A 114,641-nucleotide genomic window follows, 5' to 3' on the forward strand; every position below is an offset into this window, starting at 1 on the left:
GCAAGTCCTAATGTGTCACCTTTGAGTTCGCCATCAAAATAGCTCGTGTTTATCAGGTAGAAATTGGGAGAAATAAGACAGGGAATTTCAACATTAAAGCGGGTGCCTTTGCCAGGCATTTCAGCATAATATAGGCCGTAGCCTCCCCGTATCTCAGAAGGATTAAAATGCAGTTGACTGTGCTTATAACCGCGGTAGCCAGCGCCTGCGTTAAGCTGTTTGCGCAACCTGACGAAAGCCTCGTAGTTCTGGCTGCTGACGTGGTAATAATGGGCTTTATTAAGCCGCGCAAAACCGGCATTACAACTAGTTAGGACAGCAGTTCCAAGATATAGGGCAATTCGTTTTGAACCAGTATTCATTAGGTAATCAACTTAAAACCCCCGCGCCAGCCTTTCAGCCGACGCGGGGGTTTCTGTTGGTGCTTAGGCCGGGGCCAAGCTACTACATATTCTTCACTATCTCCTGGGCGAATTCGCTCGTTTTGAGGAGAGTGGCGCCTTCCATCTGGCGTTCGAAGTCATAGGTCACGCGCTTGCTGGCGATGGCGGCTTCGAGGCCTTTGTTGATGAGGGCAGCGGCTTCTTTCCAGCCCATGTACTCCAGCATCATCACGCCGGAGAGGATAACGGAGCCGGGGTTCACCTTGTCCTGGTTGGCGTACTTGGGAGCCGTGCCGTGGGTGGCTTCGAAGATGGCGTGGCCGGTGAGGTAGTTGATGTTGGCGCCCGGCGCGATGCCGATGCCGCCCACGATGGCAGCCAAGGCGTCGGACACGTAGTCGCCGTTCAGGTTCAGCGTAGCCACCACCGAGTACTCCGAAGGGCGGAGCAGAATCTGCTGCAGGAAGGCGTCGGCGATGCTGTCCTTGATGATGAGCTTGCCTTGCTCCACGGCCTGCTTCTGCAGAGCCTCGGCCACTTCCACGCCCTGCTTGGCCACGATTTTATCGTACTGCGCCCAGGTGAAGACTTTGGGGCCGAATTCCTTCTCGGCTAGCTCGTAGCCCCAGGTTTTGAAGGCGCCTTCGGTGAACTTCATGATGTTGCCCTTGTGCACGATGGTCACGGAAGGCAGCTTGTTTTCGAGGGCGTACTTGATGGCGGCGCGCACGAGGCGCTCGGTGCCTTCCTTGCTCACCGGCTTGATGCCGAACGACGACGAATCGGGGAAGCGGAGTTTCTTCACGCCCATCTCGTCCTGCAGGAATTCGAGCATTTTCTGGGCCTGGGGCGTGCCGTTCATGTACTCGATGCCGGCATAGATGTCCTCCGTGTTCTCGCGGAAGATGACCATGTCGGTCAGCTCCGGGTGCTTCACCGGCGAGGGCACACCGTCGTAGTAGCGCACGGGGCGCACGCAGGCGTAGAGGTCCAGCTCCTGGCGCAGGGCCACGTTCAGCGAGCGGATGCCGCCGCCCACGGGCGTCGTCAGCGGGCCCTTGATGCCCACGAGGTACTCGCGGAAGGCGTCGAGTGTATCGTTTGGCAGCCAGTTGTTGGTTTGCTTGTAGGCTTTTTCGCCGGCCAGCACTTCCTTCCACACCAGCTGCTTTTTGCCGCCGTAGGCTTTTTCAACAGCGGCGTCGAACACCAGCTTGGAGGCGCGCCAGATGTCCGGACCCGTGCCGTCGCCCTCGATGAAGGGAATGGTGGGTTTGTCCGGAACGGTCAGCTTGCCGTTTTTAATGGTGATTTTTTGCTCTGGCATGTGGGTCGTGTATGTTATAAATCTGTCATCCTGAGCGCCGCGAAGGACCTTATCGCGTCAGGGGTGGTAGGTAAAATTCAACTGCGCGCCGGCGGGATAAGGTGCTTCGCGCCACGCAGTGTGATAAGGGCGATTAGTAGCCGAAAATCTCTTTCAGCGTGAGCTGCTGCACGGTGCCGTACTTGGCCAGCTCCTTAAAATTCAGCCGGTCTTTCGAGCCGATGACCAGAATGACCTGGTTCTGGCCTTTCACTTTGGCCTGCTGAAACTTCTTCAATTCGTCGAAAGTCATTTTCTGGGTGCTGGCGTACACATCGCGGCGGATGTCGTAGTCCAGGCCCAGGCGCTTGGCACGCTCGTAGCTCATCAGGATGTTGCCCTTGGTGATGCGCTCGGTGCTGATGCTGTTGCGGATGGCGTTTTTGGCGATTTCCAGGTTGGCTTCGGCCACGGGCATGTCGGTGAGGAGGGCTTCCATGCCGGCCATGGCCTCGGGCAGCTTGTCGCTCTGGGTGCCGATGTAGCTCAGGTTGTAGTTGGAGCGGCCCAGCTTGTCGGCGTTGTTGTAGCCGGAGTAGGCCGAGTAGGCCAGCGCCTTGCTTTCGCGCAGGTCCTGGAAAACAATGCTGCCCATGCCACCGCCGAAGTACTCGTTGTAGAGCGCCACCGTGGGGGCCAACTCCTTGCTGTACAGGTCGCCCTTGGTCAGGAACAGGATTTCGGCCTGCACCATGTTGTAGTCCACCCAGTACACCTTTTTATCTTTAAGCGGCTGCTCGGCGAAGTCTTTGGCGGCCGGGGCGGGCGTGAGCTTGGCGGGCGTGCGGTGCTCGGTTTTGATAACAGCCACCGTTGCATCCTGGGCGCGGGGACCGTAGTACAGCACGCGGTGCTGATACGTCGGCAGCTTTTTCAGCAGCGCCGTGAGTTGCTCGGGCTTCACTGCTTTCAGCTCCTTCTCGCTCAGAATGTTCGTGAAGGGGTTTTTCGGGCCGTACTTCACGTAATTCACCATGGCCTGGTTCAGAATCACGCGCTTTTCGAGCTTGGCATCCTGACGCTGTTTGAGCACGCCGGCCACCATGTCTTTTAGAGCCACGGCGTCGGGCTTGGGCGCGGCCATGAGCTGTTCGAACAGCTTCAAGGCAGGCTCCAGGTTGCTGTCGAGGCCGTTGAGCGTAACAAAAATGCGGTCGGGGCCGCTGCTCACGTTGAAGGAGCAGCCCAGCTTGTAGAACTCCTGCTGCAGCTGCGCGGCGGTGTAATTGCCGGTGCCGAGGTATTGCAGGTAGTCGGTGGCAAGGCTCCAGCGCGGGTCGTTGTTCTTGCCCAGGTCGAAGACGTAGGACAGGTTGAACAGGCCGTTTTCGTCGTTGTGCGTGTAGTACAGCGGCAGACCCGGCTTGATTTCCGTTTCCTGAATATCTTTCTTATAGTCCACGAACACCGGCTGCAGCTCCGTGCTCGGCATGGCGGTGAGCTGCTTGTAGTAGGCGGAAGCCACGTCGCGGTTGGCCGGTACGGGCGTGATGGCGGGCTTCACCACCTTCACCTTGTTGGGGTCCACGCCGGTGCGCTTGAACACGGTCACGTAGTTCGGGCCGTAGTTATCGTTGGCGAATTTCACGATTTCAGCCTTCGTAATTTTGCCGAAATCCTCCTGCTGTTGCAGGTAGTCCTTCCAGTCGACGCGCTCGATAAACGCCTCGTACATGGCGCTGGCGCGGGCCTCATTGCTTTCGTAGCTCTTAGTGCGCGTCAGCTTCTCGTTGTTGATGATGGCCGGAATCAGCCAGTCGGGGAAGTTGCCTTTCTTCACCTTATCCAGCTCGCCTAGCAGCAGGGTTTTCACTTCTTCCAGCTTCTGGCCCTGGCGCGGCGTGCCGTAGATGACGTGCGTGGAGTAGTCATCGTTCAGGTCCGTGAACGAGGCGGCTTCCAACACCTTCTGCTGCTGGTTGAGGTCGAGGTCGATGAGGCCGGCTTGGCCGTTGGTCAGGATTTTATCCAGCATGCGCAGGCGCACGCCGTCCTTGCTGGCCTTGCCCGGCAGGCGGAAGCCCAGCATCACGTTTTCCGACTGCGGCCCGAGGATTTCCTTGGTAATCGGAGCCGTGAGCGGCTTCTCAACCGGCGCGTTGAAGGCCGGCACCGGCTTGCTCGGCATGGCGCCGAAATACTTGTCGATAACCCGGATGGTCTGGTCGTAATCCAGGTCGCCGCTCAGGCAGAGCGCCACATTGTTCGGCACGTAGTACTGGCCGAAATACTTCTTAATCTCCGTGATGGACGGGTTTTGCAGGTGCTCAATCGTGCCGATGGTCGTCTGCGTGCCGTAAGGGTGCGTGGGGTAAAGCGCCGCATTCAGGGCCTCAAACTCCTTGTTGAAGTCCGAGTCCAGCCCGCGGTTTTTCTCCTCGTACACGGCCTCCAGTTCGGTGTGGAACAGGCGCGGCACCATCTCGCGCAGGCGCTCGGCCTGAATGGCGGCCCACTTCTCCAGCTGGTTGCTGGGAATGTCTTCCTGGTACACCGTTTCCTCGTTCGAGGTGTGGGCATTGGAGCCTTTCGCGCCGATGGCGCCCATCACCTTGTCGTACTCGTTCGGCACGGCGTAGCGCGCGGCTACGCCCGAGATGGAGTCAATCTGGTGGTAGGTGCGCTTGCGGGCGGCGGGGTCGTTGCGCTGGCCGCGGTACACTTCGTAGAGCGCCTCAATCTTGTCGAGCTCCACTTTCTCCTTGGCCCAGTCCTGCGTGCCCAGCTGCGAGGTGCCCTTGAACACCATGTGCTCCAGGTAGTGCGCCAGACCGGTAGCATCGGCGGGGTCGTTTTTGGAGCCGGCGCGCACAGCCAGGTAGGTCTGGATGCGCGGCGCGTCTTTGTAATCAGACAGGTAAACGGTCAGGCCGTTGTCCAGGTGGTAGATGCGCACGCCGAGCGGGTCGCCGGGCACCGATTCGTAGCGGTATTCCTTGGGAGCGGCCGGCGCAGCGGCGGTAACCGGAGCAGCCGCGGGGGGCGTCGAAGCCGTGCTGGCCGTTTTACTCGATTGGCACTGAGTGGCAACCCCTAATACCGTCAGGGCCGGAATCAACAGCAAAAAATTCTTTTTCACGAAAGGCGTAGGCGGGAGCAGAAGGCGGTTCAAAAAACAAAGGTAGCTGGGTGATAGAGGAATAAAAAACAAAATTTCGCCATATCTTGCAAGGTTGCGGCGTGCTCAGCGAAGAGGCTGATTCTGCCCAACCGTTTTCCCCAATCGTTTGCAGACATGAGTACCGCTAACAGCTGATTTTACAGCGGCCGTGGTTGACTCATGCGTGGCCGTAAAGACACAGTAAGTGGCAAGGGGTTGCAAAGAAACCAACGGCCTCACCTGTCATGCCGAGCGCAGCAAACCCTCTCGCTCGCATCGTTCTCACAATTGATTTACTGTTGCACGCAAGATGCTGCGCTCTGCATGACGTGCTTTTCCGTGCTTAAAACTCGGCCTCCAGCCCCAACCGCTGCTTGGCATCGCGCAGGGTCGGGAATCGCTCGGCTAAGTACTCAAACTTGTCGGTGGACGTGTAGAGCTTGCGAGCGGTGGGCGCGGCAGTAGTCACGAAGGGCAGTACATTGAGACGGGGGTTGCCGGTGCGGCGACGCAGGTCGGCCAGGAATTCCACACGCATCTCGTTGAACTGGTCGACCTGAATGGGGTTGTCGACGGCCAAGTCGATAACGTGTTCTTCGTTGGCGGATACCGGCCGGTTCAGCACCCAGAATTCGCTCATGCGGTCCTGGGCGCGGCGTTCCTCGGCCAGTTCTTTCCACACACGTTGCAGCACGGCAGGGTCGGTGGCGGTAACGGGCCCGCTGTGCTGCGGCTCAGCCAATGCGGCCGCATCTTTTGCGGCCTGGCTGGCGGCGGCAGCGTTCCGGCTGCTCAGGTCTTTCAGGCTCGGGATTTTACTGGCTAGGCTGGGAATCTTGGCAAAGGCAGCTTGCGGCGTGGGGCGCGGCGCGGGCTCGATGCCCTCAAAGCTGGGCACGCCGATTTCGACGTGCGGCAGCGTGTCGCGCATCTGGTGGCGCTCGGTGACGGGCGCGGCCGGGTCGTCCTCGATGCTGGGCGTGTCGTGCAGCTCGTCCACGCCATTTTCCACGGGCAGCGGGTCGGGGCCGTCGGCCGGGGCCGGACCGGTGGCTACGGGCGCGGCGGGCATGGGCAGCGGCGCAGGCGCGGCGGCCGGGCGCGGGGCGGCCGTGTAAGCCGCAGCCGGCGACTCAGTAGCATAAGCAGCCGGCGCGGCGTGCGAAACGGCTGGGGCGGGCGCTGCCGAAGCAACCGGAGTGGCTTGAGAAGCTGCGGCGGGATTTACGGGCGCAGGCTGGGCGTGACCATTGCTTCCGTCGTAGTTGCCGTTGTTGCTTGGCCCAGCCGCCGGGGCAACGCCCTCGCTTAGGCTGCTAGTTTTTTTTTTAGCCTCGCCGTTGGCGGGGCTCAGTTCGCGCACGAATTGCACGGCCCCGTTCAGGTAGGCCAGCTTCATCAACGCCAATTCCACGTGGAGGCGCTGGTTTTTGGCCTGCTTGAACTCCCGGTCGCACTGGCTGATAAGGTTGAGGGCCGAGAGCAGGAAAGCCAGCGGCGCGGCTTGGGCCTGCTGCACGTACTTCAGCCGGATGCCTTCGGACACCTCCAGCAACTGCACGGTCACGGCATCTTTGCATACGAGCAGGCCGCGCAGGTGCTCGGCGGTGCCCACCACGAAGTTGTGCAGGTCGAAGCCGTTCTGCATCACCTCATCGAGCAGCAGCAGCGCGGCCGAGAGGTTTTCGGTGAGAAGGCTGTCGACGAGGCGGAAGTAGTAGTCGTAGTCGAGGATGTGCAGGTTTTGCACCACCTCCTTGTAAGTGAGGTTGTTGCCGCCGAAGGTCACCATCTGGTCGAACATCGACAGGGCGTCGCGCAGGCCGCCGTCGGCTTTTTGGGCCAGCAGGTGCAGGGCATCTTCCTCGGCGGTGATGCCTTCCTGGGTGGCCACGTAGCGCAGGTGCCCGCGCATATCCTCGACGCGGATGCGGCTGAAATCGAAAATCTGGCAGCGCGACAGGATGGTGGGAATAATCTTGTGGCGCTCGGTGGTGGCGAGGATGAAAATGGCGTAGCTCGGCGGCTCCTCCAGCGTCTTCAGAAAGGCGTTGAAGGCCGCATTCGAGAGCATGTGCACCTCGTCGATGATGTAAATCTTGTACTTGCCGGCTTGCGGGGCATAACGCACCTGTTCCACCAGCGAGCGGATGTCTTCGACCGAGTTGTTGGAAGCCGCGTCCAGCTCGTGCACGTTGAACGAGGCGTTCTCCTGAAAGGCCACGCAGGAGGCGCAGGTACCACAGGCTTCGGTTTCGGCCGTGAGGTTGGTGCAGTTGATGGTTTTGGCCAGGATGCGGGCGCAGGTGGTTTTGCCTACGCCGCGCGGGCCGCAAAACAGGAACGCCTGGGCCAGGTGGTGGCTCTGGATGGCGTTTTGCAGCGTGGTGGTGACGTGCTGCTGCCCCACCACGCTGCGAAACGTGGAAGGACGGTACTTGCGGGCCGAAACGACGAAATTATCCATAAGTTCTCTCTACAAAGTTACCCCGAAACGGGCGGCTTTGGAAGCGGGCGGGGCAGGGATTGGCTTACCTTCAGGTTATCAGAACGTCATGCTGAGCGTAGCCGAAGCATCTAGCTTGCGTAGCTAATCCAATCGTTTTATTAAGATTGATTACTGCTGCACGCGAGATGCTTCGGCTACGCTCAGCATGACGTTCTTTTTGCTTGCCTTCTATACTCTAAACACCCAAAACGCCGGAAACCTTCCCTCCTTCCCTGGCGTTTCTCACATAACCGCGTACCTTCGCGGCCCGCTTCGGCGGAAATCGTTCTTTACCAACTGGGGATGACCGGAATTGACAGCTTGCGCAAATTGCGGGTAAGCGTGCCAGGAGTTGATGGAAGCTCTCCTGTCAAAAAATCTATCGAAAAACAACTGGCGACTATTCGTACGCCATGGCTGCCTAATTCAGAATTAGGTAATTGCCATCGTTCCGCCTGGGTAAGTTTCTACACCTGGGAGTTCGGAGCGTCGTAAGTAGAAAATAGCCTTCGCAGAGCTGTGATGCGGGGGCGAAACCCAACTGCAGCTAAGGGAAGCTCAAGGGCCTGACGGACGCCTGAGCGGCCTCGAAAATTCAAGTTCGGATACGCACGTAGAAAGCACGTTGATTTCCTTGTCTGGACCAGGGTTCGAATCCCTGCATCTCCACTTTAAACCCCGTTTGCGGCTCGCAGACGGGGTTTTTCGTTTTAGCGCCTGGCAGCATTCATCTTACAGCACCAACTGAGCCAGCAGTCGCTCCAGCGTCTCGGCGGCTTCGGCGCAGCGGCCGGGGTGCACCGGCGAACACTGCACCACCGTGCTGCGCGTGGCCGTGAGCCAGCGAAACCGCTCGGCAATGGGCAACTGGCCGATGGTGCCGCCGGATGTGCGGCCCTCGCAGATGCGCTCGAAGGCGTGCAGGCGGGCAGCTACCTCTTCTAAATCCAGGTCGGGGGCGAAGGCGCGCAGGCGGGCTTCGGGCACGGCGCACTGCACCTGCAGAAAGCGCTGGTCTTTGCAGTAGAGGATGACGCCCACGTTCAGGAATTCTTCGCGCTCCACGCGGGGCACCACGCGCAGCACGGCGTACTCAAACAAGTGCATGGCGGGCATTTTCGGCTTCCTGAACAAAGGTTTCGGACTGGGCCAGGCGGGCTTCGAGGAAGCCGGCGTAGGCGGCGCGTTCCTCGGCGGGCGTGCCGGCGGCGTGCGCCAGCCACTCGTCGGGCACCAGCGCCACAATGCCGCGGATGACCTCGGGCGTGAGGCGGGCGCGGCCCAGGGCGTCGGCCGCGGCCAGTTCGGTGGCCTGGGGCAACAGCACGTGGGTCTTGATTTGGGGGAAGGGGCGCGGGCGCGGCGCGGCCCAGTCGGGGCCGGCGTGGTGCACGTAGAGGGCCGCACCGTGGTCGATGAGCCACAGCTCCTTGTGCCACATCAGCATGTTGGTGTTGCGGGCGGTGCGGTCTACGTTCAGCGTCAGGGCATCGAGCCACACGATGAGTGAGGCCAGGGCGGGTTCCACGGTGTTCACCAGCGCGTCGAAGGTGATGGCGCCGGAGAGGTAGTGCAGGGCCAGGTTGCGGCCGGTGCTGCCTTGCAGCAGGTCCTGGATTTCCTCGTCGGGCTCGGTGCGGCCAAAGCTTTCGTCCAGCTCGCAAAACACCAGCTCGGGCACACGCAATCCCAGCACACGGGCCAGCTCGCCCACAATCAGTTCAGCAATAAGCGCCTTCACGCCCTGCCCCGCACCCCGGAATTTCACCACGTAGAGGAAGCCGTCATCGCCTTCCATGAGGCCGGGCAGGGAGCCGCCCTCGCGGAGCGGCGTCACGTAGCGCGTGAGCACGACGGTGCGGAGTTCGGGGGCAACGGTAGGCAACATATAGCTAAGGAGAGAAGCGCCCGGCAAAGGTCGAACAATCCGGGCAGTTTCAATCAAGGCACCAGTGCAACGACCAAAGACGGGTGAAACCATCCCTCAATAGCACAAAACCTATTAGCCAAATACCAATCCGAAGAATATTTAATTATTATATTCCAAACGATTGCACGGCTTAAACATTTATCTAAATTTGAACTATACGACTTCTATTTCGCCATATTGGCATTTAAAAAGGAAATTGATAGCATTATTTCAAAATCAAATTATTGGCAATAATGCTATTTATAATTCCTTTTACTTTAAAAAACCATATTTCCCAATAATTTCATTTTTTTTACTCTTATGAAACAATTTGACTCTGTAGGAAGGAATTTCAACGCCCGTACTTGGGGGTTGAGCTCGTGGTCCCGGTTTGCTGGATGGCGGGTGCTGGTGCTTTGTTTGCTGTTTGGCATGACAGCTGCGGCGCCGGCCCAGGCCTCGCACTTCCGCTATGGCTCGCTCACGTGGCGCACCGTGGCTGCCGACCCCAGCAAGCGCACGGTGGAGTTTCGGGTGAGCCAGGCGTGGCGCGCCAGCTTTGGGGGCCTGAACCCCAGCGTGGGCTCATCGGTGGTGACGGGCCAGCTGGAATTTGGCGACGGCACCAACGCCCCTATCAACCTGGGCGTGACGTCGGTGGACGTAGTGGGCGACAGCTTTTACGGCGAGGCCACCATTACGCACACCTACGCCGCTGCCGGTGACTTTGGGGCTTATTACACGGACTGCTGCCGCCTGAGCACCCTCACCAACAATTCCAACGGCGTGATGTACGTGAGCACGCTGGTAAACGCGGGCTCAGGCAACAGCTCGCCGGTTTCGACCTTGGTGCCGGTGATGAACCTGGCGGTGGGACAAACGGCGGCTACATTTCGGCTGCCGGCCAGCGACCCCGACGGCGACGCCCTCACCTATACAATGGCCACGGCCAGCGACTTCAACGGCAATCCCTTCGCGAATGCCCCGGGCATGACCGTGAATGCCAGCACGGGCGTGGTGTCCTTCAACACCGTGGGCCTGACAGTAGGCCAGATGTTTAATGCCGTAGTAAAGGTGAGCGACGGGCGCACCAGCATATTGGTGGATTTCCTGGTGAAAGTAACGGCCAGCTCGACGCCGCCGATGTTCGACTACAGCATCACGCCGCCCCACGGCTACGTGTACCAAGTGGCCCCCGGCCAAGCGGTGAACTTCAGTGTGCGCGCCCTCGACAGCGACGCCGGCGACGTGGTGAACCTGCAAACCTACGGAGCGCCTTCGGCCGCCGGCACGGCCCCGGCCCTGCCGCTCAACGCCAACCCGGTACAAACTGCCTTCTCCTGGACGCCGACGGCGGCCAACCTGGGCACCACGGTTATCACTTTTGTGGCCCAGGACTTGTCCGGGGTGCAGGCCGTGACCTCGGTGACGGTGGAAGTGACCCAGCGCCCGCGCTTCGACGTACCGCCCACGCCCGCCAACCGCAGCACGGTACAAGTGACGCCGGGCACGGCGCTGCGCTACACCATCCAGGCTTCCGACCCCGACGCCACCGACCGGGTGACCCTGGCCAGCGTGACGGGCATGCCCACCGGCGCCAGCTTTGGGCCCGCCATTCCGACGGCGGCCGCCAACCCCGTGAGCACCCAGCTGAGCTGGACGCCGGCTGTTGCTGACTGGGGCCCGCACGCGGCCACGTTTGTGGCCCGCGATACGCACGGCGACCAGGCCACGCACCAGCTGAACTTCCTGATTAACTCGGCGCCGTCGTTCACGTCGCAGCCCGGCAACCTGACGCTGGTGGTAGGGCGCAGCTTTGCGTATACCATCACCACCACCGACCCCGACTTGCCCTACGGCGACCGCCTCGACGTGCTGGCCCCGACGCTGCCCTCGTGGCTGCACTTCGTGAGCAACGGCAATGGCACGGCCACGCTCAGCGGCACGCCCACCGCGGCTCAGATTGGCGCCCACCCCGTAACCCTGGCGGCCGAGGACATCTACCACCACGGCAACAGCTACGGCGCCGTGCTGCAGTCGTTCATCATTAACGTGGTGGGCTGCAGCACCGCCGCGGTAGCCACGCCTACCCAGCCCGCCTGCGCCGGCAGTACCGGCAGCATTGCGCTGACTGTGAGCGGCGCCGTGGCCCCCGTCACCTACGCCTGGACGGGGCCCAACCGCTTTCAGGCCTCGACGCAGAACCTGACCGGGGTGCCCGCGGGCACCTACACCGTGGTGGCCACCGACGCCAATGGCTGCACTGCCACCACCCAAGCCACCCTGACGGCACCCGCGCCGACCAAGGCGCCCACTGTGACGGTGACGCTGGCAAGCGCGCCGGTGTTTGCTGACCAGCCGAACACTATTTTCCTGGGCTACGGCCCGCAAACGGCCACCCTGACGGCTACCGGTGGCGTGAGCTACACCTGGAGCCCGGCTGCGGGCCTGAGCAATGCCAGCGTTGCCAACCCGGTATTTGCGACCGTGGCCGCCGGCCAGTACACCTACACCGTAACGGCTACTAACGCCAGCGGCTGCACGGCCTCGGCCACCGTGACGCTGACGGTGGTGAACGCCAGCTGCGGCAACAACCCCAAGAATCCCAAGGTGCTGGTGTGCCACAACGGCCACGAAATCTGTATCTCGCCCAACGCGGTGGCGGCGCACATCGGCCCCGGCTCCAACCACAACGACTACCTGGGCAGCTGCGCCGGTGTTTCGGCCCCGGCGCCCGTCGTGACCATGTCGGCTTTCCCCAACCCGGTGGCCACCGCTACCACGGTGAATTTCCGGACGCCCGTCACCATGCCCGCTTCGGTGCGGGTGTACAACCAGATGGGCGGGCTCGTGACCACGCTGTTTGAGGGCGAGGCCGTGGGCGGCCTGGAGTACCAGTTGGAAGTAAACGCCGCTACCTGGCCCGCGGGCCTCTACCTCTGTCAGTTCGTGGGCAAGGGCCAAACCAGCACCCAGCGCCTGATGGTGAACAAATAGTGGCTAGTTAATCGACTGCTTCGAAAAAAGCCCCCTGAGTTTTCTCAGGGGGCTTTTTTATGGCTAATTCAACTTATCGAATGCAGCGGTTTAATGAGTCAAGCGCCGTCTGTCATCCTGAGCGCAGCGAAGGACCTTTTCACGTCAGAAAAGGCCGATGTAAAAAGGTCCTTCGCTGCGCTCAGGATGACAAAGATTTTGACTTGCTAACTCGCTTCGATACTTACTTGGGCAGCACAGTCCGCCCCTTGCGCAAAGCCAGATAATCCAGGTAGTACAGCACCTTCACCGATACCGAGTTATTGTGCGGCGTGTTAATTGTGTTGTTGAAGTTGTCGAAGAACTGCGGGGTTGCTTCCTCGGCCAGCAGGTAGGTCGAGCCAGCGTTTTTCCAGACGATGCTCAGCTGCGAGCCTGGCGCGAACCACCAGGAGTACACGGCGTCGATATTGAAGGCGTTGTAGGTGTTGTCGCGGTTGCGCTGGTAGGCGGCGGGGGTTTCGACACCGTCCTTGCCCAGGGTGGCGAAATCGAAATAGCGCACGTTGCTGGTGTAGTGGCGCAGGCGCAGCGTGAACGACATGCGGTTGGTGAAAGTGTAAGCCACCGAGGCCACATTGGCGATGGTGGCCACGTCGCGCCGGCCCAGCATGGTTTGGCCCATGAAAGGCTGGTCGAGGATTTCGCTGGCCGAGAGGCCGCCGTTCACATAGCCAATTTGGTTTTGGCGCAGGCTCCAGTCCACGCTGTAGCGGAAGGTGAGGTGGTCATTCACGCGGTAGCGCGGGTAGAAACCCAGGCTGTAGCCGGTGCGGCGGGGCCGGTAGGCCAGGCGCTCGTCCTGGGAGTAGCGCTGGAAGCCGGCGTTCCAGTTCAGGGCGAATTTCTTGCGCGAGTCGGAGTTGAAGAAGAACACGAAGCGGGTGTTGGCCGGCACGCGCACGTAGTAGTCGCCCAGCGGCGCGGTGCGCGGCTCGAAGAAGTCGTGCGTCACGGGGTCCACGTTCAGGTCGAAGCCCAGCTGCCAGAAGCTCTTGGTGAAGGTGGTGTTGGCGCCCAAGTAGAAATTGAGCGCCTGGTAGAGTGTGGGCTTGTAGAGCAGCGAATGGCTCACGTTGCCAAACACGTACAGATTGTTCACCTTCCAGAACTGCTTGTAGCGGCGGTAGGCCAGGTCCAGTGAGTTGCTGATGTTGTTGTTGCCGAACAGGATGCCCAAGTCGTTGGGGTTGTAAGTGTCCGACTCGATGCCGTGGTTGTAGCTCCAGGTGAAATTGCCCGAGATTTTGCTCAGGCCCACCTGGTACTTGTAGCCGTCGCGGTCCGACACTTCCCGGGTGCTACCGAACTCGGTGCCGCGGCGGCGCGAATACACCACACGGCCGTCCACGGCGTAGGAATTCTTGGCGTTGGCGAAGCGGAACAGGCCACCGGTCACGTTAGCATCGTAGGTGCTGCCGGCGCGCGTCACGTTGGTGTTGATGAGCGAGACGTAGGAGTTGTGCTTGAGGCTTTGGTCGAGCACGGCGATGTTGTAATTGGCGAAGGGCTGGGTGAGCACCTCGCGCTCCTGGCCGGTTTCGGTGTTGCGGATGGTGGCGTACATGTCGTTGCTCAGGGCGTTGAACACGCCGATTCCCAGGCCGCTTTTGGTGCGGCCCGATACCTTGGTAGCATTCAGCAGGCGCGTTTCGGAGGGGTTGCGCACGATACGCTCGTTCTTGCCGGCCGTCACGCCATAAAAGCCGATGGGCGTGGCCCCTACCCTTCTGGAGTAGAACAAATTGCCCTTGTTAAACAGCTCGGTGCCTTCGGTGAAAAACTGGCGGTTTTCGTTGAACTGCACTTCGAAGGGCGAGAGGTTGAGCACCTGGTTGTCGCTCTGCACCTGCCCGAAATCTGGTACCAGCGTAGCATCCAGCGTGAAGCTCTCGTTGATACCCCACTTGATGTCGGCCCCGCCGTTGAAGCTAGTGGTGGTGCGCTTGGTGCCGGCGGCGCTGAGCGGGTTGTCGTTCACGTAGCCGCTCACGTAGGGCGTGAGCGAGAGGCGCAGTGGCGGTTTCACGCCCTGCACGCCGGTGAGTTCGCCCCACTGGTTCACAAAACCATTGACCTGCGGCTTTACCTCGTTCCAGAAGTAAGCGGCGTTGTCGCGCTTGCGCTGGCGCATGAAGTTCAAGCCCCAGTGCTGCACGTCGGCCGTGCTGAAGCGGATGGCCGAGTACGGAATCCGCATTTCCACCACCCAATCGGTGCCTTGCAGGGCGGCGCGGCTTTCCCACACGGCATTCCAGTTGAAGTCTTCGCCCCCGGCCGGCGAGTAGCGCGAGTCGAGCTGCACGCCGCTGCTGGTCACGATGAAGCCGTAGCCGTTGAGGTGGTCGTTATAAGTATCGAGGAAAATGCCGAAGAAGTCGGAGTTGCCGGTGTTGTCGCGGGCCGTCAGCTCGCGCGGAATGGAATCGGTGGCCACGTCGTGCATCACCGCGCCCACGTACAGGGCCGCGTCGTCGTAGAGCACGCGCACTTCGGTCGGAAATTTTTCGGGCACACCGGGCTTGGGCCGCTGCTGGGTGAACTGGCCCGTGACGGCCGCCTCGCGCCACATAGCTTCGTCGAGCACGCCGTCGAGCTTCACGGGCTGGCTGATACGCAGAGCTGCTAGCTGGCGCTTGGGCGCGGCGGTAGCAGCGGCGGGAGCTACGGAATCCGTCTGAGCCCGGACCGTTAAGTGGCCCAGAATCAGCAGCAACAGTATTCCAAAAAGACGCAGAGAAAAGGTGGGAGGCATAAGAGTGTGGGTTAGGAGTAGGCAGCAGAAAACCGATGAAGCCGAGCCAGAAAAGCAAAAGGATGGGGCGGGCTATTCGGCGTTGTTTCACTCACCAAAACCACTTCGAAACCACTACCGCGGGCGGGCCAGCTTGCAGACCAGCCACTCCTGCGGCGCCCCTATCCTTTTGCTCAAAACCAGCTTATTGCCCTGATTTTTAGGCAGCATCATTCCATCAAGGCGCCAAAACGGCTTCCTTTTGCGCGGAAACTGCCCGAGTTGAGAATGGTTACTTCCGCTTGCGGAAATACACGTCGTTGCTGATGGACTCGAGCTTGACGAGCGGGCCGCTGCCTTTGAGTGTGCCGCGCAGCTGGTAGCCCACGATGGGGTTTTTCTTCGGCGTCGAGGTGAAGGCGATGTCCTGGTCGGTGTACACCTCGCCCGTAATGGTTTTCAAGGCCAGCTCGGCGCCCTGGCTGGCGGGCCAGGCCACGTCAACGAAGCCGCTCAGCGACTTGGCCTCCAGGGGCCCGGTGAGCCCGGCCACGTCGATGTCGCCGCTGTAAGTATAGATGCGCAGGTTGGCGTCGGCCGGCACCGTGATTTCGTAGGTAATCTCGGCGCACACCCGGTAGCTGCCGTCCTCGTCGTTGCGGCCGTCGCTGATGTACACGTGGCCCTGGCGCGTGCCGCTGCTGGGGCAGTCGCCGGGCTGGGCCGTGTGCAGCAGGGCCTTGTCGAAATCGGCGGTCAGCTTCACTTCGTCGCCGCTTTGCTCCGTATTAAGCAGCAGGGCATCGTTCAGCCGGTTTTGGTTGATGCTGACGGTGGCTTTGAGGGTCATTTTGTTGCCTGCCCCGGCCCGAACGCGGATGTTGCTGGCTTGTTTCAGGTTGAGAAACAGGCGCTGGCCTTTGGCGAGGTCCAGGCTCTTTTCGATGACCTTTTGGGCAGCGGCGGGCAGGCTGGCGGCCGTGGCGAGGGCTAGCAGGAGGAAAAATAGGAAGCGGCGCATGGGAGTTTTTTGCAGAAAGGTGGAAGGTTGGATTTGTAGGTAGCAGCATGCAAGCGGGGCGGCAGTAGCGTGGACGCTGCGAGTTTGCGCGCCTCCAGGCCGTTCGCCCAAGCGCGGACTCGCAGCGTCCACGCTACAGCCGTTATTTGGCTTTGCGCACGTAGATGTCGCCGCTCACCGTCTTGAGCGACACGGCATTGCCGCCGCCGTTGATGGTACCGTCCACCACCTGGCCGCCGATGTGGCGCATGCTGTCGTCGCCGTTTTTGGGGATGCTCAGGTCGAAGTCGGTGTACACTTCGCCCGACACCGAGCGCAGCTTCAGCGTGGCTTTGGTGCTGGCAGGCATGCTCACGTCCACGTCGCCGCTCACGGTGGTGATGGAGCTGGGGCCCTGGCGCATGGGCGTAAACTTCACCTGAATGTCGCCGCTCACGGTGGTGGCCACCACGGGCCCGGCCACGTTCAGCAGCTTAATGTCGCCCGATTTCATGGTCACTTCCAGGTTGCCGGCCACGTCGCGCACCACCAGGTCGCCGTTGTTCCAGTTCGTTTGGTTGAACTGCACGCTGGAGCCCTTGGGTACCTGCACCACGTAATTAGCATCCTTGCGCGAAGCCCGCACGATGCGCACCACGTTGTCGGTCTGCGTCACCGAAAGGCCGATGTTGGTGTTATCCACGGCCGTGTTGTAGATGGGGTGCAGGCCCTCGGCGCGCTTGGGGGCTGGCTCGAAGCCGTTGCCTTTTATCACCAGGTCGGTGCCGTCGATGCCTTCCACGGTCACGTCGCTGCCCTGCATTTCGAGCACGATTTTGCGGTCTTTGCCGCCGAGCTTGGTCTTGAATTCCTGGGCGTTGGCGGTTTGAATTGCCAAAGCGGCCGTCGCGATTAAGAGGATGAACTTGTTCATATGGTTGTAAGAATTAAGCAAGTGAGGTCCTAGCGCGGTGCCGGGGTGGGCGGCGCCGCGTGCAGAAAAAAGGAGAGAAAAAAAGGAGTGGTTGAAGACTGAAGGGAGGTCGAACCTATTGTTTAGGTCGTCATGCTGAGCGCAGTCGAAGCATCTCTACTGCTTCGTTGCAGTCGATTGGATTACTAATGCAGTAGAGATGCTTCGACTGCGCTCAGCATGACGTTCTATATTCTTCGCGTATTGCCATCATATCAGCTTGCCGATGCCGGCCGTGGCTTGGGCGCGAACCACGGGCAGGGCATCAGGGCGCTTAGACAGCTTTTCGAGCTGGGGCACGGCGCGGCGCACGCGCATCGAAACCACCATGTCAATCAGCGTAATCTGCACGTTGGGGTCGGTTTGCACGCTGAGGGCGTGCACCAGGCCTTCGCGCACCCGCGGGTCGTCGCGCAGGCGGTAGAGGGCCTCGCAGGTGGCCAGGCGCACGTTGGGGTTGGGGTCGAAGTTGAGGGTGTTGAGCAGCACCTGCACGGTAGCGTCGCCGGGCTCGGTTTCCTTAGTTGTATTGGTCACGAGCTGAATCCGGTCGCTGGCCGATACCACCTGGCCGTTGGCGGGCGTCAGGGCCCGGGCTAGCTGCGCGTGAGCTTCCTGGTTGGGAGTAGCATTGGAAGCCAAGCCCGCGGTGCCGCCCTGCGAACCCCAGTGTAGGTTGCGGCCCAGCAGCACGCCCGTGGCAATGAGCACGACGCTGGCGGCCACGCGCAGCCAGTTGTTGAGCCCAGCCGTGGGCCACATCGATACCACTTTGGCTTCTTTGGCTTCTGTCGGAACCGGCGTAGGGGCCGCAGCTTCGGGTTTCAGCAGTTGCTTTTGCTCCTCCAGCATGGCCATGAAGTTGGCGCGCAGGGCGGTGCGGGGCGTTTCGGGCAGGGCGGCATCCAAGTCGTTGGAGAGGGCGCGGAGCTGGTTGACTTGCAGCTGGCAGCCGGGGCAGTCGGGCAAGTGGGCGGCCACGCGCTCGGCCTCGGCGGCCGGCAGGCTGCGCTCGACGTAGGCCGGCAGCAGCGCTTCTAGTTCGTGGCAGGCAGATAGTTCGGGCGTTTTCATGGACTTAATTGGCGAAATAGATTTTGCGCAGGGCCTGCAGGGCGCGGTGCGCTTTCACGCGGGCGGCCTCGGCGGTGCAGCCCAGCAGCTTCCCGATTTCCTCGTAGCCGAAGCCCTGGAAGCGGTTCAGCACCAGGATTTCGCGCTGAGGCACGGGCAGCAGGTTCAGAGCTTCGTGCAGGTCGTCGTGGCTGTTGCTGATGCGCATTTGGGAGAAGGCACCGCCGCGCAGGGCCCCGGTGCGCTCCACGTCTTCCACGTCGGAGTCGGCCACGCGCAGCTTCTGCTGGCGCTGCCAATGGTCGGCGTGTACGTTGCGGGCCATCTGGTACACCCAGGCTTTGAAGGGCTGGGTGGGCTGGTAGCTGCTGCGGTACTTGAGGATGCGCTCGAACACGGTTTGGGTGAGGTCTTCGCTGAGGTCGCGGTCGTTGGTGAGACGGGTGAGGTAGTTGAATAAGGGGCCGTGGTAGCGCTCGAACAGGGGCACGAGCTGGTCGAGGTCATCGGCCCGCACGGCTGCCATCAGTTCTTCGTCGCTCGTACTCGTGAGGGTCACGGGTGAAGGGTTTGGGAGGTGAGTTGGGAGGAGTACCGGGAGTTGGGCTTTTCGTTACACGGGGGTGTAAAAAAATTATTGGGGCGAGCAGCAAGTCCGGTTTAATGGCAAGTAACAATCATTTAATAAGCCATTTGCAGAGCAATCAAACTATTTACTGAATTGGACGAAGTTCATTAGTCTTCGGGGCTGAGGCGCCACGTCAGAACAAAGCAGAAACCCGCCCCAAGCATAATATTTCCCGTATCGGATGGGGCGAATGCCCAAAACAGCTGCCTTTTCCCACCGCCCTCATCAAAACTTTAGCGGCGCCCCGCTTCTTTTCTGACCTAATTGCCCCTTTCACTCAGCCCCTCTTTTCACCCCAACACCTGACATGAGCACCCCTCCCCCCGCGTATTCTTTCGGTATGATTGGCCTCGGCACCATGGGCCGCAACCTGCTGCTGAACCTGGCCGACCACAATTTTGGCGTGGCTGGCTACGACAAAGACGCCACCAAAGTAGACCTGCTGGCCAAGGAAGGCGCCGGCAAGCCCGTGGTGGGCTTTTCAGAGCTGGCACCTTTCATCAACAGCCTGCAAACGCCGCGCTCGGTGATGCTGCTGGTGCCGGCCGGCAAAATTGTGGACAGCGTGATTGCCGAGCTGCAGCCCCTGCTGGCCCCCGGCGACATCATCATCGACGGCGGCAACTCCCACTTCACCGATACCGAGCGGCGGGCCGTGGCCCTGGAAGCGGCGGGCCTGCACTTCTTCGGCATGGGCGTGAGCGGCGGCGAGGAAGGCGCCCGCTTCGGCCCCAGCATGATGCCCGGTGGCGACAAAGAGGCCTACCGCGTGGTGCAGCCCATGTTCGAGGCCATTGCGGCCCGTGTGGGCGACGAGCCCTGCGTGACCTACATCGGCCCCGGCGCGGCCGGCCACTTCGTGAAGATGGTGCACAACGGCATCGAGTACGGCCTCATGCAGCTCATTGCCGAAACCTACGCCGTGCTGAAAACCGGCCTGGGCATGGACAACGCCGCCATTGGCCAGGTGTTCACGCAATGGAATGCGGGCCGGCTGCAGTCCTTTTTGCTAGACATCACGAAGGACATTTTCGGCTTCATCGCTCCCAATACCGACCACCTGCTGCTCGACGACATCAAGGACGAGGCCCGCTCGAAGGGCACCGGCAAGTGGACCTCCCAGGTAGCCATGGATTTGGAGCTGCCGATTCCGACCATCGACACGGCCGTGGCTATGCGCGATTTGTCGAAATACAAGGCCCTGCGCGAGCAGCTAGCCGGGATGTATGGCCCGGCCGCGGGCCAGCTTTCGGTTGATAAGGACGCTTTCCTGGCGCAGCTGGAGCAGGCTTTCTACTTCAGCATGGCCATTACCTACGCCCAGGGCATGCAGCTGCTAACCAAAGCCTCGAAAGACTTTTCCTACAACCTGAAGCTGGATGAGATTGCCAAAATCTGGCGTGGGGGCTGCATCATCCGCTCCGGCTTCCTCACCGAGATTTTCAATGCCTACCAGAAGGCACCCGACCTGGCCCACCTGCTATTGGATGAACAGGTGCGCAATGTGGTGAGCACCGCCGTGCCCGGCAGCCGCGCCGTGGTGGCCGCGGCCGTGACGGCTGGCCTGGCGCTGCCGGGCTACTCCTCGGCGCTGAGCTACTTCGATACCTTCCGCACCGCCCGCATGCCTTCCAACCTCATTCAGGCGCAGCGCGACTATTTCGGGGCGCACACCTACGAGCTGATTGGCAAGGAAGGCGTTTTCCACACCCAATGGACGCCGGAGCACGAGGACGCGGCTAATAAGAAAGACGTGGAAGTGGGCCAGGAAGTGAAGACCGAAAAGCCGGTGACGCCGAACAGCTAGAGGCTTCCATTAAAATGGCCGTCATGCTGAGCGCAGTCGAAGCATCTCTACCGCACAATGCAATTATTTACTACTGCGGTAGAGATGCTTCGCTGCGCTCAGCATGACAGGCTTACAACATTCTGCAATTGCACCTAATTAGGCATGAACAACAATAAACAAGTCGACCCCACCATCTTCGTCATCTTTGGCGGCACCGGCGATTTGAACGCCCGTAAGCTGGCCCCGGCGCTCTACAACCTGTTTCTCGACGGTTGGCTGCCTGAGCAGTTTGCCATCATCGGCACGGGCCGCAGCCAGTTTACCGACGAGGCTTTTCAGGAGAAGCTGCTGGAAGACATCAACCAGTTTTCGCGCACCGGCAAGGCCAAAAAGGAAGTGTGGAGCACCTTCGCCCCGCACGTGGGCTACCAGTTGGCCGACGTGAAAAATGCGGACAGCTACAAGGCCTTCGGCCAGCGCATCGCGCAGTTGGAAAAGGACTGGAACGCCAAAGCCAATGTGATTTACTACCTGGCGGTGGCGCCGGAGTTCTTCCCCATCATCGCCACCAACCTGGCCAAGAGCAAGCTGACCGATGATGCCGACCGCACGCGCATCGTGATTGAGAAGCCGTTCGGGCACGACCTGGAATCGGCCCGGGCGCTGAACAAGCTGCTGGCGGGCATCTTTGAGGAGCAGCAGATTTACCGCATCGACCATTACCTGGGCAAGGAAACGGTGCAGAACATCATGGCCTTCCGCTTCGCCAATGCGCTGATGGAACCGCTCTGGAACCGCAACTACATCGAGCACGTGCAGATTTCGGTGACCGAGCAGCTGGGCGTGGGCGACCGCAGCGGCTACTACGACGGCGCCGGCGCCCTGCGCGACATGATTCAGAACCACCTGCTGCAGCTGCTGTGCCTCGTGGCCATGGAGCCGCCCGTGAACTTCAACGCCGACGAGGTGCGTAACCGCAAGGTGGACGTGCTGCGCGCCATGCGCCGCTTCACGCCCGAGCAGGTGCGCGAGGCCACCGTGCGCGGGCAGTACGCCAGCGGCTGGATTGAGGGCAAAAAGGTGCCCGGCTACCGCGAGGAAAAGGACGCCAACCCCACGTCGAACACCGAAACCTTCGCGGCGGTGAAGTTTTTTGTGGACAACTGGCGCTGGCAGGACGTGCCGTTTTACCTGCGCACGGGCAAGCGCCTGCACCGCTCGTCCTCGGTCATCACCATCCAGTTCAAGGACGTACCGCATTTCATCTTTCCGGCCGAAGCAGCTGAGTCGCACCGCCAGAACCGCCTCATCATCAGCATTCAGCCCGAGATGAGCATCCGGCTGCAGGTGCAGGCCAAGCGCCCCGGCCTCGACATGCTGCTGAACACCGTGGACATGGTGTTCGACTACAAAGGCACCTACACCAACGAAGCCCCCGAAGCCTACGAAACCCTGCTGCTGGATACCATGATAGGCGACCAGACGCTCTTCATGCGCGGCGACCAGGTGGAAGCCGCCTGGGACCTGGTGATGCCCATTCTGCACTCCTGGCAGGGCCGCACCAGCCAGAACTTCCCCAACTACTCGGCCGACTCCTGGGGCCCGGAATCGGCCGAAGCTCTCATTGCCCGCGACGGCTTCCACTGGTTCACCCTCCCGCTCAATGGAAAGAAATAGCCAACCCGAGCTGCACGTTTTTGCCACCGTGGAGGAAGTCCTCCACGGCCTGGCCGACTTGTTTGTAGAACTGGCCGCGCGCGCCACGGCGGCGCAGGGCCGGTTTTCGGTGGCGCTGTCGGGCGGCGGCTCGCCCAAGAAGCTGTACGAGCTGCTGGCCTCGCCGGCCTACCGCGCGCGGGTGCGCTGGGAACAGGTGTACTTTTTCTTCGGCGACGAGCGTAACGTGCCGGCTACTGATTCGCAGAGCAATTTCCGCATGGCTACCGAGGCGCTGCTGGCGCCGCTGCATATCGCACCCGCGCAGGTTTTCGCGGTGAATACCGCTCTGCCGCCGGACGAGGCGGCGGCCGAGTATACCCAAACTATCCAAGACTTCTTCGGCGAAGCCGAGCCGCGCTTCGACCTCGTGCTGCTGGGTCTGGGCGACAACTCGCACACCGCCTCACTGTTTCCGCATACCGCTGTGCTGCACGATGCCACGGTAGGCGCCCGCGCGGTGTTCGTACCCGAATTGGACGCGCACCGCATCACCCTCACCGCCCCGCTGCTGAACCTCGCGCATGCCGTGGCCTTCCTGGTGTACGGGGCCGACAAGGCCGCCGCAGTGCATCATGTGCTGCGAGATGCGCGCAATGTGGAGCAGTTTCCTGCCCAACTCATCGCACCTCGCAATGGGGAGTTGCACTGGTTTCTGGATGAAGCGGCCGCGGAGCTTGCCAGCAATTAGGGGCGGCCAGGCTACTTAAAGAACGTCATGCCGAGTGCCGCCGAGGCATCTCGCGTGCAGCAGTAAATCAATTACTCTTGTACGCGAGATGCCTCGGTTGCGCTCGGCATGACGTCTATTAGGCACTGAACGATTTTACGGCAGTTCTGCAAAGCTGTCTGCATTCACCGCGGCCACGCCCGGCCGCAGCACCTCGGCCCGGTCGCCGTGCGATAGAATGGCTGCCTGCGCCATGCCCAGGAACAGGCCGTGCTCCACGATGCCGGGAATAGCCTGCAGCTGCAAAGCCAGCTGCTCGGGCTCCGGAATCACGTTGAAATGGCAGTCGACCAGCAGATTGCCTTGGTCGGAGCGGTAGAGGCCGTCGGGCAGCTGCGCGTTGGGGCGCACGGCGGGGGCGCCGCCTAGCTTCTCCACTGCATCCAGTACCCAGGGCAGGGCGAAGGGCACCACTTCCAGCGGCAGCGGGAAGCGGCCGAGCTGGGCTACATTCTTCGAGGAATCGGCGATGATGAGCAGGTAGTCGGAAGCGGTTTCCAGCACCTTTTCGCGCAGTAGGGCTCCTCCCCCGCCTTTTATCAGGCGCAGCTGGGCGTCGAGCTCGTCGGCGCCGTCCACGGTGAGGTCGAAGCGCAGGCCGCGGCGGGGTTCCAGCAGCGGAATGTTGAGCTGGCGGGCCAAGGCCTCGCTGGCGCGGGAGGTAGCGGTGGCTTGAATCTGCAGCTCCCCGGCCTGCACTTTTTCGCCCAGGAGGGTAATGAATGCCGCCGAGGTGCTGCCGCTGCCCAGGCCCAGCACCATGCCGCTGCGCACCCAGCGCAGGGCCGTGGCGGCGGCATGGCGCTTTTGAGCTTCTTGATTGGAGACTGAGGCAGTGGGCGTGGGATTCATAAGAGGAATGGGTGATGATACGGCGGCGAAATTAACGGACAGTTGAGTGGGCCGGGGCTTCGAGGGCCTTAGCAGAGTCTTTTCGACGCGTCGCAATTCGGTAATCTGCCTGTCACGTTGAGCTAATAGGCTCCCGATAGTTTTGGCTCATTGTTCCATTCATCAAATCTTCATGCGCTTAAACGCTTACATTTCTCAATTTTCGGCAGCTCTGCTCCTGGCAATTGGCGTAGCCGGCACCTCGGCCCAGGCCCAAACCGTCACTCAGGGCTTTGAAAACAGTGCGGCCGACACCTGGAGCTTCACGCCCACTCCGGCCACCTACAACGACCTCGCCGCTACCGACCAGTGGGGAATTCTCACTACCATTGGCACGGCCGGCACCGGCCTCACGGTGGCCACGCCCTCGGCCGGCGCCAACCTGTGGGGCGGACGCGACCTGGAAGGCCCGCTTACCAACAACGTGAGCATCTGGCACTACCTGGATTTTGCGCCGGTAGCCATTGCCAGCGGCAGCACGGCGGCCAACACGGTTACGTTCAAGTATTTCAGCAACGCCTTCGACGCTTCTGACTCGCTGGCCTATACAGTGCAGTTCGACAACGGCACCACCTGGGCCCTGCCGCGCACCTACACCCAGCTCAACAAAAACACCCAGGCCTGGACCACCGTGACGGCCACGGTGCCCGCCGGCAGCACCCACGCCCGCCTGCGCCTGGCCGTGCGCCAGAACGGCAACGACGACTGGGTGGCCTTCGACGAAGTCAGCCTGAGCCGCGTGGCCACGGCCGTCACGCCCGACCTGGGCTTCGCGAATAGCACCACCCCACTCATCGTGAATGAGAACGCCGGCACGGTAGCCATTCCGCTCAGCATCCGCAACGCGGGCACCACGGCCAGCACAGTAGAGGCCGTGGTGGCCCCGCTGGGTACGGCCACTGCTGGCTCGGATTTCACCTTTGCCAGCGCCCAGACCATCACCTTCGCGCCGGGCAGCACCACGGCCACGCTCACGCTGCCCATCCTCGATGACGCTACCGCCGAGGCGGCCGAATACTTCACCGTGCGCCTGCAGAACCCCAGCAACGCCACGCTCACGGCCGGCGCCACGGAGTTTATGGTGTTCATTAAGGACAACGACACGCAGGCCCCCGCCCGCACCAACAACTTGCGCCTGAACCTGCTGGGCAGCTACCAAAACGGCACCAGCGGCACCAACTCGGCCGAAATTGTGGCCCACGACCCCAGCACCCAGCGCCTGTACGTGGCCAACTCGGTGGGCGGCAAGCTGGATATTCTCAACTTCAGCACGCCCGGCGCGCTTACGTCGGTGGCTTCGGTTAACATCAGCACTTACGGCGGCATCAACTCGGTGGCGGTGCGCAACGGGCTAGTGGCCTGTGCCATTGAAAACGCGGCCCCGCAACAGAACGGCAGTATCGTGTTTTTCGACCAGAACGGCACCTTCATCAAGCAGGTGACGGTGGGCGCCATGCCCGACATGATAACCTTCTCGCCCGATGGGCATTACCTCATCACGGCCAACGAAGGCGAACCCAACCAGGCCTATACCGACGACCCCATCGGCTCGGTATCGGTGGTGGACATGACCGGCGGCATCTCGGCCGTGACGCAGGCCCGCGTTACCACGCTGGATTTCAGCGCCTACAACTCGCAGGCGGCCGCGCTGCGTACGTCCGGCATCCGTATTTACGGCGGACCGGCCGGCACGCCTAGCAGCGTAGCCCAGGATTTGGAGCCGGAGTATGTGACCGTTTCAGCCGACTCGCGCACGGCCTACATCGGCCTGCAGGAAAACAACGTCATTGCTACGCTGGACCTCACCACGCTGCAGTTCACCAGCCTGCGTCCTCTCGGCTTCCAGGACCATAGCCAGCCCGGCTTCAGCCTCGATGCGTCGGACCAGTCGGGCGAGGTGCTGATGGCCAACTGGCCCATCCGCGGCATGCGCCAGCCCGATGCCATTGCTTCGTTTGAGCTGCCAGCCAGCCTGGGCGGCGGCCGCTACCTCATCACGGCCAACGAGGGCGACGCCCGCGAATACACCGGCATGAGCGAGGTAAACCGCCTCGGCGATGCCGCTTACGTGCTCGACCCCACCGCTTTCCCGCAGGCGGCCATGCTGAAAAACACCAGCGCCCTGGGCCGCCTCAACGTGACCAACAAGCTGGGCGACACCGACGGCGACGGCGACTTCGACCAGATTTATGCCTACGGCGGCCGCTCCTTCAGCATTCTCAACGCCAATACCGGCGCGCTGGTGCACGACAGCGGCGACCTGCTGGAGCGCGTGACCAGCACCGACGCCGCCTTCGGCAGCATCTTCAACGCCAGCAACACCACCGGCAACCCCGTGCGGAAAAACCGCTCCGACGACAAAGGCCCCGAGCCCGAAGGCACCACCATCGGCATGATTCGCGACACCACCTACGCCTTCGTGAGCATGGAGCGCGTGGGCGGCGTGGTGGTCCTGAACGTGAACGACCCGGCCAACCCGCGTCTGGTGCAATACATCAACAACCGCAGCCTCACCGCCGGCACCGGCGACCAGGGCCCTGAGGGCATCGTATTCATCTCGGCCGCCAACAGCCCCACCGGCACCCCGCTCCTGCTGCTGGCCAACGAAGTGAGCAGCACCGTGGCGGTATATCAAGTGGGCCTGCGCGGCACCGTGACGGCCTTGAAAAACGGGAAGTTTGCCGCCGAAGCCCTCTACTGTTTCCCCAACCCAGCTGCTGCTGATGCGTCGGTGCGCTTCAGCCGCCCCGTGGCCGGCACGCTGCTCGATGGGCTGGGCCGCGTGGTGCGTCAGCTGCCCGTGGCAACGGATAAACTCGATGTGCGCGGGCTGCCCGCTGGCTTGTACTTGCTGCGTGCCACGGATGGCGCTACCAGCCGCCTGTTGGTGCGGTAGAAACTGCCTGACGTAGGGCTTTAGCCCAAAACCAGAACGTCATGCTGAGCGAAGTCGAAGCATCTCGTGTGCAGCAGTAATTATTTTACTCTGCACGCGAGATGCTTCGACTTTGCTCAGCATGACGTTCTTTTTGCTTGGCTAAGCAGCCTCTGCCCTACTTCGCCTTGCGCAGGTAGATGTTACCGTTCATCGTTTTCATCATCACCTCGGCGCCGCCGCCGTTCACTTTGCCGTAGGTCCAGTCGTCGGTGCTGAGGCGGGTGAGGCCGTTTTGGGAGGTGCGCGTCACCTTATTGGAGGTTTTGTCCACGGCCACGTCGAAGTCGCTGAACACCTCGCCGCGCTCGGATTTCATTTTTAGCGCGGCTTTCAGGTTGGCGGGGAAGGTCACGTCCACCTTGCCGTTGAGGGTGGAAAAGGCCATGGGCGTACCGCTGCTCACGCTTTTGAAATTGGCGGTGAGGTTACCGTTCACGGTGGTAGCCACGGCCGAGCCCGACACGTCGGTGAGCTGGATGGCGCCATTCACGTTCGAGATTTCCAGCTCGCCGTTCACGTTATCCACGGTGATGTCGCCGTTGTTGACGGTGGTGAGCTGCAGTGAGAAGTTGTGCGGCACCTTGATGGTGAGGTCGACCGGCTGGGTGGGCACCTCCGTGGATACCTCCACGTGGTTGTTTTTTTCCTCCACCGTCAGGTTCAGGCCGCCAGCCGAGGAGAGGCGCTTCATGCCCGCGGGGGCCGGGGTTTCGGCGCGGCGCCCGCCCTGCCTGGGGCGGAAGGCGGCGTCTACCACCACTTCTTTGCCGTTGTAGCCCGTCACGTGGATGTAGCCGAAAACGAGGCCTACTTCGAGGACACCGGGCTTGCCGGGGGAACTCAGCGGCACGGTGAGCGACTCTTTGGAGTCTTGCGCCCGGCCGGGCAAGGCGCTGGCGAGCAAGGCGAGGGCAAGGGTAGCCTGGCGCGCCAGTGGCGCGAGGGATAATCGAAGGAAATGGTTCATGGTAATGAGTTGATTAACTAAATCTTGGACACGATGACGTCGCCGTTGAGGGTTTCGAAGCGGAAATCCGGCCCGCCCTTGCCAATGCGCACGGCCGTGTCTTTGGTGAGCTTGTAGACGGTGCCGCTGCCAGAGCCCTCCTTGTTTTTGGTGACTTGCGCCGGCAGCACCTCGGCGTTCGGAAAGTCGGTCAGGAACTCGCCGTGCATGCTTTTGAAATGCAGGTTGGCCCCCAGGCTGGCGGGGTAATGCACCCGGATTTTGCCGTTGATGGTGTGGTAGGACGAGGCGCCCGCGGGGTTGGCGGCGTAGGTGGCGTCCACGTTGCCGTTCACGGTGTGGGCCCGGGTGGTGCCCTTCACGTTGGTGAGGGTGATGGGGCCGTTCACGTTGTTGACGTGCAGCAGGCCGGTTACATCCGCTACAGTCATCGAGCCGTTGTTCACGGTGCCCACGTGCAGATTCATGGCATAAGGCACCTTCACCACGAAATCGAACGCGTAGTGGTAGTCGATGTCCTTGTGATTCCAGTTGCGCTGGTTGTTGTGCGGCCGCGAGTCGTAGGGCCCGGCAATGTACACCACCACGCTGTCGCCGTGCTGCGTGAACCCCAGCTGGGCTTCCTTCTTGCCGGTTTCCAGCGTCTGGGCGTCGTCGGCCCGGATGGTTTTGGTGGCTTCCACCAGCACCTTGTTGCCGGCGTAGCCTTCCACCCGCACCGAGCCGAAGATGTTGTAGAGGGCTAGCGTGCTGCGGCCGGCGTCGGCCGTGAGGGTAAATTCCTTGCTGATTTTTTCGGTGGCATCCTTGCTTTGGGCGCGGCAGGCGGCAGCGCTACACAGCAAGAGTAGCAGCAAGCTCAGGCTGCGCGGAAGTGCGGGTTTGGTCATGGCGCGGGGAGGATTGGGGCGCGGCGGGCCGGCCGGTTTGAATGGTTTGGATGCTTTGTTCAATCTTGTCTTTCACCGTTTCGTCGAGGTTGGGCTGCTCCAGCAGCTGGCGCAGCGGCTGCACCGAGCGGCGCTCCTGCAGCTGCACCATCACATCGGCCAGGGCGGCCTGCACCAGCGGCGAGTCCTGCTTGGGCAGCGAGTGCACCAGGCCCAGGCGCACGGTGGGGTCGGCGGCCAACGGAGCCAGGGCCTCCAGGGTGGCCAGGCGCACGTTCACGTTGGGGTCGTTGTCGAGGGTGCTGAGCAGGGCGCTCACCACTTTGCCATTGGGGGCGCTCATGTCCTTGGTGTAGCTCACGGCCCGCAGCCGCTCGGTAGCCGAGGGGTTGTCGATGAGGGAGAGCACCATCACCTGCCGCATCTGCTTCACCTGAGCCGATAGGGTGGCCAGCTGCTCCTGCTCGCCAGCGGGCGCGGCTGGTTTGTTGTTCAGCCAGTAGCCCCCAATCAGCCCCACGGCCACCAGGCACAGGCTGTACACCGCCCGCAAAATGGGCCGCGGAATTTCCAGGTTCAGCCACCACTGCCACAAGCCTTTCAGCGAATAATCGGGCGTGGCTTTTACTTCTTCCTTGAAGCTGGCCAGCATGGCGTAGAACTCGGGGCGCAGGTGCTCGCTGGGTTCGGGCGGGCGCACGGCGCCCAGGTTTTGCCACAGGCGCTGGGTGGCCTGCAGCTCGGCGCGGCAGTCGGCGCACTCGGCCAGGTGGGCCGTGAGGGCAGCCTGCTCGGCGTCGGAAAGCTGGCGGCTCAGGTAGTCGACCAGCTGGTCTTTGGCGTGTTCACAATTCATTGGTTTGGTCAGTTTTCGATGCGGTGGTAGGTGCTTTTCAGCTCGTGCATGGCGCGGTGCACGCGCACCTTCACGGCGCCTTCGGTGGTGCCCAGCACCTGGGCAATTTCCCCGTACTTCATTTCCTGGAAACGGCTCAGCACCAGCACCTCGCGGTGCTCGGGGCTGAGGCGGGCCAGGGCCTGGTGCAGCGTGGCTACTTCCTGGGCGCGCTCCAGGCCGGCATCGGCAGCGGCGCCGCCGCCGAGGTGCTCGGCCACGTCGGCCACGTCGGCGTGGTGCTTGGCGTGGCGGTTTTTCTTCACGTGGTCGGCCAGCACGTTGCGGGCCAGGTGGTACATCCAGGTCCGAAACTCGCCCTCGCCCGTGAAGGTGTGGCGGTATTTCAGCATGCGGTAGAACACGTTCTGCACCAGGTCCTCGCTGGTGTCGGACCGGCCCAGCATGTGATAGAGGAAGCCGAAGAGCGGGCGGTGGTAGCGCTCAAAGAGCAGCCCCATCCGGTCGACATCGCCGGCTTTCACGCGCAGCATTAAGGCATTATCCGAGAACGAGTCCAAGCTGATAGCAGGGGGTTGTAAGCGTATTCGGGTGTGGACACCGCGCCACCTCGGGAAGGTTACCGGAAGGTGAACATTATTTTTTATTACGTGGCCACTCACCTCCTGTCTCACCCGCCTTTACTGCTGATAATCAAACGCTAGCACAAAAGCCAAACACTTGATATAATGAATATTGTCTTTCGATTTCGACAACCTCTACCCTATGCCTATCCGTATCGACAAACCCGCGCCAGCCGCGGCCTTCCCCGGTATCTCCCCCTTTCCACATTTCCACATTTCCAACCCGTTTTTATCATGAAAACCACCAAAATCCTCCTCGCTGCTTTCCTGACCTTCGGCCTGAGCAGTGCCGCTTTCGCCCAAACCACCGCCGGCTCTACCACCGCCGGCGGCAGCACCTCCGGCTCGACCGGCGGCGCCATGACCACCTCGGGCACTACCAGCGGCACCATGGGTACCACTTCGGGTACCACCAGCGGTACCATGGGCAGCACCTCGGGCTCGATGGGCTCTACCTCGGGTTCGATGGGCAGCACCTCGGGCAGCATGGGCACCACCAGCGGCCGCATGGGTAGCACGTCGGGCTCTACTTCGGGTAGCACGTCGGGCACCACTTCGGGCCGCATGCGCAGCAAAGGCAGCATGAACGGCGGCAAAGGCAAAATGAAGTCGAAATCGATGTAGTAACACTTTGCGGCTCAGCGCCGTATATAGTGTAGAAACCGGCTGTTTCTTTTCGAAGCAGCCGGTTTTTTGTTTCCCACCCCTTCCTTTCCTCCTCATGAAATCTTTCCTACTGCTGGCCGGCCTGCTGCTGAGCGCCGCCGCCCAGGCCCAAACCGTTCCCCTCGACCCCTCGGCGCCAGTGCGCGGCGGCAGCCAGGGCCAAACCAACATACCGCCCGTCAATCCGGCCCTCAACCAAAGCACTATCCAGGGCCCGCCCGAAATACAGCGCACGCCCACCAACCGCGACGCCCAGATGAGCCGCCCGTTGGACAACACCAGCGGTACCATCATCCCGGCCGGTACGCCGGAGCTGTCGCCCACGGCCGTGCCCGACGTGCGCGAGCAGCCCATCATGCGCGACAACCGCCCCCGCCAGTCGACCGACGTGGTGCCCAGCCGCTCGCGCCGTAGCAACAGCAGCACCGTGCCGCGGCCCTAGCAGCCTGCTCTGCCGAGGCCATGCAAGGGGCAGATGTGGCAGTCTTACCGCTGCTACCACGTAAAAAAAGCCCCATCCAGTAAAGGATGGGGCTTTTCATTTTAGCGGAAGTAGCTGGTTACTTCTTCTCCTTTTTCGCGGCATGCGCCAGCAAGTCGCTGCCGTGCTTGCGCAGCAGGTCGGCCAGCTCTTGCAGCGGTTTTTTTAGGTCATCGGCCGCTTGGCGGCTCACCTGGCTGGTTTGGTCGCCAAGCAGGGAAAGGGAGTTGCCAATGGCCGTGGCACTCAGGGCCCCGCTGGTGAGCAGCGACTGCAGGTTGCCGATTTCGCGGGCAATGTCCTGCAAGCCGGGCAGGCCGCTCTGCAGAAACTGCTGCTGCCAGGTTTCGGTGTTGTCCATGGCCGAGCCCAGGGGCAGGCTGGTGAGGCCGTTTTTCAGGGCGCTGATGGTGGCGTTGAGGTGGTCGGAGGGCATATGGTGGGTTTGTGGAGTGGTGAATTGGTGGGTTGTTGGCGGCACTCAACCGGCAACTTTCTTGGCGCGTTTGGCTTTGGCGGGCGCGTTGGGGTCGGGCGGCAGGTTGAGGGGCGGCACGGGCAGGTTGGGCGCGGGCGCGCTCAGGCCCCGCTCGCGCAGGATGGCCACGGCGCGCAGGGCGCTGGCTTCCTTGTTCTTGATTTCAAGCATGATGTCGAAATCGAGGCCGTTCAAGTTGGTCAGGAATTCGCTGAACAGGTCATCCACCAAGTCGTCGGTGTGCTTGCCTTTGCGCTCACCTAGGGCCTGCGAGCTGTAGTCCATCATGGGCACGCCGTCGGCGGTGGGGTGCCAGGTGCCGGCGGCCAGGCGCAGGGCCTCGGGCATGGGCTCGCCGTGGTTGAGGCACTCGTGGTGGAAGTTATCGAACAGAATGGGCACGCCGGTGAGCTCGTGCAGGTGCAGGCAGTCGCGCAGTGAGAACAGCCGGTCGTCGTTTTCTACCACCACGCGGGCCTTCACCGCCTCGGGCAGCGTGGCGTGCACCTCGGCAAACCGGCTGATGGCCCCTTCCCGGTCGCCGTAGAGCCCGCCCACGTGAATCTGCAGCTTGGCCGTGCCGTCCAGCCCCATCAAGTCCTGCATCGAGCCTTGGTACACCAGTTCCTGGATGCTGCGCCGCACAATGTCGGGGCTGGGCGAGTTGAGTACCACAAACTGGTCGGGGTGAAAGCTCACTCGCAGGTTGTTGGCCTTGATGTAGTCGCCAATGGCCCGGAACTCGGCTGCGAAATGCGTCTGCCAGGGGAAGGTATTGATTTCGTGCGAACCGAAGGGCACAATGCCCGAGCCCATCCGGAAAAAGAGCAGCCCCTGGGCCACGTTCCATTCCAGCATACGGCGCAGGCAGGTCAGGTTGGCCGTCACGGCCGCAATCAACCGCTCCTCCGAATAAGAGGCCAGCCGGAAGGTGTTGGCCGCGCTGCAGTCCATCGCCTCGTTCACGCAGGGATACCCGATTTTCATACTCGGGCTTACGGGAAGCAGTTGAGCCGGGTTGACGAACCTAAAAGAACGTCATGCCGAGCGCAGCCGAGGCATCTCGCGTACCGAAGTAAACCATAACGATTGAGTTGCGTTGCGCACGCGAGATGCCTCGGCTGCGCTCGGCATGACGTTTCGGCTTCTCGTGCCCTACGGCTCGTAGCCGCGGTTGTCCTTGAAGGCTTTGTTGTACTGCGCGCGGGCTTTGCGAAGCTTCTCGGCGCGCTGCTCGGCTTCAATCTCCTCCATTTTCCGGCGCTGCTTGCCCTCGCGCGAAAACTGGTCGTAAATCAGGCTCACCGGGCTTTGGATGGTGGGCACCGGGGCCTTGGGCGCGGTAGAGTCGACGGCAAACAGCGGTTTGGGCTTGGGCGGGCGCTTCACGCCGCTCACCACCGGCGGGGCGGGGCGCTTGATGTTGCGCAGGGCCCGGTTGATGATGGCGCGGTCGGCGCGGTCGCTCACCACCTGCACCTCGCCCAGCTGCACGCTGTCGCGCACCAGCTGAATACGCACCACCAGCTGCGAAAGGCCCGTGCCGCCCATGGGCAGGCGCTGGGTTTTGAAGCCGAGCGCCCGAAACAGCACCGTGTCGGTGGGCTGCACGTCGAGGCCAAAGCTGCCGTTGGCATCGGTGACGACGCCGCGGCGGGTGCGCTGCACCTGCACGGTGGCACCCGGCACAGCCTGGCGCGAGCCGGCTTCGGCCACGGTGCCCGTCAGGCGCACGGTGTTGGGCGCCTGGGCGCGCGCTGCGCCAGCCGCCAGCAGGCATAGCAGCACCAGCAGCCACTGCCGCGGGCTTTGCCTGGCCCAACCGCCACGCGCACAAGACACTACTTCAACAATCATTAATTACTAACACACAACCTGACTACAAAGTAGCAACCCAATGAGCCAAAAAAAGCCCGCACCGTTGCAGGCGCGGGCTTTTCTACGATGGTTCGGCCGATTGCATCGACCAAACGCTTAGTTTTTCGCTTTCGTGCCGTCGGCATCTTTGGTTTTCACCTTGCCGTTGTCTTTCACCTTGATTTTGCTGCCGTCGTCGGCTTTGGCTTTCATTTTCGAAACGCCAGCGCCCGTGCCGGTCATGCCGTTATCGGTCGTGGTAGTCGTCGTTTCTTCCGTGGTGGTTGTGGTCGAACCGTTGGAACCGCTCATGGCCGAGCCGGTGGTATCCGACATCGACGACATGTTGCTGTCGTCAGTGCTGGCGTAGTTGCTGTCGTCGTAGTCCGAGCGGCTCGACTGGTAGGCCTGGTACTGGGCGGGCTCCACGAAAATCACCTTGAACTCCTGGTCCTCGGCGGCGCGCTCGTCGCGCATGGCGGCGGCCATGCCGGTGGTGTCGGTGGCGTACTTGCTGCGCATGTCGTTCATGCGCTTGTAGCGGTTCACGTACACGGTGCGGATTTTGGTTTTGGTGGCCTCGTCCGTGATTTTCATGTTGGCCACCATCTTGTCGGCAATCTGCTGGGCGCGGGCCTCAATCTGGGCGTCGCTCATCGGGCCGGTGGTGGTCGTCGTGGTCGTGGTGGTGGTGCCTTCGGCGGGTGTAGTAGTGGTTTCGGTGGTCTTCTCCTGCGAGCAGGAAGCCAGCGAGAGGGCAGCAGCGCCCGCGAGAATCAACAAGGAATTTTTCATGAGAAAGGAATTGAAAAGGCGTCAACCGTCAGTGGTTGAACGGATGAGGGGCCTTTACGGGCAGGTCGCGGCGGATGTTACCACAACGGTATATTTCGTTACTCCTGCCTAGGCGCGCCGCAGCTCAAATACCGTGATTTCGGGCAGGAAGCCCACCCGCCCCGGATAGCCCAAAAAGCCCAGCCCCACGTTAACGTACAGCTTCTGGCGGCCTTTTTCGTACAGCCCGGCCCACTGCTTGTAGGCATATTGCACGGGGCTCCATTTCAGAAACGGCAGGTTCAGTCCGAACTGCATGCCGTGGGTGTGGCCGCTGAGGGTGAGGTCGATGTCGGGGTAGTTCAGGATGTGGCTTTCCCAGTAGGAAGGGTCGTGCGAGAGCAGGATTTTGAAGGGCGCGTCGGCACTGGCGGCGTGGGCCTTGGGCAGGTTGCCGTAGGTGTGGAAGTTGAGGTGGGAACTGCTGTTCTGAATGCCCAGAATGGCAATTTTATCGCCGCCGCGCTCGATGAAGTGGGTGGTGTCATTAAGCAGCGTCCAGCCCATTTTGGCGTGGTTCTGCATGAGGCGCTCCAGGTTCTGGCGCCACAGGGCGCGGTCGTCGCGGAATTCAGCCACGTAGTCGCCGTAGTCGTGGTTGCCGAGGCTGGAGAAGATGGGCAGGTCGGACTTGATTTTGGACAGGGCCGGAATGTGCGGTTCCACTTCCTCGGCGCGGTTGTTCACCAGGTCGCCGGTCATCAGGATGAGGTCGGCGCCCTGGCGGTTTATCATGGCTACGGCCCGTTCCAGCGGCTCGGTGGAGTTGAAGCTACCCGTGTGCAGGTCGGAAATCTGCAGCACCTTGAAGCCGTCGAAGCCCGCCGGCAGGTTGGGGAATTTCAGCGTGACGCGGCGCACGGTGTAGTCGGTGGCACCTTTGGCCATGCCCCACAGCAACCCGAAAAAAGGGATGGCACCCAGCCCCAGTGCCAGCTTGGCAATGAACTCGCTACGCGGAATAGCGGCACTCGTGCCATCGGCCGCGCGCGGCGCGCTGAACGAGCGCATCAGCCGCGTGAGGTCTTCGAGCAGCAGCGGCAGCAGCATCACCAGCTTGCCGGCTAGCAGCAGCAACGGCAGACTCATGAGGTAGCTCTTGAGCACCGTATGGCCCGCCTGGCGGGTGACGCCGGCCCAGATGGCCAGCCACCAAACCACCCCTGTCAGAACCCAATAGCCAATGCTCACCCCGCGCCGCGCCCCCGGCGACAAGTGCTGCGCCAGCGTGCGCGCGGCCTGATACCCATACCATTCAGCCAATACCACCAGCCCCAACACCAACCACAACACCAACGGATTTCGCATATTCTAATATAAAGCGCTAAATGCCCCGGCAACACTGCATCGCCGCGGACTCCGGCTTTAAACGCGCCCGGCGAGCTTTTGCTTTACATTTAGCTTACTTTTTACCTTCTACCCCGGCCCCATTGCATGGAACCGCTTGACCAGCTGCCCGAATCCGCTGCCTCCTACCCCACACCCGCCACTGGCATCAAAAGCTGGGCCGAGGACGACCGCCCCCGCGAAAAGCTGATGAGCAAGGGCCGCGCCGCCCTCTCCGACGCCGAGCTGCTGGCCATCCTCATCGGCTCGGGCACCACCAAGCTCACGGCCGTGGATGTGGGTAAGCTCATGCTGCAGGGGGTGGGCAACGACCTTAACGCCCTGGCCCGCGAAAGCGTGAAGCAGCTCTGCCGCCACCCCGGCATCGGCGAAGCCAAGGCCATTACGGTGGTGGCCGCGCTGGAGCTAGGCCGCCGCCGCAAGGAAGCCGACGCTGCCCCGCGCACCACCATCACCTGCTCGCGCGACATCTACAACCTCATGCGCCCGCACCTGCTCGACCTTCCCCACGAGGAATTTTGGGTGATTCTGCTGAACCGGGCCAATGTGGTAATGCGCAAAACGGCTATTAGCCGCGGCGGCGTGGCTGGCACCGTGGCCGACCCCAAAATGATTTTCAAGGAAGCCCTGGAGCAGCTGGCCAGCAGCGTCATCTTGGTGCACAACCACCCCAGCGGCAACCGCAACCCCAGCGGCGCCGACATCCAGCTCACCAAAAAGCTGAAAGAAGCCGGCAATTTCCTGGATTTGCCCATTCTCGACCACCTGATTTTTGCCGAGCAAGGGTATTATAGCTTCGCGGACGAGGGGATTTTGTAGCAGGCACTGGCTACTCGGCATACGTACAGGCACTGCTTTCCCACTCTAAACTTGTGCGGGGCAATGGGGTTATGGTCACGCTTTTGGGTAGGTGAGCTTCTTAATGGCGCTCAGTTACCGAGAGCATTCACCACTATTTCTCACTCCACACACCAAAAACCCATGAAATTTACCTTCCTTCTTGCGGCTGCGCTGGCAGCTTTCACCGTGCAGGCGCAAGCCCAAACGGCTGCCACCGCTTCGCGCGCCGCCGCTGACAAGATTGCCACCAAAAAAGGCCCGCTTACGGTGCAGCCCATCACCCACGGCAGCGTGGTGCTGAGTTGGGGCGGTAAAACCATTTACGTGGACCCCTACGGCGGCCCCGCGGGCTTCGCCGGATTGGCGCCGGCCGACGTCGTCCTCATCACCGATATTCACCCCGACCACCTCGACCCCAAAACGCTGGCCGGCCTCTCCGTGGGCAAGGCCTTGATGATAGTGCCCCCGGCCGTAGCCGAAAAGCTGCCCGCCGAATACAAAGGGCACGTGCGCGTGCTGCGCAACGGCCAGAAACTCGACACGCTGGGCATGAGCGTAACGGCCATTCCGATGTACAACCTGCCCGAAGCGCCCGATGCCATGCACACCAAAGGCCGCGGCAACGGCTACGTGCTGAACCTGGGCGGCAAAAACGTGTACCTCTCCGGCGATACCGAAGACATTCCAGAAATGCGCGCCCTCAAAAACATCGACGTGGCTTTTGTGTGCATGAACCTGCCCTACACCATGGACGTGAACCAAGCGGCGCAGGCCGTACTGGCCTTCAAGCCCGGCATTGTGTATCCCTACCACTACCGCGGCCAAAACGGCCTGAGCGACGTGGCCGCCTTCAAGAAAACCGTGAACGCGGCCAATAAAAATATCGACGTGCGCCTGCGCAACTGGTACCCCACGGCCCAGTAGAACGCCGAAACGCCACCAGAACGCCCTGCCGAGCAGCTAGCTCGGCAGGGCGTTTTTGCTTTTCAAGAGGCAGACATGCGGGTTTGCAAGCCGCAGCGCCGCTACTTCGCCGCCTCAATGGCCCCCGCTGCCTGCTCTACCAGGCCCGCCACCAGCGCCGCATTTGGGCGGCTGGCCTGCCGCTGCTGCACCTGCCGCAGCTGGGCCACGATGCGGGGGGCGTCCACGTAGGGCTTAAATTTCACGGCTAAGTCGCGGATGCGGGCGATGCCTTCTGTTAGGGCCGTGGGGTCGTCGAGGCGGCCGAGCATTTCAAATAGGCCGGTGAACATTTGAAAACGGCCGTTGGGGTCGGCGGCATCGTATTTTGCGCGCACCAGCGGCCACTGCGCGGCGCCGCCGGCCGTGCCATACACCGTCACAAGGGCGCTGGTGAGGGCGCCTTTGTTGTCGGCCTCGAAGGCGGTGGCGCGGGCCAGGGCTTGCGCGGGGTTCAGGGGCAGCAGGGCTACCAAGGCCGCGCCCTGCACTTGGTACGAGCGGCTGCCCAAGGCCTTGGCGAAGAGCGGCGCATAGCGCTTCTCTTTGAGCGTGCCCAGCGCAGCGAGGGCGCTGGCCTGCACGCGCGGAGTGGCATCGGTGGCAGCCAGCTGGGTCAGCAGCGGCGTAGCGGCCTTGCGCAGTGGCGCGTTTTTGAGGTCGAGCAGTTCGATGGCCATGTCGCGCAGGGCGGGCGACTTGTCGGTGAGGCCAGCAAGCAGGATTTGCTGAGCCACGGGGTCGGCGGCTTGGTCGCCGGCGGCGCGCAGGGCTTCGCGACGGTCGAGGTAGTGGGCGGCGTGGCGCTGCTGGTAGGCGAACTCAGCTAGCGACTTGTGGTCGGTTTTCTGCCAGAGCAGTACGTTTTCGGCATCCACATTCACCAGGTTGGGCTTAGCAGCGAGAGGCATGGTGAAGGTTTGGGTGGCTTCGGTCATCATCACGGGCTGATGCACGGCCCGGCCGCCCACGTAGTAGTCGATGGTAAACGGCAGCTGGAAAACCGTTCCGGCCTGGGTCTGCTTCACCGTCACGGACTGTACTTTCTTAGCTGCGTCCCAGGCATAATCAATTGTCACCACCGGGTGGCCGGCGCCGAAGTACCACTGGTTGAAAAACCAGTTCAAATCCTTGCCCGAGGCTTCTTCCAGCGCCAGCCGCAGCTGGTGGGCCTCGCCGGTGCCAAAGGCATTTTGCGTGAGGTAGCGCTTCAAACCCTGAAAAAATACGTCCTCGCCCAAATAGGCCCGCAACATATTGAGGATGCTGCCGCCCTTCTGGTAGGTCACGTTGTCAAACATGTCCTCCTTATCGGCGTAGTTAAAATATACCAGCGGGCGGGTGTAGCTGGTGGGGGTGCGCAAGTAGGTGCGGCGGCTGGCGTCGGCCTGCTGCTGGCCGGCGTCGGGGCCGTGGGCGTGCTCGGCCCAAAGCACCTCGCTGAAGTTGGCGAACGACTCGTTCACGGTCAGGTTGCTCCAGCTTTCGCAGGTCACGTAGTCGCCAAACCAATGGTGGAACAGCTCGTGGGCAATTTCGCGCTCCACGCCCGCATACTCCCAGTCGAGCAATTCTCGGGCCGTGCCCTGGGCCTGCTCGCCAAACAGCGAGGCCGACGCGTTTTCCATGGCCCCGGCCACGTAGTCGCGGCACACAATCTGGCTGTACTTGTTCCACGGAAAGTCCACGCCGAGGCGCTGCGAGAAAAACTCCAGCATCTGGGGCGTCTGCCCAAATATCTGCTTCGCCTGGGCCGCGTAGCGGGGTTCGAGGTAGTAATTCACTTCCTTGCCGCGCCAGGAGTCTTTGGTGATGCGGAAGTCGCCCACGGCCATCATCACCAGATAGGGTGCACAGGGCTCGGTCAGCTGCCAGGTATCGGTGCGCAGGCCGGGGCCGGCGGGCGTCTGGCGGGTCAGGCGGCCGTTGCTGAGCGTGATGTACTTGGCCGGCACCGTCAGGCTGAGGTCGAGGGTAGTTTTCTGGTTAGGCTTGTCGATGGTGGGAAACCAGGCCGAATTCGATTCCGACTCGCCCTGCGTCCAGATTTGCACCGGCTTGCCAACCACGGCACTGTCGGGGTTAATGAAGTACAGCCCCTTGGCCTGGCCGATGGCCGCGCTGCCTTTGGCGTCCAGCTCATCGGGCTTTGCCGTGTAGTCGAGGTAAACCGTGTAGGCCTGGCCGGCGGCAACCGCTTGGGGCAGGTGGATGAGCAGTTGGCGCCGGTTGTAGTCGTATTTCAACGGAGTGCGGCTGCCACCCTGCACCAGTTTCACGGTTTTAATATCCATGCCCTTGGCATCGAGCCGCAGCGAATCGGTGGCCACGCCGTGCGGCTTCAGCGTCAGCTCTGCCTCGCCGTACAGGTAGCGCTTGGCGTAGTCGAAGCGCACATTCAGTTTGGTATGCACCAAATCGTTCACCCGGCGGGCCGCTTCGTGGTAGGGCGCGGGGCTGGTTGGTTGGGCCGAGCCAACGAGCGCGCGACTTAGCAACAAAATCAGGAATAAGCTTTTTTGCATTGGATAGGGAAGAACAGGAAGGCGACGGAACTTGAGCTGCATGATACACCCGAGGTGCAGCGGGTTGGTTACATTTTTTTCGATTATTTACCAGTTATGATTAAAAAACTCGCGCTGGCGGCGGCTCTCATTGGCATCATCTGGTATTCGCTGAACGATGCGAAGCCCAACAACAGCGCCTATCTGGCCCAATTGAACAAATTCCGGCGCGACAAAAATCTGTCGTTCCGACAGTCGGAAGAATCACCGTTGCCCGCCGCACAAAAAGCCGCCTTCGATAGCCTGAAATACTATCCCGGCGACCCAACCTTCGTGCCGCACGCCGACATTGCGCGCAACGCCACCCCCGACACTACGCTACTGCAAATGAGCGACAACAAGGCCGAAAAGTACCTGAACTGGGGCGTGGTCAAATTCAGTATCAACAACTCCCCCCAGCAGCTTCGCCTCTACCTTAAGGCCAACGGCCGCGACTCCACCCTTTTCATCCCTTTCACCGACCTCACTAACGGCCACGAAACCTACGGCGGCGGCCGTTACCTCGACGCCCCCCTGCCGTTGCTCAACGAGTCGGAAATCACTCTGGATTTCAACCGCGCCTACAACCCCTACTGCGCCTACAACAACGAGTACAGCTGCCCCGTGCCCCCCGCCGAAAACCGCCTGACGGTGGCCATTCCAGCCGGCGAGAAGTCGTTTCACGAGTAGCCACCTGTCATGCTTCGGCTGCGCTCAGCATGACGTTCTTTATTATTCCTTCAATCTCAGCTGCCCGTAGGCCCAAACCGCTCGGTGCGAATAGCCGCGTCCGGCAGCCCCTGGGCCTGCAGCAGCGTGGCGGCCGTTTCGACCAGGCCCGTGGGGCCGCACACGTAGCACTGCGGCGCGCCGGGCAGCTGCGCCACCGCCTCGGCCAGCATAGCAGCATCGAGGCGGCGCTGGTAGCCGGCCCAGCCGGCCGGTGCCTGGCGGGTGTAGGTGATGAGCAGCTTGAAGGTCGGGTCGGCCGCTGCCAGCGCCTCTAATTCCTGCTTGTAAATAACCTCCTCCGGCGTGCGCACGCTGAATAGCAGCGCGGTCGGATTGCGCAGCCCGGCCCGCTGACGGTGGCGCAGCATAGCCATCAGCGGCACCACGCCCGAGCCGCCGCCCACGAGCAGCAGCGGCGCATCGGTCGCGCCGGCGGGCCATACGAAGTAGCCGCCGATGGGCCCGCGCACTTCCAGCTGGTCGCCCACAGCCACGCCGTCGAAGAGGTAGCCCGACACCTCGCCCTCGTCAATGAGTTCCACGGTCAGCTCAATCTCGCCGGTTTGTTCCGGGGGCGAGGCCACGGAGTAGCTGCGTTCGGCCTGGTAGCCGTCGGGGGCGGTGAGGCGCAGGTCGTAGTGCTGGCCGGCGCGGTGGGGCGTCCACTGCGGCAGGGTCAGCACAAAGGTTTTGACGCGGGGCGTTTCGGGCCGAATGGCAGTTACGGTGGCCAGTTGCCAATCAAGCCGGCTCACAGGCGGAAACGGGCGTTATCGAGCGTGGGCTCGTCATCGGCGCGGTATCGCTCCTCTTTCCACGGGTCGCCGTGCATGCTGTAGCCGTTGTCTTCCCAGAAACCGGGCTCGTCGTCGGCCATGAAGCGCAGGCCCTGCACCCACTTGGCACTTTTCCAGAAGTAGAGGTGCGGCACCACCAGCCGCGCCGGGCCGCCGTGCTCGGGCGCCAGCGGCTTGCCTTCGTATTCAAGACCGATGAAGGCTTTACCGTCGCGCAGGTCGGCCAGCGGCAGGTTGGTGGTATAGCCGCCATAGGAAAAGGCCATCACAAACTTCGCCTCGGGCTTGAGCTGCACGTGCTCGAGCAAGGTATCGAGGCTGACGCCGCGCCATTTGGTGTTGAACTTCGACCACTTCGTGACGCAATGGATGTCGGGGTTGAACGACTGCATAGGCAGGGCGTTGAACTCATTCCAGGTCCATTTCGCAGGACTTTCCACCAAACCTTCGAGTCGAAATTCCCAATTTACCAGCGGAATGCGCGGCGTGGGCCCGGCCGTGAGCACCGGAAAATCCTGGGTTTCGTACTGGCCGGGCGGCAGCTTGTGGGCACCGTCGGTGGGCCGCCTGGCGTGGAATCCTTTGTTGACGAAGGGCATAAGTGGAAGAAGATGATGTGAATCCGCAGGACGTTTATCATGAACGTCATGCTGAGCGCAGTCGAAGCATCTCTCCCGCAACAGTAAACCTGTCGATTGGATTAGTTCTGCGGTAGAGATGCTTCGGCTCCGCTCAGCATGACGTTCTTATAGACGCTGAACGTTACAAACCGGCCTCGAGCAAATATATGCCAGCACCCTCCGATTCAGTCATTTTGCCCCGCCGTACCTTTGCCTCGCTTATCAATCCCATTGATAACTGCTCACTGCTAACTGTTCACTGAAGATGCGTATTTCCCTCGACTGGCTTAAAACCCTCATTCCGACCGACAAACCCGCCGCCGAGATTGGCGCCCTGCTCACCGGCTCGGGCCTGGAAGTGGAGAGCATGGAGGAGTTGGAAAGCATCCCCGGCGGCCTGCGCGGCGTGGTGCTGGGCACGGTGCTCACCTGCGAGCGCCACCCCGACGCCGACAAGCTCAGCCTGACCACCGTGGACGTGGGCGACGGCACGGCACGCCAGATTGTGTGCGGCGCCCCCAACGTGGCCGCCGGTCAGCGCGTGGTGGTGGCCCTCGAAGGCGCCGAGTTGCACCCCGCCTCCGGCGAGCCCTTCAAAATCAAGAAAAGTAAAATTCGCGGCGCGGCCTCCGAAGGCATGATTTGCGCCGAGGACGAAATCGGCCTGGGCCAGTCGCACGCCGGCATCATGGTGCTCGACACCAACCTGCCCAACGGTACGCCCGCCGCCGACTACTTCGGCTTAGGCTCCGACACGGTGTACGAAATCGGCCTCACGCCCAACCGGGTCGATGCCGCCTCGCACTACGGCGTGGCCCGCGAGCTGCGCGCTTTGCTGCGCCAGCCCTGCCACCTGCCCGACGTGAGCGCCTTCGCGGCGCCGGAATCGGCAGCGACGAATATTAAGGTGACCATTGAGGACACGGAAGCCGCCCCGCGTTACGCCGGCCTCTTGCTGGAAAACGTGCACGTGGGCCCCTCGCCCGAGTGGCTGCAACGTCGCCTGCGCAGCATCGGCCTCTCGCCAATTAATAATGTGGTGGACGTGACCAACTTCGTGCTGCACGAGTTGGGCCAGCCCCTGCACGCCTTCGATGCTGACCAGATTACCGGCAACCACATCCGCGTGAAGCGGGCTGAGGCGGGCGAAAAATTTGTGACGCTGGATGGCGTGGAGCGCAGCCTCAAGGCCGAAGACCTGGTGATTGCCGACGCGAACGGCGCGCCAATGGCACTGGCCGGCGTGTTCGGCGGCCAGGTTTCGGGCGTGAGCGAGGGTACCACCCGCGTATTCTTGGAAAGCGCCTACTTCGGTCCTGCCGCCGTGCGCCGCTCTTCCCAAGCGCATCAACTCAAAACCGACGCCTCGTTCCGCTTCGAGCGCGGCACCGACCCCAACATGGTGCCCGTGGCGCTGAAGCGCGCCGCACTGCTGCTGCAGGAAGTGGCCGGCGCCACCGTGGCCGCGCCCGTGGTGGACGAGTACCCCGCGCCCGTGCCACCGGCCACCGTGCGCCTGCGTCTGCCCCGCGTAGAGCGGCTGGTGGGCCAGTACACCGCGCCCGAGCGCATTCGCCAGATTCTGACCGACCTCGACATCGAAATCAGCGAAGCCAACCCCGACGCCGGCGACCAGGATACCTGGACGCTGACCGTGCCGCCCCACAAGGTGGACGTGACCCGCGAGGCCGACGTGATTGAGGAAATCCTGCGCATCTACGGCTACAACAATGTGGCCCTGCGGCCCAACAACTCGGCCTCCTTCCTGGCCAAGTTCCCGAACCCCGACCCCGAGGTGACGCGGGTAAAAATTGCCTCGCTGCTCAGCGGCCAGGGCTTCTCGGAGATTCTGACCAACTCGCTCACCAACTCACAGTATTTCGAGAAAGAGGGCGAAGCGGATGCCGCGCTGGTTCGCATTCTGAACTACAACAGCATCGACCTGAACGTGATGCGGCCCACGCTGCTGCACTCGGGCCTGGAGGTGATTCGCCACAACCTGAACCGCCGCCAGCGCGACCTCAAGCTGTATGAGTTTGGCAAGGTGTACTCGCAGAATGAGAACGGCAAGTACCAGGAAAAAAACAAGCTCGTGCTATACCTAACCGGCAACGCCAGCGGCGAGACCTGGCAGCACAAGTCGGAAAAAGTGGCTTTCCACGACCTGGCGGGCGCGGTGCAGCAGGTGCTGGCGGCCCTGGGCTTCGGCGGGGCGGCCTCGCAGCCGGTGCAGCACGCTTACCTGGCGGGCGGCCTCACGCTGCTGGTGCACAACCAGCCACTGGCCCAGTTCGGCGCCGTATCGGCCTCGGTGCTGAAGAAGCTGGACGTGACGCAGCCGGTGTGGTACGCCGAGCTGGAATGGGACGCGCTGAGCAAGAAATACAAGCCCACGCTGGTGGCCCGCGAGCTGCCCAAGTTCCCCGAGGTGCGGCGCGACCTGAGCATCGTGGTGGACCAGTCGGTGACCTTCGACCAACTCCAGCAGATTGCCCGCAAGACCGAGAAGAAGCTGCTGCAAAGCATCAACGTGTTCGACGTGTACGCCGGCGAGAACCTGGGCGCAGGCAAGAAGTCGTACTCGGTGAGCTTCACGCTGCAGGACTACGGCCAGACGCTCAGCGAGCAGGCCATCGACCAGGTGATGCAAAAGCTCATTCAGCAGTTTGAGAAGCAGGCCGGCGCGCTGATTCGGAAGTAGCGCTTTCGGCTTTTCGGAAGTAAGCCCCCGTCGCCTGTCATCCTGAGCGCAGCGAAGGACCTTGTCACGCACGAACGAGGCGTATCAACGTGATAAGGTCCTTCGCTGCGCTCAGGATGACAGGCGGCGGGGGCTTTTTATTTTTATCTGAACGAGGCGTAATCCCGACGCAACCCCGCTGATTTATTTTTTGACCTTGCGGCGCAAGCTCAACCGCCCCGAGCTTGATGGGTAGTTGCGTGCAAAGCCGTAAGTTGCGGCTTGAATCTTCACCGCTCATTTCTAATTGCTTCACCTTTTCTCCAAAAATGAATCTTCGTTTCCTTTCAACCCTGGGCCTGGCTTTGCTGACGACCGCCGGCTACGCCCAGCAAAAACCAGCCGCTAAGGCCCCGGCCGCCAAAACCACGGCCCTGATGACGACGCCCTTCGGCACCAAGCTCGTTGAGAAGGTGACCAAGCAGCCCGGGCAGCTTGTCATTCCCTACGAGAAGTATGTGCTGCCCAACGGCCTCACGCTCGTGGTGGCCGAAGACCATTCCGACCCGCTGGTGCACGTCGACGTGACTTACCACGTGGGCTCGGCCCGCGAGCAGATTGGCAAGTCGGGCTTTGCCCACTTCTTCGAGCACATGATGTTCCAGGGCTCCGACCACGTGGGCGACCAGCAGCACTTCAAAATTGTGACGGCCGCCGGCGGCACCCTCAACGGCAGCACCAACCAGGACCGCACCAACTACTTCGAGACCCTGCCCAGCAACCAGCTCGAAACCGGCCTGTGGCTCGAAGCCGACCGCATGGGCTTCCTGCTGGATGCCGTGAGCCAGAAGAAGTTCGAAATCCAGCGCTCGACCGTGAAAAACGAGCGGGGCCAGAACTACGACAACCGCCCCTACGGCCTGGCCAGCGAGTACATCTCGAAGACGCTCTACCCCTACGGCCACCCCTACTCCTGGCTTACCATCGGCTACCTCGAAGACCTGGACCGTTCGGACGTGAACGACCTGAAAAACTTCTTCCTGCGCTGGTACGGCCCCAACAACGCTACCCTGACCGTGGGCGGCGACGTGAAGCCCGCCGAAGTGGTGAAGCTGGCTGAGAAGTACTTCGGCTCCATCAAGCGCGGCCCGGCTGTGCCGGTGCAGAAGCTGCCCGCCCCGGTGTTGGCTACCGACCGGTACGTGAGCTACCAGGACAACGTGCGCTTCCCCATGCTGCAGATGGTGTTTCCGACGGTGCCCCACGGCCACCCCGACGAAATGGCCCTCGACGCGCTGGCCGAAATCCTGGGCGGCGGCAAAACCTCGCTGCTCTACAAAAACCTGGTAAAAAACCAGAAAACCGTGCAGGCCCAGGCCTACCAGCAAAACTCGGAGCTGGGCGGCTTCCTCGATTTCGTGGCCCTGCCCCTGCCCGGCAAAACGCTGGACAGCACGGAGGTTATCATCCGCAATACCCTGAAAGAGTTTGAGAAGCGCGGCGTGACCGACGAGGACGTGCAGCGCTTCAAGGCCCAGACCGAGGCCCAGACCATCAGCGGCCTGGCCAGCGTGCAGGGCAAGGTGAGCCAGCTGGCCGCCAACCAGACCTTCTTCGGCAACCCCAACCACATTGTGGTGGAGCAAAAGGAGCTCAAGGCCCTGAGCAAAGCCGACGTGCAGCGCGTGTACGACAAGTACGTGAAAGGCAAGCACGCCGTGATTCTGAGCGTATTGCCCAAAACTGGCAGCGTGGCCGCTGCCAAGCCCGACAACTACACCATCGACAAGTCGGGCTACAAAGCCCCCGACTATGGCTACGAGGGTCTGAAGTACGTGAAGGCCACCGACAACTTCGACCGCAGCAAGCAGCCCGCTGCCGGCGCCAACCCCGTGGTGAAGGTGCCCGCGCTCTACCAGGAAACCTTGCCCAACGGCCTGAAAGTGGTGGGCACCAAGAACACCGAGATTCCGGCCGTGACCATGCGCCTGACCATTCGCGGCGGCCACCGCCTGGAGCAGACCATGCCCGGCAAGGCCGGCATTGCCCAGCTCACGGCCAGCATGCTGAACGAGGGCTCGGAGAAATACACCGGCGAGCAGTTCTCGGCCGCGCTGGATAAGCTGGGCTCGTCGGTGTCGGTGTTTGCCGGCGACAACGAAACCACCGTGTTTGTGCAGAGCCTGACCAAGAACCTGCCTGCCACCATGGCCCTGCTGGACCAGCGCCTGCTGCACCCGCGCTTCGACGCCGCCGATTTTGCCCGCGTGAAAAAGCAGCAGCTCGAAACCATCGCCAACGCCGTGAACCAGCCCACGGTAATTGCCGACCAGACCTACAACCGTCTGCTCTACGGCCAGGGCAACATCGCCGGCACACCGGTGGCCGGCACCTCGGCCTCGGTGGGCAGCCTCACGCTCGACGACGTGAAGAGCTTCTACAACACCTACTACGCCCCCAACGTGAGCTACCTTGTGGCCGTGGGCGACGTGGACCAGGCCACCCTCGATGCCAACCTGGGCTTCCTGAAAAACTGGGCCAAAAAGGACGTAACCATCCCGACCGACATGGCCGGCGTGCAGCCCGACAAGACCACCATCTACTTCGTGAACAAGCCGGGCGCCGCCCAGTCGGAAATCCGCGTGGGCTACCTGACGGACATGAAGTATGACGCCACCGGCCCGTACTATAAAGCTTACCTGTCGAACTACGTGTTGGGCCAGGCCTTCAACTCGCGCATCAACCTGAACCTGCGCGAGAACAAAGGCTACACCTACGGCGCCCGCTCGGGCTTCGCGGGCACGCGCTACGCGGGTCCGTTCACGGCCTCGGCCGGCGTGCGCGCCGATGCCACGGCCGCGTCGGTGAAGGAATTTATGAACGAAATCACGAATTACCCCAACGGTATTTCGGATGAGGAACTGGCTTTCACGCAGTCGTCCATCGGCCAGAGCGACGCTCTGCGCTATGAAACCGGCCAGCAGAAAGCCGGCTTCCTCTCGCGCCTGGTGGAGTACAACCTCGACCCGACCTACGTGAACCAGCAGACGGACATCCTGAAAAACCTGAAGAAGGAAGACGTGCAGGCCATTGCCAAGAAGTACCTGCCCGCCGACAAGATGTACATCGTGGTGGTAGGCGACGAGAAGCAGCTGCCCTCGCTGCAGGCCCTGGGCTACCCCGTGGTGCAGCTCGACGTGGAAGGCAAGCCCGTGGCCGCAGCCGAAATGCCGAAGATGTCGGCTCCGGCGCAGATGGCCATGCCCGCCGCCGACGAGAAAATCAAGGACAAAGCCGACGACGGCAGCAAGCTCAAGGTGAAAACCAAGAAGGGCAAGTCGTAGCCGAAACCACTTGCTACTGCTAATAAGCAAGTAGCCACTTGAACGTCATGCTGAGCGAAGGTGAAGCATCTTTACCGCAACAGTAATTATTTGCTTGCGCGGTGGAGCTGCTTCCCTTTGTTCGGCATGACGTTCTGCTTTTCCGGACAGTTTTAATTTGTACCCATGGGTGCTTGCTAATCAAACCGCTCTGAGGCACAAGCGGCGAGCAAGCGCGGGGTAAAGCGTAGCTTTCGGCCGGCGGCTTTATCTTCACGCAAAAATTTCCTGCCCGTGGCCTCTTCTCAACAGCTTGCGCAACTTGACCGCCTGGAGCGGCAGATTACCACCTTAGTGGCTGCCTATCAGGAGTTGCGCGAGGAGCTGGCCGATGCCACCACCACCATTCAGCAGCTCAAGGCCGACGTGCGCGAGAAAGACCGGCAGCTGAAGGAGCGACAAAACCAGGAAAATATTGTTAAACTTGTACACACCATAGCTGGGGAACCCACCCACGCCAACGAACTTAAACTACGCCTCAACGAATACATCCGCGAACTGGACAAGTGTCTTGCCTATTTGAGAGACTAACCCACCAACCCTCCCCCTCCCCCGTCGTAACTTCCGCCGTATGAGCGAACTAGCCATCAAAATTCGTATTGCTGACCGGGACTATCCCATGCGCGTCGACGTGCAGGATGAGGAACGGCTGCGCCTAGCCGGAAGGCTGCTGGGCGACAAGCTGCGCGAATTCCGGGAAGGCTACGGCATTCAGGACAAGCAGGACTTGCTTGCCATGGTAGCGCTTGCCACCATGGCCGACCAATTGAAAGTGAGCAAGGAAAAGGATGGCACCGATGCGGCGCTGACCGAACGGCTGGCTCGTTTCGACGAGCTGCTATCAGGCGTGGTGCTGGCTGGTTGAGTAGATAGATGTGAGTAGCAAGTAGCAAGACAAGTTGCTGCTTGTTCGAGTACAGAGCTTTGACTCTTATTACTTGATACTTACTTCTTGCTACTACCCGCGGCACCCACACACTCGTTGGCCCGGTTGGGCGGCGCGGCAATCGGCCGCTACCGCTTAGCCCGGGCACTACTGTTCTACCTAGTTATGGTTTTTTACCCACCCCAAAAACCATAATTACATGTCACCCACCATATTATACTGTTTACTTACCGCGGTGGTCGCCCTTGTGGCGGGCTACCTGGTAGGTAAACAGTTGGCCGGCAAAGCCCGGCTCGACCATGAAGGCGAGGCCCAGGCCCGCGCCCAGCAAATCCTCCGCGAGGCAGAGGAGAAAGGCAACCGCCTTCGCGACGAAAAGATAAAGCAGGCCGACGAGCGCCTGGAGCAGAGCAAGAACAAGTTCAAGAGCCTGCGCAACGAGTTCGACCAGGAAAGCAAGCGCCTCAAGCAGGCCCTCGACCAGGAGCTGACCGAGCGCCGCCAGGGCGTGACCGAGCAAGAGCAAAGCATCAAGCTGCTCACCGAAACCACCCAGCGCCAGCTGGAGCAACTGCAGAAGAAAGAAGCCGACCTGGAGCGCCAGCGCGAGAAAAACCAGGTCGACACCCAGCAGCTGCGCGACAAGCTCGAAGCCCAAGCCGAAAAGCGCCGCCTCGACCACGAGGAAACCATGGCCGAGCTGGAAGCCAAGCAGCGTGAGGCCGACGAGCAGCTCCACAACGTGCAGCGCCAGCTCGAAACCATTGCCAACCTGACCGCCGCCGAGGCCCGCGAGCAGCTGGTGGAAAGCCTCAAGAACGAGGCCCAGATTCAGGCCAGCTCTTACGTGAAGGACACTGTGGCCCAGGCCCGCCTCACGGCCACCAAGGACGCCAAGAAGATTGTGCTCGAAACCATTCAGCGCACGGCCTCGGAGCACGCCATCGAGAACTGCGTGTCGGTGTTCAACATCGAGAGCGACGACGTGAAGGGCAAAATCATCGGCCGCGAGGGCCGCAACATCCGGGCGCTGGAAGCCGCCACGGGCGTCGAAATCATCGTGGACGACACGCCGGAGGCCATCATCATATCCGGCTTCGACCCGGTGCGCCGCGAAATTGCCCGTCTCTCGCTGCACTTGCTCGTAAAGGACGGCCGCATTCACCCGGCCCGCGTGGAGGAGATTGTGGCTAAAACGCGCAAGAACATCGAGGAAGAAATCGTGGAGATTGGTGAAAAAACCATCATCGACCTCGGCATTCACGGCCTGCACCCGGAGCTGATTAAGATGGTAGGCCGGATGCGCTTCCGCTCGTCCTATGGCCAGAACCTGCTGCAACACTCGCGCGAAGTAGCCAACCTCTGCGCCACGATGGCCGCCGAGATGGGCCTCGACGTGAAAAAAGCCAAGCGCGCCGGCCTGCTGCACGACATCGGCAAGGTGAGCACCGAGGAGCCCGAGCTGCCCCACGCTATTCTGGGCATGGAGATGGCCAAGAAGTGGAAAGAGCACCCCGATGTGGTAAACGCCATTGGGGCTCACCACGATGAGATTGAGATGACGGCCATGATTTCGCCGCTGGTGCAGGCCTGCGACGCCATTTCGGGCTCGCGCCCCGGCGCCCGCCGCGAGATGATGGAAAGCTACATTAAGCGCCTCAAGCAGCTGGAAGAAACCGCCAATGGCTTCAAGGGCGTGAACCAGTGCTTCGCCATTCAGGCCGGCCGGGAGCTGCGCGTGATGGTGGACGCCGAGAACGTGACCGACGAGCGCGCCAACGAGCTGAGCTACGAAATCTCGCAGAAAATTGAGAAGGAGATGCAGTACCCCGGCCAGATTAAAATCACCGTGATTCGGGAGATGCGCGCCGTAGCGTATGCGAAGTAACGTGTAGCGCGTGCTTCGGCTCGCGCCCGAAAGCAACCCAAAGCAGCCCTCGCCAGTCATGTGGCGGGGGCTTTTTTGTGCCTAACTTCCTGCTCGTACTCGCAGCTTGTCCTTCTTCCAGCCCAGCTTATGAACCAACGGTTACTGTTCTTACTAGGTGCCGGCTTCGGCTTGCTGCTGCCTGGCTGCGTGGTGTACATGCCCATGCAATGCGCCGCGCCGCAGATTACCGACAAAAAGCAGGGCGAACTAACCCTCAGCACCTACCTGAACGGGCGGGCCGAGCTAGCCGGTACCTACTCGCCGGTGCGGCATCTGCTGGTGCGGGCCGCCATCAGCAATCTGCGCGACAACAGCAACCCCAAGGATACCACTTACTACCGCGGGCATCAGTACGACCTTGGTGTGGGCACTTACTGGCTGCTGGGCCACCGGTGGCTGGTGGGCGGGCTGGGCGGCTTCGGGCAGGCGCGCAGCAACGCGGCCTTCAACCGGTCGGGAATTATTTTTCCTTCCACCCACTACGAGTACGATGCGCGCTACAACAAAGTATTTGGAGAAGTGTATGGCACTTTCCAGGCCAGCGAGGCTGTGTCGTTTGGGGCGGCATACCGCGTTACTCAGGTAAACTTTACGTCCCTGACCGACCTTCACGGCCCCGTGGATTTGAGTAGCATGACCCGCAGCGAGCCCATGATTTACTTCCGGGTGCGGCTGGGCGATGGCCCCACGGAGGACCGCCCAGTGCAGCTGCAGGCGGCGTGGGGAAGCTCGACCACGTTCGGCTACGTGGAAAATGATTCGTACATCACCTACCCAGCTGGCGTGCGCGACCTGAAACAAGGCCGGGGTTACACCACCATCGGCATCACCCTTTTTCCGCACTGCCTGTTCCGCAAGGCCCAACTGCCCGGGGCGGGCCGCTAAGTATGCCGCTTAGGTCCGTTGCAATTCTGGTTGCACCGCTTCCCAAAGCGTTTCGGAGGCCTCGCAGCAAAAAATTAGGGTTTTGTTTCAAAAAAAGATTTCACAGGCCGGGCAAACAGCCCGTTGGTAGTGGCCACATACACGGTACCCCGCAGGTATTCGATGCCGGTGATGGTGGCCCGCTCCAGGCCGTCATTCTTAAGGGTGCGCAATGTGTAGCGGGGGCCGTTCCAGCGCAGGGTGTAGAGCTTGCTGCCATACACGCCCACCAACGAGTCGTGCACCGGATAATAGTTGGCCAGCGTGAAGTCCAGCGGCGTGCCCGTCGATTTTAGCCAATTTTCGCCGTTATCGGTTGAGGTCAGTATTTCGTTGTACTCAATTGGGGCGTAAACGGTGTTGCCCCACTTGTAAAACGCATCGACTGCCGCTGGCCCGTATACCTGCCGGAACGTGCCGTCTGCCTTGATTTTGTAGATGCCGTTGCTCGCCAGGTTTACGAGGAAGTAGTCGTCGATGGCTTCGAGGTTGCGCACGTAGGCGCCCGAAGAGTTGATGCGCGGAATGGTGACCTGGCGTGTGGTGACGACGGGCGCCGGCCCACCCAACGCACCGGGAGCAACGGCCGCCAGCACAAACGTGAAGGCCCGGTCGGCGCGCTTGTTGTCGTAGGGCGCCAGCAGGTAGTTGGTGGGGGTAATGGCCATGCATTTCGACAGCGAAAATACTTGCGTGTTGAAGCGTGTGGCGGCCGGGTCGAATTGACGCAGGTTGAAATAGAACAGGTTATTCAGCTGCTCCCGGTTGCGGGCAATGACCAGCGACGTATCCGTGTCCGGATACGCAAAGAAGCTGGGGCCAATGGGCAGCCGCACGCGCACATCGGCCGGATACCGCCCCGCTGTGGTGGTCAGGCCATTGCGCTGGCTTCGGCCGGTGAACTGGCTGAATAAACCGGGCTGCTGCAGGTAGAGGTTCTGGCCATCAGTGCCGCTGCTCATAATTACCCGCGCCAAACCGAAGAGGCTAGGCACTTCGGCCCAGCTTGATTGCTTTTCTACTTCCTTGATTTCAATCTGGGTTTCTACTTCTTTTTTGCAGCTGCCAAACACAGCGCCGCCGAAAAGAAGAAAGCCGAAAAAGAAGCGAGAATGCCGCATACAGCAATGGGTAGAAGGTGAAATGCGTAAATTGCTTTCGAAGATAACCCCGTATTTCTTGCTACGCCTTTCCACTTTCAGCTACCTCGGCTTTGCCCTCGCCCTGGCCGCCTGCGCCGCCCAGCGCAACCCCTACGCCGCCACCAATAAGTCCTACAAGCAACAGGTGAAGGCCTACGCCAAGGCCCTGCGCGCCACGCCCGTGCCCACGCCGGGCGCCGACAGCCTGCTGCAGGGCGCCTACTGGGTGGGCACCACCAACTTCAACCTGCGCAAGCCCAACTACGTCGTCATTCACCACACGGCGCAGGACTCCACAGCCCAGACGCTCAAGACCTTCACGCTGCCGCGCACGCAGGTGAGCGCCCACTACGTGATTGGGCGCGACGGCCGCGTGTTTCACATGCTGAACGACTACCTGCGGGCCTGGCACGGCGGCGCGGCCAAGTGGGGCAACACCACCGACATCAACTCCTCCTCCATCGGCATCGAGCTGGACAACAACGGCACCGAGCCTTTCTCGGAGCCGCAGATTGCCAGCTTGTTGCGCGTGCTGGTGGGCCTGAAAAAAGCTTACGGCATTCCGGCCGCCAATTTCATCGGCCACGCCGACATCGCCCCCACCCGCAAAAACGACCCCAGCGCCCTCTTCCCCTGGAAGCGGCTGGCCGACAACGGCTTTGGCCTGTGGTACGATGCCGGGCCGCTGCCTAGCCCCTTCGTGGCCGACAGCGCAGCCGCCCTGGCCAGCCGCCTGCTCACGCCTACTGTCACCACCCCGGAAGAAGTAGCGCCCGTCGCTCAGCCGCAGCCAGCCGATACCAGCAAAGTAGACGCGCAATTGGCCCGGCTCAACAGTCCGATTACCAGTTTTAACCCAAAGGATGCCTTGCGCATCATCGGCTACGACACCAAGGATTTACCGGCGGCCATTCGGGCGTTTAAGCTGCATTTCATCCAGACAAACGTGGCAGGCCCGCTCACAGAAGCCGATAACCGCATTCTGTACAACCTGTATAAGAAGTGCTTGTAGGCGGCCTAAGGCCTTTATATTTCGCCGGTAGAAGTACCTCGAGGCGGGCGGACCAAGTAAAATAATTGTATGCTAGAAGTTTCCCAGCGTGGGCAGGCCATGCCCGTTTCGCCGTTTCGCAAGCTGCTGCCGTATGCCGAGGCCGCCCGCCAGCAGGGCAAAATTGTGTACCCCCTCAACATTGGCCAGCCCGACGTGCTGACGCCGCCCGAAATGCTGGACGCCGTGCGCCACGCCGACGTGAAAGTGCTGGGCTACGCCCCCGGCGCGGGAACCGACAGCTACCGCCGCAAGCTCGAAACCTACTACCAGCGCGCTGGCATTCCGGCCCGCTTCGAGCACATCATGGTGACCACGGCGGGCAGCGAGGCCATTCACTTCGCCATGCTCACCTGCCTCAACCCCGGCGATGAAATCATTGTGGCCGAGCCCTTTTACGGCACCTACACGGCCTTCGCCATTGCGGCCGGGGTGAGCATTGTTGCCGTCACCGCCCACATCGAAGACGGCTTTGCCCTGCCGCCGCTGGCTGATTTTGAGGCGGTGATAACGGAGCGCACCCGCGCCATTCTCATCTGCAACCCCAGCAACCCCACCGGCTACGTGTACCGGCGCGACGAGCTGGAAGCCCTGCTGGGCTTGTGCAAAAAGCACGACTTGTATTTGCTGTCCGACGAGGCCTACCGCGAATATTGCTACGACGGCGCCCAGGCCACCAGCGCCCTCAGCTTGGCCGGCGGCGAAAAGCACGTGGTAATGCTCGACACCATCTCGAAGCGATACAGCGCCTGCGGGGCACGCGTGGGTGCCCTCGTCACGCGCAACCCCGACGTGTGGCTGGCGGCCTTCCACTTCGGGCAGATGCGCATTTGCCCGCCGGTGCTCGAAATGCTGGCCGCCGAAGCCGCCGCCGACCTGCCTGCCTCCTACTTCGACGGCACCCGCGCCGAGTACCAGGCCCGGCGCGACCTCACCGTGGCCGCCCTGCAGGCCATGCCCGGCGTAGTGTGTCCCGTGCCGGGTGGCGCTTTCTACGTCATCGCCCGCCTGCCCGTGGACGACGCTGAGAAATTTGGTCAGTGGCTGCTCGAAGCATTCACGCTTGATAACCAGACGCTGATGCTCTCGCCCGCCAACGGTTTCTACCACACGCCGGGCTTGGGCCGGCAGGAAGTACGCCTGGCCTACGTCATCAACCGAACCGACCTGGCCGCCGCCCTCACCTGCCTGGCACAGGGCCTACTGGAATACCCGGGCCGCGTCGAACCTCAACCAGCTGGCCGCGTAGAAGCTGCCATTGCATCCTGATTTTAATCCCTTTTTAATTCCGAATGGACGCCCGCATTGCCCCCGCCGTTGAAGTTCCGACCAAAGACTACCGCGGCACGCTGCGGTTCTGGCACTGGGCCAATGCGCTGCTCATCAGCCTGCAACTGATGACCATTCTGTTTCAGAAAGTAATAGTGCGGGCCAAAACGGCGGTGCCGGAGTTGCAGTCGTCGGGCAAGGAGGTATCGGTGCCGCAGGCGCGGGAGTTGGCGCACATCATCAGCGAGCGCATCTGGGCCTGGCACATCTACTTCGGCTGGACGCTGGTGGCGCTGTGGGTGTTCCGGCTGGGCCTGCAGCTGTCAGGCCCGTCGGAGCTACGGTTCTCGGCGCGGCTGATGGAAATTCTGCGGTGCTACCGCTTGGCTCCCCCCGCCGACAAAAGCAAAGCGGGCAAGATTCTATTTGCCAAAACGACTTACGCGCTGTTCTACCTCTTCATCACCATTATGGTGGTGACAGGCCTCATTCTGATTTTCGAGGACGTGTCCTGGCTGCGGGGGATTCATCACTTGGCCGAGGAAACGCACAACGTGACGATGTTCCTAATTATCGGCTTTATCCTCATTCACGTGGTGGGCGTGGTGTGGGCCGAAATGAAAGAAGACCCCGGGTTGATTTCGCGCATGGTGGGCGGTGAGGCGAAGAACAGCAAGGCCTAACAAGTCGCCTGTCATTGCGAGTGGAGCGCAGCGGAACGCGACAAACGAAGTTCAGCGTAGCTAATCCGTCCTCTCAGCCGCGACCAGCCCTGAGCTGTGATGAAGTCATTTATTCAAGCAAAAAGCCCCGGCACTGCGCAGTGCCGGGGCTTTTCATTTTAAGGGTTGTCGCAGCTAAAAGAGCGTTGTCACAACTTAGGGCTGGTCGCGGCTGAGAGGACGAATTGCCGCGGGCTACGCCCTTGCAATGACTGACGCTCCACATTGACGCGCCTCGTTCTGTCTCTGCTTACTGGCCGCTGCCGACCGGCTTCTGCTCCAGCTTTTGCATGGGGCTGCTGCTGCGGCTGGTTTGCTGCTGCATGGGGTTCGGCGGCGTCTGGAACTGCTGCTGGAACAGCTCGAAGCGCGAGGCGGCGGGCTGGCGCGGGAAGGCGTTGTTGCTCAAGTCGGTGTCGGCCGTTTGCTGGAAGGGGTCGATGACGAAGCTGATGACGGGCTTTTTCGTCACGATGACCTTCGTAACCTGGGCGTTGTTTTTGCGCCAGATTTCGGCCGGGATGGTCTGGATTTCCTGGGTGTTGTCGGCGTAGGTCATCTGCAATACCACGGGCATCACCAGGCCGCCCACGTTGCGCAGGCTCAGCTCGTAGAAGTTCTGCGAATCGCCGAGGCGCTGCTTCTGGTCGTCGGTGAGGGTGCCGAGGTAGGCGGTGTAGCGCTGCTGGTCGGCGGGCGTCACGGCCAAGGGGTCGTAGCTGTTGTAGAAGTCTTTCAGCTCGGGCTTCTCGTCTACCAGCGTTTGCTTGATATCGGTGGCGTTGCGCTGGGCCGTGATGGACTGCGGCGCCGCAGCTTTCTGCTGCTGCAGGCGGGCGTTTTCTACCTGCGGGTTCTTGGTGTTCACGTTGTAGCTCTTCACCGACTCCAGGGCCAGGTCGGTGTGGTCGGTGGTGTAGAACCAGCCGCGCCAGAACCAGTCGAGGTCCACGGCCGAGGCGTCTTCCATGGTGCGGAAGAAGTCGGCCGGCGTGGGGTGCTTGTAGGCCCAGCGCTGGGCGTAGGTTTTGAAGGCATAGTCGAACAGCTCGCGGCCCATCACAGTTTCGCGCAGGATGTTGAGGGCCGTGGCGGGCTTGCCGTAGGCGTTGTTGCCGAATTGCAGCACCGATTCCGAGTTGGTCATAATCGGGGTTTGCAGGCTCTTGTCGGTGGCCATGTAGGCGGCAATGTTGCGGGGCTCGCCGCGGCGGCTGGGGTAGTTGCGCTCCCATTCCTGCTCAGTGAGGAACTGCGTAAACGAATTCAGGCCCTCGTCCATCCAGGTCCACTGCCGCTCGTCGGAGTTCACAATCATCGGGAAAAAGTTGTGGCCCACTTCGTGGATAATCACCGAAATCATCCCGTATTTCCGCTCGGCCGAATAGGTGCCGTCCTTCTCGGGCCGGCCGCCGTTGAAGCAAATCATCGGATATTCCATGCCGCCGATGGCGCCGTGCACCGAAATGGCGACCGGGTAGGCGTAGGGAATGGTGTATTTCGAGTAGGTTTTGATGGTGTGGGCCACCACCTGGGTCGAGTATTGGCCCCACAGCGGGTTGCCTTCCTTGGGGTAGTAGCTCATGCACAGCACGGGCTTGCCGCTCTGCGTGATTTGCATGGCGTCCCAGATGAACTTGCGCGAGCTGCACCAGGCAAAGTCGCGCACGTTTTTAGCCACGTAGTTCCAAGTTTTGGTGCCGGTGGCGCGGTTGCCCTCGGCTTTTATGGCCTCATCCTGGGTCACGATGACCACCGGCTTCTTGGCGCTTTTGGCCTGCTCCATGCGCTTCAGCTGCGTGGCGCTCATCACCTGGGCAGCGTTTTGCAGCGTGCCGGTGGCTCCCACCACGTGGTCGGCCGGTGCGGTAATGCTCACCTTGTAGTCGCCGAAGGGCAGCGTGAATTCGCCGTTGCCGAGAAACTGCTTGTGCTGCCAGCCCTGGTTGTCGGAGTACACGGCCATGCGGGGGTAGAACTGGGCCATCTCGTAGAGGTAGTTCTTGTCGGCGGGGAAGTACTCGTAGCCGCAGCGGCCGCCCTTGGTGGCGTCGTTGATGTTGTAGTGCCACTTCACGTTGAACGACACCGACTGGTGGGGCCGCAGCGGCGTGGGCAGGTCCACGCGCATCATGGTATGGTTCGTGACGGTGTGCAGGGCCTTGCCGTCTTTGCCGGTCACGCTCTCGATGCGGAAGCCGCCGTCGAAGTCATCTACCAGCGTTTCGAGGGTGCGGAACGGCATTTTGTCGCTCAGCGAATTCACCTCGGTGGCCGTCGTCATCGAGTTTTTGTCCCAGATGTTCTGGTCGAGCTGCACCCAGAGGTAGGGCAGCGTGTCGGGCGAAAGGTTGGTGTAGGTAATGGTTTCGCGGCCAGTGAGGGCCTGCTTGGCATCGTCGAGCGTGACTTTGATGTCGTAGTCGGCGCGTTGCTGCCAGTAGTCGGAGCCGGGGGCGCCGCTGGCGGTGCGGTAGCTATTAGGGGTCGGCAGCATCGTTTCGAGCTGCGCGAATTTGTCAGTACCGGAGTTGGTGGTTTGCGCGGCGGCAGGCAGCAGGCCCGTCAGCGCCAACCCCAGGCCGGCCAATAAAAAACGACGCATAGAAAAAGCGTTGGTTAAAAATCAGAAAAAGCGAAAGCTGGGAAAGTCGCTAAAGTTACGTCAGGGTTGCGGCAATGCGGAGCCTCACCCTTGCCCTTATGGCCACAGCTGTTGCATTAGCAGTACCGTAGCAATGCCCAGGGCCGCGCCGCTGGTGGTCAGCAGCCAGTCGCGCCGGCTCACACGCAGGCTGCCGAGCAGCAGGGCACCCAGTAGCAAGATGATGCTCACTATCAGAATCTGGCCCAGCTCCACGCCCACGTTGAAAGCAAACAACTCCTCAACTGGTCGGCTATTGGCTCCAAGCAAGGACTTTAAGTAAGACGAAAACCCCAGCCCGTGAATCAAGCCGAAACCCAGCGCCAACGCGTTGGGCGCAGCCGCAAACATGGGCGCGCGCCGCGTGATGAGCCGCCCGGCACCGCGCAGGTTCACCAAGGCCGTTACTATGATGGTTATCGGAATCAGGGCCTCGATGACGGCCGGCTTGAAAGCCACCACGCCCAGCGTGGCCAGCGCCAGCGTGAGCGAGTGCCCCACGGTGAAGCTCGTGACAAGGGCCAGCACCCGCCGCCAGTCGTTGAGCACGTAGGGCGCGCACAGCGCCAACAGGAACGTGAGGTGGTCGGCCGCCCGCGGCGTGCAGATGTGCAAAAAGCCGAGCTGCAGGTAGGTTTGGAAAACGGACATGGAGAGAAGCAAAGCCGCGCAAAAGTCCGGTAACTTAGCGAGAAATTTACCCTGGTCTTTTTTATGAAGCAACGCTACCCTCTGCTTCTACTGTTTACCCTATTGGCGCACGGGGCCGCAATGGCCCAAACTGCGCCCGGCCCAATGAGCAATTTTGCCCGGGTGCCCCTCACCCGCCAGGATACCGCCCGGGCGGTGCACGAGCTGTTTCAGAGCCGGCGCGGCGGGTTTGGCTGGCTGGCGTTTGGCGGGGCAGGCATGGCGGCCTCCATCATCCCGGCCCAGCAGGTCACCAGCGCCGGCGTCTGGACGCCGGGCGTTGTCTTTGGCGCGGGGTTCTCAGCGCTGGGCATCAATTCAGCGCCTTGCGCACCAGCTACCTGGCCGGCACACCACTACCGCCCAATATCCGCGCCAAGCTGAAACCCCAGCACCTGGCCGCCAGCCGCAAATACCCCGAGCGCTTGGAGCGCCGGGCCGCCCGGCGTCAGTAAGGCGCATTGGCCGCACTTTGCCTTCAACATTCCTCCAATCTACTTTTAATGAAAAAACAAATACTTTGCCTAGGCTTGCTTCTGGGCCTGGGCTTGCCTGCTTTTGCGCAGCAGGCTGTTCCTACCGCCACCCTGTCGCGCGCCGATAGCGCGCAGGCCGTGCACCGCCTGTTTAGTAAACACCGCACCGGCGGCATCGTGTGGGCGGTTATTGGCGCGGCCTTCACTGGGCGCATTGCGGGCGCCGCAGCTAGTGGCTCGGGCAATGCCGGTGGCGCGGTGGTGGGCATACTGGCCCTGGGCGGCGTGCCGGCCGGCATCGGTGTGGGCAAGCTCGTGCGCTTCAGCGGCAGCCGCGAGGCGGCGGCCATTAGCGCCCTGGAGGCTGGCAAAGGCCTGCCACACTACGTGCAGCGCCGCCTGCGAAACGCCAAGTATTTTAGAGACTAAGCTGCTCAGTGAACCAGACAAGCCCCGCTGGCGCATGGCCGGCGGGGCTTTTTTTGTCTTCGGGCCCGGCCGCCGTGGGGGCGAGCGGAGGCCCTAACTATAGCATTCGGGTCACTGATTTGCCCCGGCGAGTTTAACCCGTTGCTTCTGGTTGTTCATGGTCACGACCTCTACTGCGCCATCCTCCAACTTCGGCACTTCAAGGGCGAGCATGTGGTTGCCCCGGTGGTCTTTCGTAAAAATCGTGCTATTGGGTTGGCTTATCCGCTCTGTGGTAATGGCATTGTAAGGCCCGGGCAGCACAGGCTTGCCGGCTTTGTTCACCAAAGTATACGTACCGTTCAGCTTGGCCACCGCCACTCCCGCTGCAAAATACGATACCAATAACCCACCGTTAGCCGCCTGCACCTTGTGGCCTTTGGCGTTAATCATGAAGGTTTCATTGTTCTTTATCACCATGGCGTACCCGTCTTTGAAAGGCCCAACCCAGTCGAAATACCCCGTGAGGAGTTTGCCCGTGGCGTCCATGTATGCATATTGCACGGCCACGGGGTAGGCATGGGTTGTGTAGATTATCTGGGCGGAGGGAAACTGGTCGCGGCTAGCGTTGGGCACGAGTTTTCCACACACAGCGTACCCGTTGGTGAACGTAGAGAGCGACTGGCAATTGGAGGTGAGAAGCGTGATGCGGCCGCGGCGGTCCATGTAGCCAGCACTATCGCCTTGGAAAAACACGACGCCGTCGGCCGTTGGCACCAGCGCATCGTAGCGGGCCGGCACGATGAACCCTTCGCGCAAGTCGAAGATGCCCGCCTTGTACGTGGTCCGGTTCTTCACCACAAAGGGATGAGCCCCTAGTTCCGACGAACTCCCTTCCAGGTAATATCCCGGCAGGTCAACCACCCTATTTGCCGTGGAGATAAACGTAAAGTCCGTGTCTCCGCGGTTGCGCGTATGCAGCCGGAACCAATTGTTGCCGACGTAGTCAAACCCCTCTCCTTTGTACTTGATGGGTACTACCACCTTTCCCGTCCCATCCAGCACCCCAAATTTCTCACGGCTGCCCACCAGCCACCAGCGGTTGCCGGGCCCCGTGGGTTGTACAAAGGCGTACTTCCCGCTTAGCCATTTAATGGGCCGCAAGAGTGTATCGGTTACAATTTCTGGGGAGCCCAGGCTGCGGTTGATGAAAACGACGCTTTGCGTGGTCGCGTAACTGTAGCCAATGACAGAATCAACCAGGGTGTGGCCTTGCACGTCTGTAATTCGATGCAGTGGCTGGACCCCGTTGCTGCTTTGGTTTCTGTAAGGCACCATGAAGAATGGCAGCAGCTTGCGCACCGGCTGCTGCTTTAGGTTGGGCACGACGGTTGCAAAAAGCTGGTTGGCTCCTGCCTCTCCGACCAGGGTTGACGCCGGCACAGCGGGGCTGAATGTGCGCGTGTCCAGCACGGCGCTGATGATGGCGGAAGGATGCACTGGGTCGAGGTGCAGCTTGCTCACCACCAGCCGGTGCAAGCCAGGGTACATTTCAAAGCGCAGGGTGCCCGCCTCCTTGTACAGCACTCTGCCCTGTGCGTTGAAGAGGTAGGTGATGCCGTCTTTTCGGCCCTGCAGATGCTGGCAGCCCGCCGCTTCAAGCTCGTCGTACTCCATGGGCAGCACCTGCTTGCCCTGCCGGTCGATGGCTCCCCACATCTTCACGGCGCCCGGCGACATGGTTACCTTTATCAGGTCCGGGGTCATGGGGTTGGTAAACTCATAGGTGAAGGGAATGATGAGGACGTTGCGCTCATCCAGCACTCCCCACTTCCCGTTGTCGTCGCGCTTGTGCCGCAGGCCATACGACTCATTGATGCCTAGCAGCCCGCACTCCTGCGCCTGCACTACCGGCAGTCGCCACAACACGCTGCTGAGTAGCAGACACCAGAATTTGAAGCGCATAAGAAAGAAGAACTTTGGCGGGAGGAGGCCCCGGCCAAAGGTAAAGGCGGTTCCTTTAGTTGCTATTGCACTTGTCTTCTTCCCCGCCGCCGTGGCCGGGGTGGCGGGGGGTTCTCGCGGGCGTATCCTTGAGCGCAAGCGGCTTGCACCATTTTAGAGCCCTTTGGCGTTAACTTGCTACAGCACCAGCCGCCTTATTGCCATGTCTTCCACCGCCCCTATTCAACCCACTAAGCTCAATAGCCTACAAATTAGTTTGCTTCGCTTATTTGAGCGCGGTATGAGTGACGAGGACACCCAGGAAATCCGGGATTTAGTTGTCGCGCACATGTCGAAGAAACTACTAGCCGAAGTAGAGCGCGTGAACGAAGAACGTGGCTACACTGGGGCCGACGTTGACGCCATGCTCAACGACCCTTCCTGATGCAGCGCTTGGTTGTAGACACCAATTGCTTGCTGGCTTCCATCAACCCGCGCGGCGCTTATTTCAAGCTATATGAACTGTTCATTTCTAAGGCATTCGAATGGGTAATCAGCAACGAAATTCTGACGGAATATGAGGAGCAAGTAACGCGCCGCTACTCAGCCGCCACCGCGCAGCAAGTTCACGAAGTACTGCTTACTGCCTCCAACACTTATTTGCAAGAAGCTTACTACAAATGGCAACTGATTGAAGCTGACCCCGACGACAACAAGTTTGCTGACGTAGCCATTGCCGCCAACGCCGACTACTTGGTCACCAACGACCGGCACTTTGAGGTACTCAAGGGGCTGGAGTTCCCACGGGTGCCCGTTGTTAGCTTGCAGGAGTTTCTGAGCAGCTTTTGATGCATTGAGCTCAAAAGACAAAAGTCCCACCAGCTTCGTGCTGGCGGGGCTTTTTGCTATCTGCCTACACCGCCGCCGTGGCTGCCGGGGCCGGGGTAGCGGGGGTTTCTAAAGACACGTTAAATTAACTGCATGATAGAACTTGCTAACATCCGTACCTTATTTGACGAACTATGGCCGATGATGCATGGCAGCCAGTCTCACAAACAAAATTGTATTCGCCAATTTTCACAGATTAAAAAAAGTTTTGAAAAATGGCCTGACGACTTCGACAAATTGCTTGCAGGATTGGATGCAGTCGAGGGCATAGGACTGGCAATTGCTAGTGGATTAATCTGGTCTGTTTATCAAGATGAAGCAGTCCCTTTTGATAAGTACACAATGACTTATGCTTTAACGGAAAAGATTTTAATCACAAATTCTATATCTAGTGGGAGGTACACTTCAGCGTGCGAGAAAGTAATGGAATATTGTGCAGGGTTCAATTATACAGAGGAAGACGGTACAGAAAGGGATTATGAAATACAAGACTTTGTTATTGAGTCTATGGAAAAGATGCGCGAATACCCAGCACTGATAGAGCCTAGGTAACTCCATTCGCAAAAAATGCGAAAGCCCCGCCAGCACAGTGCTGGCGGGGCTTTCGCATTTACAACCTCAACTCCTACTTACACCGTGGGCAGTTCCACGTTCACAAACCGCACTTGGCCGTCTTCTAACTCGGCTTCCACCACGGCGTCTTTGCTGACTTTGCCGGCGAGGATGTCCTTCGATAGCTCGTTCAGAATCAGGCGTTGCAGCACGCGCTTGAGCGGGCGGGCGCCGAAGGTCGGGTCGAAGCCCTGCTCGCCAAGGAAGTCGAGCACCTCGTCGGTGGCTTCGAGTTGGATGCCCGACTCGGCCAGGCGCTGCTGAATCTGCTTGAACTGGATGTCGACAATCTTGCGGATTTCCTTGCGCTTGAGCGGCTGGAACATCACGATTTCATCGATGCGGTTCAGGAACTCGGGGCGCATGTGCTGCTTCAGGCGCTCCACCACTTCCTCGCGGGTCTGGTCCACCACTTCGTCGTGGTTGAACTCGTTCAGCTCTTTGAAATTGCGCTGAATGATGTCGGCCCCGGTGTTCGAGGTCATGATAATGATGGTGTTCTTGAAGTTCGCCACCCGGCCTTTGTTGTCGGTGAGGCGGCCATCGTCGAGCACCTGCAGCAGGATGTTGAACACGTCGGGGTGGGCCTTCTCGATTTCGTCGAGCAGCACCACCGAATAGGGCTTGCGGCGCACGGCCTCCGTGAGCTGGCCGCCTTCGTCGTAGCCCACGTAGCCGGGAGGCGCGCCGATGAGCCGCGACACGGCGTGGCGCTCCTGAAACTCGCTCATGTCGATGCGCACCATGGCGTTTTCGTCGTTGAACAAATACTCCGCTAACGCCTTGGCCAGCTCGGTTTTGCCCACGCCGGTGGTGCCCAGGAAGATGAACGAGCCGATAGGCCGCTTGGGGTCCTGCAGGCCGGCGCGGGAGCGGCGCACGGCGTCGGAGATGGCCGCGATGGCTTCGGACTGCCCAGCCACGCGCTTGCCCAGCTCGGCTTCGAGGTTGAGCAGCTTCTCGCGGTCTGACTGCAGCATTTTGCTCACCGGGATGCCGGTCCACTTGGCTACTACTTCGGCGATGTCCTCGGAGGTCACGACTTCCTGCAGCATCGAGCCGCCATCTTTGTTGGCGTTGGCCTGGTCCTGCAGCTGCTTCAGCTTCTGCTCGGCTTCCTGGATTTTGCCGTAGCGCAGCTCGGCCACGCGGCCGTAATCGCCCTGGCGTTCGGCCTGCTCGGCTTCCAGCTTGAAGCGCTCGATGGCTTCTTTCTGCTCCTGGATGCCGGTGAGCACGCCTTTTTCGCTTTCCCAGCGGGCTTTGAGGCTGTCGCGCTTCTCGCCCAGCTCGGCCAGCTCCTTGCTGAGCACGGTTTCGCGGTCCTTGTTGTCTTCGCGGCGGATGGCCTCGCGCTCAATTTCGAGCTGCATAATGCGGCGCTGCACCTCGTCGAGCTCCACGGGCATGGAGTTCAGCTCGATGCGGAGCTTGGCGGCGGCTTCGTCCATGAGGTCGATGGCCTTGTCGGGCAGAAACCGGTCGGTGATGTAGCGCGAGCTCAGCTCGACGGCCGCAATCACGGCGTCGTCGGTGATGCGCACGCCGTGGTGCAGCTCGTACTTCTCCTTGATGCCGCGCATGATGCTGATGGCGTCTTCCTGCGAGGGCTCGTCGACCATCACGGCCTGGAAGCGGCGCTCCAGGGCCTTGTCTTTCTCGATGTACTTCTGGTATTCCTTGAGCGTGGTGGCGCCGATGGCGTGCAGCTCGCCGCGCGCCAGGGCGGGCTTGAGCAGGTTGGCGGCGTCCATGGCGCCCTCGCCCCCGCCGCCGGCCCCGATGAGGGTGTGCATCTCGTCAATGAAGAGCACAATCTGGCCGTCGGAATCGGTCACTTCCTTGATGACGGCCTTGAGGCGCTCCTCAAACTCGCCCTTGTACTTGGCGCCGGCCACGAGCAGGCCCATGTCGAGGCTCATGATGGTTTTGTCGCGCAGGTTTTCGGGCACGTCGCCGGCCACGATGCGCTGGGCCAAGCCCTCCACGATGGCGGTTTTGCCCACGCCGGGCTCGCCGAGCAGAACGGGGTTGTTTTTGGTGCGGCGCGAGAGGATTTGCAGCACGCGGCGGATTTCCTCGTCGCGGCCAATCACGGGGTCCATCTTGCCGCTGCGCACCTGCTCGTTGAGGTTGCGGGCGTAGCGGTTCAGGCTCTGGTACTGGTCTTCGGCGCTCTGGCTCGTGACCTTGCGGCCCCCCCGCAGCTCCTGGATGGCGGCTTTGGCGTCCTTCTCGTTGAAGCCGGTGTCTTTCAGCAGGGTGGCCACGGCGTCGCGGCCGCCGAGCAGGCCCAGCAGCAGGTGTTCCACGGACACGAATTCGTCGCCCATGTCCTTCATGGCGGCGTTGGCGCGCTGCACGGCGGCGGCGGCCTCGTTGGCGAAGTAGGGCGAGCCGCCGCTCACTTTCGGGTAGGCGGCCACGATGGCGTCGAGGCGCGGGGTGAGGATGTTGAGGTTGGCCCCGAGCTTGTTGGCCAGAAACGAGAAGACGTTCTCGTCGCTCTGGAAGAGGCCCTTCAGCAGGTGGCCCGTCTCAACAGCCTGCTGCTGGTTGCCCCCGGCGATTTCGGTGGCCTTTTGCACGGCCTCCTGCGCCTTGATGGTGAAGTTTTTAAAGTCCATGTTGCGTAGTCTCTTTAGGTAGGTGCTTCGGGTTAGGAAGTTTGTACGAGGGGACTAGCAAAGGGGGTGCAAGAGTGGTTTTTCGGACTTTTTGGCGGGAAACCAGCAGATAAATTACTCGAAACTGGACAAAGTTTCAGCCGCACCTCCAAAGTCATTGTACTTTTTGCCACGAAGCATTACGGCGTATGGAGCTTGTAGCTTAGCGGCAAAGCTGATTTTTTTAATAGCTTTATTACCAGGCTCTTCATCTGTAATGTGTGATTTATCAATATCACCAATGAGGCACGCTTTATCCGTTCTTCCCTTCATGTAGCTGTCTCCTGCTTTACCCCTACTCGGACCTATTCCAACTATGGTACTGCTGGTATCTATGAAGAAAGATTCTGGAGTTATTTCATCCAATACAAGTGCATATCTGGACCCTGTTACCCTAATTCCATCAGGAACGGGCTTCCAATTAACACCATCTTCTGAGTACTCCTCAGCGGGCAAAATGTCTGGGTCAGCATTAGAAATAACTGACTGCATCAAGAGGTACACTCCTTTAGAGTTCTGCTGAATCCTTGATTTAACAAAAGGCTGAACTTGTTGAATTGGATGGCACGCCGAGCCGCCATAGCCCCAAAACACCTTCCCAGTTCTTTCAAATTCCTCGTTTTTCCTTGCTAAGATTTGCTCAAACGTCTCACCTGCGTGAGCGCCTACTTTCATGAATATAAAAGCGTCTTCTTGTGCCATGTTTTTGTTATTCAAAAGGAACGAATTCGTAATCGAATGATGGCATCTTACCACCACCTGTCTTATCTGTTACATATCGCACAGTTAAGGGAGAAAATTTACCGTAAAAATTTGCCAGCATATCAGGCTTCAAATCTTCCGAACCATATGGCAAAGGAATAAATTCTATTCTATCAAAAGTCATTGAACATGACGTGAGTTCTGGACTATCATCTAAATGATAATGATGAAACTTGGGTAGAAGCTGCGAAACATAAAAGTCATTAATTAACATATACTGCTGAGTACTGAACATTAATTGCTTAGTCCACAAATACTCAGGATAATCAGCAATCACTAAACAAGCAACAGCATTCTCCTTGCATGCTTCAATACCTCGCTGAGCAAACGCCTCAATACTCCTCCCCTCATTACTAGCCCCGTATGGGGGGTTAGTATAAAACCCATCAAATTTTTGCCACAAATTTTCGGGCAGTGCTTCAGCAACATTGTATAACTGAGCTTTGATTTTTTCTCTATACCATATTTTTTAGCGAATCTATTTACTGAAGAAACTATTCTATCGTCAAAATCTAGTAGAAGAATAGAGTTAGGTCCTGAGCTCAAAATTCCTAAGCTATGCAAGTGGGCTAAACTTAAACCTATTGCATCCCCATCACCTATTAACACAATGTCCTTTTTATCAAAAATTCTGCTTATATGTTCAGTCTGAAGAATCATATCCCCAGCTTTCATATAAATCTGGTCAAATTCTCGTAAAGCGACTGGTCTGTTTGTTATTACTTCAGACAATGCATTTAATGCTTCTCGAAGATTTATTGAAGCCATGTTTAAAGTTCTTTTATTAATTGCAAAAATTCATTGCCTGTTCTTGGAAACAAGTAACGCAAAACAATCAGTACCATTGCCACTATTTCAGCAAAAACAGCTAATATAAATATTTTAGCTAAATTTTCCTCTGCTTTAATGACGCCAAACCCTATTAAAAAGAAAGTCGTATTCACCAATATTATCTGAATACCTAATGCTACGAGAATACACCACGCCACCTTTTGCCGCAGCTTTCTTTCTGCTTTATTTTGACGTTGCCAAGCACCTACCAAAGTTTGCAGTTTGAAACTTTGGTCTTTGGCCTTAGTCACTCTTTCATAACCCGATATTTTCTTTTCATCTAATTCTGAATCAGAATGAACCGCCTCCCCAATTTCCTCAATCTGTGCCCTTATTTCAGGCGGCAATGAATCAAGAGAATCTGGCATGTTAATTGAGTCCTAATTCATTTATCCTGTACCCCATGGATGCTTCAGAAACCCCAAATCTCCATGCCAAATAGGTCAAATCGTTATTACGCTCAAATTCTTTCTTTACTAGACGCTTAGGCATCAAAAGAGCAGCAGCGAATTTATTAGCCTCAACTTCCTTTCTCTTGGAAGACCTTTGCTCGCCATCTGGCAGTTGTTGGCGAAACAAATTCATTGTATCGTCAACAAATTCTCCGTCCTCCTCCATTAGGTGAAGGAAATGATGACCTAATTCGTGTGCAATTGTGAATCTTTTCCTAGTATCCGAGTCCTGTCGATTTACTAGAATCATAATATTGTCGCCACGTTTAGAAATCATTCCTGAAAGACTTCCATCCGAAAACTCAGCGTTATGGATTTTGATACCAAGCCTATTAGCTAAGGTAACGGGGTCAACAGGAATAGAATTCGCTTCATTATTGCGAAGTATTTCGTCGACCTTGCGTTCGATTTCAGCCTTATTTACCATGGTATTTGGATTTTGTATCAACTCTTCTTGCAATACGCTAACCATTTGACCGGTGTTATTATTTCATGCTAACTAGCATGGCAGGCTAAATGTAATAGCTTTCCCGAACTTTGTTGCTTCAAGGAGTTGATTTTTTTCGCCTAGCCTAAACATAGCAATGCTCATACGTACCGCAGAAGCTTTGTTTCACGCGTAACGAGTAGAGTAACAAAGGCTAATTGAGAAGCCCCCGTTTCTTCCGCAGCGGGCGCGCGGGGCGGGGGTGGGTTATTCACCCAGTCCCATTTGCTGCGCAAAATCTGCCAAAGTCAGTATGCTGGTGGAACCAACGCGGCCCAGCACCAGCAGGTCCTCATCACCGGTAAGCAAATAATCGGCTTGGCTGTCCAAGGCGAGGTTGAGCAGGAAGTTGTCTTTGGGGTCGCGGCACAGCGCCACCGCCGACGTTACCGGCGTGGTGGGAAAAGCGTCTAGGTAGGCGCGAAATACGGCCAGGTTTTCAGCCGTGATGTACTTGCGAAACTTGGGCCGCTGCAGCACCGCCCGCAGCTCGTCTTTGAGGGCTTGGCTAAACACGAGGGTTATCCGTTTATCAGCCGCAAGCCGCTTCATCCGCTGGCCAGTGAGGCTATTGGGCAAGATGAAACGGCTTATCCAAGCATTAGAGTCGGCTATGACGCGCAGCTTATTTGCGCCGGGCATGTCGCTCGGTGCGTACCGTTTCTATTTCCCGCGCAATGTCGTCCTCGGTCAATTTTGAAGTGGCAGCACTTGCCCGGCGATTGACTTGCTTGCTGGCTACGTCTACCAACTTACCCAAATTCCTCTGAATGCGGCCCGCCAATAGCGCTTGCTGACGCGGCGAGAAGCGCAGCACAGCTTCGGCTATTTTCTCGTAATCGGTGTTGAGCGGCAGCGTCGACATAAGAGTTATAAACGGTGGTGTCTTGCAAAACGAAGATACAACTTGGCTGGTTCGGTGTTGCTACACAGAAGCGGCTGTTTCTTCAGCGGCGGAGACAGCGGGCGCGCGGGGCGGGGGTGGGTTACTTGCGCGTCAGGAAGTAGCCGGCGTACAGCTGGAACGCATTGTTCCACATGTCTTCGGTGGGTCTGATTTGGCCATTAAAAATATAAGGCTTGTTGAGGCGCGCGAGGCCGCCATTGAAGCGGAAGCCGAGGAGAGGGCCGCTGGCAAACTGGTACCCGATGCCGGCAGCGTAGCCCACATCTACCTTTTCATACAAGTCCCGGTCATCGTAAGTAGTGCTCTTAAACGTTGCTTTAGCGCTGAGCAAATAGCCAAATTGTGGACCTCCTTCCAGGAAAAAACCGGTTTCACCCAGGCGCGCTTTCACCATTATCGGCAAATCCAGGTAGGTAACAACCGTATTTATATCCGATACCAGTTTGTTGCGGGCCCCTTTCTGCGAATACAACAGCTCGGGCTGCACCGAAAACCGGTCCGTCACTTTGATGTCGGCCATCACGCCGGCATGGAAGCCCAGGCGATACGCATTGCTGGCCGAGCTAAGCTGCTGCGGGTCGACGCCGCGGAACTTGGTGTAGGAAGGCCCGGCTTTGAGGCCGAACCGTACATTTTGGGCGGAAGCGGCCGTGGTAGCGGCTGCGAGAACGATGGAGAGAAAGGTCAGTCTCATAGGAAGGAGGAAATATGTATTTGCCTGGGCCAAACGTTCAACTCGTGCTGCTATTGCCTGCGGGCCCGCAGTTGCGCCAGATGCTTTCGCATCTTCCATTGCGGGCGGGGCAGGGCCTTAGCGCAGGCACCCACGTTGTTGATGAGTCCCGAACCTGCTGCCTGGTTGCAACGGCTCTCCTCCCCTGCTTGTGCTTTTATATTTGCAAAATATTATTTTATTGGCTGTGAGCAAGCTTAGCCCCAGACAGAAGAGCGTATTGCAGTTGCCGTACGCCAGCACGAAGCTGCGCGAAGGCGGCCGCCCAGTCCACGTCACGTACGACTCCTTCGGCGCGGTAGCCGCTGAATACACCTTTTTCCCACTCATGCGGGTGCTTTATGTGCGCTGGCACGGCCACGTCACGGCAGACGAGCTGGTGCGCGCGGCTCAGGTGGGCCTGCGCATCAACCAGCAGCTGCAGCCGCTGGGCCTCATGCACGACATCCGCGGCACCTCCGGCGACTGGGGCGACGCGGCCCCGTGGGTGGAGCACGAGTGGATTCCGGGCATCCAGGCCCACTGCGCGAGCCTGCGCAGCATCGGTTTCTTATCCGATGCCGACACGCCAGCGCCGTACACCAACTTATTGCTGCTCGACAAGTTGAACCAGGAATTCGAGTTTCAGCGGTTCTACTCCCTGCGGGCGGCTTGGCGCTGGATGGAGCAGCGCACCATGCACCGCCAGGACTAGCTGTTGTTCAGCAGCCCGGGCACGAAAAGCCGCGCGGGTCAGCACCTAGCCCAGCCGAATGGTATGCTCCACGCGCAGTTGCTCCAGGAAGTACGCATCGTGCGATACCACCAGCAGGGTGCCGCGGTAGTCCTGGAAAGCGGTGGTCAGGATTTCCAGGTTTTGCAGGTCGAGGTTGTTGGTCGGCTCGTCCAGGATGAGCAGGTCGGGGGCCTGGGCGCTGCTGGTGAGGCAGCACAGCAGCAGGCGCATCTTTTCGCCGCCGCTCAGGGTGCGGCAGGGCTTGTCCCAGTATTCTTTGGGAAACAGGAAGCGCGCCAGGCGAATCTTGACTTCGTGCTCCTGCAGCCCCGCGGTGTTGAACTGCTGCACCTGCTCATAAACGGTTCGTTGGCCGTTGATGAGCGAATAGTCCTGGTCGATGAACACCGCGGGGCCGCCGGCACGGTAGAGCGTGCCCTGCGTGGGCTGCAGCTCCCCGGTCAGCAGCTTGAGCAGGGTGGTTTTGCCGGCGCCGTTGGGCCCGTGCAGGGCCCAGCGCTCTCCGCTTTGTATCTGGAAATTCAGGCTCTCGGACCACAGCGGGCGCGGGCCGTAGCCATAGTTCAGCTCGTGGGCCTCAAACAGGGTTTTGCCTTGGTGCAAGGCCGAATCGGCCACGCCAAATTTCATTTTGTCTACTTCGGGCAGCTCATTCCGTAGCTCGCTTAGCTTCTGGGCCAAGGCACCTACTTTCTCGGCGTGCTGGCCTTTGAGGCGGGCGCCGCTGTTTTCGGCGCTGTTGCGCATCATGCCCAGCACAATGGTGGGCAGGCCGGCTTTATCCTGGCTTTTCTTGCCGCGGGCGTCTTGCTTTTGCTGGCGGGCCAGGGCTTCGCGCTCGGTTTCGCGCGCCTTACGCAGGGCTTTTTCCTGGCTTTTCACTTCCTGGTGCAGGGCGGTGCTTGCAAGCTGCTTCTGCTCGGCGTAGAAGTCATAATTGCCGCCGTAGAGCGCAATGCCGCGCCTGCTCAGCTCGGCCACCGCGTCGAGCAGGTTCAGCAGCTTCCGGTCGTGGCTCACCACCAGCAAGGTGCTGGCGCTGCTGCTAATGAAATCGTACAGCAGCTGCCGGCCGGCGTGGTCGAGGTGGTTGCTGGGCTCGTCCAGCAGCACCAGCTCGGGCTGATGAATGGCCAGGCCGGCCAGGAAAACCTTGGTTTTCTGGCCCCCGCTGAGGCTGGCCAGAGGCTGCGTCAGGCTTAGCTCGGCCAGGCCCCAATGCTGCAGCGCCTGTTGGCTTCGCTCTTCCACGGTCCAGTCGTCGTCCAGCGTTTCCAGGTTGGCCTCGGTGGCCTCGCCGTTCAGGATTTCCTGCAGGGCTTTCAGCTTAGGCTCCACGCCCAGGGCCTGGGCCACGGTGAGGTCGTCGAACTGACCGAAGTGCTGCGGCACGTAGTACGGCGGCGCGCTGGCCTGCACGCGCCCCACAGACGGCGCCAGCTGGCCCGCCATAATTTTCAGCAGTGTGGATTTTCCTACCCCGTTGTTGCCCACCAGCGCCATTTTTTGGTGGGCGCCGACGGCCAGATTCAGGCCGTCGAACAGCACGTCTTTGTTGGGGTGTGCATACCCCAGGTTTTGCAGCAATAGCATGGTTTCATTCTCAAAAAAGCGAACGGATATAGCCGCCCGCTCGGCGGGTGGGCTACTCGATTTTTGGATGAAATCAGCTATTACATAAAGCGGGCTTGGGTGCTGTTGCGGGCAAATTTACGCTTTTATTGCCAGACGCATCGTCGGTCTCTGCCGGTCCGCGGGCTCAGGGAGTGTCGTCGGGGGCCTTGTGGTAGGCGTCGAGGGCCTGGTCGAGGGGTTGGCCCTGCCTATGAATACAGTCGCAGAACTGGTAGCCGGCCTGGGTGCGGTGGCCGCGGCGGCCTTTGAACTGCGAGCGGCAATCGGCCAGCGTGTTGCGCGGCATCACGTCGAATACGTTGGTGACGGCCAGCACCACCAGCACCACCGTGGCCGCAGCCCCGGCGAAAAAGGCCTTGGGAAATTTCTGGCTGATGCGGGCGGGCTCCAGCGTTGCCGGAACCGGCGGTGGGCTGAAGGGCAGCAGGTACTTCAGCCGGTCGTAGTACCAGCAGAGCAGAAAAACGTTGGCCACCACCATCAAGGGCGAGGTAATGAGCGAGCCCTCAAACCGCACCGCCAGTGAGAGAATGCAGATGTTGAGGATGATGGGGAAATACAGCACCGCGCCCAGCACGGCCGTGCCCGGAATGAGCAGTAGAACGGCCGCCGTCATCTGCGCAATGCCGATGTAGGTGTAGTAGTAGCCGGTGTGCGACAGGGCTTCGAGGTAGTGCCCCATGGGCTGGTTGTCGGACAGGGAAGTAAACCGCTCCCCCATGATTTTCACGAACCCCGACGGCAGGAAGCCGGCCGTCAGCGCCACCCGGCAGAACACCGCGAAATACCGCATCCAGCGGTTGTGTTTGGCCTGCGCATGCAGGAGGTCGAGCGTAGCAAAAACGTGCATGAACTTGCAGAAATAAGGGAGCGTGTGCCGTGGCGGCCGCTGGCAGGGCCCGGCAAGGCAGCCCCGGGCCCAGCCCCGCGCCGACGTTTTTTCGGGCTAGGCCAGTTGCCGATTCGCCGTTGCGCCGGCGCGCCGAAACAGCAGCCCCGCCACCACCCACAGCGCCGCAAACACCCCGTTCGCCACCAGCACATTCAGCAGGTGCACCGAGGGCTCGGCGGCCGCGCCGGTGGGTTTCCACACAAAAAGCGCAATGGCCGTAACCAGCACGTAGGTCAGCCCCGCCCCAAACATGGCCCGCGACATACCCGCCGGCCGGAAGCGAGCTGCAAAAGCCCCAATGAGCGCCACCGCCAGCACGCCGCCGTAGAGCAGGTTGGCCGGGTTGTCTTCGCTGCCCACCAGGCCCACGGCCAGGTTGGCCCACACCAGCAAGAGCCCCGCCGCCACGGCCACGCCCACGCCCAGCCGGTAGGCGGTGTTGTTCCACTTCCGCGCGATGAGCACGAACGTCAGGCCGGCGCCAAATAGCAGGCCGCCCGCCACCACAAAATCAAACACCGACCAATTTACTTCCGTGCTAAACTGCATGGCCACCAGGGGAATGAGCAGAAGTAGCGCTACCACCAGCGCCAGGCGCGCAATGCTTTGGAGAAGAGTCATGACCGTAAGATTTAAGGGTTGAAGAATTTGAGAAAACAATGGAAAATTGCCGGGCCGGATGCTTGGCACCCACGGCTAGCGCCGGGAAACATGCCCACCGGACCGAGCTACTGAAACCGGTGCTGGCATTAACATCACAAAGGAAGTAAAAGAACTTTGTAATTCAAAGTTTATTTACGCATTCAGGTTCTGCTCGCATTTCGCCATAGCAGTTGCCCATATTTCTCATCGTGCTGGAGCTGCGAGCTGCCCTTAACAGAAGTTGGCGCAGAACACCAGTCCGGTTGCGCTCACGGCAGCGCCATTCATTTCCTAGTTTATTGAAATTTAAAGCCCAGCAGTGAAGCCGTGACTCTTCCGGGACGCTATGCGGATGGGCAAACGTTTTTTCTTGTGAAAAATGCATCCAAATTGGTGCATAACCAATAAAAACATTTTAAATTTGGGCTATAATTTCTTAACCAACATTTTTCAAAATCCCACAATCATGCAAAACTCTACTCTTAAGTTAAGCTTCCTGCTAGCTTTCCTGCTCTCGGCCACGATGTCGATGGCCCAGACCATTACCACCGTGGGCATCATTGGCTCGGCCACGCCTATCACCGCTACCAACCCGACGGGCTGGGATGCTTCGACTCCGATGACCCGCACCACGGCAACCGGCAACGACTGGACCATTACCCTGCCGCTGACCGTTGGCGAAGTGAAATTCCGCGCCGATAACGCCTGGACCGTAAACTGGGGCGCCAACACCTTCCCCACTGGCACTGGCACGCAGGGCGGCCCCAACATTCCTATTGCCACGGCCGGCCGCTACACCGTGCGCTTCAACAGCTCGACGGGCGTTTACCAGTTCTCGATTGCCGCAGCTGCTAAAAACAGCTTCGATGCCGTGCTGAAGCTGGCCATTGCCCCCAACCCCGCCAGCGGCACCGCTTACGTGAACTACAACCTGCCCACCGCCGGCACCGCCACCCTGACGCTGCAAAACGCACTGGGCCAGACGGTACGCCAGTTTGCCCCGGTTCGCCAGGGCGTGGGCGCCCAGGGCCAGGCCCTGCCGCTGACCGGCATCGCCGCCGGCCTGTACCTGCTGCGTTTGGAAACTGCCGATATGGCCCAAACCACCCGCCTGGTGGTTGAATAGCCTGTTTAGCAACTAGACACTGCTCCGACGCGGGCACGAGCCACTGGCTTGTGCCCGCGTTTTTTTATGGGCGCGGGCGGCCACGAAATCCCCCTGGTGAGTACTTTTCATCGCCGGAACACGAAACCCTTGCCGGCGTTGGTAACCAGCCTTTCCCATGCTCGACCTTGTTATTGATGCCCGCCCAGCGGCTCTGGCGCCCGGGTTTGCGGTGCAGCGCATCCTCCCCTACCGGCTGCGGCGCATGCTGGGCCCGTTCATTTTTATGGACCACGCGGGGCCGGTGAACGTGGCGCCGGCCCAGATGCACGGCCTTGATGTTCTGCCCCATCCGCACATCGGCCTGAGCACGGTGAGCTACCTGTTTGGCGGGCAGGTGACGCACCGCGACAGCCTGGGCGTGGAGCAGATTATTCGGCCTGGGGAGGTGAACTGGATGACGGCCGGCTCGGGCATTGCCCATTCGGAGCGCTTTGAGGACCCGGCCGCGCTGGCGGGCGGGGCGCTGGAGATGATTCAAACCTGGGTGGCCCTGCCCGAAGCCGACGAGGAACAGGCGCCCACCTTCGCCAACTATCAGCCGCAGGAGCTGCCCATCTTTACCGACACGGGCGTGTGGATGCGGCTGATTGCGGGCGAGGCCTTCGGGCTGAAAAACGGTGTGCGCACCCATTCGCCGCTGTTCTACCTGCACGTGGTGCTACAAGCCGGCGCCCGCTTCGGGCTGCCGCGCGGCTACCCCGAGCGCGGCGCCTACGTGGCCAAGGGCCGCGTGGAAGTGAACGGCCGCGTCTACACGCCGGGCCAGCTGCTGGTGTTCACGCCCGGCCTCGACCCGGTGCTGGTGGCCCTGGAGCCAAGCACGCTGATGCTGCTAGGCGGCGAGCCGCTAGGCGAGCGGTTCATCTGGTGGAACTTCGTGTCGTCGCGCCGCGAGCGGATTGAGCAGGCCAAAGCCGACTGGCAGGCCGGCCGCATTGTGCTGCCGCCCAACGACAACGCCGAGTTTGTGCCCCTGCCCTCGGACCGCACCCGGCCAGCGGGCACTGGCGGCTCGCCTGCTCCGCAGGCGTTGTCGTAATGCTTTTTGCAGGGGCCTGAGGGCCAACCATCCGCAACAGTAGCGCCGCAAGCAGCCAAGCTCTGCCAAAACAAGCGAGGCGGCAGACCGTTTGGAGAGGGCCGGTCTGCGCGCCAATAGAAGTGTGCGCAACGCTTCCACCCCCGAAAACGATGCTGCTATGAGTGCCTCTTCCCTGGAACAAATCCCGTTCGAGAATCCCTTCGTCGATGAATTGCGCGGCGAAGACTCTGCCATTCAAGGCTCGCGGCAGGTACCGGGCTATTGCTACTCGCGGGTGCAGCCCACGTCGGTGCAAGCCCCGCGCCTGCTGGCCTGGTCAGAGGAGTTGGGTGAGTATCTGGGCATAGCCAAGCCCGCCGCACAAGGCCCGGCGGTGGATGCGCTGGCGGGCAACCTCGTCACGGCCAGCATGAAGCCTTTTGCGGCGCGCTACGGCGGGCACCAGTTTGGCAACTGGGCGGGGCAGTTGGGCGACGGGCGCGCCATTTCGCTGGGCCAGGTGGCCGCTGTGGATGGCACGCCCTGGGAAATTCAGCTGAAAGGAGCCGGGCCTACCCCCTACTCGCGCCGGGCCGACGGCCGGGCGGTGCTGCGTTCCTCGCTGCGGGAGTTTTTGTGCAGCGAGGCCATGCACGCCCTGGGCGTGCCCACCACACGGGCCCTGAGCCTGGTGGGCACCGGCGAGGCCGTAGTGCGGGATATGTTTTACAACGGCAACCCACAGGAAGAGCCGGGCGCCATTGTGGCGCGGGTGGCGCCCACGTTCATCCGCTTCGGCAACTTTCAGATAATGGCTGCGCACGGCGAAATGGACAATCTGCGCGCGCTGGCCGACTACACGCTACGCCACCACTACCCGGAGCTGGGTCCGCCCGGCCCCGACGCCTACGTGCGCTGGTTTGAAGAAGTGGCCCGGCGCACGGCCGTGATGGTGGCGCACTGGATGACGGTGGGGTTCGTGCACGGCGTGATGAACACCGACAACATGTCCATCCTCGGCCTCACCATCGACTACGGCCCCTACGGCTGGCTGGAGCCCTACGACCCCGACTGGACACCCAACACCACCGATTTCGGCTCGCGCCGCTACGCTTTCGGCCAGCAGCCCCGCGTGGCTCTATGGAACCTAATGGCGCTGGCCCAGGCCCTGAGCCCGCTGCTGCCCGATGCCCAGGTGCTGCGTGGGGGCCTGGACATTTACGCCCGCACCCTGGCCGATACCCAGCACGAGCTGATGCTGCGCAAGTTGGGCCTCACCTCTCAATTTCCCGACGAAGACCGTGCCCTGACTGGGGAATTGCCCCAGGCGCTGTCGAAGCCGGAAATTGACATGACGTGGTTCTTCCGGCAGCTTTCGCACTTGGCGCCGGCGCTGATTGCAGGCACTGGCAATGAGGACGCACTTTTTGCGGAGTTGATTGCAAAGGCCGCCTACTCGGTGGCGCCCGATGAGGACCGGAACCTATTGAAGTGGCTGCACCGCTACACGGCCCGGTTGCGGCAGGAACCGGCCGAGAAGGAAGCCATTCGGGCTGGCATGCTGGCGGCCAACCCTAAGTACGTGCTGCGCAACTACTTGGCCCAGCAAGCCGCTGAAGCGGCCGAAGCCGGCGACTTATCGGTATTGGAGCGGCTCATGCACGTGCTGAAAACGCCGTTTGACGAGCACTCCGAATACGAGGCACTGGCGGCCAAGCGGCCCGACTGGGCCCGCGACAAGCCCGGCGCGGCCACACTGTCGTGCAGCTCTTAACCAGGGCTACGAGACCCAAAAGCTGCATATGGCCCCAAAGTCAACGCCAGAGCCGAGCCTGGCTGTGTTAACAGTGCTACGCGTTGGTGCTAGCGGGAGTCGGCCGCGTCTGCAGCGGCTGGGGGCGGCCCTGACGTCGACGCCTCCGGTGTGGGGGCGTACACCAGCACGTGCGCCGGGGGCAGGTTCAGCAGCACGTGGGCATGGTCGAGTGGTTGGAAGAATCGTTCGAATAGTTTCCGGTTTTGCAGTGAATACTGGAAGAGAATGAGCCGGCCGCTGGGCAAGAGCAGCTGCCGGGTGTGCTCCAGAATGCGCCAGCCCTGCCGCCACGGCAACGATGAGAATGGCAGCCCGCATACCACGTAGTCGGGCGGGGGAGCGCCTAGTTCCTTCAGATAGTCCCCCGTCTTGTCGGCCGAGCCGTGCACCACGTGCACGTTGGGTTGGCTGGAATACCGGGCTTGCAGCAGCTTGCAAAACCGTCGGTTCACTTCCACCAGCAGCACCACGGTTTCGGGCCGGCGGCGCCCGATGATGATGTCGGTGAACACGCCCGTGCCGGGGCCATATTCCACAATGCACCGGGCCGTGGCAAAGTTGATGGGCGCCATCACCTTTTCCGTCAGCTCGCGCGAGCTGGGAATCAGAGAGCCCACCGTGGCCGGGTTGCGGAAAAACTCTGCTACAAACGAGGAATCCATAGCCATCAGGTAAGTGCGCGGCCGAGTTACCGCGGCGTCATCGGACGGTTTGTTTACGGATTGACTTGGTTAAAAAGTTAGCCCAGAAGCACAGCAGGCAGGCTTTCCGGGCGGAAAACCTGCCTGCTGAAAGAATCGCCAAATGGGCAGCGCGTTGACGCGCAACGCCCGCCGAGCCTAGTTGTTCTGGTAAGGCACCATACCCATGTTCTGGAACATGAAGGCCCACTTATCGGTCTGCTCGCCGATAACCTGGGCGGTGGAGCGGCCCGCGCCGTGACCGGCCTTGGTTTCGATGCGAATGAGCACGGGCGCGGGACCCTGCTGGGCATCCTGCAGGCGCTGGCCAAACTTGAAGGAGTGGGCGGGCACCACCCGGTCGTCGTGGTCGGCGGTGGTGACCAGGGTGGCGGGGTAGCTGGCCGGCTTGATGGCGTGGTAGGGCGAGTATTTGTAGAGGTACTGGAACATCTCGGGCGAGTCCTGGGCCGTGCCGTAGTCGTAGGCCCAGCCGGCGCCGGCCGTGAATTGGTTGTAGCGCAGCATGTCCATCACGCCCACGGCGGGGAAGGCCACTTTGCACAGGTCGGGGCGCTGCGTCATGGTGGCGCCCACCAACAGGCCGCCATTGGAAGCGCCCGAGATGGCCAGGTGGTCGGTGTCGGTGTATTTGTTGGCTTTTAGGTACTCGGCGGCGGCAATGAAGTCGTCGAACACGTTCTGCTTTTGCAGCTTGGTGCCGGCCAGGTGCCACTTTTCGCCGTATTCGCCGCCGCCCCGGATGTTGGCCACGGCGTAGATACCACCGTTTTCGAGCAGCACAATGTTGGAGGTGCTGAAGCCCGGCGTGGAGCTGGAGTTGAAGCCGCCGTAGGCGTAGAGCAACGTGGGGTTTTTGCCGTTGAGCACGGTGCCCTTTTTGTAGGTGATAATCATGGGCACGCGGGTGCCGTCCTTGGAATTATAGAACACCTGCTTCGATTCAAACTTGCTGGGGTCGAACTGCACGCCCGCCTTCTTGAAAACCGTCGATTTGCCGGTGGCAATGTCGTACTTGAAGATGGTGGGCGGGTAGATGTAGGACGTAAACACGTAGTAGGTCTCCTTTTCCTCCTTCTTGGTGCCGAAACCGCCGGCCGTGCCCACCGAGGGCAGCGTGATGCTCCGCTCCTTCTTGCCATTCATATCATATTGCTCGATGAGCGAAGTGGCATCCTTGAGGTAGTTGGCGAAGATTTTACCACCGCCAGTGGTGGCACTCAGCACATTCTGGGTTTCCGGAATGAGGTCTTTCCAGTTGGCGGGCTTGGGATTGGCGGCGTCTACGGTCACCACCTTGTTGTTGGGCGCGTTCAGGTTGGTGAAAATGTAAAGCTTGCTGCCCACGTTGTCGATGACGTCGGCCTCGTTCTTTTCATTGTCCACCACCTGCACGATGGGGCTGTTCGGCTTGCTCAAATCCTGGATGTAGAGCTCGTTGCCGGTGGTGGTGTTGGCCCCCGTAATCACTAGGAAGCGCTGGTCCTCGGTCACACTGGCGCTGATGTAGCGGCGGGGCGTTTTCTCGCCCCCGAAAATCAGCTTGTCACTGCTTTGGGGCGTGTTTAGCTTGTGGTAGTACAGCTTGTGAATCTGGGTTTTGCCGGCCAGCTGGCTGCCGGCCTTGGGCTTGTCGTAGGAGCTGTAGTAGAAGCCGTCGTTGCCGCGCCAGGCCAGGCCCGAGAACTTGACGTCCTTCAGCGTGTCGCCCACCAGGGCCTTGTTGGCCGTGTTCAGCACGATGACCTTGCGCCAATCGGAGCCGCCTTCCGAAATCTGGTAGGCGGCCAGGCTGCCGTCCTTGGTGAAGTTGATGCCGGCCAACGAGGTGGTGCCGTCCTTCGAGAACTGGTTGGGGTCGAGGAAAACCTCGGGCGTGCCCGTGGCGCCCAGCTGCCGGTACAGCACCGACTGGCTTTGCAGGCCGGTGTTCTTGCTGAAGTAGGTGTACTTGCCTTCCTTGAAGGGCGCGCCGTACTTCTCGTAATTCCACAATGTTTCCAGGCGCTTGCGAATGGTTTCGCGGAAGGGAATCTGGCTGAGGTAGTTCTGCGTCACCTTGTTTTCGTCCTGCACCCAGCTTTTGGTGTCGGGCGCCTGGTCGTTTTCGAGCCAGCGGTAGGGGTCAGGCACCTTGGTGCCGAAATAAGTGGTGACGGTATCGACCTTGCGGGGCTGCGGGTAAGGCAACGTTTTAATCGGGGCCTGGGCATGAGCGGCGGCGCCGACCAGTACGGCCGCCAGGAAGGTGTAGCGCAGTGGTTTCATGGGAACAAAGTGAATGTGAAAACGGGCCTGAGACCGGTAACGTCTGTTCAATGTCGTAATTTGGCATCGAAAACTAATACGCTCCGCCAATCCGCTCCTTCGCTTCCTTGCTTTTGAGTGCCTGTTTCGTGGCTGCCGGGTTGCTACTGTTGGCCGGCTGCGACCAAAACACCGCCAGCCTGCAGGAAACGGCCGCGCACACCCGGCGCCCCGTTTCGGTGGCCCAGACGGCGCCCCGGACGCTGGTTGCCGCTAATACGGCCTTGCCCTACCTGCGCCTGCCGGGCGTGGGCGATTCCATCCAGGCCCCGGCCCTGGTGCGCATCAACAACACTGCCTACCGCGTGCAGGTGGGGGCCCGCACCGACAGCGCCCGGCCGTTGCGGCACATCCTGCCGGCCAGCCCCGCCGCCGACTCGCCCGAAGCCGACACCGTGACGGGCTTTGAAGGCTACTATACCTTCCGCCTGTTGCGGGCCGATGGCAAAGCCCAATTTGCGCGGCAGCTGAAAAAAACGAGCTTTTCGGCCGCCGTGAGCCCCGATTTGGCGGTGGAAGCCGAGGCCACGCCGCCCATCTTCTCGGGCTACCTGCCCGCTTTCAAGGCATTGGCGTTTGAAATTAATTTCTACCCGCCCGAAAGCGACGCCGGTGGTCAGGCCCTGCTGCTGCTCGACGCCGCCACGGGCAAGGTGCGGCACCTGGCGCTGGCCCGCTGGACGGGCGGCTGCAACTCCAATTCGGTGCTCTCGGCCGATGGGCGCACGCTGCTCACCAGCTGCGAGCTGCTGCAGGCCAACGGCCACGTCACCAACCTCGAAAAGCCCGGCCGCGAAGTAGCCGGCACCCTCTTGGTGAACAACGAGACGGCCCTGGTGGTGTACGCCGCCGGCTATGACCAGTACGGCGAGGAAGTGCCCTTACGAGGCCCCAATGCCCAGTTAATAACAGTCGACGGGCGCGTGCTAAAATCCTTCCATCTCTACAGCATCGACGGCGGCCTGGGCAACCACATGCTTAGCACCTACCTGCCCCGCACCCGCACGCACTACCTCTACGACGAAACCTACAACCGCCTGGCCGTGGTGCCGCGCGACCAGCCCACTCAGCTGCGCGTCCTCAACCTACGCCAGCTGTCTTCGTTCCGTAAGCCCCAGCGTCCTACCGAAGTTCGGGTAGATTTCGAAACCGAAATGGGCACGCAAGCCACGTTTTACGTAGATGTGCACAGCGGGCGCATTCGCCACCGGGTGCGCCGGGCCGCTTTTTAGGGAGGGTGGATAATAGGTAAGAGACGAATAAAAATAGAACGTCATGCTGCGCGCAGCATGACGTTCTTTTGTTTCCTTTCGGCCTGCTCCTACTTGGCCGCGCTCACGCGCCAGATGCGGTCGGCCGCGTCGTCGGCCACCAGTAGGGAGCCGTCGGGCAGGGTGGTTACGCCCACGGGGCGGCCGTAGGCAGTTTTGGAGTCGCCCCCGGCCAGGAAACCGGTCAGGAAGTCTTCCGGCTGGCCGGGCTTGCCGTTTTCGAAGGGCACAAACACCACCTTGTAGCCCGAGTACTGCGAGCGGTTCCAGGAGCCGTGCTCGCCGATGAAGGCCCCGTTGCGGTACTTGGCAGGGAAGGCATCTTTGTCGTAGAATGCGAGGCCCAGGGCCGCTACGTGGGCGCCCAGCGGCACATCGGGCACCCGGGTTTTGCTCACCAGGTCGGGCCGCTCGTTTTTGCGGCGGGGGTCTTCGTTCGGGCCGTAGTAAGCGTAGGGCCAGCCGTAGAAGCCGCCTTGCTGCACGCTGGTGAAGTAGTCGGGCACCAGTTCATCGCCCAGCTCGTCGCGCTCGTTCACCACGGTCCACAGCTTTTGGGTACCGGGCTGCCACTGCAGGCCAATGGGATTGCGCAGGCCGCTGGCGTATATTTTTTCGCCGGTGCCGTCGGGGTTGATTTCGAGAATGTTGGCCCGGCGCACCTCGTTGGCCGAGCCGTGTTCCTGCACATTGGAGCCCGAGCCCACGGTCACGTAAATCTTGGAGTTGTCGGCGTTGGCCAGCAGGTTGCGGGTCCAGTGGTTGTTGTACCCACCTTTAGGCAGGTCGAGGATGCGCTGCCCATCGCCGGTAATCTTGGTGGCACCGGGCTGGTAGGGAAAGCGCAGTACGCCGTCGGTGTTGGCCACGTAAAAGTTGTTGCCGATGATGAGCATGCCAAAGGGCTGGCTCAATCCCGAAAGAAAAGTAGTGCGTACATCTGGCTTGCCGTCGTGGTTGGTGTCGCGCAGCAGCGTGATGCGGTTGGCGCTTTCGTCGCGCAGCGAGCGGGACTTGTCCAGCTTCAGCTCGGCGGCCACCTTCTTGGTCATCGTCGTCGGGATGGTGTTGGCTTCTGCCACCAGCACGTCGCCGTTGGGTGCCACGTACATCCAGCGCGGGCTCTGAAACTGCCCCGCGTACTCGGTCACGGTGAAGCCGGCGGGCGCGGTGGGCGTGCGGCCGGCGGGCCAGGGCTCGATGTCGACGCGGTGCGTGACGGATTTGCTCGCGTAGGGCGCCGGCAGGTGCACCGAGTCGGCCACGGGCGTTTCCACGGTTTGGGCCGGCGTGTTGGCTTGGGCTTCTTGCTTTTCTTCTTTGCTGGGGCCGCCGCAGGCTGCCAGCAGGCCGAGGCCGGCCAGCAGCCAGCGGGAATTATTCAACGTCATAAAGGGCGGAAACGAATAAGCACACAAAGGCCCGCCATACTACCAGCGGGCCTTTGGCTTTACTTCCCTAACCAGATTTAGTTGCACCTAAGCTTAGCCCTGCGCCGTCCTTCGCGTCAATCAGCCAATAAATTCTGCGCCCGCAGCCAGTCAAATATCAGCTGGTCGACGGCTGAGACTTCGGCCCGGTGCCAGTAGCGCAACCATGCCACTTCCGCAATTTCGGCCGCCGGTTGCAGCTGGCCGGTATAGCGGGCGTAGTAGCACGTCATGCGCACGAGCACCCCAGCCGGGTGGCCGTGGGCGGGGGCTTCCCAGGTACCCGCCGGTGCCAGGCTGGCGGGGTCGAGCGCCACGGTCAGCTCCTCCCGGATTTCACGCAGCAGTGTTTGGGCGTCGGTTTCGCCGGGTTCGCGCTTGCCGCCGGGAAAGTAGTACCGGTCTTTGCCGTGGCTGCGCGTGCTTAGGATTTCGCCATCGTGCAGGTGTAGCCAGGCTATTTTGTCGATGATGGGCATGAGTTGCTTTTCAATTGAACCAGAAGCACGGCGCACTTTATTGCGGCATTAGCACGGGTGCGGTCGCTGGCGAGCCTTGCAACACGCACCGTAGCCAGCGGTTGAGGGGCTCTTCCACCATTTTATATAGCAAAATGGAGACGAGCCATAGCGACAACGCCGTCAGGACGCTGCTGCCTATCCACTGGTACAACAGATGCCGCACAGCACCTACGTGAATGAGGTAGAAGACATAAGAACTACGCCCCAATAGCGCCAAAAGCCGGCTGCTGAGCAGGCGACGCACCCAGGTAGCTTCACCGACCAGGCCCCACAGCAGCGGGGCAATACCGAGCACGGGCAGGGCCACGTTGTTAATGAACATACCCGCGGGCGTGAACACGCCAAAGCTGCCTTCAGTGGGGCCGTGTAGCAAACTAAGGACGCCTAGGCAGAACAGCATGCCCACCATTCCAGCGGAGGTCAGCCCTCGTGGCGCGTGCGCGGTGCCCGTGCGCCGCAGCCACCACGCGAGTCCCACACCCACAAAAAATTCTATAGCCCGCCCGAGGTAAGTGAACTGAAACAGAAAATCGAATGAGCCGAAAAACCCGTGCCACTGCAACGGCCGGCACAGCACCACCAGCCCCGCGCCTAGCATCACCAACGCCAGCGGCAACGCCCATAGCCATTGCCGGCTGCGCTGAAGGAGCCCGAACGCCAGCGGCGCCGACAGGTAGAACATTTCCTCGACCGTTAGCGACCAGCCCTGCGCGATGCCAGAGTACACATATTGCTCGAATAGCCCCCGCAGAAAAGTGATGTTGAGCAGGTACTCGCCCAGGGAAAACGGCAGACCCTCCCGGTAGTGCAGCAGCGCGAAAACGAGGGTGGTCAGCAGCAAGTACATCGGGTAGATGCGGGCTACCCGATTGGCGAAGTAGGTGCGCAGCGCCACCCGGCGCCCCAGGTAGCGGTAGCCAATTAGGAAGCCGCTGAGTACAAAAAATACCGTGACCCCAATGTGCGTTTCGGCTGCCAGATTGTGGATGCGCCAGCCAAACCGCGCCGGCGAAAACGGATTGTAATGATGCACATATACCAGCGCGGCGGCCACGGCGCGCAGGCCGGTCAGGGCAGGGAAGTAGTCTTTTTTAGCGTCCGTCATGCTTGATTTCTGCAGGTTCTGCCACTGCCGCCTCCCACTAAAGCTGAAAGGTAGGCAGCCAAATGCAGCAACTGCTACAAGCTCGGCCTTAACCTCGCAGTCGGGGCCCGCGTTTGCACGGGCTATGGCAACGTTTCACATTGGCTGCTCGGGCTACCACTACCGCCACTGGCGCGGCCGCTTCTACCCCGAAAAGATGCCCATGCGGCTGTGGTTCGACTTCTATAGCCAGCACTTCCGCACGCTGGAGCTGAACGTGACGTTTTACCGCTTCCCGCAGCTGTCCTTTCTTGAAAATTGGCACCGGCAGAGCCCGGAGGATTTTCGCTTTGCGGTGAAAGCGCCCAAGCTCATCACGCACTATAAGCAGTTTCACAACGTGCAGCAACTGCTGGCCGATTTCTACGACACGACCAGCCGCGGCCTGCTCGAAAAGCTGGGCCCCGTCCTGTTCCAGCTGCCGCCCCGCATGAGCTACGAGCCCGATCGCCTCGCCCGCATCCTCGATAGCCTTGACCCCAGCTTCCAGAACGTGCTCGAATTTCGCCACCCCAGCTGGTGGCAGCCGGACGTGTACGAGGAGCTTGCACGCCGACAGGTCATTTTCTGCGGCCAGAGCCACCCGCAACTACCCGATGCCGTGGTTGTCACTGCCACCACGCTCTACTACCGCTTTCATGGCGTGCCCGACCTCTACCGCTCGCCCTACGATGAAGGCTTTTTGCGCCGCGTAATGGATGAAGTGAAAGCACAGCCCGACGTGCAGGAGGCGTATCTGTATTTCAACAACGACATCGACGCCTCGGCCATCGGCAATGCCCAGCAGATGTTGGGGATGGTGGGAGGATAGTGCTGAAAGCCCAATATCGAATCATAAAAAGAACGTCATGCTGAGCGCAGCCGAAGCATCTCTACCGCGCAAAGCAATTATTTACTACTGCGGTAGAGATGCTTCGGCTGCGCTCAGCATGACGTTCCGAATTTAAACCAGTCTACCTATTCCTTCTCCTTCAATGACGCCATGTCAATCACATAGCGAAAGCGGACTTCTTCATCCATCATCTTGTCGAAGGCTTTGTTGATGTCTTGCATCTCAATCATTTCTACCTCGGGCAGAATGTTGTGCTGGGCGCAGAATTCTAACACCTCCTGCGTTTCGGCAATGCTGCCGATGATGGAGCCGGCCACCGAGCGGCGGTGCATGGCTACTTCCTGGTTATTGAGCGGGGCTTTGTATGGCCCCAGCAAACCCACCGTCGTGATAACGCCGTCGCGCTTAGCCAGCGTCACATAGTCGTTCACCTCGAAGGCATCGGGGATTGTGATGAGGATGAAATCGTACTTCAGCTCGTGTGCTTTCATGGCGGCCGAGTCGCTCGAAATCAGGACTTCGTGCGCGCCCAGGCGTTCGGCGTCGGCCTGCTTCTCCTTGTCGCGGGTGATGGCCGTGACGGTGGCGCCCAGGGCCCGCGCCAGCTGCACGCCCATGTGGCCCAGCCCGCCAATGCCCACCACGGCCACGCTGCTGCCGGGGCCCACGTTCCAGTGTTTCAGGGGCGAGTAGGTGGTGATGCCGGCGCACAGAATGGGCGCGGCGGCCTTGATGTCGAGCGCATCGGGAATGCGCAGCACGAAGGATTCCTTCACGGTGATGTTGGTGGAGTAGCCGCCGAAGGTGTTGAAATCCTTGTTTTGCGGCTTCATGTAGCCGTTGTAGGTGGCCGTCCAGCTCACGGGGCCTTCGCAGTAGTTTTCCTCCTTTTCGCGGCAGCTGGGGCAGGTGCCACAAGAGTCAATCATGCAGCCCACGCCCACAATGTCGCCCACCCGGAACTTGGTGACGGCGCTGCCGGCCTCGATGACGCGGCCTACAATTTCGTGGCCCGGCACGCAGGGGTAGATGGTGTTGTGCCAGTCGTTCTTCACTTGGTGCAGGTCGGAGTGGCACACGCCGCAGTAAAGGATGTCGATGTGCACTTCGTCGGCTTTGGGCGCCTGGCGCTCAATCTCCATTTCGGAGAGTCCGTTGAAAATAGAATTGCTGGCACCGTAAGCTTTGGTTTTGAACGCTGTCATGTGGTTTGAGGAAAGAAGGATAGAAGTGGAAAATGTGGAGCTTCTCTCAACGGTGTTTTCGGGCGGCGGTTGGCCATTTCCCCCGTGTAAGATTTGGGCAAATAGCCCGCGGCCGCATCTTTACCCCATGAAAGCCCTGCTTCTGCCCACCAAAACCTATCGCCTCAACGGCCGCCTCTGGCTCGAAACCGAAGACGGGCGCTTCCTCGGCATCGGCCGGCTAGAGCTGCTGGAGCACATTGCCGCGCTGGGCTCCATCTCAAAGGCGGCGCAAGCCATGGGCATGTCCTACAAGCGCGCCTGGGACCTGGTGGCCTCCATGAATGCGCAGGCCACCGTCCCACTGGTCAGCACCCAAACCGGCGGCACAAAGGGCGGCGGTGCAGCCGTGACCGAAGCTGGCCGTGAAGCCATTGCCGAGTTTAAAGCGCTGCAAGCGCGTTTTCAGGAATTCATGGCCGCCGAAACAACGCGGCTACACGGCAGTTAGCAGTCAGCGAAGCGTTATATCTTCGCCAACATAACGCTACTTAGCTTTTGCCGCTTTGCAACACGCTGCTACCTTCGCTGCCCCTCGTCGCCTCTGCATTCCAGTTATTACACTGACTTTGCTGGGTGGCGCGCAAATTGCTCATTGTCAATCCTCAGCACCGGCTGACACCACTCGTAAGAGCCTGGATTTGGAAGAAGTAGTGGTGTCGGCCTCGCGGGTAGAGGAAAGCTTTTTGCAGTCGCCCGTGACGGTGGAGAAACTCAACCCACGGGCCCTGCGGCTCACGCCCGCGCCGTCGTTTTTCGACGCCATCGAGCATTTGAAGGGCGTGCAGGTCATCACGCCCAGCCTCGGCTTCAAGGTGATTAATGCCCGGGGCTTCACCAATACCACCAACGTGCGCTTCGCCCAGCTGGTAGATGGCGTGGACAATCAGGCACCGCACATTGGCGGACCGATTGGGAATGTGCTGGGGCCAAGCGACCTAGACATCAGTTCGGTGGAAGTGGTGCCGGGCACGGCTTCGGCGCTGTACGGGCTGAATGCCATCAACGGGCTGGCGAATTTTCAAACGAAAAACCCATTTAGCTCCGAGGGGCTGAGCGTGCGGCAGCAAACCGGCCTCAACCACCTCCGCGACCCGAATGTGAAGACGCTGGGCGCGGGCAGCTCGCCGGAGAAAATTTACTCCGAAACCAGCGTGCGCTACGCCAAGGTGCTGCTGGCCGACAAGCTGGCGTTTAAAGTCAATGCTACCTACCTGCGGGCTTACGACTGGGTGGCCAACGACCAGACCGACCTCAACCCCAACGGCAACGCCACCACTGGCCTGTTCGGGGCCGACAACCCGGCCCCGGACCAGGTGAACCGCTACGGCAACGAGTCGTCGGACCGGAGCACGCTCACGCTGGGCGGCAAGCAGTATTCGGTAGCCCGCACCGGCTACGATGAGCGGGACCTAGTAGACTATAACCTCAAGACCCTCAAAGCCGACGCGGCCGTGCACTACCGCTTCCGGCCCGGTGCGGAGCTGGCCTACACCTACCGCGTGGCGGGTTTCGACAACGTGTACCAGCGCTCGAACCGCTTTCGCCTGCAGGACTACCGCCTGCAGCAGCACGCCCTCACCCTGACGACGCCCGTGGTGCAAGCCCGCGCCTATCTCACCCGCGAAAACACCGGCCAGAGCTACAATCTGCGCTCGATGGGCGAGAACATTGACCGCAGCTTCAAGCCCGATGCGCAGTGGAACGCCGACTACACTGCCGCCTGGAACGCCGCCGTAGCCGCCGGCCAGCCCGTGCCCACGGCCCACGCCAGCGCCCGCACCGCCGCCGACGCCGGCCGCCTACAGCCCGGCACCGAGGCCTTCGCCCAGCGCCTGAGCGAGCTGCAGGGCATCAATAACTGGGACCAAGGAGCGGCCCTGCGCGTGCGCGCCGACCTGCTGCACGGCGAAACCCAGGTGAACCTGGCCGAGGCCCTGCGGCGCGGCGGCCACATCCTGCCCACTAAGCTCGACCTGCTGGCCGGGGCCGACCACCGCACTTACATCGTGGTGCCCGACGGCAACTATTTCATCAATCCCAATCCCGGCAAAGACCCGCTGGCTGATAATCTCACCTACTCCAAAACTGGCGGCTTCGTGCAGGCCGGCGGGCGGCTGCTGGGCGAGCGGCTGCGCCTCACTGCCACGCTGCGGGCCGACAAAAACGACTACTTCGATACCAAATTCAACCCTCGCTTCACGGCGGTTTTTTCGCCCACGCCGCAACAAAATTTCCGGGTGAGCTACCAGAGCGGCTACCGCTTCCCAAGCTTATTTGAGGGGTTTTCGAATGTAAACAGCGGGCAGGTGAAGCGCATTGGCGGGCTGCGGGTGATGTCGGACGGCGTGTTTGAGAACAGCTATCTGCGCACCAGCATTGATGCCTTCAACAACGCCGTGACGGCCGCCATCAACGCCAATACCTCAAGCGCCACGGCTGCCCAGAAGCGCCAGCAGGCCATTGCCCAAAACCAGAGCATGCTGGTGAAGAACCCCTACACCTACCTCAAGCCGGAGTACATCCGCTCGTTTGAAGTAGGCTATAAAGCGGCCTTCGGCACCGCGGGCCGGCTGCTGCTCGACGTGGATTTCTACTACAATTCCTACCGCGACTTTATTGCCCAAGTCGAAGCTTACGTGCCTCAAACGGCGGCCGGCGTGGCCCTCAGCACCGGCTCCGACCTCAACACCATTGCCACGGCCCTGAATGCCCGCAGCGGCCAGGCCCGCTACCGCCTCTGGACCAACTCCCAGAGCCAGGTATACAACTACGGCGGCTCGGCCGGGCTGCGCTATGAGGTGGCGCGCGGCTACCTCCTTGGGGCCAACACCACCTACACCCGCCTCGACCGCACCGAGAACGGCGACGGCTTGGAAGACGGCTTCAACACCCCGCGCTGGACCTACAACCTGAGCCTGGCCAGCGAAAACGCCTACCGCAACCTGGGTTTCGGCCTCAACTACCGTTGGCAGCAAGGCTACTACTCCCAAACTTTTCTGGTGAATGGCAACGTGCCCGCCTACGGCACCCTCGACGCGCAGCTGAGCTACGCCGTGCCCGCCGCGCCGGTGCGTTTCAAGCTCGGGGCCAGCAACGTGCTGAATAACTATTACGTGAGTTACCTCGGTGGGCCGAGCGTGGGCGGGCTTTACTACCTGGCCGTGACCTACTCCGTTTTATAAGCGTCATCTGATGCGCCCACAACAGCCACTACAGAACGCAAAAAAGGCCCGCTCGATAAGAGCGGGCCTTTTCCTTACCTAGCTTGGCCGCCTACTTGCGCTTAACGGGGGCCTTCTTTACCGGAGCCTTTTTGGCTGGGGCTTTTTTCACGGGCGCCTTGCCTGCGGTGGGCCGGCCTTCGGGAGTCTTCTGCAGCTCCGCGATGGTCGGGGCCGGGCCATACTTCACTTCGGCCGAGTTGGGGTCGCCGGTGAGGTAGAGGTCGAACTCCACGCGGCGGTTCACGGCGCGGCCGGCGTCGGTGGCGTTGTCGGCAATGGGCTTGGTTTCGCCGTAACCGCGCGACTCGATGCGGTCGGCCGGCACGCCCTGGCTCAGCATGTATGTGCGGGCCGAGGCAGCGCGGTCGTACGAGAGGCGCAGGTTATAATCGTCGGCGCCTTTGCTGTCGGTGTGGCCGGCAATGCTCATGGTGTAGTCGGGGTACTCCTCCATGATTTTGGCCAGGTCCTTCAGCGTCGGGTACGAGCTGGGCAGCAGCACGGCCTTGTTGAATTCGAAGTTGATGAACTTCGTGGCTTCCTGCAGGCGCTTCTTGGTTTCAACCTTAATCTCGGGGCAGCCTTTGTTGCTGGCCGGACCGGGGCGGTTGGGGCAACGGTCCTGGTAGTCGGGCACACCGTCGCCGTCGCGGTCGAGCGGGCAGCCATTGGCGTCTACCTGCACACCGGCCGGGGTGCCAGGGCACTTGTCGTTTTGGTCAATCACGCCGTCGTTGTCCGAGTCGGGGCAGCCGCGCAGTTCGGCTTTGCCGGGGGTGTCGGGGCAGGCGTCTTCGGCATCGGTCACGCCGTCGCCGTCACGGTCGGGGCAGCCTTGCAGGGCGGCCAGGCCTTTCACGTCGGGGCATTTGTCCTGGTAGTCTGGCACGCCGTCGCCGTCTTTATCCAGCGGGCAGCCGTTGGGGTCTACGGCCACGCCGGCGGGGGTGCCGGGGCACTTGTCTTTGCGGTCGGGCACACCGTCTTTGTCCTCGTCTTTGGCCTGGCCAAAGGCTACCGTCAGGCCTGCCTGCGAACGCAAAAACCGGTCGTTGCGGCTGTCAACATCGTTTTGCACCACGCCGTCCACCTCGTCGGTGAAGGGGTAGAAGTAGCCCAGCTGCACATCGGCAAACACCGAAGGCGATAAGCGGAAGCGCAGGCCACCTGCGCCAAATACCTCACCACGACGAATCTGCCGGAAGAAGTCGGTGGGCCCGGCTTGCCCAGGGGTGGTTGACCGACCGGTGCTGTTGGTAATGAACAAACCCGGCCCCGCCATCAGGTAGGGCTGCAGGAAGAAATCCTCTTTGAGAATCTTGCCGTTGTTCATTTTAAGCTTGAGGCCCAAATCAATCATGCCCACGCGGGCCTCGAAGTTCTCGCCCGGCTTGGTGTTCGACGAGAACTTGTAGGTCTCGTAGTTGCCGTACACGCCCAGGTCGAACGACGGGGAGAGGTAGCGCGTGATGCCGCCGCCGCCGCCCACTTCGATGTCGACGCCGCTGCGCTTCCAGAAGTCGGAGCCCAAGTTGCCGGTGTATTGCAGCGAGCTTACCCAGCCGCTGAGGGCTGTTTTCTTATCGGCGGTTTGGGCTTGCGCGTGCGGCGCGGCCATGCCTAGCACGACGGCCCCGAGCGCAGCTCCCCGCAGGAGTTGAGGTTTCAGACGCATATTTTTTAGGTGATGGTGGGAGAAAAAGCAAGAGTCCAATCCTCGCCCATAGGCCGGTTTTGGATGTGCTGCTATACCCCATCCCCATAAAAAAGTTGTTTGCCTTACTTAGCTCAATCGCATTTTTGCTTAGATTAAACCCTTATTGCTCAGACTACGTAGCGCGGCCAAATGCGCAGCTTTGCGACCTCTTTTGCCTAAGCGCACGGCTATGAATGCCAGGGCTTTTGCCCTGGCACAGCCCTAGCTTACGGTTAACAGACCGCTACTTTTTAACCCGCGAAAATTTAGCGTCCCGGCTGCCGCCGGTTACCAGCAGCTGGCCAGTCTCGGGCAGGTACTTGACGGGCACTTTATTCACACCGTTGTCTATCATGATGACTTGGGCAGTAGAATCGTAGATGCCCGTCAGGTCATTCAGGCCTTCGTGTATGAAGTAAGTGTCGCCCTTGCGCCGGATGACGGTGTGGGTCGTGGAGTTGGTATCGTCGCTTTTCCACTCTCCCAAGAACAGGTCACGCGGGTTCGCCTCTGCCGCTTTAGGCTTGTCCGAACCGCAGCTGCCCATTGCGCCGGCCAGCAAAACCACCAGCGCCTGCTTGGCCCAGGCGTTCATCTTGCGCACGTTTTTCACAGGCTTTTGAGCTTAAAAACGACCAAAGTTCAACCCAAGAATCAGCACGATGCCGATTACCATCAGGATGAGGTAGGTTTCCACGGCGCCGGTTTGCACGTAGCGCAGCAAGGCCCCGCCCCCGTTCACGGCGCGGCCAAACACGCCCACGGCCGGGTTGATGATACCGTTTTCCACAAACTTGTAGAGGCCCGTCGACAGCCACATCACCGGCTTGGTGAACAGGTTATCGTACAGCTCGTCGATGTAGTATTTGTGGTACACCAGGCTTTCGGGGGCCGAGCGTTGGGCCTCGTCTTCGGCCGGGCGCGTGGCGCGGGCCACGTACATCACGTAGGCCAGCACAATGCCCAGCACCCCAGCAGCCACCGACAAGCCCATGAGCATCAACTCGGTGTTGTGGTCGGGTTCGGCCGAGAAAGCGGCCGGCATGATGCGCTGCGAGTAGGTGAAGATTGGGGCCAGGTACTCGGCCAGGTAGTGGTGCCCACCCGTGAACATGGGCGCTCCCATGAAGCCGCCCACGGCTGCCAGCACCGCCAGAATGATGAGTGGCAGCGTCATCGAAGCCGGCGACTCGTGCAGGTGGTGCTTCTGCTCCTCGGTGCCGCGGAACTCGCCGAAGAAGGCTAGGAACAGCAGGCGGAACATGTAGAATGCCGTCAGGAAGGCCGTGAGCAAGCCCATGGCCCACAGTACTTTATTGTGCTCAAAAGCGTGGCTCAGGATTTCATCTTTTGAAAAGAAGCCCGAAAACGGCGGAATGCCCGAAATGGCCAGGCAGCCAATGAGGAAGGTAAGGAAGGTGATGGGCAGCGCCTTGCGCAGGCCGCCCATGCGGCGCAGGTCCTGCTCGTTGCTCATGGCGTGAATCACGGAACCGGCCCCGAGGAACATCAGCGCCTTGAAGAAGGCGTGCGTCAGCACGTGGAACAGGGCCGTGGAGTAGCCCATCACGCCCAGCGCCAGGAACATATAGCCCAGCTGCGACACCGTGGAGTAAGCCAGCACTTTCTTGATGTCGTTTTGCGCCAGGCCAATGGTGGCGGCAAACAGCGCCGTGGCCGCGCCCACAATGGCCACCACTTGCAGCGTATCGGGCGAGAGGGTGAACAACACGTTGGCACGCAGCACCATGTAGATGCCGGCCGTCACCATGGTAGCGGCGTGGATAAGGGCCGATACCGGCGTGGGGCCGGCCATGGCGTCGGGCAGCCAGGTGTAGAGCGGCAGTTGGGCCGATTTGCCCATGGCGCCCACAAACAACAGCAGCGTAATGGCCGTGCAGATGCCCACCCCATAGGTACCGAACTGGCCGAGTGAGGCTTTCTGGAACACCTCGGCGTACTGCACCGAGTTGAAGGTGAGGTAAATCAGAAAGATGCCGAGCAGGAAGCCAAGGTCACCGATGCGGTTGATGATGAAGGCTTTCTTAGCGGCGTTGTTGTAGTTGGTATGCTTGTTCCAGAAGCCGATAAGCAGGTAGGAGCACAAGCCCACGCCTTCCCAGCCAATGAACAGGATGACGAAGTTGGCACCCATCACCAGCAGTAGCATGCTGAAAACGAACAGGTTCAGAAAGCTAAAGAACTTGCCCACGTTCTCGTCGTGGTGCATGTAGCCGATGCTGTATACGTGGATGAGGAAGCCCACGCCCGTTACGAGCAGCAGCATAATCAGCGAGAGCTGGTCAATCTGGTACTGGAAGGGAATCTGCAGCGAACCCACCGAAATCCAGTCGAACAGCTGCACGGTGTACTGATACTGGAAATTCATAAACAGCATCACCGAAATCAGGAACGAACCCAGCACGGTGGCGCTGCCAATGAGCCCGGCCACGGTGCCCGACAGCTTCTTGTTCAGCAAGCCATTAATGAGGAAGCCCACGAAGGGCAGCAGCGGAATGAGAACGTAGAGAAACGTAGAATACGGGGCGTTGGCGCCGGGGAGAACGGTTTCTTGCATTGTACTTGGGGCAATTTGTCATTGCGAGTGGAGCGCAGCGAAACGCGGCAATCCGTCCTCTGAAACTCGGTCACTTGGAGTTGTGACACATTTGATATGACTTGCCGCTATAAAAGGCGTGTCACGTTAGTAGGCTGGTCGCTGAGAACAGGACGTGTTGTTTCGCTCCGCTCGCAATGACAGCTCCGGTTTACCATTTCAACCTACTGAGCAGGTTGACGTCGGTAGTTTGGTAGTTGCGGTAAATCATGACGATGATGCCCAGGCCCACGGCAACTTCGGCGGCAGCCACAGCCATGATGAAGAAGACAAAAATCTGCCCGTTGGCATCGGCGCGGTAGGCCGAGAAGGCCGTCAGCAGGATGTTCACGGCATTCAGCATGAGCTCGATGCACATGAAGATGATGATGGCGTTGCGCCGCACCAGCACGCCCGTGACGCCAATGGCAAACAGGGCCGAGGCAAAAAACACGTAGTACTGAAGCGGAACGGTCCGGATGACTTCGGGAACGGTCTGAGAAACGGTAGGGTCCATGCAAATGAACCGGCGAATGGGCACTGTGCAGCCGGCCGGCCGGCAAAGGTACCCTGAAAAACGAAAAATACGGGGGTGAATTTGCTACTTGAGACTTCTATTCAGAACGTCATGCAGAGCGCAGCGAAGCATCTTGCCCGCTTCGTTGCAGCAATGATGATTTACTGCTTCGGGCAAGATGCTTCGCTGCGCTCTGCATGACGTTCAATAATAGCAGTTTAATTCATCGCAAAATTTCTTAAAGTATTTTCGAAGGCCCGGCGTCTGCTTAGGCACAATGGAACCCTTGGCACTTTCGCTCCCCACCCCTCTCCTGCCGATGACGGCTTCGCAGCAAGACCGCCAGATTGCCGAAGCCGTGCGCCAGCAGCGCCCGCGCTTGCTGCAGTTCATTCGGCGCCGCATCCCCGACGAAGCCGAGGCCGAAGACCTGCTGCAGGACGTCTTCGCCGAGCTCGTGGAAAGCTACCGGCTGCTCAAGCCCGTGGAGCAGGCGGCGGCCTGGCTCTTCCGGGTGGCCCGCAACCGCATCACCGACCTCTACCGCCGCAAGCGGCCAGTGAGCCTGGAAGAAGCCTTCGGCGCGGCCGAAGCATCTGACGATGGCGAAGGCCTGCTGCTGGCCGACCTGCTGCCCGCCCCCGACGACTCGCCCGAAAACCGCCTGCTGCGCGAAACCCTCATGGAAGCCCTCAGCGATGCGCTGGCCGAGCTGCCAGCCGCCCAACGCGAGGTATTCATTTGGCACGAGCTGGAAGACAAGACCTTCCGCGAAATGGAAGAAGAAACCGGCGTGCCACTCAAAACGCTGATTTCGCGCAAGCACTACGCCGTGCTGCACCTGCGCAAGCGGCTGCAAACCCTGTATACCGAATTATTCACCGACTAAGTAGTGGATTAGCGAATTGGTGGGCTGGTGGATTGAGTTTCCGCCAACACGCTCACTTAATTAACCTGTCCCAATCCACCAATTCACTACTCCAGAAACCCACCTATCATGGACCGTAAATTCTGGCTGCTCCGCGGCCTTCGCTTTTTCTTCTTCGCGGCGCTTTTCCTCGTCGTCATCGGCTTCGTCACCCAAGCCCTTTGGAACTGGCTGATGCCGGAACTGTTCCACCTGCCTGCCATCAGCCTGCCGCAAACCTATGGCCTGCTGCTGCTCAGCCGTATTCTGTTCGGCTTCAAACCCGGCGGACGCTCGGCCGCCTGGGCACGCAAGCGCCGCGAATGGCAGCAACGCATGGCCGGCCGCATGGAGCACCTCAGCCCCGAGGCCCGCGAGAAATTCCGCCAGCAAATGCGTAGCCGCTGTGCAGGCTGGGGCCGTGCGGCCGAGCAACCGACCGAAAGCACTGTTCAACAGCCAGCTTAACCGGACTTCGCGTTTTACCCCGGAGTAAATTCATGAGCGCGGCCCACTAAAGGGCCGCGTTTTTTATATCCAAACTATTTTATGCATACTCAACCATCTAATAGATAGCCTTATATCTTTTTCAACCAACCCACATATTTTTTAGGCTGTTACAATACCCAAACCTCATTATTTGTCCTAATCACAGAAATAAAGTGAATTAAACGAGTCCATAATTTGCTAAATGGCATTAAAGCGTTGTATGTTTGCATCAGTCAATTAATACTTGTATTAATGCAACACACTTCCCGCTTCCGCCCTTTTGCTGCTGTAGCAGCGTTGTTTCTCTTAACAGCCCCTGTTAAGGGCCACGCACAGTATGCGTTCAATTATGCGCCGGCGAGGGAAGTAGTCGCCGAAGCGGACCCTGAAGTGGGCAAAGCACCGGCTAGTGGGGCGACGAAACTGATACACGGGGTCATTCAAAACGAGCAAGGAGTTTTGCCAGGGGCAACGGTTTGGCTGAAAGGAAGCCGTACCATCGTTGTCACAAATGCGGAAGGCGCATTTGAGCTGCAGGTGCCGGCCAATGCCAAATCTGTGAAGCTCGTTTGCGGTTACGGCGGCCTGCAGGAAGAAGAACTGACGCTCACGCCCGTGCAAGCCATGGGCTCCATCTACCTGTTGCAGACCAAGCATACAGCCAACAAATAAGCTCGGGTTGGGCGGCTCTAAACCGCATGCCACTCCCGGCTTCACGCACCACCTTCCTTTCTGCAGAGCCAGTCCCGAATTGAGAACCCCGACCCCACACGGTCGGGGTTCTTCGTTTTTACTGCTATTGGTAAATCGCTCTTTTGCTACTCACTAGCAAAAACACTGTCGTTCACCGGCGAAATCCCATTGTTGGACGAAGCCGGCAAAAACTAGGTTCGGTACAAGTCGACATTTGTATCATTCAACGACAGCCCAACCAATATTGACCTTTTTACTGCTCATGCGCCTCTCTGCTCTCTTTCTTGCCTTTTCCCTTTCTTTTATCGCCAATCTGACCAGCCAGGCTCAGGTAGTTGCCAGCAATGCGGCATTTGCCTCTGCTGACAATGGCCCCACGACGGGCCCCGGCGCTTCGGCCGAGAAAGTGGTGCTGGTGGGCAAAATCACGAACCCTTCTGGTCCACTGCCCGGCGCAGTGGTAATCCTCAAGGATACCAAACAAATGGCAGTAACAAACGCCGATGGCGAGTTTGAATTCACTGTGCCGGCCAACGCCGGTTCTTTGGACGCCGTGGTGACCTACGCCGGCTACGCCGACGAAAAAATGACTTTAAACACCAACGCCGAGGAATCGACGGTAAGCCTGACCAATGCGCGGGTGATTGTGGTGTCGCGGAAGAACCAACTCAAGAAATACCTCAAAACCGCCAAGAAGCAGGTGAAGCGCGAACTGAAGCAGGTGCGCAAAGGCTAATCCAGCCTCGCTATCAAATAAAAGCCCCGGCCTGTTGGTCGGGGCTTTTTTATTGCCGGGTGGCTAATTGGCTACAGCTTCACGTCCTTGCTGTTGTCCTTCTGCACGCGGTCCACGAACTCGTGGTAGGGGTCGATGGCGACTTTGGCGGGCTCCCGGGCCACCACGAATTCCAGCTTGTTGGTGCCGGCGTGGAAGCGGCGCTTGGTGAGCAGCAGCGGCGGCACGGGCTTCTGGTCCTTGCCTGGGGCGGGGAAAATGGCCACCGGCAGGTAGTCGTTTTCGGGGCCGGGGCGCTCGGTGCCGAGGCTGTCGGCCACCAGCTTCTTGCTTTGCACCGTCATGCTCACCTGGAACTGACCGTTGGGCAGCTTTTTCACCGAGGCATCGGTGAGGCGGTTTTCGTAGAGCGTGATGCGGTCGAACAGGTCGGTCACCAGGTTTTGCAGCGAGTCGGGCGTCACTTTGCGGAACTCAGCCACCAGCTGCGGGGCAGTGGTGTAGGGCGCCGTTTCGTACTTGTGCTGCTCCAGGAAGCTGTGCAGGGCGGCGTTCACCTTGTCCTCACCGATGTAATCCTGCAGGGCGTACATCACCACCGAGCCCTTGCGGTAGTGGATGTAGCCCTGGCCTTCCACCTTGGCCAGCGGCACTTCCTTCTTGCGCTCGAAGGCACGGCCCGAAAGGTAGCTGTTCAGCTCATAGTCCAGAAATTTGCCCATGGTGTGGGGGCCGTAGTGGTGCTTCATCACCATCAGGGCCGAGTACTGGGCCATGGTTTCGACCAGCATGGTTTCACCCTGCACGTTGGCGCCCACTATCTGGTGGCCCCACCACTGGTGCGCCACCTCGTGGGCCGTCACGTAGAAGGGGTAGTCCACGTCCTCGGGGTCGTTGGGGTCGACTTTGGCGATGAAGCCGATGCTTTCGGAGAAGGGGATGGTGCCCGCAAAGCTCTGGGCGAAGCTGGCGTACTTCGGAAATTCCAAGATGCGTACCTGCGGGTGCTGGTAAGGGCCAAAGTTCTTAGTGTAGTAGGCAAACGACTCCTTCACGGCTTGGGCCATGCGCTTGAGGTTGTACTCGTGGCCGGGCTGGTAATAGATTTCGATGGGCACCGAGCGGTGACCGGCCGAGTCCTGCCAGGCGTCCTTATACACCTTGTAGCGGGCCGAGAGGAAGGTGTAGAAGTTGAGCATGGGCTGCTCCATCTTGTAGTGGAAGTAGCGGCGGTTGCCCTGCGTCCAGTCCTGGAGCAGGCGGCCGGGGGCCACGGCCAGTTGGTCGGCGCTGGTGCTTACCACGGTTTCGAAGCGAATCCAGTCGGCGTCCTGGGCCAGGCCGGAGTTCTGGCGGGCTTTGAGGTCGGTGGCGGGGGCCAGGCGGTCTTTGGGCTTGAGGCCGTTGCGCTTGCGCACGTCGTCGTCGCCCAGTTCGCCCTGCTCGCTGTAGCCAATACCGGGCAGGTAAGCCTGGCTGTTCATGAAGATGCCGTTCTGCACGATGTCGGTGTTCGAGCCCGAGTTGGGGAAGCCGGTTTCGCCGAAATCGAGCACGGTCGTCATTTCCACCGAGTCGCCAGGAGCCAGGGGTTGGGCCAGGCGATAGAAACGCAGGTTGACGGTGGTGTCGTTGAGCACCAAAGTGGCGGGGCGGCCAAGGGCCAGCTTGCGCACCCGCGCCTGCGATGGCACGTTGACGATGATGGTATCGAGGGGCTGAGCGTGGCGGTTTTTCAGCCAGAAGCGGCCGTCGATGTGCACCTGCCGGGTGGCGGGGTAAAGGTCGGTTTTCAGGTTCACGGCCACAAGGCGGGGCTGCGGCAGGTCTTTATAGCGGCGGTATTTCTGCTCGTAGCCCAGCTGCAGCTTCTCGATTTCCTTGGGCGTGCGGTACACGTTTTCCACGTTGGTGTTGTAGAAGATGAAGCTGCCGGCGCCCAGCATCACCAGCAGGCCCAGGGCCAGGGCCGTCCAGGCGGGGCGGCCCCAGCGGCGGCTGGCCTCGGCCCGGCGGCGCACGAAGGCCGCATCGGTGCCGCGTACCCAGAACACGTTGGCCGCCAAGGCCAGCAGCAGCGCGCCGGCTGCCCAGTACAGCTTAAACCAGCTGAAGCTCGTCACGAAATGGCCGTAGCCGTTCATGTCGGAATAGGGTGTGCCGGGGTTGCCGCCGTAGTCGAGCAGGTGGTGGTTGATGCCGAGCTGGCTCTGGAAAATCGTGAACAGGTAGTACACCAGCATCACGAAGTGGCCCAGGTACTTGTTGTTCACAATCACCTGCACCAGCATGGCCAGCACGCACAGCAGCAGGAAATCAATCAGCTTGAAGCCAAACAGGCTTTCGAGGTAGAGGCCGGGCTCGTAGTGGAAGTAGCCTTTCAGAGTTTGGAGCAGCAGGCCGCAGGCCATTACCACCAGCAGCAGCACCACCTGCACCAGCCCCAGGGCCGAAAGCTTGCTCAAAAACGGCACCCAGTTGGGCACCGGCAAGGCGTCGGTAATCTGGGCCACGCCGGCGTCGCGCTCGCGCCACACCAGCTCGCCCGAATAGTAAGTGATGATAATGAGAATGAACAGGCTGAAGTTGCCGCTCAGAATTTCGACCATCTCGGCCGTCACGGGGTAGGTGCTGGTGTCGTACATCTTGCCCACCTGCCAGCCGATGGCCAGGATAAAAATGACGCCCGCTCCCGCGATGGCCGCAAAATACACGCTGCGCACAATGCCCCGAAACTCCAGCTTGGTAAGGCTCCAGTACTGACGCAGGTTCATGCCGCGGGTGAAGAACTGGGCCACACGCGGCAGCACCAGCCGCCCGCCCATGGCCGCAGCCGGCAGCAAGTCGGCTTGCGCGGCGGCGCGGGCTTTCTTCGAGGGGGCTTTATCCGAAGCGAAGGCCGAGAACTGGAAACGCACATAGCACAGCCCCAGCAGCGCCGCGGCCACACCCAGCCACAAGGCCCGGTTCAGCACGAGGTAGCGGCTGAAGGGCACCAGCAGGGTGTTCTTTTCGGCCGCCGTCCAGTAGCGGGTGGTGTAGTAGCTGGCCGTCGAACCGAAGGTATCGAGGGCCGCGGCGAGGTTGACGTTGTCGAGGTCGCGGATGAAGGACTGCGCAATGAGGTAGGCCACCAGCAGCAGCACCGAGCCGATGTATGTGCTCAAGATGTTGCGCGTGAGCGTAGCCAGCGTGAAAAACAGAGCGCCGGTGAACAGCAGATTGGGAATGACATACACCACGTAGGGCCACAGGTAGTAGCTCAGGTGATAGGGCCCAAACTTGTCGGCCTCCACGCCCGGCAGCAGCCCGCCGATGAACAAGCCCAATGCCAGGCCACTGAACACGAGCAGGCAAATCACAAATGACCCCAGAAAGCGCCCTCCCAGGTAGCCGAGCTTGCTGATGGGTTTGGTGTAGAACAGCGAGAACGTGCGGTGCTCGAAGTCGCGGTACACGGGGTTGCCCATGAGGGCTGAGGTGATGATGACGCCGAACAGGCTTAGAATGGTGACGGTGCCGGCAATGGAGTGCGGCGAGTTGACGTGCACGCGGCCGCCATCGCCGCCCAGGCTCACGTTGGCGCCCGAGCCGAAGATGCCGCCCGCCGCGGCCGACAGCAACGCCGCCATCACCAGCAGCACGCCGAAATAAATCCAGGTGGCCGGCCGGCGCAGGCGGTATTTGAGTTCAAAAAGGAATATGGGTAAAAACATGATTGCAGAGGAGGAAGGTGAAGTAGGAATTGGCCGTTAGGCCGAGCGCAGCCGAAGCATCTCGCTCGGACTGCTGAACGATTGAATTACTTCGGCACGCGAGATGCCTCGGCTGCGCTCGGCATGACGTTTCGGGCTGTTGCGGATGCCAGTTTAGACCGCCACGGCTGCCGGCTGCTCGCTGATTTGCGCGAAATACACGTCCTCCAAATCCGGATTCACCTCCTCAAAGCCGGCATCCGGCCGCTCGTCGCTGAGCACGTGCACGATGGTTTTGCCCGCGAACAGGCGCGAGCTGATGACGTGGTGCGTGGCCTGCACGGCGGCCACCTCGTCTTTGCTCACCAGCTTGCGCCACACGCGGCCGCGCAGCTGCTCCATCACCGAAAGCGGGTCGCCGGTGAGGCGCACCTGGCCCTGGCTGATGATGGCCATGTTGCGGCACAGGTCCGTCACGTCGCTCACGATGTGCGTGCTCAGGATAATGATAATGTGCTCGCCAATCTCGCTGAGCAGGTTGTGGAAGCGGTTGCGCTCGGCGGGGTCGAGGCCGGCGGTGGGCTCGTCCACGATGATGAGCTTGGGGTTGCCGAGCAGGGCCTGGGCGATGCCGAAGCGCTGCTTCATGCCGCCGGAGTAGCCGCCCAAGTTTTTCTTGCGCGCATTCCACAGGTTGGTTTGCTGGAGCAAGGCCTCCACTATCTCTTTGCGCTCCTTGCTGTTGCCGATGCCTTTGAGCACGGCCAGGTGGTCGAGCAGCTCCTCAGCGCTCACGCGTGGGTACACGCCAAATTCCTGCGGCAGGTAGCCCAGGATGCGGCGCACGCCGTCTTTGTCCTTGAGCACGTCCAGCTCGTCGAGCATGATGGAGCCGGTGTCGGCGTCCTGCAGCGTGGCAATGGTGCGCATTAGGCTGCTTTTGCCGGCACCGTTGGGGCCCAGCAGGCCAAACATGCCCGTGGGAATGTCAAGGTTGACGTTTTTCAGGGCTTGCACCCCGTTGGCGTAGGTTTTGGAAAGGTTGGTAATGGTGAGGGGCATACTTTTTTGCAGGGTTAGAGATGGCGCAAGGTACTGTTTGCCAATGAACCGGCATAGTAACCAAAGCATTAAAAGCGACTTTGGATGCAGCAGACAGATGCGTATTTGCCCTCTGGAGTTGCCTCGCCATTGCAGCCGGCTGCGCGCCCCGACAATTCCAACCCTTATTGCGCGCTTCCGATGGGAGCAGACTTGCCGGCCACCTCTATATTTAGCCGGCCTATTGCCTCCCACCCTTTTTCCTTTCCCCTAATGCCTCGTTTGCTTTGCGCGCTGTTTGCCGTTTCCGTTGCCACTTGTTTCGCCGGCTGCAGCCCCAAGATGGGAGCAAGCCTAACGGCTGAGCAGCTCTCCGCGGCCCTGCCGGCGGGCACGCCCTACGCCGTGGTGCACCTCTACCGGCCGGGCCGCATGACGGGCTTTGCCATTGGCTACGACGTGCGCCTCAACGACTCGGTGGTGTACCGGGCCCGCAACAGCAGCCGCCTCGACCTGCAACGCAGCAAGCCGGGCCCGGTGCTGCTATCGGCCAAAACGGAAGCCCGCTCTGAACTGACGCTCACCGTGGAGCCCGGCCGGGAATACTACGTGCAATGTTCCATCGGCATGGGCGCCCTCGTTGGCCGCCCCCACTTGCAGCAAGTGAGCGTGGCGCAAGGCACGAAGGAACTGGCCAGCATCTCCGGCAGCAAATAGGCTGTTTTGGCCTTCTTCCCTCCTACTGTCCGCCCTGCTTGCCGCCCCCGCCTTTCACGTCGTCGTTCGAGACGGACTTGCGCTGCTTGCTCTGCTGCTCGGTGCCGAAACGGTAAGCCAGGCTGAAGCGGAACGAGCGTTGGTAGGCCCGGTTTTCGCTGGTTTCGCTGAAGTAGGGTGTGTCGGTGGTGCTGCGGTAGGTCCAGGAGTTGTTGAACGGCGAGCCGAAGTTCAGCACTGCGTCGGCCTTGTCTTTCAGGAAGGTTTTCTTCACGCCCATCTGGTAGTAGAGGTTAGCTGAGCCCTTGCCCTGCAGCTCCGGCGAGGGCAGCGAGCTGTACAGGAAGCCCTGCAGCGTGAACTTCTTGGGCAGCTTGTAAGAGGTGTTCAGGTTGAGCCCGGCCGTGAAGCCGCGGCGCTCGATGCCCAGCGTCGGGCTGCGACGCACAATGTATTGAATGTCGGGCCCGCCGCTGATGTCCCAGCCCTCAACGGGCTTGGCCGTGCCGTAGAAATTGAGCTGGTAATAGGCGTTGGAGGCCACGTTGGCGTAGGTGCGCACCGTGGTGCCGGGCGCGGCGTCGGTAAAACCTGCTTCAGCCGCCGTCTGCCGGATAGATTCGATGGCGTTGCCCGTGCGCCGCACCGAGCCCGACACGTTGAGCGAGCCGGCCTTGCCGTTGGTGTTGAAACTCAGCTCGTAAGAGTCCGTCAGCTCGGGGTCGAGGTTGGGGTTGCCAAACACGATGTTCTGCGGGTCGGAGCGGTCCACGAAGGGGTTGAGGTAGTCGATGTAGGGCCGGGTGATGCGGCGGCTGTAAGCCATGCGCAGGCTGTTGTTGTCGCTGAAGGCGTACTGCGCGTTGCCGTTGGGCAGCCACGAGAGGTAGCTGCGCGCCGGCAGCTCCGAGCCCGTGGTGCGGAAATCGGCCGCCAGCGTGGTGCGCTCCAGGCGGCTGCCCACGCTCAGCGTCAGCTTCTTGCTCAACTTGTTGGTGTAGGTGGCGTAGCCAGCCTGCACGTTCTGGTCGTAGCTGAAGTCGGTGGCCCGGCCCGCCAGGGGGCTGAAATCGGCCTGGCCCCGGGTTAGCCCGTCCACGGTGGCCACCGAGCCGGTGCGGCGCCAGATGCTTTTCAGGCCGGTTTCGAGGGTTTGCTTTTCGCCAAAGGGCTGCACGAGGTCGGTTTGCAGCGTCACCTCGCTGCCCGGGGTGCGGCCGCGGCTGCGCTCGCGGTAGCTGGCCCGGTTGGTTTCCAAGTTCACGTAAGAGTCGGCGTACTGGTCGAAATCGTAGCCGAAGGTGCCGCTGTTGTTGGCGTACTGGCCCAGCACGCTCCACTCCTTGCGGGCCGTGGCGAAGGTTTTGGTGTAAGTACCGGTCAGCTCGCCATTGTTGCCGCTGAAAACGTTGTTGGTGGTGCGCGTGAAGAGTTGGTTGTTCTGCGGCGCGCCGGGCACCACCAAGTCGTTCAGCATATTATTGAAATCGTGGCCGGCGTAGCGGTTGAACGACGTGGCCAGCGAAAAGCTCTGCTTGTCCGTAATGTCGTAGTCGAGGCCCACCGAGGCGTAGTACCAGCGCCCGCCGTAATCGCCCACGCCGCGCTGCGTCAGGGTCGAGTTGTCCTGCTTGCCAAAGCGCATGCGCTCCGACTCGTTGGGCCCGTACCAGCCCCCCGTGCCGGCCGAGGAGGTGAACCCCAGCTTTTTGGTTTTGAAGTTGAGCGAGGCGTTGGCGTTTGAGTTGCGGTTGCCGCCCGAGGCACTCACGCGGCCGTTCAGCTTTTGCGTCGAGCCCTTTTTTAGCACGATGTTGATGATGCCGGCAGTGCCCTCGCCGTCGTACTTGGCCGGCGGCGTGGTGATGATTTCCACGCTCTGAATTTGCTCGGCCGGAATGCCCTTCAGGGCCTCGGCCAGGTTGCTGGCCAGCGTGGGCGAGGGCTTGTTGTTGATGAGCACCTTAAAGTTGCTGGAGCCGCGCATCTTCACGTTGCCATCGCCGTCCACGGCCAGCAGCGGGGCCTTGCGCAGCACGTCGGAGGCGGTGCCGCCGGCGTTGGTCACGTCCTGGTCGGCGTTGTACACAATGCGGTCGGGCTTCACCTCCACCACCGGCTTGGTGCCGATAACCACGGCCTCGGCCAGGGCCGTGCCCGCCACCGGCAGCCGGAAGGTGCCCGCGTCGGTGGCGCCGGCCGTGATGGTTACGTCCTTGGTTTGGGTGCCGTAGCCCACGTAGCTCACCCGCAGGCGGGCCGGGCCGGGCGCCAGCTTCACGAGCGAAAACCGGCCATTGTCGTCGGCCGCCACGCCGGTAATGGGCTTTTCGTTGGGCGCCGGCGGCAGCAGCACCACCGTGGCGTAGGGCACGGGCTCTTTTTTGAGCGAATCGAGCACTACGCCGGTTAGCGAACCAGTGCCAACGGCCACCGCTGGGGCAGCGGGCGCTTGGGCCGCGGCCTGCGGGGCAACGCATGCCAAGCCCATCAGCGCGACGAGCGCGCAAAAAACAGAAGACTTCATTTGCAGAAAGGAGGTGAGTGCGGGAAAATAGACGCGGACCGGGCCCCGTGGGTTGCTTACAGTATGAGACTTTTTAGCCGCTAGTGCTGCGGTTACTGGCGCCGGCTCCCAAACGTTACAAGCCCCCTGATTATTTGCCGGCTGCTTATCCGTGAACAGTGCCCCTTGCCCCAATGATGGGGTCGTTACCTGCCCCGTCGGGGCTGTTGTCACATGCTTTTTCATAACCGCCAGTGCGTTGGTGAAAGACTGGGTCAAAGGTCTTTCGCCACGTAGCCCCCGGCGCTCCAAACCATTATCTGGCCCGTCCCAACTTATGATTTGGGCCTTTCTACCTCGCTGGGTGCCTGCCCAAGCAGCTTCTTAAACACGCGGTTAAATGTTGACTTAGAGTTAAACCCACTCTCCAACGCCACTCCTACCAGCGAGTAGTGGGCAAAGCGCGGGTCGGCCAGTTTGCGGCGGGCTTCCTGCACCCGGTAGGTGTTCACGAAGTCGTTGAAGTTCTGCCCGCAGCCCGCGTTAATGACCTTGGACAGCAGCGCCGGGTGGGTGCGCAGGCGGTGGGCCAGCTCGGTGAGGGTAAGCTCGGGCTCCAGCCAGGGCTGCTCCTCGGCCATCAGGCGCAGCAGCTTTTCGCGCCACGGAAGCAGCTCCGGAGTCAGTTCCGGGGCGGGAGCGGCTACGGAGGCTGCCGGCTCTGTGGTAATGGGCAGCGCGGTTTCTTCAGCCACGGGGGCAGCGCTGGCAACCGGGGTGTCGACCGCTGCGGCCGGGGCCATTGGAACGGCTGCAGGCACCGGAGCAGACGCCATGAACAGTTCAGTTTCGGCCACACTCTTTGGCGCGGCCCCGAAACGCAAGGAGCTGGTGGCAGCCGCGTAGTTGGCCTGAATGCCCACCACAATCAGCCCGTAAATCAGCACGCCCCGCAGAGCGAAGAAATACCAGGCCGCGTCGTAGCTGAAATCATAAATCTGATTGAGCACGGTGAATACCACGCTCAGCACCAGCACCAGGGCCTGCAGGGCCAGCAGCTGGCGCAGCCCGGCAAAGCGAAGGCGCTCGGGGTCCGAGAAGTTGTCGTTGAGGTAGTGGCGGTAGCGGCGGTAGTCGGCCAGCAGGCGCAGGCCATAGCCCAGCAGCAGCGCCGAGCTGAGCAGGGCGGCAGGCAGGGCGGTTTCATCGAGCAGGGTGGCGCCCGCCCCTTTGGTGCCGAAGAAGTCGGGCAGCGGCCGGCCCCTCACCCCGCGCCACCACACCAAGTCATAGAGCGCCACAGCAGCGAAGGCGCCCCATTCCAGCAGGCCCGGCAGCAGGTGTTTCAGGGCCGGGCGCCAGCGGAAGTCCTGGTTGGTGAGGCTCTGAAAATAGAGGTAGTACGCCCCGCCCAGCACCATGCCGGCCCGCCACGGCACGTAGAACATGACCGTGGAATACCCGTCGTGGCTGTCGAACCAGCCAGCGTAGCCCAGCATCCACTGGCTCACGCTCAGGGTGGGCACCAGGATGAGCAGGGCCAGCAGGGCATCGGGCGGGCTGCCGCGCCGCCAGGCCCGCACCAGCAGCCACAAGGTGGCCGCCGCGCCGGGCACCACAAAGGGCAGCAGCAACCCGCTATGAGGGCCAAAGGTGAACAACATGCGACGAAAATACAGCGCTGACCCGCAGTTGAGCCGCCTTTTTTGGTTTAGCTTTGGGGTAGACGCTTCTTTGCTGCCCGCCTGCCATGAACATCCTCCGCCACGTCAACCTCACCCGGGTTTTCTTCATCGACATCGAAACCGTGCCGGCCCACGCCACCCACGCCGAGCTGCCGAAGACCCACCAGTCGCTTTGGAAAACGTTCTGCGACAAGCGCCACGCCCGCGAGCTGGCCGAGGGCAGCAGCCACGAAGACCTGTTCCGCAACGGCGGCCTCTACGCGGAGTTCGGCAAGGTGGTGTGCATCTCGGTGGGATACTTTCGCCTGCTGAAGGACGACACCCTGGAATTCCGCACCAAGTCCTTCGCCGACGAGGACGAGTGCACCGTGCTGAGCGGCTTCAGCCAGTTTTTGCAGCGCTACGCGCCCTACGGCCCCAGCCGCTACGCCAAGCTCGAAACGGCCCGCCCCGATGGCTACTTTCTCTGCGCCCACAACGGCCGCGAGTTCGACTACGGCTTCCTGGGCCGGCGCCTGCTCATCTGCGGACAACCCATTCCGCCCATGCTCGACGTGGCCGGCCACCGGCCCTGGGACCTCCCCCACCTGCTCGACACCATGGAGCTGTGGAAATTCGGCGATAACAAAGGCCACATCACCCTAGCCCTGCTGGCGGGCGTGTTCGGTATTCCGTCGCCCAAAGACGATATCGACGGCACCGACGTGGGCCACACCTACTGGGTGAAAAAAGACCTCGCGCGCATCGTGTCATACTGCGAGAAGGACATTATTGCCACGGCCCGCGTTTTCTTGCACTACAGCGGCCAGCAGGCGCTTTGGGACGACATAACGCTTACGCCCACGCCCTGGCGCGCTGCGCCAACCATGCGCGTAGTGGCGTAGCCAGCCCGTTGGGGAGCGTAGCTTTGGGCCGGTTTTGGTGACTCGAATTACCGAAACAGGCTCTCTTTTCAGCTTCTTCCCAACCATTGATGCGCGCTCCATTATTCCTAATGGCCTTGGCTTCGGCCGCGGCTTTCTCCTTTTCCGCCCACGCCCAAACCGCGCCGGCGGCCACCGGCAATGCCTTCGTGCGCGATAGCCTGGCCCGCTACGTGCAGCGCGGCCTCAAGCTCTGGAACATCCCCGGCCTGGCCGTGGTGGTTGTAAAGGACGGGAAAGTGGTGGCCTCCGATGGCTTTGGCGTGCGAGCCGTGGGCAAGCCCGAGCCGGTGGATGCCAACACACTGTTTCTCATTGCCTCTAACTCCAAGCTGTTCACGGGCACGGCCATTTCGCAGCTGGTAGAAGAGAAAAAGCTGAAGCTCGACGACCCGGCCCGGAAGTACCTGCCCGATTTCCGGCTCTACGACTCCACCAGCACGCGCCTGCTCACGGTGCGCGACCTGCTCAGCCACCACTTCGGCACCAAAACCTTTCAGGGCGACTTTACCTTCTGGGATTCTAACCTGAACCGGGCGGAGATTTTGCAGAAAGTGCGCTTTCTGAAGCCCACCGGCCTGTTTCGGCAGCAGTACGGCTACAGCAACTACGGCTTCCTGGCGGCGGGCGAGGTCATTCCGGCGGCCACGGGCGGCACCACCTGGCAGGACTTCGTGCAGCAGCGCATCCTCACCCCGCTGGGCATGAGCAGCACCTCGCCCAGCACGGCCGGCGCCAGCCAGCGGGCCAACATTGCCCTGCCCTACACCACGGCCTTCGGCCCGCTCACGCGGGTGCCATTCGATGAGGTCGACAACTTTGGGCCGGCCGCCAGCCTGGTTTCCAACGTGAACGACCTGGGCCACTGGCTGCGCTTCCAGCTCGACAGCGGCAAGTACAACGGCCAGCGCATCATGCCCTGGGCCACGCTGCGCCGCACCCGCGAAGGCAACTCGCTGGTGGGCAGCACCAAGTCGCCTATCTACCCCAGCCACTTCCGTACCTACGGCCTGGGCGTGTACTCGGCCGACTACAACGGCCGCCAGATTTACTGGCACACCGGCGGGGCCAACGGCTTCGTGACCAACGTGTGCTTCGTGCCCGAAGAGGGCCTGGGCATTGCCGTGCTCACCAACCAAGACAACCAGAGCTTTTTCGAGGCTCTGCGCTACCAGCTGCTCGACACCTACCTGGGCATGCCCTACGTGGACCGCAGCCGCCAGCTCTACGGCTTCGCTAAAGCCGGCAACGCCGAAACCGCCAAGAACGTGGCCGACCTCGCCGCCCGCGTAGCCAAGAAGAGCAAGCCCGCCCGCCCCCTGAAAGATTACGCCGGCACCTACACGCACCCGGTATACGGCACCATTACGGTAGAACCCAGGGGCAAGCAGTTGCTCGTACGCTTCTCGCACCACCCCACCCTCACCACCACGCTCGACTACATGGACGGCGACACCTTCCGCAGCACTTTCTCGAATGCAGCGTATGGGATTTTTCCGGCACCGTTCACCGTGGAGAGCGGACAGGTGAAAGCGCTGGAAATCCGCGTGAACGACGGGCTGGAGCAGGACCCGTACGTGTTCACGAAAAACTAGCTGACAAGCTTCGCAATTCCTCAAAATGGATTTGTGTAGAAGAAGCTAGCCGTCCGCAAAGCGGGTTTGCTACTCATTTTCAAGCAAAAAGGTCTGTTGGCGGCATGCTCTCCTCCGGTTTGGTTTAGATTCGGGTATTCTTTCCATTCTCCACCATGCGCGCAACTCCTACCATTTTCACTTTTGCCTTGGCCGCCGGCCTCGCGGCGCTGACGGGCTGCTCCTGCGGCTACAATGAGCCGCCCCCACCGCAGTTCATGCTGGCGTTCAGCCCCGATACCCTCACCAGCGCGGGCGTGGGCTTCCGGCGGGTCGAGATTCGCTCGGCCTACTTAGTGCGCTATGACGATGCGAACTTGCAGACGATGCTCGATACGCTGCGCCAGCCCACGCCCGCCACGGCCAAATCAACCACTGCGCTTTTCCCGGTTTACTACATGAAGGACCAACCGGCGCAGTTTGTGGTGCCTGCCTTCGTTCGCCAGAACGTGAATGCCCGTAGCTTCCGGCTGGTGGTGCCCCTCGCCAACCGCAGCTACGACATCACCAACGTGGTGCTGGAGCAAACGGCCGGCAGCGGGCGCTGCTCCGCGCCGCGCGTGAGCCGCAAAGAAGCCACCGTGAACGGCCAACGGCGCGATGCTCTAAACCAGGTACCGCAGCTCACTAAATAAAAAAAGCCTCCTGCGAATGGCAGGAGGCTTTTTTTGAATAATTAAGTACCGACCGAGTTAATTGTCCAGCGTGGCCAAGTCAATCACGAAGCGGTATTTCACATCGCCTTTCAGCATGCGCTCATAGGCTTCGTTGATGTCTTTGATATCGATAAGCTCGATGTCGGACATGATGTTGTGCTCGGCGCAGAAGTCCAGCATTTCCTGGGTTTCGGCGATGCCGCCGATGAGCGAGCCCGCAATGCGGCGGCGCTTGCCGATGAGGTTGAAGGCGTGCACCTGTGGGGCTTCCGGCGGCACCCCCAGCAGAATCATGGTGCCATCGCGGCGTAGCAGGTTCAGGTAGGCGGCCAGGTCGAGCGGGGCCGACACGGTGTTGATGATGAAGTCGAAGTAGTTGCGCACCGATTTCAGCTGCGCGGCGTCTTTGGTTACCACAAACTTGTGGGCGCCCAGCTCTTTGGCGTCGGCTTCCTTGTTGGGCGAGGTGCTGAGCACGGTCACTTCGGCGCCCATGGCGGCGGCCAGCTTCACGGCCATGTGGCCCAGGCCGCCGAGGCCCATCACGGCCACGCGGTGGCCGGGGCCCACCTTCCACTGCCGCAGGGGCGAGTAGGTGGTGATGCCGGCGCACAGCAGCGGCGCCACGCGGGCCAGGTCGAGCTTCTCCGACACTTTGAGGGTGTACTTCTCGTCCACCACAATCTGCGAGGAATAGCCGCCGTAGGTGGGGCGGCCGGTTTCCTTCTCCACGCCGCCGTAGGTGCCCACCATGCCGGTGGTTTCGCAGTACTGCTCCAGGCCTTCCTGGCAGCTGGGGCAGGTACGGCAGGAGTCGACCATGCAGCCCACGCCGGCAATATCGCCCACTTTGAAGTTTTTCACATGGTCGCCTACCTTGGTCACGCGGCCCACGATTTCGTGGCCCGGCACCATCGGAAACACAGAGCCACCCCATTCGTCGCGCACCTGGTGCAGGTCGGAGTGGCACACGCCACAGAATTGAATGTCGATGAGTACGTCGTGCGGGCCCACGTCGCGGCGCTCAAAGTTGAAGGGTTCGAGCGGGACGCTGGCGGCCGGTGCGGCGTAAGCTTTCGTTGAAAGCATATTGGGGAATGGTTGAGTTTTGAATGTTGAGGGTTGAATGACGGGCTGAATGCAGAACGGATTCGTCTGTCATCCTGAGCGCAGCGAAGGACCTTCTCATGTCTGAACAACTCGCCTAAACTTGATAAGGTCCTTCGCTACGCTCAGGATGACAGACGGCGTGGGCAAAACGCTTCACTGCGCTCTGCATGACGATGCTTCCTAACCACCCGGCGCGTTCAAGGTTTGCGGCAGCGGCTGGCCCGCCAATTGCGTGGCCACTAACTCGCGCATGCGGCGCTGCGACTCGCGGGCAAACTTGCGCTGCAGCATGCGCCCGAACAGCTTGAAGCCGAGCCAGTAGAACGGGTTGCGAATCTGTCCGGGCTGCGACACGGCGTGGATGCGGAACTGCACCGCCCCGGTGGTCAGGTTTTTGTGAATGGTGAAGTCAATCTGGCCGCGCTCGAAGTGGCCTTCGAGGGTGCGGTAGCCGTAGCCCCACACCCGCTCGGGGCCGTTGGGCGTGGCGCGGGCGGCCTCGTCGGTTACCTCGCTCACGCGCACGCCGAAGTAGAAGTTGAAGACCAGAAAGTGCGCCCGTAGCACCATGATGCGCTTTTCGAGCGGCGTTTCGGGGTCGAAGTAGCCGGTGATAAGGTCGGGCGGCGGAAAGGCATAACGCTTCAACACCTCCTGCGCGGCCGCGAACGAACCGGCGGCCTCGGGCGGTCCGGGGGCTTCGGCGGGCAGGTCGGTGGCGTAGTCGTCGAGGCGCCAGCCGGTTTCGCTGGTGTACTCGCTCTGGCGCGCGAAGTCGTAGTTGACTTTGGCCTTGCTGTAAGACTCAATTTGGGCGCGGTACTGCTCCCAGGCGGGCGGTTTGGCCGTGGCCGGCACGGCGGCAACTTGGTTACTCATGGCGGGTGTGCTGCACGTGGCCGGCCTCGTCGTGCCGGAAGGTTTCGACCACTACGTTACCCAGGGCCTGGCCGCCACTGGCCGCCGCCACCCGCTGGCAAAATTCTACCCAGGTGGCTTCCTGCACCAGCTTGCCGCCACCGAGGGTATCGTAGGCAAAAGCCACGAGCCCGTCGCGCGAGCGGGCCAGGGAGCGGATTTCAAACCGCAGCACGCCGGGTGCCTCGTCGCGGTAGTGCGCCTCGAAGCGGATACGGCCGGCTTCGGGGTGGCCTTCGAGGGTGATAAACTCGAACGAAGTGGCGCCGACTTCGGTGACGCGCACGCAGCCGTTCCAGGGACCTAGAATTTTGATGCTGAACTCGTCGCCGGGTTTCAGGTTGTCGTCGCCGTCTTTCTTTTTGAAATCGGCCAGCAGCTCGGGCGAGAAGTGGGGCACGTCGGCCTGCACCTCGGCCATAAGCTGGGCGGGCGTGAGGCGAGGGCGGGCAACATCAATGAAATAGCGCCGCTCCAGCAGCGGGCCGGAGCCGGTGGCGGCGGGTTGCTCGGCAGTGGGTTCAGACATGGCAGGCGAAGAATCGTATGGCCCTTCATACGCCCCGCGCCGCCGCAGGATGCTACGGCCGGGCTTTTCCGATGGGAAAAACGCCTGACTGCAAACTCAACCCTCCACATTCAACCCTCACCACTTCCTTATGGCCTACTACCGCCCGCCCGGCCCCCCACCCGACCCGGTCCTTGTCAAGAGCCTCACCCAGCAGCAGCACGACATGCGCCAGCGCGTGCGCCACGAGCCGCTGGCCCATGAGCCACGCCTGATAGCAGGCTGCGATTC

97 protein-coding genes, 1 other RNA gene and 1 pseudogene (2 of these 99 only partly in view) are annotated in these 114,641 nt (G+C 60.8%); 42 read left to right on the forward strand and 57 right to left on the reverse strand.

Annotated elements, in window-relative coordinates; genetic code table 11:
• The 4 genes from I2I01_RS18750 to I2I01_RS18765 form a co-directional block, all read right to left on the reverse strand.
• Positions 1 to 362, reverse strand: partial view of a hypothetical protein gene (locus I2I01_RS18750; protein WP_196288035.1) — the 5' portion only. The gene continues 154 nt to the left of window position 1, outside the view; the window shows 362 of its 516 coding nt (coding positions 1-362); its start codon is at positions 360 to 362; its stop codon lies beyond the left edge, outside the window.
• Between the two features lie 82 nt (positions 363 to 444).
• Positions 445 to 1,710, reverse strand: coding sequence for an NADP-dependent isocitrate dehydrogenase (gene icd / locus I2I01_RS18755; RefSeq protein WP_196288036.1), 1,266 nt, complete (start codon positions 1,708 to 1,710; stop codon positions 445 to 447).
• A gap of 133 nt (positions 1,711 to 1,843) precedes the next feature.
• Positions 1,844 to 4,828, reverse strand: a complete 2,985-nt coding sequence (locus I2I01_RS18760; RefSeq protein ID WP_211538034.1) for a M16 family metallopeptidase — start codon at positions 4,826 to 4,828, stop codon at positions 1,844 to 1,846.
• Between the two features lie 364 nt (positions 4,829 to 5,192).
• On the reverse strand, positions 5,193 to 7,316 hold the full coding sequence (locus I2I01_RS18765; protein ID WP_196288037.1) for a DNA polymerase III subunit gamma/tau: 2,124 nt from the start codon (positions 7,314 to 7,316) through the stop codon (positions 5,193 to 5,195).
• Between the two features lie 320 nt (positions 7,317 to 7,636).
• On the opposite strand from I2I01_RS18765, the gene ssrA reads away from it, so the two are divergent.
• Positions 7,637 to 8,009: a transfer-messenger RNA gene (gene ssrA / locus I2I01_RS18770) on the forward strand.
• Positions 8,010 to 8,069: 60 nt separating this feature from the next.
• On the opposite strand, the gene I2I01_RS18775 is transcribed toward ssrA, so the two are convergent.
• Positions 8,070 to 8,453: a DUF3037 domain-containing protein gene (locus I2I01_RS18775; RefSeq protein ID WP_196288038.1), complete on the reverse strand. Its 384-nt coding sequence runs from the start codon at positions 8,451 to 8,453 to the stop codon at positions 8,070 to 8,072.
• Entirely contained in the window at positions 8,431 to 9,225 is a 795-nt protein-coding gene (locus I2I01_RS18780; protein ID WP_196288039.1) for a HipA family kinase, read from the reverse strand. Before I2I01_RS18780 ends, I2I01_RS18775 begins: the two co-directional genes overlap by 23 nt.
• 342 nt (positions 9,226 to 9,567) lie before the next feature.
• On the opposite strand from I2I01_RS18780, the gene I2I01_RS18785 reads away from it, so the two are divergent.
• Positions 9,568 to 12,243, forward strand: a complete 2,676-nt coding sequence (locus I2I01_RS18785; RefSeq protein WP_196288040.1) for a putative Ig domain-containing protein — start codon at positions 9,568 to 9,570, stop codon at positions 12,241 to 12,243.
• Positions 12,244 to 12,466: 223 nt separating this feature from the next.
• Here I2I01_RS18785 and I2I01_RS18790 read toward each other — a convergent pair whose 3' ends face one another.
• The 5 genes from I2I01_RS18790 to I2I01_RS18810 all read right to left on the reverse strand — a co-directional run bounded on the left by I2I01_RS18790 (position 12,467) and on the right by I2I01_RS18810 (position 18,622).
• Positions 12,467 to 15,037, reverse strand: a complete 2,571-nt coding sequence (locus I2I01_RS18790) for a DUF5916 domain-containing protein (protein WP_196288041.1) — start codon at positions 15,035 to 15,037, stop codon at positions 12,467 to 12,469.
• Positions 15,038 to 15,308: 271 nt separating this feature from the next.
• Positions 15,309 to 16,037 carry a DUF4097 family beta strand repeat-containing protein gene (locus I2I01_RS18795; protein ID WP_196288042.1) on the reverse strand — a complete coding sequence of 243 codons (729 nt, stop codon included), beginning with the start codon at positions 16,035 to 16,037 and terminating at the stop codon, positions 15,309 to 15,311.
• 142 nt (positions 16,038 to 16,179) lie between these two features.
• Entirely contained in the window at positions 16,180 to 16,950 is a 771-nt protein-coding gene (locus I2I01_RS18800; protein ID WP_196288043.1) for a DUF4097 family beta strand repeat-containing protein, read from the reverse strand.
• A 249-nt stretch (positions 16,951 to 17,199) separates the two neighbouring features.
• On the reverse strand, positions 17,200 to 18,063 hold the full coding sequence (locus tag I2I01_RS18805; protein ID WP_196288044.1) for a HEAT repeat domain-containing protein: 864 nt from the start codon (positions 18,061 to 18,063) through the stop codon (positions 17,200 to 17,202).
• A 4-nt stretch (positions 18,064 to 18,067) separates the two neighbouring features.
• Positions 18,068 to 18,622 carry an RNA polymerase sigma factor gene (locus tag I2I01_RS18810; protein ID WP_196288045.1) on the reverse strand — a complete coding sequence of 185 codons (555 nt, stop codon included), beginning with the start codon at positions 18,620 to 18,622 and terminating at the stop codon, positions 18,068 to 18,070.
• Between the two features lie 376 nt (positions 18,623 to 18,998).
• Here I2I01_RS18810 and gndA point away from each other — a divergent pair, with 376 nt between their 5' ends.
• The 3 genes from gndA to pgl all read left to right on the forward strand — a co-directional run bounded on the left by gndA (position 18,999) and on the right by pgl (position 22,887).
• Positions 18,999 to 20,498 carry an NADP-dependent phosphogluconate dehydrogenase gene (gndA, locus tag I2I01_RS18815; protein ID WP_196288046.1) on the forward strand — a complete coding sequence of 500 codons (1,500 nt, stop codon included), beginning with the start codon at positions 18,999 to 19,001 and terminating at the stop codon, positions 20,496 to 20,498.
• A 144-nt stretch (positions 20,499 to 20,642) separates the two neighbouring features.
• Positions 20,643 to 22,157, forward strand: coding sequence for a glucose-6-phosphate dehydrogenase (gene zwf, locus I2I01_RS18820; protein ID WP_196288047.1), 1,515 nt, complete (start codon positions 20,643 to 20,645; stop codon positions 22,155 to 22,157).
• The gene (gene pgl, locus I2I01_RS18825; RefSeq protein ID WP_196288048.1) at positions 22,144 to 22,887 is read left to right on the forward strand and encodes a 6-phosphogluconolactonase; all 744 of its coding nucleotides are present in this window, start codon (positions 22,144 to 22,146) and stop codon (positions 22,885 to 22,887) included. The genes zwf and pgl overlap by 14 nt, the downstream gene beginning before the upstream one ends.
• Before the next feature lie 135 nt (positions 22,888 to 23,022).
• Here pgl and rpiA read toward each other — a convergent pair whose 3' ends face one another.
• Positions 23,023 to 23,778, reverse strand: a complete 756-nt coding sequence (gene rpiA, locus I2I01_RS18830) for a ribose-5-phosphate isomerase RpiA (RefSeq protein ID WP_196288049.1) — start codon at positions 23,776 to 23,778, stop codon at positions 23,023 to 23,025.
• A gap of 172 nt (positions 23,779 to 23,950) precedes the next feature.
• On the opposite strand from rpiA, the gene I2I01_RS18835 reads away from it, so the two are divergent.
• Entirely contained in the window at positions 23,951 to 26,713 is a 2,763-nt protein-coding gene (locus tag I2I01_RS18835; RefSeq protein ID WP_196288050.1) for a choice-of-anchor I family protein, read from the forward strand.
• A 157-nt stretch (positions 26,714 to 26,870) separates the two neighbouring features.
• On the opposite strand, the gene I2I01_RS18840 is transcribed toward I2I01_RS18835, so the two are convergent.
• The 4 genes from I2I01_RS18840 to I2I01_RS18855 are packed head-to-tail and all read right to left on the reverse strand — an operon-like array spanning position 26,871 to position 30,001.
• Positions 26,871 to 27,722 (reverse strand): DUF4097 family beta strand repeat-containing protein, encoded by an 852-nt coding sequence (locus I2I01_RS18840; RefSeq protein WP_196288051.1) that lies wholly within the window; start codon positions 27,720 to 27,722, stop codon positions 26,871 to 26,873.
• Between the two features lie 17 nt (positions 27,723 to 27,739).
• Entirely contained in the window at positions 27,740 to 28,612 is an 873-nt protein-coding gene (locus I2I01_RS18845) for a DUF4097 family beta strand repeat-containing protein (RefSeq protein WP_211538035.1), read from the reverse strand.
• Positions 28,557 to 29,468, reverse strand: a complete 912-nt coding sequence (locus I2I01_RS18850) for a zf-HC2 domain-containing protein (RefSeq protein WP_196288052.1) — start codon at positions 29,466 to 29,468, stop codon at positions 28,557 to 28,559. Before I2I01_RS18850 ends, I2I01_RS18845 begins: the two co-directional genes overlap by 56 nt.
• A gap of 8 nt (positions 29,469 to 29,476) precedes the next feature.
• Positions 29,477 to 30,001 (reverse strand): RNA polymerase sigma factor, encoded by a 525-nt coding sequence (locus I2I01_RS18855; RefSeq protein ID WP_196288225.1) that lies wholly within the window; start codon positions 29,999 to 30,001, stop codon positions 29,477 to 29,479.
• Between the two features lie 324 nt (positions 30,002 to 30,325).
• Here I2I01_RS18855 and I2I01_RS18860 point away from each other — a divergent pair, with 324 nt between their 5' ends.
• A complete protein-coding gene (locus I2I01_RS18860; protein WP_196288053.1) occupies positions 30,326 to 30,715 on the forward strand; it encodes a hypothetical protein in 390 nt (129 codons plus the stop codon).
• 97 nt (positions 30,716 to 30,812) lie between these two features.
• Entirely contained in the window at positions 30,813 to 31,199 is a 387-nt protein-coding gene (locus tag I2I01_RS18865; protein ID WP_196288054.1) for a hypothetical protein, read from the forward strand.
• 118 nt (positions 31,200 to 31,317) lie between these two features.
• Here the strand turns inward: I2I01_RS18865 and I2I01_RS18870 are convergent, their stop codons facing one another.
• The 5 genes from I2I01_RS18870 to I2I01_RS18890 all read right to left on the reverse strand — a co-directional run bounded on the left by I2I01_RS18870 (position 31,318) and on the right by I2I01_RS18890 (position 35,715).
• Positions 31,318 to 31,674 (reverse strand): hypothetical protein, encoded by a 357-nt coding sequence (locus I2I01_RS18870; protein ID WP_196288055.1) that lies wholly within the window; start codon positions 31,672 to 31,674, stop codon positions 31,318 to 31,320.
• Between the two features lie 45 nt (positions 31,675 to 31,719).
• Positions 31,720 to 32,703 carry a UV DNA damage repair endonuclease UvsE gene (gene uvsE, locus I2I01_RS18875; protein ID WP_196288056.1) on the reverse strand — a complete coding sequence of 328 codons (984 nt, stop codon included), beginning with the start codon at positions 32,701 to 32,703 and terminating at the stop codon, positions 31,720 to 31,722.
• 168 nt (positions 32,704 to 32,871) lie between these two features.
• A complete protein-coding gene (locus I2I01_RS18880) occupies positions 32,872 to 33,558 on the reverse strand; it encodes a carboxypeptidase-like regulatory domain-containing protein (RefSeq protein WP_196288057.1) in 687 nt (228 codons plus the stop codon).
• A gap of 132 nt (positions 33,559 to 33,690) precedes the next feature.
• Complete coding sequence (locus I2I01_RS18885; RefSeq protein ID WP_196288058.1) at positions 33,691 to 34,368, reverse strand: hypothetical protein; 678 nt, start codon at positions 34,366 to 34,368, stop codon at positions 33,691 to 33,693.
• Between the two features lie 108 nt (positions 34,369 to 34,476).
• Entirely contained in the window at positions 34,477 to 35,715 is a 1,239-nt protein-coding gene (locus I2I01_RS18890) for a metallophosphoesterase (RefSeq protein ID WP_196288059.1), read from the reverse strand.
• A 126-nt stretch (positions 35,716 to 35,841) separates the two neighbouring features.
• Between I2I01_RS18890 and radC the strand changes: the two genes are divergently transcribed.
• Positions 35,842 to 36,573, forward strand: a complete 732-nt coding sequence (gene radC / locus I2I01_RS18895; RefSeq protein WP_196288060.1) for a RadC family protein — start codon at positions 35,842 to 35,844, stop codon at positions 36,571 to 36,573.
• A gap of 162 nt (positions 36,574 to 36,735) precedes the next feature.
• Complete coding sequence (locus I2I01_RS18900; protein ID WP_196288061.1) at positions 36,736 to 37,518, forward strand: MBL fold metallo-hydrolase; 783 nt, start codon at positions 36,736 to 36,738, stop codon at positions 37,516 to 37,518.
• Positions 37,519 to 37,619: 101 nt separating this feature from the next.
• Here the strand turns inward: I2I01_RS18900 and I2I01_RS18905 are convergent, their stop codons facing one another.
• Entirely contained in the window at positions 37,620 to 40,082 is a 2,463-nt protein-coding gene (locus I2I01_RS18905; protein WP_196288062.1) for a M1 family aminopeptidase, read from the reverse strand.
• A gap of 96 nt (positions 40,083 to 40,178) precedes the next feature.
• Here I2I01_RS18905 and I2I01_RS18910 point away from each other — a divergent pair, with 96 nt between their 5' ends.
• Positions 40,179 to 40,790 carry a DUF1684 domain-containing protein gene (locus I2I01_RS18910; RefSeq protein WP_196288063.1) on the forward strand — a complete coding sequence of 204 codons (612 nt, stop codon included), beginning with the start codon at positions 40,179 to 40,181 and terminating at the stop codon, positions 40,788 to 40,790.
• Between the two features lie 56 nt (positions 40,791 to 40,846).
• On the opposite strand, the gene I2I01_RS18915 is transcribed toward I2I01_RS18910, so the two are convergent.
• Positions 40,847 to 41,587 carry a ferredoxin reductase gene (locus tag I2I01_RS18915; RefSeq protein ID WP_196288064.1) on the reverse strand — a complete coding sequence of 247 codons (741 nt, stop codon included), beginning with the start codon at positions 41,585 to 41,587 and terminating at the stop codon, positions 40,847 to 40,849.
• Positions 41,584 to 42,228, reverse strand: a complete 645-nt coding sequence (locus I2I01_RS18920) for a sulfite oxidase-like oxidoreductase (RefSeq protein ID WP_196288065.1) — start codon at positions 42,226 to 42,228, stop codon at positions 41,584 to 41,586. Before I2I01_RS18920 ends, I2I01_RS18915 begins: the two co-directional genes overlap by 4 nt.
• Positions 42,229 to 42,514: 286 nt before the next feature.
• On the opposite strand from I2I01_RS18920, the gene pheT reads away from it, so the two are divergent.
• The 6 genes from pheT (at position 42,515) to I2I01_RS18950 (ending at position 52,013) form a co-directional block, all read left to right on the forward strand.
• Positions 42,515 to 44,950 carry a phenylalanine--tRNA ligase subunit beta gene (pheT, locus tag I2I01_RS18925; protein ID WP_196288066.1) on the forward strand — a complete coding sequence of 812 codons (2,436 nt, stop codon included), beginning with the start codon at positions 42,515 to 42,517 and terminating at the stop codon, positions 44,948 to 44,950.
• 308 nt (positions 44,951 to 45,258) lie between these two features.
• Positions 45,259 to 48,273 (forward strand): M16 family metallopeptidase, encoded by a 3,015-nt coding sequence (locus tag I2I01_RS18930; protein ID WP_196288067.1) that lies wholly within the window; start codon positions 45,259 to 45,261, stop codon positions 48,271 to 48,273.
• A gap of 273 nt (positions 48,274 to 48,546) precedes the next feature.
• Positions 48,547 to 48,843 carry a hypothetical protein gene (locus I2I01_RS18935; protein ID WP_196288068.1) on the forward strand — a complete coding sequence of 99 codons (297 nt, stop codon included), beginning with the start codon at positions 48,547 to 48,549 and terminating at the stop codon, positions 48,841 to 48,843.
• A gap of 40 nt (positions 48,844 to 48,883) precedes the next feature.
• Positions 48,884 to 49,177 (forward strand): cell division protein ZapA, encoded by a 294-nt coding sequence (locus I2I01_RS18940; protein ID WP_190922794.1) that lies wholly within the window; start codon positions 48,884 to 48,886, stop codon positions 49,175 to 49,177.
• Positions 49,178 to 49,433: 256 nt separating this feature from the next.
• Complete coding sequence (gene rny / locus I2I01_RS18945; protein WP_211538038.1) at positions 49,434 to 51,086, forward strand: ribonuclease Y; 1,653 nt, start codon at positions 49,434 to 49,436, stop codon at positions 51,084 to 51,086.
• A 129-nt stretch (positions 51,087 to 51,215) separates the two neighbouring features.
• Positions 51,216 to 52,013: a hypothetical protein gene (locus I2I01_RS18950; protein WP_196288070.1), complete on the forward strand. Its 798-nt coding sequence runs from the start codon at positions 51,216 to 51,218 to the stop codon at positions 52,011 to 52,013.
• A 74-nt stretch (positions 52,014 to 52,087) separates the two neighbouring features.
• Here the strand turns inward: I2I01_RS18950 and I2I01_RS18955 are convergent, their stop codons facing one another.
• Entirely contained in the window at positions 52,088 to 53,173 is a 1,086-nt protein-coding gene (locus I2I01_RS18955) for a hypothetical protein (RefSeq protein ID WP_196288071.1), read from the reverse strand.
• Positions 53,174 to 53,231: 58 nt separating this feature from the next.
• Between I2I01_RS18955 and I2I01_RS18960 the strand changes: the two genes are divergently transcribed.
• The 3 genes from I2I01_RS18960 (at position 53,232) to I2I01_RS18970 (ending at position 56,197) form a co-directional block, all read left to right on the forward strand.
• Positions 53,232 to 54,206 (forward strand): N-acetylmuramoyl-L-alanine amidase, encoded by a 975-nt coding sequence (locus I2I01_RS18960; RefSeq protein ID WP_211538039.1) that lies wholly within the window; start codon positions 53,232 to 53,234, stop codon positions 54,204 to 54,206.
• 69 nt (positions 54,207 to 54,275) lie between these two features.
• Entirely contained in the window at positions 54,276 to 55,514 is a 1,239-nt protein-coding gene (locus tag I2I01_RS18965) for a pyridoxal phosphate-dependent aminotransferase (protein ID WP_196288073.1), read from the forward strand.
• Between the two features lie 23 nt (positions 55,515 to 55,537).
• Entirely contained in the window at positions 55,538 to 56,197 is a 660-nt protein-coding gene (locus I2I01_RS18970) for a cytochrome b/b6 domain-containing protein (RefSeq protein ID WP_196288074.1), read from the forward strand.
• A gap of 289 nt (positions 56,198 to 56,486) precedes the next feature.
• On the opposite strand, the gene I2I01_RS18975 is transcribed toward I2I01_RS18970, so the two are convergent.
• Both I2I01_RS18975 and I2I01_RS18980 read right to left on the reverse strand, forming a co-directional pair.
• Complete coding sequence (locus tag I2I01_RS18975; protein ID WP_196288075.1) at positions 56,487 to 58,841, reverse strand: M1 family metallopeptidase; 2,355 nt, start codon at positions 58,839 to 58,841, stop codon at positions 56,487 to 56,489.
• 96 nt (positions 58,842 to 58,937) lie between these two features.
• Positions 58,938 to 59,531 carry a HupE/UreJ family protein gene (locus I2I01_RS18980; protein WP_196288076.1) on the reverse strand — a complete coding sequence of 198 codons (594 nt, stop codon included), beginning with the start codon at positions 59,529 to 59,531 and terminating at the stop codon, positions 58,938 to 58,940.
• A gap of 144 nt (positions 59,532 to 59,675) precedes the next feature.
• Here I2I01_RS18980 and I2I01_RS18985 point away from each other — a divergent pair, with 144 nt between their 5' ends.
• Both I2I01_RS18985 and I2I01_RS18990 read left to right on the forward strand, forming a co-directional pair.
• Complete coding sequence (locus tag I2I01_RS18985; protein WP_196288077.1) at positions 59,676 to 59,954, forward strand: hypothetical protein; 279 nt, start codon at positions 59,676 to 59,678, stop codon at positions 59,952 to 59,954.
• Positions 59,955 to 60,073: 119 nt separating this feature from the next.
• Complete coding sequence (locus tag I2I01_RS18990) at positions 60,074 to 60,475, forward strand: hypothetical protein (protein WP_196288078.1); 402 nt, start codon at positions 60,074 to 60,076, stop codon at positions 60,473 to 60,475.
• Positions 60,476 to 60,586: 111 nt separating this feature from the next.
• On the opposite strand, the gene I2I01_RS18995 is transcribed toward I2I01_RS18990, so the two are convergent.
• A complete protein-coding gene (locus I2I01_RS18995) occupies positions 60,587 to 62,419 on the reverse strand; it encodes a WG repeat-containing protein (RefSeq protein ID WP_196288079.1) in 1,833 nt (610 codons plus the stop codon).
• Between the two features lie 280 nt (positions 62,420 to 62,699).
• Between I2I01_RS18995 and I2I01_RS19000 the strand changes: the two genes are divergently transcribed.
• The 3 genes from I2I01_RS19000 to I2I01_RS19010 all read left to right on the forward strand — a co-directional run bounded on the left by I2I01_RS19000 (position 62,700) and on the right by I2I01_RS19010 (position 63,838).
• Positions 62,700 to 62,843 carry a hypothetical protein gene (locus tag I2I01_RS19000; RefSeq protein ID WP_196288080.1) on the forward strand — a complete coding sequence of 48 codons (144 nt, stop codon included), beginning with the start codon at positions 62,700 to 62,702 and terminating at the stop codon, positions 62,841 to 62,843.
• Positions 62,843 to 63,247 carry a putative toxin-antitoxin system toxin component, PIN family gene (locus I2I01_RS19005; RefSeq protein WP_196288081.1) on the forward strand — a complete coding sequence of 135 codons (405 nt, stop codon included), beginning with the start codon at positions 62,843 to 62,845 and terminating at the stop codon, positions 63,245 to 63,247. Before I2I01_RS19000 ends, I2I01_RS19005 begins: the two co-directional genes overlap by 1 nt.
• 132 nt (positions 63,248 to 63,379) lie before the next feature.
• Positions 63,380 to 63,838 (forward strand): hypothetical protein, encoded by a 459-nt coding sequence (locus I2I01_RS19010; RefSeq protein WP_196288082.1) that lies wholly within the window; start codon positions 63,380 to 63,382, stop codon positions 63,836 to 63,838.
• Positions 63,839 to 63,915: 77 nt separating this feature from the next.
• Here the strand turns inward: I2I01_RS19010 and clpB are convergent, their stop codons facing one another.
• The 9 genes and pseudogenes from clpB to I2I01_RS19055 all read right to left on the reverse strand — a co-directional run bounded on the left by clpB (position 63,916) and on the right by I2I01_RS19055 (position 70,697).
• Positions 63,916 to 66,525: an ATP-dependent chaperone ClpB gene (clpB, locus tag I2I01_RS19015; protein WP_196288083.1), complete on the reverse strand. Its 2,610-nt coding sequence runs from the start codon at positions 66,523 to 66,525 to the stop codon at positions 63,916 to 63,918.
• 114 nt (positions 66,526 to 66,639) lie between these two features.
• On the reverse strand, positions 66,640 to 67,281 hold the full coding sequence (locus I2I01_RS19020; RefSeq protein WP_211538040.1) for a hypothetical protein: 642 nt from the start codon (positions 67,279 to 67,281) through the stop codon (positions 66,640 to 66,642).
• Positions 67,274 to 67,729 carry a bis-aminopropyl spermidine synthase family protein gene (locus I2I01_RS19025; protein WP_230679184.1) on the reverse strand — a complete coding sequence of 152 codons (456 nt, stop codon included), beginning with the start codon at positions 67,727 to 67,729 and terminating at the stop codon, positions 67,274 to 67,276. The genes I2I01_RS19020 and I2I01_RS19025 overlap by 8 nt, the downstream gene beginning before the upstream one ends.
• Before the next feature lie 56 nt (positions 67,730 to 67,785).
• Positions 67,786 to 68,094 (reverse strand): annotated as a pseudogene (locus tag I2I01_RS23315) (bis-aminopropyl spermidine synthase family protein); the annotation flags it as partial.
• 2 nt (positions 68,095 to 68,096) lie between these two features.
• Positions 68,097 to 68,525: a hypothetical protein gene (locus I2I01_RS19035; protein WP_196288086.1), complete on the reverse strand. Its 429-nt coding sequence runs from the start codon at positions 68,523 to 68,525 to the stop codon at positions 68,097 to 68,099.
• Between the two features lies 1 nt (position 68,526).
• Positions 68,527 to 69,081 (reverse strand): ImmA/IrrE family metallo-endopeptidase, encoded by a 555-nt coding sequence (locus I2I01_RS19040; RefSeq protein ID WP_196288087.1) that lies wholly within the window; start codon positions 69,079 to 69,081, stop codon positions 68,527 to 68,529.
• Between the two features lie 222 nt (positions 69,082 to 69,303).
• Positions 69,304 to 69,738 carry a putative toxin-antitoxin system toxin component, PIN family gene (locus I2I01_RS19045; protein WP_196288088.1) on the reverse strand — a complete coding sequence of 145 codons (435 nt, stop codon included), beginning with the start codon at positions 69,736 to 69,738 and terminating at the stop codon, positions 69,304 to 69,306.
• The gene (locus I2I01_RS19050; RefSeq protein ID WP_196288089.1) at positions 69,722 to 69,961 is read right to left on the reverse strand and encodes a hypothetical protein; all 240 of its coding nucleotides are present in this window, start codon (positions 69,959 to 69,961) and stop codon (positions 69,722 to 69,724) included. Before I2I01_RS19050 ends, I2I01_RS19045 begins: the two co-directional genes overlap by 17 nt.
• A 121-nt stretch (positions 69,962 to 70,082) precedes the next feature.
• Complete coding sequence (locus I2I01_RS19055; protein ID WP_196288090.1) at positions 70,083 to 70,697, reverse strand: porin family protein; 615 nt, start codon at positions 70,695 to 70,697, stop codon at positions 70,083 to 70,085.
• A gap of 226 nt (positions 70,698 to 70,923) precedes the next feature.
• Between I2I01_RS19055 and I2I01_RS19060 the strand changes: the two genes are divergently transcribed.
• The gene (locus I2I01_RS19060) at positions 70,924 to 71,430 is read left to right on the forward strand and encodes a hypothetical protein (RefSeq protein WP_196288091.1); all 507 of its coding nucleotides are present in this window, start codon (positions 70,924 to 70,926) and stop codon (positions 71,428 to 71,430) included.
• 45 nt (positions 71,431 to 71,475) lie between these two features.
• On the opposite strand, the gene I2I01_RS19065 is transcribed toward I2I01_RS19060, so the two are convergent.
• The 3 genes from I2I01_RS19065 to I2I01_RS19075 form a co-directional block, all read right to left on the reverse strand.
• A complete protein-coding gene (locus I2I01_RS19065) occupies positions 71,476 to 73,065 on the reverse strand; it encodes an ABC-F family ATP-binding cassette domain-containing protein (RefSeq protein ID WP_196288092.1) in 1,590 nt (529 codons plus the stop codon).
• Between the two features lie 166 nt (positions 73,066 to 73,231).
• Positions 73,232 to 73,957: a DoxX family protein gene (locus I2I01_RS19070; RefSeq protein WP_196288093.1), complete on the reverse strand. Its 726-nt coding sequence runs from the start codon at positions 73,955 to 73,957 to the stop codon at positions 73,232 to 73,234.
• 96 nt (positions 73,958 to 74,053) lie between these two features.
• On the reverse strand, positions 74,054 to 74,620 hold the full coding sequence (locus tag I2I01_RS19075) for a hypothetical protein (RefSeq protein WP_230679186.1): 567 nt from the start codon (positions 74,618 to 74,620) through the stop codon (positions 74,054 to 74,056).
• 487 nt (positions 74,621 to 75,107) lie between these two features.
• Here I2I01_RS19075 and I2I01_RS19080 point away from each other — a divergent pair, with 487 nt between their 5' ends.
• The 3 genes from I2I01_RS19080 to I2I01_RS19090 all read left to right on the forward strand — a co-directional run bounded on the left by I2I01_RS19080 (position 75,108) and on the right by I2I01_RS19090 (position 78,604).
• Positions 75,108 to 75,767: a T9SS type A sorting domain-containing protein gene (locus tag I2I01_RS19080; RefSeq protein WP_196288094.1), complete on the forward strand. Its 660-nt coding sequence runs from the start codon at positions 75,108 to 75,110 to the stop codon at positions 75,765 to 75,767.
• 157 nt (positions 75,768 to 75,924) lie between these two features.
• Positions 75,925 to 76,848 carry a pirin family protein gene (locus I2I01_RS19085; protein ID WP_196288095.1) on the forward strand — a complete coding sequence of 308 codons (924 nt, stop codon included), beginning with the start codon at positions 75,925 to 75,927 and terminating at the stop codon, positions 76,846 to 76,848.
• Positions 76,849 to 77,008: 160 nt separating this feature from the next.
• Positions 77,009 to 78,604, forward strand: a complete 1,596-nt coding sequence (locus I2I01_RS19090) for a protein adenylyltransferase SelO (protein WP_196288096.1) — start codon at positions 77,009 to 77,011, stop codon at positions 78,602 to 78,604.
• 89 nt (positions 78,605 to 78,693) lie between these two features.
• Here I2I01_RS19090 and I2I01_RS19095 read toward each other — a convergent pair whose 3' ends face one another.
• Entirely contained in the window at positions 78,694 to 79,308 is a 615-nt protein-coding gene (locus tag I2I01_RS19095; RefSeq protein WP_196288097.1) for a class I SAM-dependent methyltransferase, read from the reverse strand.
• A 177-nt stretch (positions 79,309 to 79,485) separates the two neighbouring features.
• A complete protein-coding gene (locus I2I01_RS19100; RefSeq protein ID WP_196288098.1) occupies positions 79,486 to 81,615 on the reverse strand; it encodes a prolyl oligopeptidase family serine peptidase in 2,130 nt (709 codons plus the stop codon).
• 113 nt (positions 81,616 to 81,728) lie between these two features.
• Here I2I01_RS19100 and I2I01_RS19105 point away from each other — a divergent pair, with 113 nt between their 5' ends.
• Positions 81,729 to 82,886, forward strand: coding sequence for a hypothetical protein (locus tag I2I01_RS19105; protein WP_196288099.1), 1,158 nt, complete (start codon positions 81,729 to 81,731; stop codon positions 82,884 to 82,886).
• An 89-nt stretch (positions 82,887 to 82,975) separates the two neighbouring features.
• Here I2I01_RS19105 and I2I01_RS19110 read toward each other — a convergent pair whose 3' ends face one another.
• From I2I01_RS19110 to I2I01_RS19120, 3 genes are all read right to left on the reverse strand, one after another.
• On the reverse strand, positions 82,976 to 84,316 hold the full coding sequence (locus I2I01_RS19110; protein WP_196288100.1) for a PQQ-dependent sugar dehydrogenase: 1,341 nt from the start codon (positions 84,314 to 84,316) through the stop codon (positions 82,976 to 82,978).
• A 116-nt stretch (positions 84,317 to 84,432) separates the two neighbouring features.
• Positions 84,433 to 84,834 (reverse strand): NUDIX hydrolase, encoded by a 402-nt coding sequence (locus I2I01_RS19115; protein ID WP_211538041.1) that lies wholly within the window; start codon positions 84,832 to 84,834, stop codon positions 84,433 to 84,435.
• A 37-nt stretch (positions 84,835 to 84,871) separates the two neighbouring features.
• Positions 84,872 to 85,981 (reverse strand): acyltransferase family protein, encoded by a 1,110-nt coding sequence (locus I2I01_RS19120; RefSeq protein WP_196288101.1) that lies wholly within the window; start codon positions 85,979 to 85,981, stop codon positions 84,872 to 84,874.
• 124 nt (positions 85,982 to 86,105) lie between these two features.
• On the opposite strand from I2I01_RS19120, the gene I2I01_RS19125 reads away from it, so the two are divergent.
• The gene (locus I2I01_RS19125; protein WP_196288102.1) at positions 86,106 to 86,831 is read left to right on the forward strand and encodes a DUF72 domain-containing protein; all 726 of its coding nucleotides are present in this window, start codon (positions 86,106 to 86,108) and stop codon (positions 86,829 to 86,831) included.
• A gap of 146 nt (positions 86,832 to 86,977) precedes the next feature.
• Here the strand turns inward: I2I01_RS19125 and I2I01_RS19130 are convergent, their stop codons facing one another.
• Positions 86,978 to 88,057: an NAD(P)-dependent alcohol dehydrogenase gene (locus tag I2I01_RS19130; protein ID WP_196288103.1), complete on the reverse strand. Its 1,080-nt coding sequence runs from the start codon at positions 88,055 to 88,057 to the stop codon at positions 86,978 to 86,980.
• Positions 88,058 to 88,184: 127 nt separating this feature from the next.
• Here I2I01_RS19130 and I2I01_RS19135 point away from each other — a divergent pair, with 127 nt between their 5' ends.
• A complete protein-coding gene (locus I2I01_RS19135; protein ID WP_196288104.1) occupies positions 88,185 to 88,547 on the forward strand; it encodes a winged helix-turn-helix domain-containing protein in 363 nt (120 codons plus the stop codon).
• Positions 88,548 to 88,602: 55 nt separating this feature from the next.
• Positions 88,603 to 91,281 (forward strand): TonB-dependent receptor, encoded by a 2,679-nt coding sequence (locus I2I01_RS19140; protein WP_211538042.1) that lies wholly within the window; start codon positions 88,603 to 88,605, stop codon positions 91,279 to 91,281.
• Between the two features lie 91 nt (positions 91,282 to 91,372).
• Here I2I01_RS19140 and I2I01_RS23595 read toward each other — a convergent pair whose 3' ends face one another.
• From I2I01_RS23595 to nuoK, 4 genes are all read right to left on the reverse strand, one after another.
• On the reverse strand, positions 91,373 to 92,998 hold the full coding sequence (locus I2I01_RS23595) for an OmpA family protein (protein ID WP_211538043.1): 1,626 nt from the start codon (positions 92,996 to 92,998) through the stop codon (positions 91,373 to 91,375).
• A 265-nt stretch (positions 92,999 to 93,263) separates the two neighbouring features.
• Positions 93,264 to 93,632 carry a hypothetical protein gene (locus I2I01_RS19150; RefSeq protein WP_196288105.1) on the reverse strand — a complete coding sequence of 123 codons (369 nt, stop codon included), beginning with the start codon at positions 93,630 to 93,632 and terminating at the stop codon, positions 93,264 to 93,266.
• Between the two features lie 12 nt (positions 93,633 to 93,644).
• The gene (gene nuoL, locus I2I01_RS19155; protein WP_196288106.1) at positions 93,645 to 95,597 is read right to left on the reverse strand and encodes an NADH-quinone oxidoreductase subunit L; all 1,953 of its coding nucleotides are present in this window, start codon (positions 95,595 to 95,597) and stop codon (positions 93,645 to 93,647) included.
• A 190-nt stretch (positions 95,598 to 95,787) separates the two neighbouring features.
• Entirely contained in the window at positions 95,788 to 96,132 is a 345-nt protein-coding gene (gene nuoK, locus I2I01_RS19160; protein WP_196288107.1) for an NADH-quinone oxidoreductase subunit NuoK, read from the reverse strand.
• Positions 96,133 to 96,451: 319 nt separating this feature from the next.
• Here nuoK and I2I01_RS19165 point away from each other — a divergent pair, with 319 nt between their 5' ends.
• The 4 genes from I2I01_RS19165 (at position 96,452) to I2I01_RS19180 (ending at position 98,957) form a co-directional block, all read left to right on the forward strand.
• On the forward strand, positions 96,452 to 97,021 hold the full coding sequence (locus I2I01_RS19165; RefSeq protein ID WP_196288108.1) for an RNA polymerase sigma factor: 570 nt from the start codon (positions 96,452 to 96,454) through the stop codon (positions 97,019 to 97,021).
• 108 nt (positions 97,022 to 97,129) lie between these two features.
• On the forward strand, positions 97,130 to 97,507 hold the full coding sequence (locus tag I2I01_RS19170; RefSeq protein WP_211538044.1) for a hypothetical protein: 378 nt from the start codon (positions 97,130 to 97,132) through the stop codon (positions 97,505 to 97,507).
• A gap of 273 nt (positions 97,508 to 97,780) precedes the next feature.
• Entirely contained in the window at positions 97,781 to 98,200 is a 420-nt protein-coding gene (locus I2I01_RS19175) for a carboxypeptidase-like regulatory domain-containing protein (RefSeq protein WP_196288109.1), read from the forward strand.
• Between the two features lie 283 nt (positions 98,201 to 98,483).
• Positions 98,484 to 98,957, forward strand: coding sequence for a carboxypeptidase-like regulatory domain-containing protein (locus I2I01_RS19180; protein ID WP_196288110.1), 474 nt, complete (start codon positions 98,484 to 98,486; stop codon positions 98,955 to 98,957).
• 71 nt (positions 98,958 to 99,028) lie between these two features.
• Here I2I01_RS19180 and I2I01_RS19185 read toward each other — a convergent pair whose 3' ends face one another.
• Entirely contained in the window at positions 99,029 to 102,673 is a 3,645-nt protein-coding gene (locus I2I01_RS19185) for an ABC transporter permease/M1 family aminopeptidase (protein ID WP_196288111.1), read from the reverse strand.
• Positions 102,674 to 102,826: 153 nt separating this feature from the next.
• The gene (locus tag I2I01_RS19190; RefSeq protein WP_196288112.1) at positions 102,827 to 103,714 is read right to left on the reverse strand and encodes an ABC transporter ATP-binding protein; all 888 of its coding nucleotides are present in this window, start codon (positions 103,712 to 103,714) and stop codon (positions 102,827 to 102,829) included.
• Between the two features lie 252 nt (positions 103,715 to 103,966).
• Here I2I01_RS19190 and I2I01_RS19195 point away from each other — a divergent pair, with 252 nt between their 5' ends.
• The gene (locus I2I01_RS19195) at positions 103,967 to 104,410 is read left to right on the forward strand and encodes a hypothetical protein (RefSeq protein ID WP_196288113.1); all 444 of its coding nucleotides are present in this window, start codon (positions 103,967 to 103,969) and stop codon (positions 104,408 to 104,410) included.
• 22 nt (positions 104,411 to 104,432) lie between these two features.
• Here I2I01_RS19195 and I2I01_RS19200 read toward each other — a convergent pair whose 3' ends face one another.
• On the reverse strand, positions 104,433 to 106,937 hold the full coding sequence (locus I2I01_RS19200; protein ID WP_196288114.1) for a TonB-dependent receptor domain-containing protein: 2,505 nt from the start codon (positions 106,935 to 106,937) through the stop codon (positions 104,433 to 104,435).
• Positions 106,938 to 107,251: 314 nt separating this feature from the next.
• Positions 107,252 to 108,580, reverse strand: coding sequence for a helix-turn-helix transcriptional regulator (locus tag I2I01_RS19205; RefSeq protein WP_196288115.1), 1,329 nt, complete (start codon positions 108,578 to 108,580; stop codon positions 107,252 to 107,254).
• Between the two features lie 86 nt (positions 108,581 to 108,666).
• On the opposite strand from I2I01_RS19205, the gene I2I01_RS19210 reads away from it, so the two are divergent.
• The 3 genes from I2I01_RS19210 to I2I01_RS19220 all read left to right on the forward strand — a co-directional run bounded on the left by I2I01_RS19210 (position 108,667) and on the right by I2I01_RS19220 (position 111,793).
• Positions 108,667 to 109,485 (forward strand): ribonuclease H-like domain-containing protein, encoded by an 819-nt coding sequence (locus tag I2I01_RS19210; RefSeq protein ID WP_196288116.1) that lies wholly within the window; start codon positions 108,667 to 108,669, stop codon positions 109,483 to 109,485.
• Positions 109,486 to 109,574: 89 nt separating this feature from the next.
• Positions 109,575 to 111,119 (forward strand): serine hydrolase, encoded by a 1,545-nt coding sequence (locus I2I01_RS19215; protein WP_196288117.1) that lies wholly within the window; start codon positions 109,575 to 109,577, stop codon positions 111,117 to 111,119.
• 155 nt (positions 111,120 to 111,274) lie between these two features.
• Complete coding sequence (locus I2I01_RS19220; protein ID WP_196288118.1) at positions 111,275 to 111,793, forward strand: hypothetical protein; 519 nt, start codon at positions 111,275 to 111,277, stop codon at positions 111,791 to 111,793.
• A gap of 57 nt (positions 111,794 to 111,850) precedes the next feature.
• On the opposite strand, the gene I2I01_RS19225 is transcribed toward I2I01_RS19220, so the two are convergent.
• The 3 genes from I2I01_RS19225 to I2I01_RS19235 form a co-directional block, all read right to left on the reverse strand.
• Positions 111,851 to 112,903 (reverse strand): NAD(P)-dependent alcohol dehydrogenase, encoded by a 1,053-nt coding sequence (locus tag I2I01_RS19225; protein ID WP_196288119.1) that lies wholly within the window; start codon positions 112,901 to 112,903, stop codon positions 111,851 to 111,853.
• A 201-nt stretch (positions 112,904 to 113,104) separates the two neighbouring features.
• A complete protein-coding gene (locus tag I2I01_RS19230) occupies positions 113,105 to 113,803 on the reverse strand; it encodes a DUF1990 domain-containing protein (protein WP_196288120.1) in 699 nt (232 codons plus the stop codon).
• Positions 113,796 to 114,371, reverse strand: coding sequence for a DUF1990 family protein (locus tag I2I01_RS19235; protein WP_196288121.1), 576 nt, complete (start codon positions 114,369 to 114,371; stop codon positions 113,796 to 113,798). Before I2I01_RS19235 ends, I2I01_RS19230 begins: the two co-directional genes overlap by 8 nt.
• A 130-nt stretch (positions 114,372 to 114,501) precedes the next feature.
• Here I2I01_RS19235 and nfi point away from each other — a divergent pair, with 130 nt between their 5' ends.
• Positions 114,502 to 114,641, forward strand: the 5' end (the start) of a protein-coding gene (gene nfi, locus I2I01_RS19240; protein WP_196288122.1) for a deoxyribonuclease V. Its footprint extends 550 nt past the window's final position; only the first 140 of its 690 coding nucleotides appear in the window; the start codon lies at positions 114,502 to 114,504; its stop codon lies beyond the right edge, outside the window.

Source organism: Hymenobacter properus (assembly GCF_015694735.1).
GTDB lineage: Bacteria > Bacteroidota > Bacteroidia > Cytophagales > Hymenobacteraceae > Hymenobacter > Hymenobacter properus.

Coding starts and splice junctions, on each gene's coding strand:
- icd (WP_196288036.1), bottom strand. CDS start 1,710: ATGCCAGAGCAAAAAATCACCATTAAAAACGGCAAGCTGACCGTTCCG.
- I2I01_RS18765 (WP_196288037.1), bottom strand. CDS start 7,316: ATGGATAATTTCGTCGTTTCGGCCCGCAAGTACCGTCCTTCCACGTTT.
- I2I01_RS18775 (WP_196288038.1), bottom strand. CDS start 8,453: ATGCCCGCCATGCACTTGTTTGAGTACGCCGTGCTGCGCGTGGTGCCC.
- I2I01_RS18780 (WP_196288039.1), bottom strand. CDS start 9,225: ATGTTGCCTACCGTTGCCCCCGAACTCCGCACCGTCGTGCTCACGCGC.
- I2I01_RS18785 (WP_196288040.1), top strand. CDS start 9,568: ATGAAACAATTTGACTCTGTAGGAAGGAATTTCAACGCCCGTACTTGG.
- I2I01_RS18790 (WP_196288041.1), bottom strand. CDS start 15,037: ATGCCTCCCACCTTTTCTCTGCGTCTTTTTGGAATACTGTTGCTGCTG.
- I2I01_RS18795 (WP_196288042.1), bottom strand. CDS start 16,037: ATGCGCCGCTTCCTATTTTTCCTCCTGCTAGCCCTCGCCACGGCCGCC.
- I2I01_RS18800 (WP_196288043.1), bottom strand. CDS start 16,950: ATGAACAAGTTCATCCTCTTAATCGCGACGGCCGCTTTGGCAATTCAA.
- I2I01_RS18805 (WP_196288044.1), bottom strand. CDS start 18,063: ATGAAAACGCCCGAACTATCTGCCTGCCACGAACTAGAAGCGCTGCTG.
- gndA (WP_196288046.1), top strand. CDS start 18,999: ATGAGCACCCCTCCCCCCGCGTATTCTTTCGGTATGATTGGCCTCGGC.
- zwf (WP_196288047.1), top strand. CDS start 20,643: ATGAACAACAATAAACAAGTCGACCCCACCATCTTCGTCATCTTTGGC.
- pgl (WP_196288048.1), top strand. CDS start 22,144: ATGGAAAGAAATAGCCAACCCGAGCTGCACGTTTTTGCCACCGTGGAG.
- rpiA (WP_196288049.1), bottom strand. CDS start 23,778: ATGAATCCCACGCCCACTGCCTCAGTCTCCAATCAAGAAGCTCAAAAG.
- I2I01_RS18835 (WP_196288050.1), top strand. CDS start 23,951: ATGCGCTTAAACGCTTACATTTCTCAATTTTCGGCAGCTCTGCTCCTG.
- I2I01_RS18840 (WP_196288051.1), bottom strand. CDS start 27,722: ATGAACCATTTCCTTCGATTATCCCTCGCGCCACTGGCGCGCCAGGCT.
- I2I01_RS18845 (WP_211538035.1), bottom strand. CDS start 28,612: ATGACCAAACCCGCACTTCCGCGCAGCCTGAGCTTGCTGCTACTCTTG.
- I2I01_RS18850 (WP_196288052.1), bottom strand. CDS start 29,468: ATGAATTGTGAACACGCCAAAGACCAGCTGGTCGACTACCTGAGCCGC.
- I2I01_RS18855 (WP_196288225.1), bottom strand. CDS start 30,001: ATGCTGCGCGTGAAAGCCGGCGATGTCGACCGGATGGGGCTGCTCTTT.
- I2I01_RS18860 (WP_196288053.1), top strand. CDS start 30,326: ATGAAAACCACCAAAATCCTCCTCGCTGCTTTCCTGACCTTCGGCCTG.
- I2I01_RS18865 (WP_196288054.1), top strand. CDS start 30,813: ATGAAATCTTTCCTACTGCTGGCCGGCCTGCTGCTGAGCGCCGCCGCC.
- I2I01_RS18870 (WP_196288055.1), bottom strand. CDS start 31,674: ATGCCCTCCGACCACCTCAACGCCACCATCAGCGCCCTGAAAAACGGC.
- uvsE (WP_196288056.1), bottom strand. CDS start 32,703: ATGAAAATCGGGTATCCCTGCGTGAACGAGGCGATGGACTGCAGCGCG.
- I2I01_RS18885 (WP_196288058.1), bottom strand. CDS start 34,368: ATGAAAAATTCCTTGTTGATTCTCGCGGGCGCTGCTGCCCTCTCGCTG.
- I2I01_RS18890 (WP_196288059.1), bottom strand. CDS start 35,715: ATGCGAAATCCGTTGGTGTTGTGGTTGGTGTTGGGGCTGGTGGTATTG.
- radC (WP_196288060.1), top strand. CDS start 35,842: ATGGAACCGCTTGACCAGCTGCCCGAATCCGCTGCCTCCTACCCCACA.
- I2I01_RS18900 (WP_196288061.1), top strand. CDS start 36,736: ATGAAATTTACCTTCCTTCTTGCGGCTGCGCTGGCAGCTTTCACCGTG.
- I2I01_RS18905 (WP_196288062.1), bottom strand. CDS start 40,082: ATGCAAAAAAGCTTATTCCTGATTTTGTTGCTAAGTCGCGCGCTCGTT.
- I2I01_RS18910 (WP_196288063.1), top strand. CDS start 40,179: ATGATTAAAAAACTCGCGCTGGCGGCGGCTCTCATTGGCATCATCTGG.
- I2I01_RS18920 (WP_196288065.1), bottom strand. CDS start 42,228: ATGCCCTTCGTCAACAAAGGATTCCACGCCAGGCGGCCCACCGACGGT.
- pheT (WP_196288066.1), top strand. CDS start 42,515: ATGCGTATTTCCCTCGACTGGCTTAAAACCCTCATTCCGACCGACAAA.
- I2I01_RS18930 (WP_196288067.1), top strand. CDS start 45,259: ATGAATCTTCGTTTCCTTTCAACCCTGGGCCTGGCTTTGCTGACGACC.
- I2I01_RS18940 (WP_190922794.1), top strand. CDS start 48,884: ATGAGCGAACTAGCCATCAAAATTCGTATTGCTGACCGGGACTATCCC.
- I2I01_RS18950 (WP_196288070.1), top strand. CDS start 51,216: ATGAACCAACGGTTACTGTTCTTACTAGGTGCCGGCTTCGGCTTGCTG.
- I2I01_RS18955 (WP_196288071.1), bottom strand. CDS start 53,173: ATGCGGCATTCTCGCTTCTTTTTCGGCTTTCTTCTTTTCGGCGGCGCT.
- I2I01_RS18965 (WP_196288073.1), top strand. CDS start 54,276: ATGCTAGAAGTTTCCCAGCGTGGGCAGGCCATGCCCGTTTCGCCGTTT.
- I2I01_RS18970 (WP_196288074.1), top strand. CDS start 55,538: ATGGACGCCCGCATTGCCCCCGCCGTTGAAGTTCCGACCAAAGACTAC.
- I2I01_RS18975 (WP_196288075.1), bottom strand. CDS start 58,841: ATGCGTCGTTTTTTATTGGCCGGCCTGGGGTTGGCGCTGACGGGCCTG.
- I2I01_RS18980 (WP_196288076.1), bottom strand. CDS start 59,531: ATGTCCGTTTTCCAAACCTACCTGCAGCTCGGCTTTTTGCACATCTGC.
- I2I01_RS18985 (WP_196288077.1), top strand. CDS start 59,676: ATGAGCAATTTTGCCCGGGTGCCCCTCACCCGCCAGGATACCGCCCGG.
- I2I01_RS18990 (WP_196288078.1), top strand. CDS start 60,074: ATGAAAAAACAAATACTTTGCCTAGGCTTGCTTCTGGGCCTGGGCTTG.
- I2I01_RS18995 (WP_196288079.1), bottom strand. CDS start 62,419: ATGCGCTTCAAATTCTGGTGTCTGCTACTCAGCAGCGTGTTGTGGCGA.
- I2I01_RS19000 (WP_196288080.1), top strand. CDS start 62,700: ATGAGTGACGAGGACACCCAGGAAATCCGGGATTTAGTTGTCGCGCAC.
- I2I01_RS19005 (WP_196288081.1), top strand. CDS start 62,843: ATGCAGCGCTTGGTTGTAGACACCAATTGCTTGCTGGCTTCCATCAAC.
- I2I01_RS19010 (WP_196288082.1), top strand. CDS start 63,380: ATGATAGAACTTGCTAACATCCGTACCTTATTTGACGAACTATGGCCG.
- clpB (WP_196288083.1), bottom strand. CDS start 66,525: ATGGACTTTAAAAACTTCACCATCAAGGCGCAGGAGGCCGTGCAAAAG.
- I2I01_RS19035 (WP_196288086.1), bottom strand. CDS start 68,525: ATGCCAGATTCTCTTGATTCATTGCCGCCTGAAATAAGGGCACAGATT.
- I2I01_RS19040 (WP_196288087.1), bottom strand. CDS start 69,081: ATGGTTAGCGTATTGCAAGAAGAGTTGATACAAAATCCAAATACCATG.
- I2I01_RS19045 (WP_196288088.1), bottom strand. CDS start 69,738: ATGCCCGGCGCAAATAAGCTGCGCGTCATAGCCGACTCTAATGCTTGG.
- I2I01_RS19050 (WP_196288089.1), bottom strand. CDS start 69,961: ATGTCGACGCTGCCGCTCAACACCGATTACGAGAAAATAGCCGAAGCT.
- I2I01_RS19055 (WP_196288090.1), bottom strand. CDS start 70,697: ATGAGACTGACCTTTCTCTCCATCGTTCTCGCAGCCGCTACCACGGCC.
- I2I01_RS19065 (WP_196288092.1), bottom strand. CDS start 73,065: ATGCTATTGCTGCAAAACCTGGGGTATGCACACCCCAACAAAGACGTG.
- I2I01_RS19070 (WP_196288093.1), bottom strand. CDS start 73,957: ATGCACGTTTTTGCTACGCTCGACCTCCTGCATGCGCAGGCCAAACAC.
- I2I01_RS19075 (WP_230679186.1), bottom strand. CDS start 74,620: ATGACTCTTCTCCAAAGCATTGCGCGCCTGGCGCTGGTGGTAGCGCTA.
- I2I01_RS19080 (WP_196288094.1), top strand. CDS start 75,108: ATGCAAAACTCTACTCTTAAGTTAAGCTTCCTGCTAGCTTTCCTGCTC.
- I2I01_RS19085 (WP_196288095.1), top strand. CDS start 75,925: ATGCTCGACCTTGTTATTGATGCCCGCCCAGCGGCTCTGGCGCCCGGG.
- I2I01_RS19090 (WP_196288096.1), top strand. CDS start 77,009: ATGAGTGCCTCTTCCCTGGAACAAATCCCGTTCGAGAATCCCTTCGTC.
- I2I01_RS19095 (WP_196288097.1), bottom strand. CDS start 79,308: ATGGATTCCTCGTTTGTAGCAGAGTTTTTCCGCAACCCGGCCACGGTG.
- I2I01_RS19100 (WP_196288098.1), bottom strand. CDS start 81,615: ATGAAACCACTGCGCTACACCTTCCTGGCGGCCGTACTGGTCGGCGCC.
- I2I01_RS19110 (WP_196288100.1), bottom strand. CDS start 84,316: ATGACGTTGAATAATTCCCGCTGGCTGCTGGCCGGCCTCGGCCTGCTG.
- I2I01_RS19115 (WP_211538041.1), bottom strand. CDS start 84,834: ATGCCCATCATCGACAAAATAGCCTGGCTACACCTGCACGATGGCGAA.
- I2I01_RS19120 (WP_196288101.1), bottom strand. CDS start 85,981: ATGACGGACGCTAAAAAAGACTACTTCCCTGCCCTGACCGGCCTGCGC.
- I2I01_RS19125 (WP_196288102.1), top strand. CDS start 86,106: ATGGCAACGTTTCACATTGGCTGCTCGGGCTACCACTACCGCCACTGG.
- I2I01_RS19130 (WP_196288103.1), bottom strand. CDS start 88,057: ATGACAGCGTTCAAAACCAAAGCTTACGGTGCCAGCAATTCTATTTTC.
- I2I01_RS19135 (WP_196288104.1), top strand. CDS start 88,185: ATGAAAGCCCTGCTTCTGCCCACCAAAACCTATCGCCTCAACGGCCGC.
- I2I01_RS23595 (WP_211538043.1), bottom strand. CDS start 92,998: ATGCGTCTGAAACCTCAACTCCTGCGGGGAGCTGCGCTCGGGGCCGTC.
- nuoL (WP_196288106.1), bottom strand. CDS start 95,597: ATGCAAGAAACCGTTCTCCCCGGCGCCAACGCCCCGTATTCTACGTTT.
- nuoK (WP_196288107.1), bottom strand. CDS start 96,132: ATGGACCCTACCGTTTCTCAGACCGTTCCCGAAGTCATCCGGACCGTT.
- I2I01_RS19165 (WP_196288108.1), top strand. CDS start 96,452: ATGACGGCTTCGCAGCAAGACCGCCAGATTGCCGAAGCCGTGCGCCAG.
- I2I01_RS19170 (WP_211538044.1), top strand. CDS start 97,130: ATGGACCGTAAATTCTGGCTGCTCCGCGGCCTTCGCTTTTTCTTCTTC.
- I2I01_RS19175 (WP_196288109.1), top strand. CDS start 97,781: ATGCAACACACTTCCCGCTTCCGCCCTTTTGCTGCTGTAGCAGCGTTG.
- I2I01_RS19180 (WP_196288110.1), top strand. CDS start 98,484: ATGCGCCTCTCTGCTCTCTTTCTTGCCTTTTCCCTTTCTTTTATCGCC.
- I2I01_RS19185 (WP_196288111.1), bottom strand. CDS start 102,673: ATGTTTTTACCCATATTCCTTTTTGAACTCAAATACCGCCTGCGCCGG.
- I2I01_RS19190 (WP_196288112.1), bottom strand. CDS start 103,714: ATGCCCCTCACCATTACCAACCTTTCCAAAACCTACGCCAACGGGGTG.
- I2I01_RS19195 (WP_196288113.1), top strand. CDS start 103,967: ATGCCTCGTTTGCTTTGCGCGCTGTTTGCCGTTTCCGTTGCCACTTGT.
- I2I01_RS19200 (WP_196288114.1), bottom strand. CDS start 106,937: ATGAAGTCTTCTGTTTTTTGCGCGCTCGTCGCGCTGATGGGCTTGGCA.
- I2I01_RS19205 (WP_196288115.1), bottom strand. CDS start 108,580: ATGTTGTTCACCTTTGGCCCTCATAGCGGGTTGCTGCTGCCCTTTGTG.
- I2I01_RS19210 (WP_196288116.1), top strand. CDS start 108,667: ATGAACATCCTCCGCCACGTCAACCTCACCCGGGTTTTCTTCATCGAC.
- I2I01_RS19215 (WP_196288117.1), top strand. CDS start 109,575: ATGCGCGCTCCATTATTCCTAATGGCCTTGGCTTCGGCCGCGGCTTTC.
- I2I01_RS19220 (WP_196288118.1), top strand. CDS start 111,275: ATGCGCGCAACTCCTACCATTTTCACTTTTGCCTTGGCCGCCGGCCTC.
- I2I01_RS19225 (WP_196288119.1), bottom strand. CDS start 112,903: ATGCTTTCAACGAAAGCTTACGCCGCACCGGCCGCCAGCGTCCCGCTC.
- I2I01_RS19230 (WP_196288120.1), bottom strand. CDS start 113,803: ATGAGTAACCAAGTTGCCGCCGTGCCGGCCACGGCCAAACCGCCCGCC.
- I2I01_RS19235 (WP_196288121.1), bottom strand. CDS start 114,371: ATGTCTGAACCCACTGCCGAGCAACCCGCCGCCACCGGCTCCGGCCCG.